General features: G+C 38.0%; 132 protein-coding genes, 7 tRNA genes, 1 other RNA gene and 1 pseudogene (2 of these 141 only partly in view). 105 read left to right on the top strand and 36 right to left on the bottom strand.

Going from position 1 to position 111,925, the window contains the following annotated elements:
* From G415_RS10785 to G415_RS0106605, 6 genes and pseudogenes are all read left to right on the top strand, one after another.
* Positions 1–93, top strand: the 3' portion of a protein-coding gene (locus tag G415_RS10785; protein WP_051129540.1) for a phage integrase SAM-like domain-containing protein. 495 nt of this gene lie to the left of the window's left edge; only the last 93 of its 588 coding nucleotides appear in the window; its start codon lies off the left edge, out of view; the stop codon is at positions 91–93.
* 15 nt (positions 94–108) lie between these two features.
* Positions 109–666, top strand: a pseudogene (locus G415_RS10780) (tyrosine-type recombinase/integrase); the annotation flags it as partial.
* On the top strand, positions 653–826 hold the full coding sequence (locus tag G415_RS11050) for a hypothetical protein (protein WP_022670865.1): 174 nt from the start codon (positions 653–655) through the stop codon (positions 824–826). The pseudogene G415_RS10780 and the gene G415_RS11050, both read left to right, overlap by 14 nt.
* Positions 827–829: 3 nt before the next feature.
* Positions 830–1,048, top strand: coding sequence for a hypothetical protein (locus tag G415_RS0106620; RefSeq protein WP_022670863.1), 219 nt, complete (start codon positions 830–832; stop codon positions 1,046–1,048).
* Positions 1,049–1,383: 335 nt separating this feature from the next.
* Positions 1,384–1,623 (top strand): DUF2281 domain-containing protein, encoded by a 240-nt coding sequence (locus G415_RS0106610; protein ID WP_026939632.1) that lies wholly within the window; start codon positions 1,384–1,386, stop codon positions 1,621–1,623.
* Entirely contained in the window at positions 1,620–2,006 is a 387-nt protein-coding gene (locus G415_RS0106605; protein WP_022670859.1) for a PIN domain-containing protein, read from the top strand. The genes G415_RS0106610 and G415_RS0106605 overlap by 4 nt, the downstream gene beginning before the upstream one ends.
* A 138-nt stretch (positions 2,007–2,144) precedes the next feature.
* Here G415_RS0106605 and G415_RS0106600 read toward each other — a convergent pair whose 3' ends face one another.
* Entirely contained in the window at positions 2,145–3,203 is a 1,059-nt protein-coding gene (locus G415_RS0106600) for a hypothetical protein (protein ID WP_022670858.1), read from the bottom strand.
* A 106-nt stretch (positions 3,204–3,309) separates the two neighbouring features.
* On the opposite strand from G415_RS0106600, the gene G415_RS0106595 reads away from it, so the two are divergent.
* Genes G415_RS0106595 through G415_RS0106580 form a run of 5 tightly spaced genes read left to right on the top strand, consistent with a single transcriptional unit; the run spans position 3,310 to position 6,569 of the window.
* A complete protein-coding gene (locus G415_RS0106595) occupies positions 3,310–3,507 on the top strand; it encodes a hypothetical protein (RefSeq protein ID WP_022670857.1) in 198 nt (65 codons plus the stop codon).
* A complete protein-coding gene (locus G415_RS0106590) occupies positions 3,504–3,701 on the top strand; it encodes a hypothetical protein (RefSeq protein ID WP_022670856.1) in 198 nt (65 codons plus the stop codon). The genes G415_RS0106595 and G415_RS0106590 overlap by 4 nt, the downstream gene beginning before the upstream one ends.
* A 2-nt stretch (positions 3,702–3,703) precedes the next feature.
* The gene (locus G415_RS0106585) at positions 3,704–5,137 is read left to right on the top strand and encodes a DUF3987 domain-containing protein (protein ID WP_022670854.1); all 1,434 of its coding nucleotides are present in this window, start codon (positions 3,704–3,706) and stop codon (positions 5,135–5,137) included.
* Between the two features lie 3 nt (positions 5,138–5,140).
* Positions 5,141–5,269 carry a hypothetical protein gene (locus G415_RS11335; RefSeq protein ID WP_272943626.1) on the top strand — a complete coding sequence of 43 codons (129 nt, stop codon included), beginning with the start codon at positions 5,141–5,143 and terminating at the stop codon, positions 5,267–5,269.
* Between the two features lie 52 nt (positions 5,270–5,321).
* Positions 5,322–6,569 carry a CHC2 zinc finger domain-containing protein gene (locus G415_RS0106580; RefSeq protein WP_022670853.1) on the top strand — a complete coding sequence of 416 codons (1,248 nt, stop codon included), beginning with the start codon at positions 5,322–5,324 and terminating at the stop codon, positions 6,567–6,569.
* Between the two features lie 146 nt (positions 6,570–6,715).
* Here the strand turns inward: G415_RS0106580 and G415_RS0106575 are convergent, their stop codons facing one another.
* The 3 genes from G415_RS0106575 to G415_RS0106565 all read right to left on the bottom strand — a co-directional run bounded on the left by G415_RS0106575 (position 6,716) and on the right by G415_RS0106565 (position 7,977).
* A complete protein-coding gene (locus G415_RS0106575; RefSeq protein WP_022670852.1) occupies positions 6,716–7,027 on the bottom strand; it encodes a type II toxin-antitoxin system RelE family toxin in 312 nt (103 codons plus the stop codon).
* The gene (locus G415_RS0106570; RefSeq protein WP_022670850.1) at positions 7,017–7,298 is read right to left on the bottom strand and encodes a type II toxin-antitoxin system Phd/YefM family antitoxin; all 282 of its coding nucleotides are present in this window, start codon (positions 7,296–7,298) and stop codon (positions 7,017–7,019) included. Before G415_RS0106570 ends, G415_RS0106575 begins: the two co-directional genes overlap by 11 nt.
* A 602-nt stretch (positions 7,299–7,900) precedes the next feature.
* Positions 7,901–7,977, bottom strand: a tRNA-Arg gene (locus tag G415_RS0106565).
* A 163-nt stretch (positions 7,978–8,140) separates the two neighbouring features.
* Here G415_RS0106565 and G415_RS0106560 point away from each other — a divergent pair.
* Genes G415_RS0106560 through G415_RS10775 form a run of 4 tightly spaced genes read left to right on the top strand, consistent with a single transcriptional unit; the run spans position 8,141 to position 10,601 of the window.
* On the top strand, positions 8,141–8,635 hold the full coding sequence (locus tag G415_RS0106560) for an RNA polymerase sigma factor (RefSeq protein ID WP_022670849.1): 495 nt from the start codon (positions 8,141–8,143) through the stop codon (positions 8,633–8,635).
* On the top strand, positions 8,632–9,219 hold the full coding sequence (locus G415_RS0106555) for a glycogen-binding domain-containing protein (RefSeq protein ID WP_022670848.1): 588 nt from the start codon (positions 8,632–8,634) through the stop codon (positions 9,217–9,219). Before G415_RS0106560 ends, G415_RS0106555 begins: the two co-directional genes overlap by 4 nt.
* Before the next feature lie 23 nt (positions 9,220–9,242).
* A complete protein-coding gene (locus G415_RS0106550) occupies positions 9,243–9,590 on the top strand; it encodes a glycogen-binding domain-containing protein (protein WP_022670846.1) in 348 nt (115 codons plus the stop codon).
* Between the two features lie 27 nt (positions 9,591–9,617).
* Positions 9,618–10,601, top strand: a complete 984-nt coding sequence (locus G415_RS10775) for a hypothetical protein (RefSeq protein ID WP_155825448.1) — start codon at positions 9,618–9,620, stop codon at positions 10,599–10,601.
* Positions 10,602–10,630: 29 nt separating this feature from the next.
* Here the strand turns inward: G415_RS10775 and G415_RS0106540 are convergent, their stop codons facing one another.
* A complete protein-coding gene (locus G415_RS0106540; protein ID WP_022670844.1) occupies positions 10,631–11,293 on the bottom strand; it encodes a GntR family transcriptional regulator in 663 nt (220 codons plus the stop codon).
* Positions 11,294–11,345: 52 nt separating this feature from the next.
* Between G415_RS0106540 and G415_RS0106535 the strand changes: the two genes are divergently transcribed.
* The 57 genes from G415_RS0106535 to G415_RS0106255 all read left to right on the top strand — a co-directional run bounded on the left by G415_RS0106535 (position 11,346) and on the right by G415_RS0106255 (position 51,028).
* Positions 11,346–12,263 (top strand): DMT family transporter, encoded by a 918-nt coding sequence (locus G415_RS0106535; protein WP_155825446.1) that lies wholly within the window; start codon positions 11,346–11,348, stop codon positions 12,261–12,263.
* The gene (locus G415_RS0106530; protein WP_022670841.1) at positions 12,256–13,134 is read left to right on the top strand and encodes a DMT family transporter; all 879 of its coding nucleotides are present in this window, start codon (positions 12,256–12,258) and stop codon (positions 13,132–13,134) included. The genes G415_RS0106535 and G415_RS0106530 overlap by 8 nt, the downstream gene beginning before the upstream one ends.
* A complete protein-coding gene (locus G415_RS0106525) occupies positions 13,131–14,012 on the top strand; it encodes a DMT family transporter (RefSeq protein ID WP_022670840.1) in 882 nt (293 codons plus the stop codon). The genes G415_RS0106530 and G415_RS0106525 overlap by 4 nt, the downstream gene beginning before the upstream one ends.
* Position 14,013: 1 nt before the next feature.
* A complete protein-coding gene (locus G415_RS0106520; RefSeq protein WP_022670839.1) occupies positions 14,014–14,277 on the top strand; it encodes a DUF1844 domain-containing protein in 264 nt (87 codons plus the stop codon).
* A gap of 41 nt (positions 14,278–14,318) precedes the next feature.
* Positions 14,319–16,739 carry an HD domain-containing phosphohydrolase gene (locus G415_RS10770; protein WP_022670837.1) on the top strand — a complete coding sequence of 807 codons (2,421 nt, stop codon included), beginning with the start codon at positions 14,319–14,321 and terminating at the stop codon, positions 16,737–16,739.
* Positions 16,740–16,806: 67 nt separating this feature from the next.
* Positions 16,807–16,882 (top strand) — tRNA-Thr (locus G415_RS0106510).
* Positions 16,883–16,884: 2 nt separating this feature from the next.
* Positions 16,885–16,970, top strand: a tRNA-Tyr gene (locus tag G415_RS0106505).
* A gap of 19 nt (positions 16,971–16,989) precedes the next feature.
* Positions 16,990–17,066: transfer RNA gene (locus tag G415_RS0106500), tRNA-Gly, on the top strand.
* 13 nt (positions 17,067–17,079) lie between these two features.
* Positions 17,080–17,155, top strand: a tRNA-Thr gene (locus G415_RS0106495).
* A gap of 22 nt (positions 17,156–17,177) precedes the next feature.
* Positions 17,178–18,374 (top strand): elongation factor Tu, encoded by a 1,197-nt coding sequence (tuf, locus tag G415_RS0106490; protein ID WP_022670821.1) that lies wholly within the window; start codon positions 17,178–17,180, stop codon positions 18,372–18,374.
* Between the two features lie 10 nt (positions 18,375–18,384).
* A complete protein-coding gene (gene rpmG / locus G415_RS0106485) occupies positions 18,385–18,534 on the top strand; it encodes a 50S ribosomal protein L33 (protein ID WP_022670836.1) in 150 nt (49 codons plus the stop codon).
* Between the two features lie 3 nt (positions 18,535–18,537).
* A tRNA-Trp gene (locus G415_RS0106480) sits at positions 18,538–18,614 on the top strand.
* Positions 18,615–18,627: 13 nt separating this feature from the next.
* Entirely contained in the window at positions 18,628–18,813 is a 186-nt protein-coding gene (secE, locus tag G415_RS0106475; protein WP_238321447.1) for a preprotein translocase subunit SecE, read from the top strand.
* A gap of 15 nt (positions 18,814–18,828) precedes the next feature.
* Positions 18,829–19,368: a transcription termination/antitermination protein NusG gene (nusG, locus tag G415_RS0106470; RefSeq protein WP_022670834.1), complete on the top strand. Its 540-nt coding sequence runs from the start codon at positions 18,829–18,831 to the stop codon at positions 19,366–19,368.
* 13 nt (positions 19,369–19,381) lie between these two features.
* The gene (rplK, locus tag G415_RS0106465) at positions 19,382–19,813 is read left to right on the top strand and encodes a 50S ribosomal protein L11 (RefSeq protein WP_022670833.1); all 432 of its coding nucleotides are present in this window, start codon (positions 19,382–19,384) and stop codon (positions 19,811–19,813) included.
* A 58-nt stretch (positions 19,814–19,871) separates the two neighbouring features.
* A complete protein-coding gene (gene rplA / locus G415_RS0106460; protein ID WP_022670832.1) occupies positions 19,872–20,570 on the top strand; it encodes a 50S ribosomal protein L1 in 699 nt (232 codons plus the stop codon).
* Between the two features lie 104 nt (positions 20,571–20,674).
* On the top strand, positions 20,675–21,199 hold the full coding sequence (gene rplJ, locus G415_RS0106455) for a 50S ribosomal protein L10 (protein WP_022670830.1): 525 nt from the start codon (positions 20,675–20,677) through the stop codon (positions 21,197–21,199).
* A 15-nt stretch (positions 21,200–21,214) separates the two neighbouring features.
* Complete coding sequence (rplL, locus tag G415_RS0106450; protein ID WP_022670829.1) at positions 21,215–21,604, top strand: 50S ribosomal protein L7/L12; 390 nt, start codon at positions 21,215–21,217, stop codon at positions 21,602–21,604.
* A 99-nt stretch (positions 21,605–21,703) separates the two neighbouring features.
* Positions 21,704–25,783, top strand: coding sequence for a DNA-directed RNA polymerase subunit beta (gene rpoB, locus G415_RS0106445; protein WP_022670828.1), 4,080 nt, complete (start codon positions 21,704–21,706; stop codon positions 25,781–25,783).
* A gap of 10 nt (positions 25,784–25,793) precedes the next feature.
* Positions 25,794–30,350, top strand: a complete 4,557-nt coding sequence (gene rpoC, locus G415_RS0106440; RefSeq protein WP_022670826.1) for a DNA-directed RNA polymerase subunit beta' — start codon at positions 25,794–25,796, stop codon at positions 30,348–30,350.
* A gap of 64 nt (positions 30,351–30,414) precedes the next feature.
* Positions 30,415–30,789, top strand: a complete 375-nt coding sequence (rpsL, locus tag G415_RS0106435; RefSeq protein WP_022670825.1) for a 30S ribosomal protein S12 — start codon at positions 30,415–30,417, stop codon at positions 30,787–30,789.
* A gap of 10 nt (positions 30,790–30,799) precedes the next feature.
* The gene (gene rpsG / locus G415_RS0106430; protein ID WP_022670823.1) at positions 30,800–31,267 is read left to right on the top strand and encodes a 30S ribosomal protein S7; all 468 of its coding nucleotides are present in this window, start codon (positions 30,800–30,802) and stop codon (positions 31,265–31,267) included.
* A gap of 15 nt (positions 31,268–31,282) precedes the next feature.
* A complete protein-coding gene (gene fusA / locus G415_RS0106425; protein ID WP_022670822.1) occupies positions 31,283–33,358 on the top strand; it encodes an elongation factor G in 2,076 nt (691 codons plus the stop codon).
* Between the two features lie 10 nt (positions 33,359–33,368).
* Positions 33,369–34,565, top strand: coding sequence for an elongation factor Tu (tuf, locus tag G415_RS0106420; RefSeq protein WP_022670821.1), 1,197 nt, complete (start codon positions 33,369–33,371; stop codon positions 34,563–34,565).
* 13 nt (positions 34,566–34,578) lie between these two features.
* Entirely contained in the window at positions 34,579–34,887 is a 309-nt protein-coding gene (gene rpsJ, locus G415_RS0106415) for a 30S ribosomal protein S10 (protein ID WP_022670819.1), read from the top strand.
* Between the two features lie 86 nt (positions 34,888–34,973).
* Positions 34,974–35,594: a 50S ribosomal protein L3 gene (rplC, locus tag G415_RS0106410; RefSeq protein ID WP_022670818.1), complete on the top strand. Its 621-nt coding sequence runs from the start codon at positions 34,974–34,976 to the stop codon at positions 35,592–35,594.
* Between the two features lie 3 nt (positions 35,595–35,597).
* Entirely contained in the window at positions 35,598–36,221 is a 624-nt protein-coding gene (gene rplD / locus G415_RS0106405) for a 50S ribosomal protein L4 (protein ID WP_022670817.1), read from the top strand.
* On the top strand, positions 36,214–36,489 hold the full coding sequence (rplW, locus tag G415_RS0106400) for a 50S ribosomal protein L23 (protein WP_022670816.1): 276 nt from the start codon (positions 36,214–36,216) through the stop codon (positions 36,487–36,489). Before rplD ends, rplW begins: the two co-directional genes overlap by 8 nt.
* Before the next feature lie 16 nt (positions 36,490–36,505).
* Positions 36,506–37,330 carry a 50S ribosomal protein L2 gene (rplB, locus tag G415_RS0106395; protein WP_022670814.1) on the top strand — a complete coding sequence of 275 codons (825 nt, stop codon included), beginning with the start codon at positions 36,506–36,508 and terminating at the stop codon, positions 37,328–37,330.
* Between the two features lie 13 nt (positions 37,331–37,343).
* On the top strand, positions 37,344–37,625 hold the full coding sequence (rpsS, locus tag G415_RS0106390; protein ID WP_022670813.1) for a 30S ribosomal protein S19: 282 nt from the start codon (positions 37,344–37,346) through the stop codon (positions 37,623–37,625).
* A 13-nt stretch (positions 37,626–37,638) separates the two neighbouring features.
* Positions 37,639–37,965 carry a 50S ribosomal protein L22 gene (rplV, locus tag G415_RS0106385; RefSeq protein WP_022670812.1) on the top strand — a complete coding sequence of 109 codons (327 nt, stop codon included), beginning with the start codon at positions 37,639–37,641 and terminating at the stop codon, positions 37,963–37,965.
* 10 nt (positions 37,966–37,975) lie between these two features.
* On the top strand, positions 37,976–38,602 hold the full coding sequence (gene rpsC / locus G415_RS0106380; protein WP_022670811.1) for a 30S ribosomal protein S3: 627 nt from the start codon (positions 37,976–37,978) through the stop codon (positions 38,600–38,602).
* Between the two features lie 23 nt (positions 38,603–38,625).
* The gene (gene rplP / locus G415_RS0106375) at positions 38,626–39,048 is read left to right on the top strand and encodes a 50S ribosomal protein L16 (protein ID WP_022670810.1); all 423 of its coding nucleotides are present in this window, start codon (positions 38,626–38,628) and stop codon (positions 39,046–39,048) included.
* Positions 39,045–39,248 carry a 50S ribosomal protein L29 gene (gene rpmC / locus G415_RS0106370; protein WP_022670809.1) on the top strand — a complete coding sequence of 68 codons (204 nt, stop codon included), beginning with the start codon at positions 39,045–39,047 and terminating at the stop codon, positions 39,246–39,248. The genes rplP and rpmC overlap by 4 nt, the downstream gene beginning before the upstream one ends.
* The gene (gene rpsQ / locus G415_RS0106365; RefSeq protein ID WP_022670807.1) at positions 39,245–39,508 is read left to right on the top strand and encodes a 30S ribosomal protein S17; all 264 of its coding nucleotides are present in this window, start codon (positions 39,245–39,247) and stop codon (positions 39,506–39,508) included. The genes rpmC and rpsQ overlap by 4 nt, the downstream gene beginning before the upstream one ends.
* Positions 39,505–39,873, top strand: coding sequence for a 50S ribosomal protein L14 (rplN, locus tag G415_RS0106360; RefSeq protein ID WP_022670806.1), 369 nt, complete (start codon positions 39,505–39,507; stop codon positions 39,871–39,873). Before rpsQ ends, rplN begins: the two co-directional genes overlap by 4 nt.
* A complete protein-coding gene (gene rplX / locus G415_RS0106355; protein WP_022670805.1) occupies positions 39,873–40,193 on the top strand; it encodes a 50S ribosomal protein L24 in 321 nt (106 codons plus the stop codon). Before rplN ends, rplX begins: the two co-directional genes overlap by 1 nt.
* Positions 40,194–40,208: 15 nt before the next feature.
* Positions 40,209–40,772: a 50S ribosomal protein L5 gene (gene rplE, locus G415_RS0106350; RefSeq protein WP_022670804.1), complete on the top strand. Its 564-nt coding sequence runs from the start codon at positions 40,209–40,211 to the stop codon at positions 40,770–40,772.
* 17 nt (positions 40,773–40,789) lie between these two features.
* A complete protein-coding gene (locus G415_RS0106345; RefSeq protein ID WP_022670803.1) occupies positions 40,790–40,975 on the top strand; it encodes a type Z 30S ribosomal protein S14 in 186 nt (61 codons plus the stop codon).
* Positions 40,976–40,982: 7 nt separating this feature from the next.
* A complete protein-coding gene (gene rpsH / locus G415_RS0106340; protein WP_022670802.1) occupies positions 40,983–41,384 on the top strand; it encodes a 30S ribosomal protein S8 in 402 nt (133 codons plus the stop codon).
* Positions 41,385–41,397: 13 nt separating this feature from the next.
* Complete coding sequence (gene rplF, locus G415_RS0106335; protein WP_022670801.1) at positions 41,398–41,943, top strand: 50S ribosomal protein L6; 546 nt, start codon at positions 41,398–41,400, stop codon at positions 41,941–41,943.
* Positions 41,944–41,956: 13 nt separating this feature from the next.
* On the top strand, positions 41,957–42,319 hold the full coding sequence (gene rplR, locus G415_RS0106330; RefSeq protein ID WP_022670799.1) for a 50S ribosomal protein L18: 363 nt from the start codon (positions 41,957–41,959) through the stop codon (positions 42,317–42,319).
* An 11-nt stretch (positions 42,320–42,330) separates the two neighbouring features.
* Positions 42,331–42,807, top strand: a complete 477-nt coding sequence (rpsE, locus tag G415_RS0106325) for a 30S ribosomal protein S5 (protein WP_022670798.1) — start codon at positions 42,331–42,333, stop codon at positions 42,805–42,807.
* A gap of 11 nt (positions 42,808–42,818) precedes the next feature.
* Positions 42,819–42,998 carry a 50S ribosomal protein L30 gene (gene rpmD / locus G415_RS0106320; protein WP_022670797.1) on the top strand — a complete coding sequence of 60 codons (180 nt, stop codon included), beginning with the start codon at positions 42,819–42,821 and terminating at the stop codon, positions 42,996–42,998.
* A gap of 14 nt (positions 42,999–43,012) precedes the next feature.
* Positions 43,013–43,447: a 50S ribosomal protein L15 gene (rplO, locus tag G415_RS0106315; RefSeq protein ID WP_022670796.1), complete on the top strand. Its 435-nt coding sequence runs from the start codon at positions 43,013–43,015 to the stop codon at positions 43,445–43,447.
* A complete protein-coding gene (secY, locus tag G415_RS0106310; RefSeq protein ID WP_022670794.1) occupies positions 43,444–44,742 on the top strand; it encodes a preprotein translocase subunit SecY in 1,299 nt (432 codons plus the stop codon). Before rplO ends, secY begins: the two co-directional genes overlap by 4 nt.
* A gap of 10 nt (positions 44,743–44,752) precedes the next feature.
* A complete protein-coding gene (locus G415_RS0106305) occupies positions 44,753–45,394 on the top strand; it encodes an adenylate kinase (protein WP_022670793.1) in 642 nt (213 codons plus the stop codon).
* Positions 45,391–46,149, top strand: coding sequence for a type I methionyl aminopeptidase (map, locus tag G415_RS0106300; RefSeq protein WP_022670792.1), 759 nt, complete (start codon positions 45,391–45,393; stop codon positions 46,147–46,149). The genes G415_RS0106305 and map overlap by 4 nt, the downstream gene beginning before the upstream one ends.
* Before the next feature lie 3 nt (positions 46,150–46,152).
* Positions 46,153–46,371, top strand: a complete 219-nt coding sequence (infA, locus tag G415_RS0106295) for a translation initiation factor IF-1 (protein ID WP_022670791.1) — start codon at positions 46,153–46,155, stop codon at positions 46,369–46,371.
* 16 nt (positions 46,372–46,387) lie between these two features.
* The gene (gene rpmJ / locus G415_RS0106290; RefSeq protein ID WP_022670790.1) at positions 46,388–46,501 is read left to right on the top strand and encodes a 50S ribosomal protein L36; all 114 of its coding nucleotides are present in this window, start codon (positions 46,388–46,390) and stop codon (positions 46,499–46,501) included.
* Positions 46,502–46,512: 11 nt separating this feature from the next.
* Positions 46,513–46,872, top strand: a complete 360-nt coding sequence (gene rpsM / locus G415_RS0106285; protein WP_022670788.1) for a 30S ribosomal protein S13 — start codon at positions 46,513–46,515, stop codon at positions 46,870–46,872.
* Between the two features lie 15 nt (positions 46,873–46,887).
* Positions 46,888–47,277, top strand: coding sequence for a 30S ribosomal protein S11 (gene rpsK / locus G415_RS0106280; protein WP_022670787.1), 390 nt, complete (start codon positions 46,888–46,890; stop codon positions 47,275–47,277).
* A 14-nt stretch (positions 47,278–47,291) separates the two neighbouring features.
* A complete protein-coding gene (gene rpsD, locus G415_RS0106275) occupies positions 47,292–47,918 on the top strand; it encodes a 30S ribosomal protein S4 (RefSeq protein ID WP_022670786.1) in 627 nt (208 codons plus the stop codon).
* 22 nt (positions 47,919–47,940) lie between these two features.
* The gene (locus tag G415_RS0106270) at positions 47,941–48,963 is read left to right on the top strand and encodes a DNA-directed RNA polymerase subunit alpha (RefSeq protein WP_022670785.1); all 1,023 of its coding nucleotides are present in this window, start codon (positions 47,941–47,943) and stop codon (positions 48,961–48,963) included.
* On the top strand, positions 48,953–49,324 hold the full coding sequence (gene rplQ / locus G415_RS0106265; RefSeq protein WP_022670783.1) for a 50S ribosomal protein L17: 372 nt from the start codon (positions 48,953–48,955) through the stop codon (positions 49,322–49,324). Before G415_RS0106270 ends, rplQ begins: the two co-directional genes overlap by 11 nt.
* Positions 49,325–49,330: 6 nt before the next feature.
* Positions 49,331–49,828, top strand: coding sequence for a signal peptidase II (gene lspA / locus G415_RS0106260; RefSeq protein ID WP_022670782.1), 498 nt, complete (start codon positions 49,331–49,333; stop codon positions 49,826–49,828).
* A gap of 72 nt (positions 49,829–49,900) precedes the next feature.
* Positions 49,901–51,028: an ATP-binding protein gene (locus tag G415_RS0106255; RefSeq protein WP_022670781.1), complete on the top strand. Its 1,128-nt coding sequence runs from the start codon at positions 49,901–49,903 to the stop codon at positions 51,026–51,028.
* 159 nt (positions 51,029–51,187) lie between these two features.
* Here G415_RS0106255 and G415_RS0106250 read toward each other — a convergent pair.
* From G415_RS0106250 to G415_RS10055, 4 genes are all read right to left on the bottom strand, one after another.
* Positions 51,188–51,265 (bottom strand) — tRNA-Pro (locus G415_RS0106250).
* Positions 51,256–52,188, bottom strand: a complete 933-nt coding sequence (locus tag G415_RS10980; protein WP_026939628.1) for a hypothetical protein — start codon at positions 52,186–52,188, stop codon at positions 51,256–51,258. The genes G415_RS0106250 and G415_RS10980 overlap by 10 nt, the downstream gene beginning before the upstream one ends.
* Positions 52,185–53,015, bottom strand: a complete 831-nt coding sequence (gene sppA, locus G415_RS10765; protein WP_022670780.1) for a signal peptide peptidase SppA — start codon at positions 53,013–53,015, stop codon at positions 52,185–52,187. Before sppA ends, G415_RS10980 begins: the two co-directional genes overlap by 4 nt.
* A gap of 11 nt (positions 53,016–53,026) precedes the next feature.
* A complete protein-coding gene (locus G415_RS10055) occupies positions 53,027–54,580 on the bottom strand; it encodes a S1 RNA-binding domain-containing protein (RefSeq protein ID WP_022670779.1) in 1,554 nt (517 codons plus the stop codon).
* A gap of 135 nt (positions 54,581–54,715) precedes the next feature.
* On the opposite strand from G415_RS10055, the gene G415_RS0106230 reads away from it, so the two are divergent.
* From G415_RS0106230 to rnpB, 10 genes are all read left to right on the top strand, one after another.
* The gene (locus G415_RS0106230) at positions 54,716–54,928 is read left to right on the top strand and encodes a hypothetical protein (RefSeq protein WP_022670777.1); all 213 of its coding nucleotides are present in this window, start codon (positions 54,716–54,718) and stop codon (positions 54,926–54,928) included.
* The gene (locus tag G415_RS0106225; RefSeq protein WP_022670776.1) at positions 54,912–55,325 is read left to right on the top strand and encodes a PIN domain-containing protein; all 414 of its coding nucleotides are present in this window, start codon (positions 54,912–54,914) and stop codon (positions 55,323–55,325) included. The genes G415_RS0106230 and G415_RS0106225 overlap by 17 nt, the downstream gene beginning before the upstream one ends.
* Before the next feature lie 39 nt (positions 55,326–55,364).
* Positions 55,365–56,039 carry a histidinol phosphate phosphatase domain-containing protein gene (locus G415_RS0106220; protein ID WP_022670775.1) on the top strand — a complete coding sequence of 225 codons (675 nt, stop codon included), beginning with the start codon at positions 55,365–55,367 and terminating at the stop codon, positions 56,037–56,039.
* The gene (locus G415_RS0106215) at positions 56,023–57,144 is read left to right on the top strand and encodes an outer membrane protein assembly factor BamB family protein (protein ID WP_022670774.1); all 1,122 of its coding nucleotides are present in this window, start codon (positions 56,023–56,025) and stop codon (positions 57,142–57,144) included. Before G415_RS0106220 ends, G415_RS0106215 begins: the two co-directional genes overlap by 17 nt.
* A gap of 3 nt (positions 57,145–57,147) precedes the next feature.
* Positions 57,148–58,989 carry an ATP-dependent zinc metalloprotease FtsH gene (gene ftsH, locus G415_RS0106210; protein ID WP_022670773.1) on the top strand — a complete coding sequence of 614 codons (1,842 nt, stop codon included), beginning with the start codon at positions 57,148–57,150 and terminating at the stop codon, positions 58,987–58,989.
* The gene (locus tag G415_RS0106205) at positions 58,979–59,776 is read left to right on the top strand and encodes a universal stress protein (protein ID WP_022670772.1); all 798 of its coding nucleotides are present in this window, start codon (positions 58,979–58,981) and stop codon (positions 59,774–59,776) included. The genes ftsH (G415_RS0106210) and G415_RS0106205 overlap by 11 nt, the downstream gene beginning before the upstream one ends.
* Positions 59,773–60,447, top strand: coding sequence for an LOG family protein (locus G415_RS0106200; RefSeq protein ID WP_022670770.1), 675 nt, complete (start codon positions 59,773–59,775; stop codon positions 60,445–60,447). The genes G415_RS0106205 and G415_RS0106200 overlap by 4 nt, the downstream gene beginning before the upstream one ends.
* Positions 60,414–61,697 carry a glycerate kinase type-2 family protein gene (locus tag G415_RS0106195; RefSeq protein ID WP_081639343.1) on the top strand — a complete coding sequence of 428 codons (1,284 nt, stop codon included), beginning with the start codon at positions 60,414–60,416 and terminating at the stop codon, positions 61,695–61,697. The genes G415_RS0106200 and G415_RS0106195 overlap by 34 nt, the downstream gene beginning before the upstream one ends.
* 67 nt (positions 61,698–61,764) lie before the next feature.
* Positions 61,765–62,031, top strand: coding sequence for a hypothetical protein (locus tag G415_RS0106190; protein WP_022670768.1), 267 nt, complete (start codon positions 61,765–61,767; stop codon positions 62,029–62,031).
* 43 nt (positions 62,032–62,074) lie between these two features.
* An RNA gene (rnpB, locus tag G415_RS10975) (RNase P RNA component class A) lies at positions 62,075–62,457 on the top strand.
* A gap of 7 nt (positions 62,458–62,464) precedes the next feature.
* Here rnpB and G415_RS0106185 read toward each other — a convergent pair.
* Positions 62,465–63,274: a CheR family methyltransferase gene (locus G415_RS0106185; protein WP_022670767.1), complete on the bottom strand. Its 810-nt coding sequence runs from the start codon at positions 63,272–63,274 to the stop codon at positions 62,465–62,467.
* A 15-nt stretch (positions 63,275–63,289) separates the two neighbouring features.
* On the bottom strand, positions 63,290–64,165 hold the full coding sequence (locus G415_RS0106180) for an HDOD domain-containing protein (protein ID WP_022670766.1): 876 nt from the start codon (positions 64,163–64,165) through the stop codon (positions 63,290–63,292).
* Between the two features lie 84 nt (positions 64,166–64,249).
* Between G415_RS0106180 and G415_RS0106175 the strand changes: the two genes are divergently transcribed.
* From G415_RS0106175 to hypB, 7 genes are all read left to right on the top strand, one after another.
* A complete protein-coding gene (locus G415_RS0106175; RefSeq protein ID WP_022670764.1) occupies positions 64,250–65,029 on the top strand; it encodes a tetratricopeptide repeat protein in 780 nt (259 codons plus the stop codon).
* A gap of 258 nt (positions 65,030–65,287) precedes the next feature.
* Positions 65,288–66,475, top strand: a complete 1,188-nt coding sequence (locus G415_RS0106170; protein ID WP_022670763.1) for a hydrogenase small subunit — start codon at positions 65,288–65,290, stop codon at positions 66,473–66,475.
* Positions 66,475–68,169 (top strand): nickel-dependent hydrogenase large subunit, encoded by a 1,695-nt coding sequence (locus tag G415_RS0106165; RefSeq protein ID WP_022670762.1) that lies wholly within the window; start codon positions 66,475–66,477, stop codon positions 68,167–68,169. Before G415_RS0106170 ends, G415_RS0106165 begins: the two co-directional genes overlap by 1 nt.
* A 2-nt stretch (positions 68,170–68,171) precedes the next feature.
* A complete protein-coding gene (cybH, locus tag G415_RS0106160; protein ID WP_022670761.1) occupies positions 68,172–68,864 on the top strand; it encodes a Ni/Fe-hydrogenase, b-type cytochrome subunit in 693 nt (230 codons plus the stop codon).
* Positions 68,857–69,348: a HyaD/HybD family hydrogenase maturation endopeptidase gene (locus G415_RS10050; protein ID WP_022670759.1), complete on the top strand. Its 492-nt coding sequence runs from the start codon at positions 68,857–68,859 to the stop codon at positions 69,346–69,348. The genes cybH and G415_RS10050 overlap by 8 nt, the downstream gene beginning before the upstream one ends.
* Complete coding sequence (locus tag G415_RS0106150) at positions 69,326–69,676, top strand: hydrogenase maturation nickel metallochaperone HypA/HybF (RefSeq protein ID WP_022670758.1); 351 nt, start codon at positions 69,326–69,328, stop codon at positions 69,674–69,676. Before G415_RS10050 ends, G415_RS0106150 begins: the two co-directional genes overlap by 23 nt.
* Positions 69,677–69,678: 2 nt before the next feature.
* A complete protein-coding gene (hypB, locus tag G415_RS0106145) occupies positions 69,679–70,326 on the top strand; it encodes a hydrogenase nickel incorporation protein HypB (RefSeq protein WP_022670757.1) in 648 nt (215 codons plus the stop codon).
* Here hypB and G415_RS0106140 read toward each other — a convergent pair.
* The 19 genes from G415_RS0106140 to G415_RS0106050 form a co-directional block, all read right to left on the bottom strand.
* Positions 70,313–70,729 (bottom strand): secondary thiamine-phosphate synthase enzyme YjbQ, encoded by a 417-nt coding sequence (locus G415_RS0106140; protein ID WP_022670756.1) that lies wholly within the window; start codon positions 70,727–70,729, stop codon positions 70,313–70,315. The genes hypB and G415_RS0106140 overlap by 14 nt on opposite strands.
* Before the next feature lie 10 nt (positions 70,730–70,739).
* Positions 70,740–71,006, bottom strand: a complete 267-nt coding sequence (locus tag G415_RS0106135; RefSeq protein ID WP_022670755.1) for a Txe/YoeB family addiction module toxin — start codon at positions 71,004–71,006, stop codon at positions 70,740–70,742.
* Positions 71,000–71,242 (bottom strand): type II toxin-antitoxin system Phd/YefM family antitoxin, encoded by a 243-nt coding sequence (locus G415_RS0106130; protein WP_022670753.1) that lies wholly within the window; start codon positions 71,240–71,242, stop codon positions 71,000–71,002. The genes G415_RS0106135 and G415_RS0106130 overlap by 7 nt, the downstream gene beginning before the upstream one ends.
* A gap of 11 nt (positions 71,243–71,253) precedes the next feature.
* The gene (gene hypE / locus G415_RS0106125) at positions 71,254–72,225 is read right to left on the bottom strand and encodes a hydrogenase expression/formation protein HypE (RefSeq protein WP_022670752.1); all 972 of its coding nucleotides are present in this window, start codon (positions 72,223–72,225) and stop codon (positions 71,254–71,256) included.
* Entirely contained in the window at positions 72,215–73,309 is a 1,095-nt protein-coding gene (hypD, locus tag G415_RS0106120; RefSeq protein WP_022670751.1) for a hydrogenase formation protein HypD, read from the bottom strand. The genes hypE and hypD overlap by 11 nt, the downstream gene beginning before the upstream one ends.
* Complete coding sequence (locus G415_RS0106115; RefSeq protein WP_022670749.1) at positions 73,296–73,535, bottom strand: HypC/HybG/HupF family hydrogenase formation chaperone; 240 nt, start codon at positions 73,533–73,535, stop codon at positions 73,296–73,298. The genes hypD and G415_RS0106115 overlap by 14 nt, the downstream gene beginning before the upstream one ends.
* 12 nt (positions 73,536–73,547) lie before the next feature.
* On the bottom strand, positions 73,548–74,540 hold the full coding sequence (locus tag G415_RS0106110; protein ID WP_022670748.1) for an NAD(P)H-quinone oxidoreductase: 993 nt from the start codon (positions 74,538–74,540) through the stop codon (positions 73,548–73,550).
* Positions 74,537–74,965, bottom strand: coding sequence for a HEPN domain-containing protein (locus G415_RS0106105; protein WP_022670747.1), 429 nt, complete (start codon positions 74,963–74,965; stop codon positions 74,537–74,539). Before G415_RS0106105 ends, G415_RS0106110 begins: the two co-directional genes overlap by 4 nt.
* Positions 74,922–75,296 (bottom strand): nucleotidyltransferase domain-containing protein, encoded by a 375-nt coding sequence (locus G415_RS0106100; protein WP_022670746.1) that lies wholly within the window; start codon positions 75,294–75,296, stop codon positions 74,922–74,924. Before G415_RS0106100 ends, G415_RS0106105 begins: the two co-directional genes overlap by 44 nt.
* Positions 75,289–77,496: a carbamoyltransferase HypF gene (gene hypF / locus G415_RS0106095; protein ID WP_022670744.1), complete on the bottom strand. Its 2,208-nt coding sequence runs from the start codon at positions 77,494–77,496 to the stop codon at positions 75,289–75,291. Before hypF ends, G415_RS0106100 begins: the two co-directional genes overlap by 8 nt.
* Positions 77,493–78,245 carry an energy-coupling factor ABC transporter ATP-binding protein gene (locus tag G415_RS0106090; protein ID WP_022670743.1) on the bottom strand — a complete coding sequence of 251 codons (753 nt, stop codon included), beginning with the start codon at positions 78,243–78,245 and terminating at the stop codon, positions 77,493–77,495. The genes hypF and G415_RS0106090 overlap by 4 nt, the downstream gene beginning before the upstream one ends.
* Entirely contained in the window at positions 78,224–79,042 is an 819-nt protein-coding gene (gene cbiQ / locus G415_RS0106085; protein WP_022670742.1) for a cobalt ECF transporter T component CbiQ, read from the bottom strand. The genes G415_RS0106090 and cbiQ overlap by 22 nt, the downstream gene beginning before the upstream one ends.
* Positions 79,039–79,347 carry a PDGLE domain-containing protein gene (locus tag G415_RS0106080; protein WP_081639340.1) on the bottom strand — a complete coding sequence of 103 codons (309 nt, stop codon included), beginning with the start codon at positions 79,345–79,347 and terminating at the stop codon, positions 79,039–79,041. The genes cbiQ and G415_RS0106080 overlap by 4 nt, the downstream gene beginning before the upstream one ends.
* Positions 79,325–80,008 carry a cobalt transporter CbiM gene (cbiM, locus tag G415_RS0106075; RefSeq protein ID WP_026939620.1) on the bottom strand — a complete coding sequence of 228 codons (684 nt, stop codon included), beginning with the start codon at positions 80,006–80,008 and terminating at the stop codon, positions 79,325–79,327. The genes G415_RS0106080 and cbiM overlap by 23 nt, the downstream gene beginning before the upstream one ends.
* A 55-nt stretch (positions 80,009–80,063) precedes the next feature.
* Entirely contained in the window at positions 80,064–82,667 is a 2,604-nt protein-coding gene (locus tag G415_RS10760) for a cache domain-containing protein (RefSeq protein ID WP_022670741.1), read from the bottom strand.
* Positions 82,668–82,771: 104 nt separating this feature from the next.
* On the bottom strand, positions 82,772–83,560 hold the full coding sequence (locus tag G415_RS0106065; protein WP_022670739.1) for a tRNA (adenine-N1)-methyltransferase: 789 nt from the start codon (positions 83,558–83,560) through the stop codon (positions 82,772–82,774).
* Positions 83,553–85,166: an adenine deaminase gene (gene ade, locus G415_RS0106060; RefSeq protein ID WP_022670738.1), complete on the bottom strand. Its 1,614-nt coding sequence runs from the start codon at positions 85,164–85,166 to the stop codon at positions 83,553–83,555. Before ade ends, G415_RS0106065 begins: the two co-directional genes overlap by 8 nt.
* A gap of 28 nt (positions 85,167–85,194) precedes the next feature.
* Entirely contained in the window at positions 85,195–85,395 is a 201-nt protein-coding gene (locus G415_RS0106055) for a hypothetical protein (protein ID WP_022670737.1), read from the bottom strand.
* Positions 85,395–86,228: an MBL fold metallo-hydrolase gene (locus tag G415_RS0106050; RefSeq protein WP_022670736.1), complete on the bottom strand. Its 834-nt coding sequence runs from the start codon at positions 86,226–86,228 to the stop codon at positions 85,395–85,397. The genes G415_RS0106055 and G415_RS0106050 overlap by 1 nt, the downstream gene beginning before the upstream one ends.
* A 268-nt stretch (positions 86,229–86,496) precedes the next feature.
* Here G415_RS0106050 and G415_RS0106045 point away from each other — a divergent pair, with 268 nt between their 5' ends.
* From G415_RS0106045 to folP, 4 genes are all read left to right on the top strand, one after another.
* Positions 86,497–87,801, top strand: coding sequence for a citrate (Si)-synthase (locus G415_RS0106045; protein ID WP_022670735.1), 1,305 nt, complete (start codon positions 86,497–86,499; stop codon positions 87,799–87,801).
* Between the two features lie 68 nt (positions 87,802–87,869).
* Positions 87,870–88,721 carry a radical SAM protein gene (locus G415_RS0106040; protein WP_022670734.1) on the top strand — a complete coding sequence of 284 codons (852 nt, stop codon included), beginning with the start codon at positions 87,870–87,872 and terminating at the stop codon, positions 88,719–88,721.
* A 70-nt stretch (positions 88,722–88,791) separates the two neighbouring features.
* The gene (gene ftsH, locus G415_RS0106035; protein WP_022670732.1) at positions 88,792–90,594 is read left to right on the top strand and encodes an ATP-dependent zinc metalloprotease FtsH; all 1,803 of its coding nucleotides are present in this window, start codon (positions 88,792–88,794) and stop codon (positions 90,592–90,594) included.
* Positions 90,578–91,789, top strand: coding sequence for a dihydropteroate synthase (gene folP / locus G415_RS0106030; RefSeq protein ID WP_022670731.1), 1,212 nt, complete (start codon positions 90,578–90,580; stop codon positions 91,787–91,789). Before ftsH (G415_RS0106035) ends, folP begins: the two co-directional genes overlap by 17 nt.
* Here folP and G415_RS10040 read toward each other — a convergent pair.
* From G415_RS10040 to G415_RS10035, 4 genes are all read right to left on the bottom strand, one after another.
* Positions 91,786–92,112: an ArsR/SmtB family transcription factor gene (locus tag G415_RS10040; protein ID WP_022670730.1), complete on the bottom strand. Its 327-nt coding sequence runs from the start codon at positions 92,110–92,112 to the stop codon at positions 91,786–91,788. The two genes, folP and G415_RS10040, sit on opposite strands and share 4 nt — an antisense overlap.
* A complete protein-coding gene (locus G415_RS0106020; RefSeq protein ID WP_022670728.1) occupies positions 92,109–92,891 on the bottom strand; it encodes a sulfite exporter TauE/SafE family protein in 783 nt (260 codons plus the stop codon). Before G415_RS0106020 ends, G415_RS10040 begins: the two co-directional genes overlap by 4 nt.
* Positions 92,892–92,903: 12 nt before the next feature.
* Complete coding sequence (locus G415_RS0106015) at positions 92,904–93,569, bottom strand: FmdE family protein (protein WP_022670727.1); 666 nt, start codon at positions 93,567–93,569, stop codon at positions 92,904–92,906.
* A 216-nt stretch (positions 93,570–93,785) separates the two neighbouring features.
* Positions 93,786–94,448: a hypothetical protein gene (locus G415_RS10035; protein ID WP_022670726.1), complete on the bottom strand. Its 663-nt coding sequence runs from the start codon at positions 94,446–94,448 to the stop codon at positions 93,786–93,788.
* Between the two features lie 304 nt (positions 94,449–94,752).
* Here G415_RS10035 and G415_RS0106005 point away from each other — a divergent pair, with 304 nt between their 5' ends.
* Positions 94,753–96,045, top strand: a complete 1,293-nt coding sequence (locus G415_RS0106005; RefSeq protein WP_022670725.1) for an ATP-binding protein — start codon at positions 94,753–94,755, stop codon at positions 96,043–96,045.
* A 5-nt stretch (positions 96,046–96,050) separates the two neighbouring features.
* Here the strand turns inward: G415_RS0106005 and G415_RS0106000 are convergent, their stop codons facing one another.
* Positions 96,051–96,425: a cupin domain-containing protein gene (locus tag G415_RS0106000; RefSeq protein WP_026939617.1), complete on the bottom strand. Its 375-nt coding sequence runs from the start codon at positions 96,423–96,425 to the stop codon at positions 96,051–96,053.
* 95 nt (positions 96,426–96,520) lie between these two features.
* Here G415_RS0106000 and G415_RS0105995 point away from each other — a divergent pair, with 95 nt between their 5' ends.
* Positions 96,521–97,672, top strand: coding sequence for a cation diffusion facilitator family transporter (locus tag G415_RS0105995; RefSeq protein ID WP_022670722.1), 1,152 nt, complete (start codon positions 96,521–96,523; stop codon positions 97,670–97,672).
* Here G415_RS0105995 and cobU read toward each other — a convergent pair.
* Positions 97,665–98,159, bottom strand: coding sequence for a bifunctional adenosylcobinamide kinase/adenosylcobinamide-phosphate guanylyltransferase (gene cobU, locus G415_RS0105990; protein WP_022670721.1), 495 nt, complete (start codon positions 98,157–98,159; stop codon positions 97,665–97,667). The two genes, G415_RS0105995 and cobU, sit on opposite strands and share 8 nt — an antisense overlap.
* Before the next feature lie 73 nt (positions 98,160–98,232).
* Here cobU and G415_RS0105985 point away from each other — a divergent pair, with 73 nt between their 5' ends.
* From G415_RS0105985 to G415_RS0105940, 10 genes are all read left to right on the top strand, one after another.
* Positions 98,233–99,315, top strand: a complete 1,083-nt coding sequence (locus tag G415_RS0105985; protein WP_022670719.1) for an efflux RND transporter periplasmic adaptor subunit — start codon at positions 98,233–98,235, stop codon at positions 99,313–99,315.
* The gene (locus G415_RS0105980; protein WP_022670718.1) at positions 99,312–102,398 is read left to right on the top strand and encodes an efflux RND transporter permease subunit; all 3,087 of its coding nucleotides are present in this window, start codon (positions 99,312–99,314) and stop codon (positions 102,396–102,398) included. The genes G415_RS0105985 and G415_RS0105980 overlap by 4 nt, the downstream gene beginning before the upstream one ends.
* Positions 102,395–103,750, top strand: a complete 1,356-nt coding sequence (locus tag G415_RS0105975; RefSeq protein ID WP_022670717.1) for a TolC family protein — start codon at positions 102,395–102,397, stop codon at positions 103,748–103,750. Before G415_RS0105980 ends, G415_RS0105975 begins: the two co-directional genes overlap by 4 nt.
* A complete protein-coding gene (locus G415_RS0105970; protein ID WP_022670716.1) occupies positions 103,747–104,898 on the top strand; it encodes a class I SAM-dependent rRNA methyltransferase in 1,152 nt (383 codons plus the stop codon). Before G415_RS0105975 ends, G415_RS0105970 begins: the two co-directional genes overlap by 4 nt.
* Before the next feature lie 106 nt (positions 104,899–105,004).
* Positions 105,005–105,604, top strand: a complete 600-nt coding sequence (locus G415_RS10755; RefSeq protein WP_022670714.1) for a TetR/AcrR family transcriptional regulator — start codon at positions 105,005–105,007, stop codon at positions 105,602–105,604.
* Positions 105,601–106,890 carry a TolC family protein gene (locus G415_RS0105960; RefSeq protein ID WP_022670713.1) on the top strand — a complete coding sequence of 430 codons (1,290 nt, stop codon included), beginning with the start codon at positions 105,601–105,603 and terminating at the stop codon, positions 106,888–106,890. Before G415_RS10755 ends, G415_RS0105960 begins: the two co-directional genes overlap by 4 nt.
* Complete coding sequence (locus tag G415_RS0105955) at positions 106,887–107,963, top strand: efflux RND transporter periplasmic adaptor subunit (RefSeq protein ID WP_022670712.1); 1,077 nt, start codon at positions 106,887–106,889, stop codon at positions 107,961–107,963. Before G415_RS0105960 ends, G415_RS0105955 begins: the two co-directional genes overlap by 4 nt.
* A 4-nt stretch (positions 107,964–107,967) precedes the next feature.
* Positions 107,968–111,045: an efflux RND transporter permease subunit gene (locus tag G415_RS0105950; protein ID WP_022670711.1), complete on the top strand. Its 3,078-nt coding sequence runs from the start codon at positions 107,968–107,970 to the stop codon at positions 111,043–111,045.
* Positions 111,046–111,675 carry a DUF4405 domain-containing protein gene (locus tag G415_RS10025; protein WP_022670709.1) on the top strand — a complete coding sequence of 210 codons (630 nt, stop codon included), beginning with the start codon at positions 111,046–111,048 and terminating at the stop codon, positions 111,673–111,675. It abuts the gene before it with no gap.
* Positions 111,672–111,925, top strand: partial view of a DUF4405 domain-containing protein gene (locus G415_RS0105940; protein ID WP_022670708.1) — the beginning only. Its footprint extends 559 nt past the window's final position; the window shows 254 of its 813 coding nt (coding positions 1–254); its start codon is at positions 111,672–111,674; the stop codon falls past the right edge of the window. Before G415_RS10025 ends, G415_RS0105940 begins: the two co-directional genes overlap by 4 nt.

Genomic DNA, 111,925 nt, shown 5'->3' with positions numbered 1-111,925 from the left:
GACTGGGGTTATTTTGAAGGCGAAAATCCGACAAGCAAAGTTAAAAAACCCAAAGCAGATAACAGACGCATCCGTTTTCTTACACCAGAATAAGCACAAACGCTCCTTAATGAACTTAAAAAACACAGCCAGCAGGTTTATGAAATGGCGCTGCTATCCTTGCATACTGGTATGCGAGCAGGTGAGATATTTAATCTAAAGTGGGGAGATGTTGATTTAGAAAATGGCATTATTCACATCAAAGACCCAAAAAGTGGTGAAAACAGGATTGCCTATATAACCGATAAAATAAAAAGCATATTTGAAAATAAAACTAAAAAACCAGACGAGTATGTTTTTAAAGACGCCAAAGGCAACAGGATTAAGAAAATATCTCACACATTCTTTAGGGTTGTTGACAAACTGGGTCTTAACGAAGGCATTACCGATGATAGGGATAAAGTCGTTTTTCATACCTTAAGACATACATTTGCTTCTTGGCTTGCCATGCAGGGAACACCCATATACACTATCAAAGAGCTTATGGGACACAAAACCTTAGCTATGACAGAGAGGTATTCACACCTTATGCCTGATGTTAAAAGAAATGCGGTTGGTGGTATAGATAAAATGATGGAACAAAGGGTTGTAAAGATTGAAAGGGGGACAAAAAATGATAGTGTTTGAGACGGAAGATTTTACAATCGAGAGAAAAAGCGGTGGGTGGTATGTCTATACAGACAAGGAAACGGGTAAAACAAAAGCGCAAAGATTGAAAAAGCATGAAGCAGAGCAGATGCTAAAAGAAACAAGACAATCCCTAAATAAGTTTTGGTATTGGTGGTGAGATATGGAGATTGAGAGATATAGTTCACTAATCGATGACATAAGAAAATTACCTTTAAAAGAAAAAGAGAATCTGAAATCACTTATTGAAAAATACATAGCAGAAGAGAAAAGATGCCACGATAAGCCAAAAAGAGATTTAGGGAAAGTTCTTTTGTTGGATAAGATATCCATAGACACCCGTAAATGGAAATTTAAAAGGGATGAAATTTATGACAGATAAAGCTTTCATTGATACCAACACACTCATTTATAGCTTATATCTCGCCAATAACCTTGAGCACGATAAATAATGCTATTAGTCTTGTTGAAAGATACAAGTATTCATATTGGGACAGTCTTATAATCTCTTCTGCACTGGAAACAGGGTGTGATGTTTTATATACAGAAGATTTGCAACACAACCAAACTATCAAGGGAATAAAGATAATAAATCACTTTAAGAAATAAAGTAGAACAATTAAAAAACAAGGGTTAACTTATTTTATGTTTCTGTTGCCATGTCTTAATCTTTTCGTTAAAATCCAAACAAGAGCAGTTAGAAATTTGGAGGTTTCAATGTCTAAAATTGCTGAGCTTGCAGAAAAATTGCCCCCTAATTTAGAAAAAGAAGTAATTGATTTCATAGAATTTCTGATAAACAAAGAATCCAAAATCAAAGGCGAGAATTCAAAAGAGAGTGGAAGTATATCAAAACTAAAAGGCGTGTTTAGTAAATATGCTGACCCTTCGAAAATTGAACTTGAGAAAAAAGCTTGGGAATCGTATGTGAAGGAAAAATGGAGTAATTTGCAATGATAATATTAGATGCCAATATCGTAATAAGATTTCTTATGAACGATAATGTTGAGCAAGCGAACAAAACTGAAGAGATAATTAAGAATAATACCGTTTATATACCAAACGAGGTTTTAGCTGAAATTGTTTATGTGTTAATAGGCGTCTATAAAATACCAAGAAAAGACACGGCAGACACTTTATTATTGCTTGTTCGTAGTCCCAATGTATTTATCTCGGGCAAAAGTAAGGTTATCAATGCTTTAGAAACATTTAAAAACACAAACTTGGATTTTGTAGATTCTTTACTGTGTTCTTATTCTGACACTGATGTTATTGCAACCTTTGACAAGAAGCTAAAAAGTTGTATAAAGAATAGAAAAGGTAATCTTTGGGATATGTAAGCCCTTTTTAAACGGGAGTTATTTTTGCATTGCCAAGGTAGTTTTTTGTTTTGACCAACTTGTTTTTTTAATTGCCCTGCCTATCTCAAAGGAAGTTTTATGTAGGTGTTTCGTTTATTTGACATGGCAGGAGAAAAATCAATTAATTTCTTTTTCCAATTCTCGCCAAATGACTCTTGCTATACGCTCAATATCGAATATCTGTTTAACTTTTCTGCCGCTTTTGTGTTTTTGCTCTCTTTCTTTCTGCCAGAGTTTTGCTTGACGAAAAAACTCAATATATGCATCGTCATAGTCTTTTATATTATCTCTTACTCTGTGATATATGTCAACTAAGGCGGGTTTGATAACCATTGATTTATACCTTCTGCAGTTTTGAGAACACAAAAACTGATGACTTCTGTTGCTTGTAAATACTTTGCCACAAACAGGGCATATGTGTATGTGTTTCAGTTTTCCTTTAAAGAAGACTTCTGTAGCTTTTTTTACTTCATAAAAATGTTTTCCCTTCTGCAGATTAAAATTACTATCTATCAATCCCTTTTGCATCAGAGTATCTTTTAATTCACGCAACACTTTTACCCTATTTGCATATCTAACAAATTCATCGTAAAAATTTTTCCAGCTTTGTTTCAACTCATTATAACCCTTATTGATGTCTATTATTACTTTTCTTAATCTCTTTATTTTAAATTCTTTACGATCCCATCCTGATATTTCGTTGCCATATATTTTATATCCTTTTTCTTTGTCTATAAATGCATAGTTGTAGAGACTTGCATCAAATAGATAGTCGTCGTATTGCTTTTCTATCTCTTCGATTATTTTTAGCCTTATTTTGTATGTTCTTTCATTGTATATTAGAACTGACAAAAATAGCCACTTATCATTGTGAATGTGATATATGTCAATAACAAGATGCTTTTTCAATTTATCCAAAGTTAATTTTTTTGGATTTAACAAGGAATATCCTATGAGAGACGAGAAATCATTGATAATCTGTTTTAAATAATCCAATGCAGGCTGTGGGTCTTTGCCGTTGGTTCTAAAGTATAACTCAATTTTTGGAATGTCTCCATGTCTCATTATAATTTTATCTGCAAAAAAATTGAGGAAATTATATAACCTTTTGAATTTTTCGTATTCTTCATAACCGCTTTCTCTATCAACATTTTCAAACAATTTTATGGGTTTCATTGCAACACTTTCCTGTTATAAAAAATAACATAAACACGGGAAATGCCCATTAAAAATATACCATAAAAGACCTAAAATTACAAAAAAGTTTTGAAGGGGGTGTAAAATGAAATTAATACCACTAAAAGACCAGCAACAGTTAAAGGCAAACGGCATTCATTTTAAAAAATCAACCTTATATTTTTGGCGTCATCAGCGCAAATACCCTGAACTTTTTGTAAAAATCGGTGGGCGTGTTTTTGTTGATATTGATGAATTTTTCAAACTGGCTGAAAAAACAAAAGAAAAGGAGGCAAACCCATGAAACTCGTATCTGTAAGCAACGAAAAGGAGCTAAAGGCAGCAGGTATTCCATTTAAACCGTCAACGCTTTATGCATGGAAGTGGGCAGGCAAATATAAGCAAATCTTCAGAAAAATAGGTGGCAAACTGTTTATTGATGCAGATGAGTTTGAAAAGCTTGTTAATAACAGCAAAATCACAGCAGGAGGGAGGTAGAAATGGGAAAAGTAGAGGGGCTTGCAACCCCCCACAAACCATCTTATTTTGATTATACCACCAAAATATCTGAAAGAAAAGTGGAAAGTCTAATTGAAAACCCAGACCTTATAACTTACGACAGCTTCCCAGATGTTATGCCATACCCTTATGATGAGATTATGCGTGAATTTGCAAAAGCATTTGGTGTTTCTCCTGCCGTGCCTATTAGTGCATTTTTGACAGCCATAGGTGCTGCGGCAGGAAAGAGATGGACACTTGAAGTAAAAACCAACAAACGCATTCATCCTAATATCTGGACTATACTGATTGGACAATCTGGAACAGGTAAATCACCAGCTACAAAATCCATATTAGAAGGACTATTTGAATTGGAAAAGGAAAACTATAAGAGATACAAAAGAGAACTCAATGAATACAGCAGACAAGCAGCAGAAAACAAGAAAAACGGCTTTATTGCAGAGCCACCAGTATATCGTCAACTAATCGTAGAAGACACTACAATTGAAGCATTATCCATAGCCCTGCAGGGCAACGAGAATGGAATTTTACTCTATACTGATGAGCTTGCCAGCTTCTTGTTGGGTATGGACAAATACAAACAGAAAGAAAGTGGAACAAAAGAGAAGCTGTTAAGCGCCTATGATGGCGGCGCATGGAAAATCAACCGTATAACAAGAGAGACCATCTTTATCCCAAATGCTTTAGTCTCTATCTTTGGAACCATTCAACCAGAAGTGCTTAAAAAGGCTTTTTCTGAAGAAGACTTTTACAACGGTTTCCTGCAACGCTTCTGTTTCTTTTTTACCCCTGACAATGATTTACCTGTTTTAACAGATGCCACTATAAGCATTGAAAACCGCAAAAAGATAAAAGAGCTGTATGAGCGGCTAATAAACAACACCATTAGCATAACGATACAAATGACAGACATGGCAAGGAGTGTTTATGTTGACTGGTATAGCAAACTCAGTGAAGAAAAGGATAAGGGTTTCTCTTTAAGTTTTTTAGCAAAATTGGACATTCAAGTTTTGAAGTTGGCATTGATTTTTACAATCTTGGAAGACAAAAAGGTTGTTGATGAACTAAACATAAAAAGGGCAATAGTCGTTGGGGAGTATTTAAAAAGGACGCATTTGAAGGTTGTAAACACGCTCAATTTTGATGAGACGACAAGGGAGATAGCAAAGGCTATCCTTGCCCTGCAGGAGAAAAACGGCAGCAACATTGTTTTAACTCAAGATTTGCAAAATTACTTAAGCGAAACTGGACTTTTTATAAAACCCGTTGAATTGGGACGAATTTTAAGAAGTAAACTAAAACTACAGACAGCAACCCGCACACAAAACAAGCGTGGTGTTTTTATAACACAGGAAGATAAAACACGACTAAAAACTCTATTTTTAAAAACAAGTGGCAATCTGGCAAACTTTTAGAAAATGCTGTTTCTATCAGGTTTTTCTAATGCCACATGTATCTGGCATAAAGTGGCAATCTGGCATAGGTTTTATCAATTTTGCCAGATACTGCCACATATATCTGGCATAAGGATATTGGCGTTAGAATAACATTTTACGGATGCTCTGCCAGATGCCAGATGTTTTTAAAACAGGAGACCTAATGAACCTACTAAACCTATTAGAACAAGACGGCTTCAACCCTAAAAGAGTGGCAAGCACAGATGGCGGTGAGTATGCCTGCCCTTGCCCTTTCTGTGGAGGTGAAGATAGATTTAGAGTTTGGCCAGAAAAAGACAGGTTCTGGTGTAGGCAGTGCAATGCAAAGGGCGACTCTATTGAGTATTTAAAGAAAGCAAAAGGGTTAAGCTTTAAAGAGGCTTGTAGTTATCTCAATATCTCTCCTGCCCTGCATACAAACAAACAGAATAAGCAGAAAAGTAAAACAGTATCAAACATTAAGGCATGGCAAGAAAAAGCAATGAACTTTGTTAAGAAAAGTCAAGAATATCTATGGCAGAATGCTTTTGCTTTAGAGTTTTTGGAAAACGAAAGGTTTTTAAAGAGAGAGACTATAAAACACTTTAGGTTGGGGTTTAACCCTTTTAACATCTTTGAATCTGCAGCAAACTGGGGATTAAAAGACCGCAACAGGGTTTTTCTTCCTAAAGGAGTTGTCATCCCTATTTTTAAAGATAATCAGATACTCCGTGTCAAGATTAGAAGATTTAATGAAACTCCTAAATACAAAGCTTTTGCAGGTAGTAATATGCAACCAGTCATATTTGAAAAAAGTGTCGATTGCGTTATTGTAGTTGAAAGTGAGTTAGATGGTATGCTTCTGTGGCAGGAGACAAACTGCAGCATCCTTGCTTTGGGAAGTGTTGCAATATTCCCTGACGATAAAATACTCAAGACCCTTAAGAGAGCCAAACATGTTATAATTCTATTGGACTATGACAAGCCAGGGATAGAAAAAGTATTAAATCTATGGCTAAAGCATTTTAGGTATGCTACTTGGCTTGTTCCACCTATTGGAAAAGACCCAACCGAATGTTTTGCCAAAGGTGTGCAGTTTGAAGACTGGCTACCTTCTTATGCTTTTGCTCCTGCAAGAAAAGAAATCTATACCGTTTGTGATAAAGAAGAAATAGACAGAAGAGAAAACTTTAGAATGCCGATGATAGAAAAACTATCAGAAACACTTAACAACGGGCAAAGCTACATAACGCTTAAAGGGATATGGCAAGGCAGGAAAGCAGACGCACTTCGTTTAAGAACCGTTCTTTTTAATAAGCATTTGAAGATAACCACATTAGAAAAACTCTACGATGCCATTATTAACACCAACAATCAAGTGCAGGATAGAGTAAAAGACAATGGGCTTGATGTTTTTGAAAACCCCTTCTAATTCTTTTCTTGCCTTGCCTTTATTTTACAATACACACACACAAAACAGAAGCAAAACTTAACTTAACCCATAAATTTTTGCTGAATATCGCTTAAAAGCTGCGCCGACCGCCGCCGCAAACCTGCAATTCTTTGCAAGAACCTATTTCAGTCTTCTGTTCTCTCTATCCTACTAAAAAGCACTTTGTAAACTTTCTTTTTGTCTCTTTTATCTATAGCCCATATTTCAACTATTTTTGAGCTTTCGATAATTCTATAAACTATACGATACCTTTTATCTAAAACATAGATTTTGTAAAAACCTGTTAAATTCATACCAAATTTATCTTGAAGAGCTTCTCCAAAATAGGGATTAATGGAAAACTTGTCTATCTTCTTTGCCACCTGTTTCCTTATAGAGTTATCCAGTTTGGCAAAATCCTGCTCCGCTTCAGGTATGAATTCTATCTTATAACTCATACTTGGCTTTTATATCTTCCCATGAAATGTTGTTATCGGGATTGTAATTTTTCATTCTTTTTTTTAGATTTTCTGATATATCTAACTCTTCCAACAACCCTGCTGCTTCTAATAGAGTTTCATACTCTTCTGTTGACATGATTACAGCTTTGATTTTATTCCTTCTGCTAACAAATACCTTTGTCTTTTCGGAATCAATATCTCTTATGATTTTAGGCAACTGTTTTTGAAGCTCTGTTATGCTTATCATTTTGTCTGTGTTTATCAGCATAAAACCACCCCCTTAACTTTAGATACTAAAAATATAAGTATTTCTTTACTTAAGTCAATAAGCAAAGACACTCTATTACACCCTACATCTTAAAAAATCCTATAAGAGATAAGAGAAAGGTATTCCTATATTCTCTCTAACATAAGCTTACACCTACTTTTGTAGGCAGACACAAATAAGAAAGATAAAGATATTTATCTCAAGGCAAGGGAAAGGAGAAAACCAATAATTGATAGGTTCTTCTTGAGAGTTTCATACACACGGAGCGCTTCGACGCAGGATTCGAGCGATATTCAACCTGAAAAATATTAGCACAACTGCACAGAGTAGGAACATTCTAAAGGTTTACAGACAACAAAAAGCTTATAGAGAAGGGGATTTATGCATCAATATTTCTTTAAATGCTATGCTACATTTGTGTTTGAGTAGAGAATTTGAACAAGAAAAAAACGGAGAAAAAAACAACAGCATAGAGAGCAAAATACGGATGTCCCACTGCCTTGACTGGTTTTCAATGTCCCACTAATGTCCCACTGGAAAATTAAACGAAAAAAGCCAACCCAAGCGAGTTGCCCAGATTGGCTTAATGACGGGCTTTTCAATGGTGCCCCGAGCAGGATTCGAACCTGCGGCACCAGGATTAGGAATCCTGTGCTCTATCCTACTGAGCTATCGGGGCACAGTGGCATCATTCCTTGAAAAGACAGCGATTTTTTATACTTTTCGTCTCAAAATGTCAAGTGAAAAGTAGAAAGGAACAGAGATATTTCGTTAGCAACTCGTTAGCAAGGTTTGAAAATTTTGTGTAACTTTTTTGGTTTTTAAGAGTTATAGTATATGAGATGCGAGCCCGGGAATTTGAAGAGTTTTTTATAGAGACCAAAAATAGGTTTTTCTCTTATCTTGTTAAAATAGTCGGAAATAGGGAAGATGCGACAGATATTTTACAGGAAGCTTATACAAAAATGTTTGAGAATTATAGACACAATCTATCAAAACCTTTGCTTTATAAAATTGGGTATAATCTTTTTATTGACATGAAAAGAAGGAGTAAATTTAAAGCTGAAGTTGCTGATACTGATATTGAAAATAGTGTTAGTTCTGCTTATAACGCTTTTGAGTTGGCTTTGATTGATGAGAAATATGAAGGTGTTTTGAAGATGCTTGAGAAATTACCCGAAGATGAAAGAAATTTGATATCCATGGTGTCTTCAGGGGATTTAACTTATAGGGAGATTGGCAAAATATTAAACATGAGCGAAGGAAACATAAAGATAAAGGTTTACAGAATTAGGAAAAAGCTAAAAGAGATGATGAGAAAGGAGGGATTAATATGAGAAACAGTAGAATAGAAGATAGAGAGTTGTTGATTTCGAAATATATAGATAATGAGCTTGATCTGGATGAAAAAATAGAGTTTGTAAAAATTCTTAAAAAGGATGATGAGCTGTATAGAGAATCAATTGAGATGCTTGAAAGCGAAAAGTTGGTATCTTTCGAAATTCCATATAATAATTCTTTTCATATTGAGAATAGACATACAAGTAAGACATTTTACAAGCAAATTGGTATGATTGCTGCTGTGTTGTTAGTTATTTTTTCTTTTGTTTTGGGTTTTTACAGTGGAAAAGTTAATAAAGGTAATAAGAAGGTTATTAGCAAAAATGAGATTGTTTACAGGTTTGTTTACTATGACCCTTCGGCCAAAAGTGTGGCTCTTATAGGTAGTTTTACTGGTTGGAAAAAGATTTACCTAAAAAAAGTAGGTTCTGGATACTGGCAGGCTTATGTTAAGCTATCACCTAATGGTTTTTATAAATATAATTTTGTTGTAAACGATAAAAAGGTCATTTATGATCCTTCTAACCCGGCAAAAATATATAACGGTTTTGGCGGCTTTGATTCTGTTATAAAAGCTTGAAAAACTCAAAAAGGAGGTGCCTTATGAAGTTGTTTAGAAAGGTATCGGGAGTTGTAGCAGTAGCTTTTATCTTGGGGGGTTGTTCGTCTTCTCCTTATCTTGTCAAAAAGGAGAATCGTAAACTTGTCTTTTATGCTCAGATACCTAAAGCCAGGCATGTATATTTTGTTTCGAGCCTTACCAATTTCAGAAAAATTAAAGCTACCAGAGTAGAAGACAATCTTTGGAAGGCAGAAGTTCCGTTTAAGCCTGGTATAGTAAAGTATTTCTATATAGTTGACGGGCATGTTTTTGTTCCTCCTTGCAAAATGAAAGAGAAAGATGGCTTTGGTGGTGAGGACTGTGTCTATGTTGCGACAAAAAGTATGTAACCTTTTCGGCGCTAAAGCGTTTAATAAGTGAAGACTGAGGAAAAAAGAGAAGGAGGTGTGAAGATGTTAAGAAAAACCTTTGTGAGTGTGTCTTTAGCTTTAGCGCTTTCTGCTCCGGCATTTTCTGCTAATCTTGACCAGCTTATGACTCAGTTATCGCCGCAGTTAAGAACAAAGGTGCAAACCATGGTTGATCTTGGGGTTAACACAAATGCCGTTGCCGAAATGGTTCAGAGTATGATTCAAAACAGGGTTCAAAATCGTGTTGCTATGCAGATGGTAAATCAGATTATAGCTGCTGAAAAACATGGACTTCCTGTAGAACCTTTAATATCCAAGGCCGAAGAAGGTTTTGCTAAGGGTGTTTCTGCAGATAAGATAGCCCAGGCCATGCAGCAGACCAGAAATATGTATGCTTACGCCTATTCCAAGGCAAAGGCTCTAACATCTGACAAACAGGCTCAAAAGCAAATGGCTGAGAATATTGTTAACGCTCTGGCAGCCGGGGTGAACAAAGAAGAAATGAACAAAATAATGGCCCAAATTCAGCAGAGAACAAGAACAATGAATAGAGTTCAGGCCCAAAAACTCGCTGAAGAGACCACTAAAACGGTTGCTACTTTTGCCATGTACGGAGTAAGCGGTAAAGAAACAGTTGATACCGTAACCAATGCTCTCAAGAATGAGGCTACTCCCGGCGACATGAAACAGGTTAGAGAAACTCTGACAGATAGCGCCAATCATATGAGTGCTCAGATGGCTGCAGAAAGTATAAACGAAGCTATACATGAAGGCGGTATGTCCGCTGTTAGCTCAGCCGGAGGCATGGGCAGAGGAACAACTGGTTCCGCCGGAGGTATGGGCGGCGGCTCCGCTGGAGGTGGTGCCAGTGGAACAGGTGGAGGTATGGGCGGCACAGGAGGAGGCCCATCAGGCGGTATGGGAAGCGGAGCATCTGGTGGTGCTGGTGGCTCAGGTGGTGGCCACGGCGGTGGCGGCGGTCATAGATAACAAAACGGCCGGGCTTTTAGCCCGGTTTTTTATTTTGCATCTGGGTAATACTTTAGAATAAACCTTTTTTGCACTTCAAAGGACCAGTGGACATCTTTGATGAATAAGGCAGCGGATTGGTAATCCTTTTTTCTGAATAGCTCAACTAATTCTGCATGTTCTTTTAGTGAGTTATACTCCCACTCTGGGAGATACTCTTTTCTTCGTGGAAAGTCATAAAGTCTCTGTTTGGAAATAGAGATTATCCTTAGAACTTCCCAGTTGTCTGAAAGTAAAAGATAGGTGTTGTGAAACTCCAAATTTAGCTCATAATATTTGTCGAAATTTTTGTCATCTAAAGCTTCTCTCATTTTTTCGTTTAATTTTGCCATCTTGTCAATGTCGTTTTCCGTTAATTTATTTGCCGTCTCGCTTATTATGGCACACTCAAGTGCTCCTATTATCTGGTATAGGTTCTCTATATCTTTTAGATTTAATGCTTTAACCTTAACGCCCTTTCTTGGCATTATTTCGACAAACCCATCACTTTCAAGTTTTAGTAGAGCATCTCTTAAAGGTGTTTTGCTTATTCCAAGTTCTCTGCTTAAAGCTCCTAAGTCCAATAAATCGCCTTTTCTTATTTCACCTGCATTAATTTTTTCCTTTAAATGTTCATATACCTGTTCCCTTAACGATTTAGTATTGATGCTCATCTTTTTCTCCTTGTGTTTTGCTTTTTTCTGATATATAGTATATCACTCAAAAGTGCAAGTTTTTTTATTTGGAAAGATGCGGAATTATTCGTTTTTTAAAGGCGTTTTATACTCGGTTATCTCAGCTCTCTGTTTTGCGACATTGGCGGTTTTGATTAAGGTGGGCTATGATGCAAACTTAACCACACTGAAGATGCTTTTTATGAGATTTTTCTCTGCTGTTGTACTCTTCGGCTCTTTTCTGGCTTTATTTAAAAGAGAACAGCTAAAAATAAGCAAATCACTTCTGTTTAAAGCTTTTATAACTGGCAGTGTTTTATATACGACTCAGGCATTCTGTTTTTTTAAAGCCATTCAGTTCACATCGCCCAATGTTGTTGAACTTTTGCTTTACATCTATCCTGCCTTTGTAAGCGTTTTGGCGTTTTTCTTTTTTAAGGAGAGCTTTACATTTTTTAAGTTTGTTTATATTGCGGTTATACTCATCGGTTTTGGCTTTATCTTTCATGATGCTTTCTCATCAAAAATAGAGCTCAAAGGTGTTTTGTTTGGCTTTTCTGCAATGATTGTGTATAGCTTTTATCTTATTGTGATTCAAAAGTTTGTAAAAAGCGAAAATCCTTTTGCTTTTAGTTTTTTTACCATATTTTTCGCTTTTGTTTCTTTTTCGGTTTTTACCTTTGTCAAAGAAGGAGTGTTCGTTCCTAATTTAACCCAGATGGGTGTTGGTTTGCTTTTGGGTTTAATTCCAACTTTTCTTGCCATGCTTTTTCTGTTTGTTGCCATAAAGGAGTTTGGTTCTGCACTTGCGAGCATATTTTCTTCGGTTGAACCGGTTTTTGAGATAGCTTTGAGTTATCTTTTACTTGGTATAGGTCTAAATATGCTGCAGTTTGTTGGTGGAGCTCTGATTCTAATTGGCGTGTTTATGGCTAATTTTTATCATCTAAGGGAGAGCAGCGGTGTTTAAGCTTTCAAAGGAGTATATAGCCGACCTTTTGCTCTTATCTGTCACAATTTTTTGGGGCTCAACATTTATCATCGTAAAAGAGTCAATAAATATGATGCCCACCTTTGCGTTTTTATCAATCAGATTTTGGATTGCAAGCATTCTTTTGATTCTTATGTTCTCTTATAAATTAAAACATTTAAACAGAGAGCTAATCAGAGATGGCGTAATTTTGGGTATTGTTCTGTTTTTGGCTTATGCCTTTCAAACCGTTGCCCTTGAGTATGAGAAAGCAAGCATTGTTGGTTTTCTGACAGGTTTGAATGTGATTTTTACGCCAATTCTCTCTGCTTTTTTGTTGAAAAAGGTGCCATCTGTATTTTCTCAGGTTGGAGCTCTGCTTGCTTTTGTTGGTATGGGTATGATGTCATTTAAAGGCGGATTGAGTTTGTCAAAAGGTGATTTGCTTACGATAATTTGTGCTATATTCGTTGCTATTCAGATAGTTTTGACGGATAGGTATTCAAGAAAGCATGATACCTATCTTTTGACGGTTGTCGAGATAACTATTCTGGCGATTCTTTCGACTTTGGTAAATCTTGCAAGTGAACCTTATCTTTTTCCAAAGAAGTGGAATATGTATCTTATCGGTTCGTTTCTTATTACTGCCATTTTTGCCACTGTTTATGCATTTGTTATTCAAAATACAGCCCAGAAGTACACAACACCAACAAAAACAGCCATAATCTTTGTTATGGAGCCTGTATTTGCTGCTATATTTGGTTATCTGCTTGGTGGTGAAGTTTTAAGCTTAAGAGCATACATAGGTGCGGTTATAATGTTTGCTGGATTGTTTATGGCAGAAGTAGGCCCTGCTTTGGTGAAGAGATGATAAAGATTTATGCCGTTTTGCTGTTTGGTATATTTTCTGTCTCTGTTGCAAGTATTATCATAAAACTGACATACGATGTTCCTGCTTTAATTATGAGCACCTACAGGCTTGTTATATCTTCTGTTATTTTGATTGGTATCTCGTATTTCAAAAGAAAAAATGTAAGATTGTCTTCGAAAAAAGAGCTGTTTGTTGCGGTTTTGAGTGGTTTTTTCTTAAGTATTCACTTTATAAGCTGGATTGCATCTATAAAATATACATCCGTTGCAAGTTCCGTTACGCTTGTCTCAACAAGTCCCATCTTTGTTTTACTTTTTTCTGTTCTTATATTTAAAGAGAAACAGGACAAAAAAACAATACTTGCGGTTTTGGGCTCTGTTATTGGGAGTGGATTGATTGCATTTTCAGATAGCGGCATGATAACAGGCGGCTTTGATAAGAAGGCTCTTCTTGGTGATATGCTTGCTGTTGTGGGTGCGATTGCGGTAAGCGTCTATTTTATGGCTGGTTCTTTTTTGAGAAGAAACATAGATACATTCCATTACATAACACTTGTTTACTCCTTTGCCGCATTTTTTTCTCTTCTGTTTGCAATAGCAAGTGGAGAGTCGTTTGTTGGGTATAGGCCAGTTTCTTATCTCTATATGCTTCTGCTTGCACTTGTGCCACAGCTTCTTGGCCACACATCGTTTAATTGGGCTCTTAAACATCTAAAAGCCAATGCTGTTGCTATATCTACACTTGGCGAGCCGATAGGTGCTTCTATTTTAGCTTATCTGTTTTTTTCTCAAACGGTTGGTGTTGGTCAGCTTATAGGTATGGTGATTGTTCTTGCTTCTATTGTTATTGCTGTAAAAAGCGGCTATAAGGAGGGCTAAAATGGATGATAAACCTAAGTTTGCAGACCTTATTCTCTCTTTAGCCCAAAGTGTTTATGTTCTGCTTGGTGTGGTTGAAGACCCATTTTCTAAGGAGAAAAAGATTGATTTAAAACAGGCAAAATATACGATAGACCTTATAGAAGTGTTAAAGGAAAAGACAGAAGGCAATCTTTTGAAGGATGAGCAAGAGTTGTTAGAAGAAGTGCTTTACGATTTGAGAATGAAATATTTATATGCTTTAGATAAGCATAAGAGTGAGTAATAATTGAAGATTTTTCCAAAGGAGTTATAAATTTTTCTGCTATGGGAATAAAGGAGAAGTTTAAGAATGTAAAGGTCTCGATGATATCTGTTTTGTTAACAGCATCCCTTCTTATCACAGCTTTATCTGTTTTTGTTGTCGGATATTTTTGGCACAAGACTGCTCTTGAGTGTTATCACGAAAATGTAAAACATATTACCAGCATTTACCTTGAAAATGCCAAAGAGTATTCAAAGTATATGGTTGATAACATAATAAAGGAGATAGAAGAAGATATAAATTACACATACGGAAAGATAAAAAAGGAAAAACAGGCAGAATTTTACAAAACTGTAAGAAAGCTCTATGCTCTAAAAAGTGAAGGCAGAGACAAGTTTCTTCTGTTTGCAAGAAGGTATTTGGCTTTAGAGACATTTAACTCTGACATCACATATTACATATTTGATTTAAAGGGCAGGTGTCTATTTAACCCATTTGATAAGCTTTTGGAAGGCAGGAATTTGATTGGTTTAGAAGATAAGAAGTCTAATAAACCGTTTTTGAAGCTTGTAAATCTTGCAAAGAGTCATGATACTGGCTGTCTCTTTCAAAATTATCCTTACAACTGGCACTTTCTGAAAAAAGAAGACATCGGAAGGTATGGTTTTACATTCTTTGTTGTTTTTAGAAATTATGGATATATAGTTGTTGGCAGGTTTGACCTTGAGCCTATTGAGTATAGCTTGCATCAGAAGTGGGTTAAGTATCTGTCAATATACAGATACGGTAAAAATAATCACGGATACATATTTGTTTTAAAGTTAAGAAAACATCCTTCGAATGGTTGCTTTGCTTACGAGATAGTAAATCCGAACAGACCAAAAGCCGAAAGCAGGTGCCTTTCGCTTTTGAAAAAGGATAAAGAAGGCTTTTTGTATAGGGAAAAATATTTTAAAGATATAGAGACAAAGGGATACTCTTTTGTTGAGTATTACTATAGATTGCCAGGTAGCGATAGGGATGTGCTAAAAGTAAGTTATCTAAAATTATTCAAGAGATGGAATTGGGTTATAGGAACGGGCACATATATGCCAGATTTGTATAGTTCTTTACGCCTTGCACAGATTAGAGACAAGAGAGAGCTAAACAGAGTTAAAACCACGATGGCTCTTGTGTTTTCGGTCGTCTCTTTTCTGATACTTGCACTCTATTTGTATGTTTCAAGATTTGCCAACAGAAAAATCAACACGGTATTTAGAAAATTTGAAGATTATTTAAGCAGGGCAGAGTTTATAGACACGCGCCCATATAGGCGTATAAAACAGCTAATGTGGATAACTGGCAGTTTAAATAAGGCGATAGAGAAGTTTAAGAAATATGAGAACGATTTGCTTAAATCCTTTGTTGATGTGCTTGAAACCCGCGATATATACACAAAAGGGCATTCTCAAAGGGTTGCTTTCTATTCGAAAAAGATTGCCGAAGCTTTAGGTTTTGATGAGAAGTTTCAAGAGAAGATTTATAAAGCAGGCCTTCTGCACGATATAGGCAAGGTGGGCATACCCGACAACATACTTCTAAAACCGGGAAGGTTGTCAGAGAATGAGTATAAAACGATAAAATATCACTCTGTCATATCGTATGAGATACTAAAAAGGGTTGAGCATTTTAAAGATATAGCAGAGTGTGTAAGGCAGCATCACGAGAAGTGTGATGGGAGTGGTTATCCTGATGGGCTTAAGTGTGATGAGATATGTATTGAAGCACGCATACTTGCAATAGCTGACATATTCGATGCACTAACGACGACAAGACCTTACAGAAAGGCGTTTACACCAGAAGAAGCTATTGAGATTTTGAAAAAGGAGAAGGTTGACCAAGATATTCTGAGTAAGGTTGAGAAGGTTCTTCTTGATGCATTTAAGGAGAGAGAGCTCACAACGGCTGAATTTATGTCAGAAGAAATAGATAGAATAAGAAGTGAAATATTTAAGGTTGATTATATGACAGGTTTGCTATTTATTACTTCCTTTGTCGGAGAGTTGCGAAGTTTGATAAAGAATAACAGAAGATTTGTTCTTTTTGCTATAAATATAAAGGGTATAGCTGAAGTAAACTATAGATTTTCAACCGAAACAGGCAATAGAGTCATAGAAAACATGGCAAAGATTATAAAAGATGCTGAAAAATTATTTAAGGGTGAGATGTTTGCCTGCCGTGCCTATGCTGATATCTTTCTCGTTGCTGTGAAGTTGGATAAATTTTCGCTTGAAGAGATAGAGTCTTTCTTTAATGGTATCAATTTAGCAAGATTATTAAAAGAAAGTTTTATGGATGATACTAAATGCAGAGAGAAGACAAAGAAGGGCGTGTGTATAAGCGAGTATATAGGTGTTGTGGTGGATAGGGTTGTCTATCCTGAAGATGGCGAAACAGCTGAAGAGTTGATATACTTCGTTGAGAAGAAGATAAAAAGAAAATAAAAATGCAAAAAAGTTAACTTAAGGGTTGACAAATGAATTTTTGCGTATATAATCCCATTTTGCCTGAGCTGGCGTAGCTCAATCGGTAGAGCAGCTGACTTGTAATCAGCCGGTTGGGGGTTCAAGTCCCTTCGCCAGCTCCAGTGGAGAGGTTCCCGAGCGGTCAAAGGGAGCAGACTGTAAATCTGCCGGCTTATGCCTTCGGAGGTTCGAATCCTCCCCTCTCCACCATTTTTAGTGGTGTCAAAGAGCGGGAATAGCTCAGTTGGCTAGAGCATCAGCCTTCCAAGCTGAGGGTCGCGGGTTCGAGTCCCGTTTCCCGCTCCATTTTTATTTAGGCGCCCATGTAGCTCAGCCGGTAGAGCACTTCCTTGGTAAGGAAGAGGTCGGCGGTTCGAGCCCGCTCGTGGGCTCCATAAGTTTTTTAAGGAGGCTTTTATGGCAAAGGAAAAATATGTCCGCTCAAAACCACATGTTAACATCGGAACAATCGGCCACATCGACCATGGTAAAACAACTCTAACAGCAGCTATCACAAAGGTTTTGGCAGAGAAGGGTAAAGCAGAGTTCAAGGATTACAACGACATCGACAATGCACCAGAAGAGAAAGAGAGAGGAATCACAATCAACACTGCTCATGTTGAGTATGAGACAGACAAAAGACACTATGCTCATGTTGACTGTCCAGGGCATGCTGACTACATCAAGAACATGATTACTGGTGCTGCTCAGATGGACGGTGCTATTCTTGTTGTCTCTGCAGCAGATGGTCCAATGCCACAGACAAGAGAGCACATACTTCTTGCAAGACAGGTTAATGTTCCATACATCGTTGTATTCCTAAACAAGATTGATATGGTTGATGATGAAGAGCTTGTTGACCTTGTTGAGATGGAAGTAAGAGAGCTTCTCTCAAAGTATGGCTACCCTGGTGATGATGTTCCAGTAATCAGAGGTTCAGCTCTAAAAGCTCTTGAGACACCACCAGGCCAGTCCAACGAGTGGACAAAGGCAATAGAAGAGTTAATGGATGCAGTTGATGAATACATACCAACTCCACAGAGAGAAGCAGACAAACCATTCTTGATGCCAATTGAAGATATCTTCTCCATCTCAGGAAGAGGAACAGTCGTAACAGGAAGAGTGGAAAGAGGCGTTCTCAAGCCAGGTGAAGAAGTAGAAATCGTAGGCTTCAGAGAGACAAGAAAGACTGTTGCAACATCCCTTGAGATGTTCAGAAAGATACTTGACGAAGCAATGGCTGGAGACAATGTTGGAGTTCTCCTAAGAGGTATCAAGAAAGAAGATGTTGAAAGAGGAATGGTTCTTGCAAAACCAGGTTCCATCACACCACACAAGAAGTTCAAGGCTCAGGTCTATGTTCTGACCAAAGACGAAGGTGGAAGACACACACCATTCTTCGATGGTTATAGACCACAGTTCTACATCAGAACCACAGATGTTACTGGAACCGTTCATCTGCCAGAAGGCGTTGAGATGGTTATGCCAGGAGACAATGTTGAATTAACTGTTGAACTCATTGCACCTGTTGCTTTAGAGAAAGAGACACGCTTCGCTATCAGGGAAGGTGGTAGAACAGTTGGTGCTGGTGTTATAACGGAGATATTGGAGTAAGGAGAATCTGATGCGTGAGATGGTAACTTTGGCATGCTCAGAGTGCAAAAGAAAAAATTATACCAGCACAAGGGATAAAAAGAAATCAAAAGAGAAACTTGAATTAAGAAAATACTGTCCATTTTGTAGAAAACATACAATACACAGAGAGGTAAAATAAAACAGGCCAGTAGCTCCAATTGGTAGAGCGGCGGTCTCCAAAACCGTTGGTTGGGGGTTCGAGTCCTCCCTGGCCTGCCATTTTTTTATTATTATGATGAAGAAGATTTTAAGCTTTCTTGAAGAGGTAAAGATAGAGTTCAAGAAGGTAGTTTGGCCTGGTAAAAAGGAAGTGACAAGTGCCACTATCTCTGTGATTATGTTCACAGTGATAGTGGCTTTTATTTTGAGTGTGCTGGACTATCTTCTTTCAATAGGACTCCAATCACTTTTTAAATAGAGAAGGTTATCATAAATGAGCGATTTTAAGTGGTATGCTATCCATACGCAGGTTGGTTATGAAGAGAAAGTTAAATCTATGCTCGAAAACAAGCTAAAAAGCGCTGGTTTGGAAAGTGAAGTAGAAGAGATTTTCGTGCCTTTGGAAGAAGTTATTGAGATAAAAAAGAACAACAAGAAAGAGAAGGTCAAGAAGTGTCTCTATCCGAGCTATGTATTTGTAAAGGCAAGAATGAGTGATAAGCTTTATAACCTTGTGAAGCGTATGTCGTTTGTTTCAGGTTTTGTGGGTTATGGCAAAGAGCCCGTTCCTATGGATGAGAGTGAGATAAGGCAGATTAAAGAGAGAGTTGAAAGCTCAAAAGAAGCTCCAAGATTGTCTGTATCGTTTGAACCTGGTGAGTCCGTAAGGGTATTGGACGGTCCATTTGCCAACTTTACTGGAACGATAGAAGAAGTTGATATAGATAAGGGAAGATTGAGAATCTTGATAAGTATTTTTGGTCGTTCGACACCGGTTGAATTGAATTACAATCAAGTCGAGAAAGTTGAATAAAGGAGTTTGAGCAATGGGTAAGAAGGAAGTTGTAGCCCAGATTAAGCTGCAGATAGAAGCTGGCAAAGCATCACCTGCTCCACCGGTCGGTCCTGCACTTGGTCAACATGGTGTTAACATTATGGACTTCGTTAAGAAGTTCAATGATGTTACAAAGGACAGAATGGGTGATATAGTGCCTGTCATTATCACAGTTTATGCTGACAGGTCGTTTGATTTTATTACAAAGACACCGCCAGCAAGCTCTCTGATAAAGAAAGCTTTGGGTATTGAGAAGGGTTCTTCAGACCCTGCAAGGGTAAAGGTTGGAAAGCTTACCAAACAGCAGCTTGAAGAGATAGCAAAGATAAAGCTGCCGGATTTGAACACCAATGATTTGTATAAGGCTATGAAGACTGTTGCTGGAACAGCGATAAATATGGGTGTTGAAGTTGAAGATTTCTAAAAACAGACTTTACCACTCCTTGAAGGAAGTGGGAGCTCTTTAAAGAAAGGAGAGAGCGATGGGAAAGAGAGGAAAAAAATACATTGAAGCGTTAAAGAAGTATGATCATCTAAAAGAGTACTCCTTAGATGAAGCTTTGAAGATTCTTAAAGAGATAGCGTATGCCAATTACGATGAGACTGTTGAAGTTCACATGAGATTGGGTGTTGACCCGAAACATTCAGACCAGGTCGTAAGGGGCTCAGTAACCCTGCCACATGGAACAGGTAAGAGCGTTAAGGTTCTTGTTTTCGCTAAGGGTGAAAAGATTAAGGAAGCTGAAGAAGCTGGTGCTGATTATGTTGGCGGTCAGGAGTATGCAGATAAGATTGCCAAAGAAGGGTGGCTTGATTTTGATAAGGTTATAGCAACACCAGACATGATGGGTATAGTTGGACGCTTGGGTAAGATTCTCGGTCCAAGAGGACTTATGCCAAACCCGAAGGTAGGCACGGTTACATTTGATGTTGCAGATGCAGTAAAAAGAGCAAAAGCAGGTGAAGTTGAATTTAGAGTTGACAAGACGGCAAATATTCATGTTGGTGTTGGCAAAAGGTCGTTTGACAACGATAAACTGAAAGAGAATATAATGGCGCTGTATGATGCTGTTGTGAAAGCAAAACCTGCTGCAGCAAAGGGAAGATACATAAAATCTTTCCACATAGCCACAACGCATTCTCCAAGCGTGAAGATAAATGTGCAATCACTTCAGCGTTAACATATATAAAAATCTAAGAGGTCAAAGACTGCGGGTAGCCTAAGGGCTTTAAAGTAAGCCTGCAAGAGGCCAGTTTTTGACCCGTCCAAGAAAGGAGGGGGATATTGAAGAGAGAGCGAAAGGTTGAGTTAGCCGACAGGCTAAGGGAGAGACTGAAGGAAGCTAAGATCCTTATAGCTGCAAGCTATACGGGTCTTACGGTGGCAGAGATGGAAGCCATCAGAAACGCCGTCAAAGAGCAGGGTTGCACCTTCAATGTTATCAAAAACAACATTGTTAAAAAGGCTGTTGAGGGCACAGCTTGGGAGTCGATGACAGAACAGCTAAAAGGCCCGAATGCCTTTGCTTTGGGTTTTGATGACCCTGCGGTGCTTGCCAAGATTATGGTTGAAAAGGCTAAAGAGTATGGCAAGCTTGAGATTAAGTTTGGTTCATTAGAAGGCAAACTCTTGACGGCAGATGATATTAAGGCTTTGAGCAAGTTGCCACCAAAAGAGGTGCTTGTTGCACAACTGCTTGGCACTATGAAGGCTCCAATTTCTGGTTTTGTCAATGTTTTAGCGGCAAACATAAGGCAGCTTCTGTATGTGCTTAAAGCAATAGAAGAGAAAAAAGCAAAGGAAAATTAAAAAGGAGGTTTACTAATGGCAGAGATTACAAAAGAAGATGTTATTAAATTTATTGAAAATATGACAGTTGTTGAGTTGGCAGAGTTTGTTAAGGAGCTTGAAGATAAGTTTGGCGTAAGTGCTGCTGCTCCTGTTGCTGCTGTAGCTGCTGCTGCACCTGCTGCTGGCGGTGGTGAAGCTGCTGCTGAGGAGAAGACAGAGTTTGATGTTGTTCTTAACAAGGCAGGAGATAAGAAGATCCAGGTCATCAAGGTTGTAAGAGAGATAACGGGTCTTGGCCTGAAAGAGGCAAAAGCATTGGTTGACTCTGCTCCAAAGGCAGTAAAAGAGAAGGTAAGCAAAGAAGAAGCTGAGCAGATTAAGGCAAAATTAGAAGAAGCTGGCGCTGAAGTTGAGATTAAATAATAACTTTTAAGGTGGGTTTATCGGATAAAGGAAAGGGGCTTTATGTCTCTTTCCTTTTTTTTTCTAAAAAATCTTTCTAAAAAATAAACGAGGTGCATAATGGCTGAGCCTCTGAAATTGCAATACAGAATGAGAGTTAACTTCTCAAAAACTAAAAAGGTTTTGGAAATTCCTGACCTTTTAAGGCTTAACATAAATTCTTTTAAAGAGTTTGTAGACAAAAACAGCAAAAGAGAAAAAAATCTGGATAATGCACTTAGGTCCATTTTTCCTATAGATGATGTTCACGGAAGGCTAAGGCTTGACCTTGTGGATTGGGAGATAACACCGCCGAAATTTTCACCAGAAGAGTGTAAAATAAAGGGTCTCTCATATACAGGTAATTTGATTTTGAAGGTTAGACTTACCCAGTGGAACATAGATGAGCATACAGGCGAGAAATTGGACATTGAAGATATAAAAGAGCAGAACATCTATGTTGGTGAGTTGCCTTTAATTACAGAGACTGGAAGCTTTATAATAAACGGCGTTGAAAGGGTTATTGTTGGTCAGCTTCACAGGTCTCCGGGTGTCATATTTAAAAAGCTCTCTGAGTTTGCTGGTCGTGGTCTGTTTTATGGTCAGATTATACCAGAAAGGGGCAGCTGGATAGAATTTGAGACAGAGACGAGAGAGATTCTTTCAACACGCATAGACAGAAAAAAGAAGTTTCCTGCCACTATCCTTCTTCAAGCTTTGGGTATGGATGAGAGCGAAATACTCAAAACATTTTATGAGACTATCCATGTCAAAATTGAAGATGGAAATATATATGCTAAGCTGAACGAGTCAATAATAGGATTAAGGGCAGACCTTGACATAGAAGTAAATGGAGAAGTTGTTGTCAAAGAAGGCAAGAAGATAACAACAAGGGCTTTTAAGACACTATCTGAAGCCAATGTTGAGTATGTGCCAATAAGAGAGTCTGATTTACAGGGTAAATTTTTAGCAACGCCTTTGAAAATAAATGTTGACGACGAAGAAGAGATTATCCGCCCAGCAACAAAACTAACAAAGGAGAAGCTGAGTTTTATCAAAGAGTTTGATGCAGAGTTTGATGTTGTTTATTCTAAGTTTGACGATTACCTTATTCTCAATACGCTTGTTGCGGCAAGGGAAGTTCTGAATAAAAGAAGGGTTGCTTTACCTGAAGGCTTAGATGACGAAGATGTTGCCAGAATCTTTATCCACACACTTTTAAGGCCGGGTGAGCATACATCGATTGAAGATGCAAAAAGGTTTTTTGAGAATCTGTTTTTCAATCCAGAGCGATACGATGTTTCCTTAGAAGGAAGAATAAGGCTCAATGAAACCTTTAATATAGATGTGCCAGAAGATGTAAGGGTTTTAACCAAAGATGACCTTGTTGGCATAATGAGACATATTGTTCTGCTTGAGAATGACCAGGTCTATCCAGACGATGTTGACAGTTTAAGCAACAGAAAAGTCAATCTTGTAGGTGATCAACTTTACAGAGAGATAAGAAATGGCCTGTTGCGTATGCAAAGGCTCATCAAAGACAAGATGGTGATGCGTGAAATCGACAACATAATGCCTTATGATGTCATAAACACAAAACCCGTTGCCGTTGCCATAAAGGATTTCTTTGCTACGGGTCAGTTATCTCAGTTTATGGACCAGACCAATATACTCTCTGAAATATCACATAAAAGAAGATTGTCGGCTTTAGGAAGCGGCGGATTAACAAGGGAGAGAGCTGGCTTTGAAGTTAGAGATGTCCATCCAACCCATTACGGAAGGATATGTCCTATCGAGACACCAGAAGGCGCAAATATTGGACTTATCTCTTCGTTGGCAATATACGCAAACATAAACGAACTGGGCTTTATAGAGACACCTTACAGGATTGTCAAGGATGGAAGGGTTACAGACGAAGTTGTTTATCTGAGTGCATCCAAGGAGAAAGGACATATAATCGCTCAGGCATCTGCTCCGTTGAATGAAGATGGAACATTCAAGAATGAGTATGTTGCAGCAAGGAAAGATGGAGAGTTTGTTGTTGTTCGCAACACAGAGATTGACTTAATGGATGTTTCTCCGAACCAAATAGTCTCTGTTGCTGCAGGCTTGATACCGTTCTTGGAGCATGACGACGCAAACAGGGCATTAATGGGCTCAAACATGCAGAGACAGGCTGTGCCTTTGATAAGGCCTGAAGCTCCGCTTGTTGGAACGGGTCTTGAGCCTGTTGTCGCTAAATACTCAAGATACGCTGTTGTGGCAAAAAGAGATGGTAAGGTTGTAAGAATAGACGACAAAATTTATGTTGCAGTTAAGACAGAAGATGGCTATGAGCTTGATGTTTATCCGTTGAAGAAGTTTTTAAGGTCAAACCAGGATACCTGCTTTACGCAGACGCCTGTTGTTGATGTTGGAGATTATGTAAAAGAAGGCCAAATTATAGCTGACGGTCCTTCAATGGATAAAGGCGAGCTTGCTTTGGGTAAAAACCTTGTCGTTGCTTTTGTCTCTTGGCGTGGCTATAACTATGAAGATGGTATCACGATTTCACGAAGGGTTGTTGAAGAAGACCTATACACTTCAATTCATATAAAAGAGTTTAGCGTATATGTCAGAGATACGAAATTCGGAATGGAAGAGATTACGGCAGATGTTCCAAACGCATCAAGCGAAACCCTAAGAAACCTTGATAAAAACGGTATTGTAAGGATTGGAGCTTATGTAAAGCCCGGAGATATACTTGTTGGTAAGGTTACGCCAAAGGCAGAGACGCATTACTCACCTGAAGAGAAACTTTTACGCTCTATCTTTGGTGAAAAGGCTGCCAATGTTGCAGACTCTTCGTTAAGGGTTCCACCTGACACATCGGGTATCGTTGTCGATGTTAAGATACTTCACAGACGTGGAGCAGATGTAAATCCACGAGAAAAAGAGATAATAGCTCAAGAGAAGCAGAAGATAGAAAAAGAGTTAAAGAATAAGCTTAAACTCCTTCAAAAGCTGAAGATAGACAGCTTAAAAGAAGCAATCATAGGGCATGCACCAGAAGAAGATATAAAGGTTGGTTCAAAGGTATTCAAGAAAGGTAAAGCTATAAACTCAGAAGAGCTTGAAGGTTTAAATGAAAGGGAACTTGAGAGATTGCTGCCTAAGGGTTTTGACTTAAAGTCATTAAACAAACATTACAGAGAGATGGAAAAATCTATAAAAGAGCATCATAATAAACTCATCAAGAGCATAGAGAAGGAGAGCGACCTACCACCGGGCGTTATCTCTGTTGTCAATGTTTATATAGCGACGAAGAGAAAGCTCTCCGTTGGCGATAAGATGAGTGGACGACATGGAAACAAGGGTGTTGTCTCTAAAATTCTGCCTGTTCAGGATTTACCATTCTTGGAAGATGGAACGCCCGTTGACATAGTGCTCAATCCACTTGGTGTTCCTTCCAGAATGAACATAGGTCAGATAATGGAGACGCATCTTGGATGGCTTTCAAAGGGCTTGGGTAAAAAGATAGATGAGCTTCTAAAGGCAGGCAGAAGGGATTTGTTAAGGGATTTTATCAAGAGAATATTCAATAGCAAGAAAGCAGAAGAGTTCATAGACTCTTTGAGCGATGAAGAGATAGAAAAGTATGCAAAAGAGTGGAAGAATGGCGTTCACTTTGCCAACCCTGTCTTTGAAGGTGCAAAAGAGAAGGATTTGAAGTATTTAATGGATATGGTGGGCTTTAAAGAGCTCAAGAGCGAAGTTTACGACGGTATAACGGGTGAGAAGTTTAAAGAGCCCGTGACTGTTGGTGTTATGTATGTTCTAAAACTGCATCACCTTGTTGATGATAAAGTGCATGCAAGAAGCGTTGGACCTTACTCTCTTGTTACGCAGCAGCCTTTGGGTGGAAAGGCTCAGTTTGGTGGTCAGCGTTTCGGAGAGATGGAAGTTTGGGCACTTGAAGGATACGGTGCAGCATATACACTTCATGAGATGCTTACGGTAAAATCCGATGATGTTACAGGAAGAAATAGAACTTATGAAGCTATAGTTAAAGGAAGACCAATTCCTTTGGGTGGAGTGCCGGAGTCGTTTAATGTGTTGATAAAGGAGATGCAAGCACTCTGTTTGGATGTCGAGCTGCTTAAGGATATAAGAAGAAGATAAGGGGGCAGTAATGTTTACTGTTTTAAAGAGCAAGCCAAAGTCTTCTAAAGACTTTGATGCAATAAGGATAAAGTTGGCATCACCTGAGAAGATAAGGGAGTGGAGTTACGGAGAAGTAAAAAAGGCAGAGACGATAAATTACAGAACATTTAAGCCCGAAAGGGATGGCCTTTTCTGTGCAAAGATTTTTGGTCCTATCAAGGATTATGAGTGCTTGTGCGGAAAATACAAAAGAATCAAATACAAGGGCGTTGTATGTGAAAAGTGCGGTGTTGAAGTTACGGAGTCTAAGGTAAGAAGAGAGAGAATGGGACATATAGAACTTGCAACGCCCGTTGCCCATATATGGTATCTGCGTTCTGTTCCGAGCATTATGGCTCTTTTGCTTGATATGAAGTTGAAGGATTTGGAAAGGGTTATCTATTACGAATCCTATGTTGTAGTGGAGAGCGAAGTTGAAGAGTTGCCAAAAAAGACCGTTTTAAATGAAGCTGCGTATAAAACATACTCTGAGAAGTACGGTTTAAGATTTACTGCTGAGATGGGTGCTGCAGCCATTCAGAAGTTGCTCAAAGAGATGGACCTTGACCTTGAGATAATGCAGCTGAAAGAAGAGATAGAAGCCACTTCTTCCAAAGCCAAAAAGAAGAAGCTCATCAAACGCATGCGCTTGATGGAGCAGTTTAAGAGAAGTGGCAATAAGCCAGAATGGATGATTCTGGAAGTTTTGCCCGTTCTTCCGCCGGATTTAAGGCCTTTAGTCTCGCTTGAAGGTGGGAGATTTGCATCAAGCGACTTAAACGACTTATACAGAAGAGTTATCAATAGAAACAACAGACTTAAAAGGCTGATAGAACTTGGTGCTCCTTCAATTATCATAAGAAATGAGAAGAGAATGCTTCAAGAAGCTGTTGATGCTTTAATAGACAACGGCAGAAGAAAGCAGGTTGTTAGAGCATCGAATAATAGGCCTTTGAAGTCCTTAAGCGAATCAATAAGAGGAAAAGAAGGAAGGTTTAGGAGAAACCTGCTCGGTAAAAGGGTTGACTATTCTGGCCGTTCGGTAATTGTGTCTGGTCCTGATTTGAGAATGGATCAGTGCGGATTACCTAAGATAATGGCTTTAGAGCTGTTTAAACCGTTCATATACCATAGGTTGATTGAAGAAGGGCATGCTCCAACAATCAAAGCAGCAAAGAAAATGGTTGAGCGTAAAGACCCAGAAGTTTGGAATATACTCGAAGATGTTGTGAAAGAGCATCCGGTGTTGTTGAACAGAGCACCAACGCTTCACAGGTTGTCAATCCAGGCATTCCATGCCGTTTTGACTGACGAGAAAGCAATTAGGCTTCATCCACTTGTCTGTCCAGCATTTAACGCAGACTTTGACGGCGACCAGATGGCTGTTCATGTGCCTTTGAGCAATGAAGCGATATTAGAAAGTGAAGTGCTGATGCTTGCAACGGAGAATATTATCTCGCCTGCTCATGGCAATCCTATAGCTATGCCAAGCCAAGATATGGTTTTGGGTGTCTATTACATGACAAAGGCAAGAGATGGTCAAAAAGGCGAAGGCATGTATTTCTCATCAGCCGATGAAGTAAGGATTGCCTACGAGAATGGTGTCTGTGATTTGAATGCCAAGATACATGTAAAGATAGATGGTGAGATTCAAGAGACAACCGTTGGAAGGGTTCTATTTTATGAGATAGTGCCAAAGAGTGTTCCGTTTAAAGATGTAAATAAGCTTTTTACAAAGAAAGAGTTGAATAGATTTATCTCATACCTGTATCAGCATGAAGAGTTGCCCGTTGTTGTTAAGTTTTTAGATGATGTTAAGGATTTGGGATTTGAGATATCGACAAGGGCTGGTGTTTCTATATCCATTGAGGATATGGTTGTTCCGAAGGAGAAGGCAGAGATTATAGCCAAGGCAGAAGAAGAAGTTAGAAAGATTCAGGAAGATTACCAGCAGGGTCTTTTGACGGATAAGGAGAGATACAATAAAGCCGTTGATATATGGAGTTCCGCAACGGATAGGATTGCAGCTGCAATGATGAGAGAGCTGGGTGGTGAGTACGAAGAGAGTTTTAACTCTATCTTTATCATGGCACACTCAGGAGCAAGAGGCTCTCAGCAGCAGATGAGACAGCTTGCAGGCATCAGAGGATTAATGACAAAGCCGTCCGGAGACATCATTGAGACACCAATTAAATCAAACTTTAAAGAAGGTTTGACGGTTCTTGAATACTTCACATCGACGCACGGTGCAAGAAAGGGTCTTGCAGATACGGCTTTGAAGACGGCAAATGCTGGATATCTCACAAGAAAACTTATAGATGTTGCTCAAGATGTTACGATTACCATGGAAGATTGCGGCACAACCGAAGGCCTTGAAGTGTCGGCAATTATGGTCAATGGTGAGGAAATAGAGTCTTTGGAAGAGAGGATCTTGGGCAGAACAGCAGCAGAAGATGTTATTGATCCATTCACTGATGAAGTGATAGTCGAAGAAGGTCAGGAGATAGACGAAAGAGCCGTTGAGAAGATACTTAAGGCTGGAATAAAGAAGGTTAAGATATACTCTGTTTTGACATGTAAAGCTGAGCGTGGCGTATGCGCTAAGTGTTATGGAAGGGACTTAGCAAGGGGCGGCAGGGTAAATGTTGGTGAAGCTGTCGGTATTGTTGCAGCCCAATCAATCGGTGAACCTGGAACGCAGCTTACACTTAGAACATTCCATGTTGGTGGAACGGCGTCGAGATTGACAAAAGAGAGTAAAGCGGCAGAGACAAAAAGGGCAGGAATTGTAAGATTTTACAACTTCTTTGTCGTTCCAAACTCTGCAGGTGAGAGTATATTGCTTTCAAGAAGGGATGCAGCTTTACTTATAACAGAACCACAGATAGTCTCAAAGACAAAGGGTAAGGTTTCAATCAGAGAAGATAAGAGTTATTACTATGTGGCTGTTGGTGATGCAGAAGAGTATAAGATAAAGAAAGTCGATTTTGTTAAGGATGAAGACATAATAACGGGTGGTTCCAAGGCTATAGGTAAGCTGATGCTTTCTGTTAAAGACGGTGATGAAGTAGATGCTTTGGGTCTTTTGGTCGAAAGGGTTTTGGAAGTATTCGATGTGCCAAAGAGTATTCCTTATGCTGCTAAAATATTTGTCAAAGATAGAGAGACGATAAAGAGATTCGTAAAGACCGAAGAGAGCGGAACGGTAAAACTTATAGCTTTGGAAGGTGAAGGATTTGTTGAGATAGATGACCCTGAGAATGGCATAGTAAACAGACATGGAACACATGTTGTCATAACCGAGAATGGCGAAGATAAAGTAAGATACTATGTGCCAAAGGGTTCTGTTTTGTATGTGAAAAAGGGTCAAAGGGTTGAAGCCGGTGATGTTATTGTTGGATATGATGATGAGAAGAAGAAGAGAATATTCGAAAGCGACCCAACAATTTACATAAGCACCACGACATTGGCTGAGTGGGATGCATACTCAGATTACCTGCTTGCAGGTGCTGAAGGTTATGTAAAATGGGTTGATTTAATTCCACATGTTACAATCAAAGAAGAGATAGATAAAATTACATCCCTTAAGAGTAATGTTGTCATAGAGAGCAAAGATTTAACAAAAAGGCCAAGAATATACATTGTTGACGAAGAAGGCAAACTCAAGAAGTTTGAGAATATTGATGAAGATGCCGTTTACTATTTGCCGCCGGGTATAATTTTGCAAAAAGAGAATGGAGAGTATGTAAAACCTGGCGATGTTATTGGTAAGATTCCTAAGGAGCTTGATAAAACCACCGATATTACGGGTGGTCTGCCACGAGTTTCTGAGTTGTTTGAAGCAAAAAGACCAAAGGATGCAGCAATTATAAGTGAGATTAGTGGAATAGTCTCATATGGAAAAGAGTCTAAAGGTAAAAGAAAGGTTATTATCACTTCTACAGCAGGTAAAGGCAAGGTCGTAAAAGAGTATCTGATACCGAGAAACAAGAGATTGCTTGTATTCCCAGGTGATAGAGTTGAGATGGGTGAGCCTTTAACGGATGGTTCTGTCAATCCACACGATATTTTGGCTATTTTGGGTGAAAAAGAACTTCAAAAGATGCTTGTTAGTGAGATTCAACAGGTTTACAAACTGCAGGGTGTTAACATAAACGACAAGCATATAGAGATTATCGTTAGACAGATGCTCTCTAAGGTTGTTATAGAAGATTCTGGCGATAGTGATTTCATTGAAGGTGAAGTTGTCAACAGATTTATATTTACAAAGAAGAACGAGATGCTCATAAAGAGAGGCAAGAAGCCAGCCATTGGAAGGATAGTATTACTCGGAATAACCAAGGCTTCACTGAATACGGACAGCTTTATCTCTGCTGCAAGTTTCCAGGAGACGACAAGAGTGCTGACAGAAGCTTCTATAAGTGGGCAGATAGACCATCTAAGAGGCTTGAAAGAGAATGTTATTGTTGGTAGGTTGATACCTGTTGGAACAGGTCAGAAAAAATATGATGACATAATTTTGAAGCCTGCGAGTGGTGATGATTAAAAAATCTTGACAAAAAGGACTTTTGTTGTTAGTTTAGGCAAGCAATTTTTTAGGGAGGTAAAAAGTGCCTACGATTAACCAGCTTGTAAGAAAGGGAAGAAAAAAGGTTAAGGCAAAGAAAAAGACATTAGCCCTTCAGGGATGCCCACAGAGAAGAGGTGTCTGCACAAGGGTTTATACAACGACACCAAAGAAACCTAACTCAGCTTTGAGAAAGGTTGCAAGGGTTAAGCTCACAACGGGCTATGAAGTGACAGCTTATATACCTGGCGAAGGACACAATTTGCAGGAACACTCTATCGTCTTGGTAAGAGGCGGAAGGGTTAAGGACTTGCCAGGTGTTAGGTATCACATCATCAGAGGTGCTTTGGATGCTGCCGGTGTTGAAGGCAGAAAACAGAGTAGGTCTAAATACGGAACAAAGAAGCCCAAGGAGTAAGGAGAGTTAAATGAGAAGAAGAAGAGCAGAAAAGAGAGAGGTTCCACCAGATTTAGTTTACGGAAGCGTTCTTGTTACCAAGATAATAAACAAGATTATGTGGGATGGTAAAAAGTCCATAGCAAGCAAGATTTTCTATCAGGCTATGGATTTGGTTAAAGAGAAGACGGGCGAAGACCCAATGGAAGTTTTGCAGAAGGCTATCGAGAATATAACACCTAAGATAGAAGTAAGACCAAGAAGGGTTGGTGGTGCAACCTATCAGGTTCCAGTTGAAGTAAGGCCAGAGCGTCAGAGAAGCCTTGCTGTTAGGTGGCTTGTTGATTATGCAAGGCAGAGAAGCGAAAGAAGAATGTTCGAAAGATTAGCAGGTGAAATAATAGATGCTGCCAATAACAGAGGTGGCGCTGTTAAGAAGAGAGAAGATACTCACAAGATGGCAGAAGCCAACAGGGCATTTGCACATTACAGATGGTAAGAAGGGGAGTGAAAAGTGGCACGCAAGTATCGACTTGAGAAGTTGAGAAACATAGGAATTATAGCTCATATTGACGCTGGAAAAACGACAACGACAGAGAGAATTCTGTATTACACGGGTGTATCGCACAAGATTGGTGAAGTTCATGAAGGCACAGCAACAATGGACTGGATGGAGCAGGAGAAGGAGCGTGGAATTACGATTACTTCTGCTTCCACTACCTGTTTCTGGCGAGAACATATGATAAATATTATCGATACACCGGGGCATGTTGACTTTACAGTGGAAGTTGAGCGTGCTTTAAGGGTTTTGGATGGTGCTGTTGGTGTTTTCTGTGCTGTTGGTGGTGTTGAGCCACAGAGTGAGACAGTTTGGAGACAGGCAGATAAGTATCATGTTCCAAGAATTGCCTTCGTAAACAAAATGGACAGGATTGGAGCTGATTTTTTCAATGTTGTTAAAGAGATAGAAGAAAAACTCAATGGTAATCCTGTTCCTATTCAGTTGCCTGTAGGTGCTGAGTCAAACTTCGTGGGCGTTGTTGATTTAGTAAAGATGAAGGCAATTATCTGGGATTCTGATGTCTTGGGTGCTAAGTTCTCTATTAAAGATATACCAGACGAATTGGCCGATATGGCTTTAGAATATAGAGACAAGATGCTTGAGAAACTTGCTGATATAGATGATGAGTTTGCTGAGAAGTATTTAGAAGGCGAAGATATATCTGAAGATGAGATAAAAAGGGTAATAAGAAAAGGCACAATAGATACAAAAATAACGCCTGTTCTGTGTGGAAGTGCTTTCAAGAATAAAGGCGTTCAGCCGCTGCTTGATGCTGTTGTTGACTTTCTGCCAAGTCCAGTTGATATAGCAGCTGTTAAGGGTATTGACCCAAGAACAGGTGAAGAGATAGAAAGAAAGGCAAGTGAAGATGAGCCGTTGGCTCTGCTTGCTTTTAAGATAATGAGCGATCCTTATGTGGGTAAGCTTACATACTTTAGAGTCTATTCTGGAACATTGAAGGCTGGCTCTTACGCTTATAACTCTACAAAGGGCAAGACGGAAAGGATAGGAAGACTCCTAAGAATGCACGCAAACAAGAGAGAAGATGTTGATGTTGTATATGCTGGAGATATTGCTGCTGCAATTGGTTTAAAATACACAACAACAGGTGATACTTTATGTGATGAGAAGAATCCAATACTGCTTGAGTCTATGGAGTTTCCAGAGCCTGTTATATCTGTTGCCGTTGAACCAAAAACAAAGGCTGACAGAGATAAGCTTTCAAATGCTCTTCAGAAGCTTGCAGAAGAAGACCCAACATTTAGAGTTAGATACGATGAAGAGACCAATCAGACGATTATTTCTGGAATGGGTGAGCTTCACCTTGAAATAATTGTTGATAGATTAAAGAGAGAGTTCAAAGTTGGCGTTAATGTTGGCAAACCACAGGTTGCATATAAAGAAAGCATCAAGGGTAAAGTCAAACAGGAAGGTAAGTTCATCAGACAGACTGGTGGTCATGGTCAGTATGGACATGTTTGGATTGAGCTTGAGCCACTTGAAAGGGGAAAAGGTTTCGAATTTGTCGATAAGATAGTCGGCGGTATTATTCCAAAGGAGTTTATTCCGGCTGTGGAAGCAGGTGTTAAAGAAGCAGCCGAGAGTGGCGTTTTGGCTGGCTATCCAATGGTTGACTTTAGGGTTACACTTTATGATGGTTCTTATCACGAAGTTGACTCATCCGATATGGCATTTAAGATTGCAGCATCAATGGCGTTTAGAGAAGCAGCTAAAAAGGCAAAACCCTATCTTCTTGAGCCTATAATGGATGTTGAAGTGACAACACCTGAGCAGTATCTTGGCGATGTTATGGGTGATATAAACTCTCGTCGTGGCAAAATCAAGAGTATGGGCGAGAAAGGCAATCTCAAGATAATCAGAGCCCACATACCACTTGGTGAGATGTTTGGATATGCAACTGCTTTAAGGTCGATTACTCAGGGAAGGGGAACCTATACAATGCAATTCTCGCACTATGAAGAAGTGCCTAAGAATATAGCTGAAAAAATAATCAAAAAAGAAGCTTAAGGAGGCTTTTATGGCAAAGGAAAAATATGTCCGCTCAAAACCACATGTTAACATCGGAACAATCGGCCACATCGACCATGGTAAAACAACTCTAACAGCAGCTATCACAAAGGTTTTGGCAGAGAAGGGTAAAGCAGAGTTCAAGGATTACAACGACATCGACAATGCACCAGAAGAGAAAGAGAGAGGAATCACAATCAACACTGCTCATGTTGAGTATGAGACAGACAAAAGACACTATGCTCATGTTGACTGTCCAGGGCATGCTGACTACATCAAGAACATGATTACTGGTGCTGCTCAGATGGACGGTGCTATTCTTGTTGTCTCTGCAGCAGATGGTCCAATGCCACAGACAAGAGAGCACATACTTCTTGCAAGACAGGTTAATGTTCCATACATCGTTGTATTCCTAAACAAGATTGATATGGTTGATGATGAAGAGCTTGTTGACCTTGTTGAGATGGAAGTAAGAGAGCTTCTCTCAAAGTATGGCTACCCTGGTGATGATGTTCCAGTAATCAGAGGTTCAGCTCTAAAAGCTCTTGAGACACCACCAGGCCAGTCCAACGAGTGGACAAAGGCAATAGAAGAGTTAATGGATGCAGTTGATGAATACATACCAACTCCACAGAGAGAAGCAGACAAACCATTCTTGATGCCAATTGAAGATATCTTCTCCATCTCAGGAAGAGGAACAGTCGTAACAGGAAGAGTGGAAAGAGGCGTTCTCAAGCCAGGTGAAGAAGTAGAAATCGTAGGCTTCAGAGAGACAAGAAAGACTGTTGCAACATCCCTTGAGATGTTCAGAAAGATACTTGACGAAGCAATGGCTGGAGACAATGTTGGAGTTCTCCTAAGAGGTATCAAGAAAGAAGATGTTGAAAGAGGAATGGTTCTTGCAAAACCAGGTTCCATCACACCACACAAGAAGTTCAAGGCTCAGGTCTATGTTCTGACCAAAGACGAAGGTGGAAGACACACACCATTCTTCGATGGTTATAGACCACAGTTCTACATCAGAACCACAGATGTTACTGGAACCGTTCATCTGCCAGAAGGCGTTGAGATGGTTATGCCAGGAGACAATGTTGAATTAACTGTTGAACTCATTGCACCTGTTGCTTTAGAGAAAGAGACACGCTTCGCTATCAGGGAAGGTGGTAGAACAGTTGGTGCTGGTGTTATAACGGAGATATTGGAGTAAGAGGGTGATAACCATGGGGCAGAAGATAAGACTCAAGCTTAAATCGTTCGAGAGCGACCTCCTTGATAGCTCGGTTAAGGATATAATAGAGACTGTTAAGAAGACTGGTGCAAGGGTAAAAGGGCCTATACCTTTACCCACCAAGATTTCAAGATACACTGTTTTAAGGTCTCCGCATGTAAACAAGAAGTCGAGAGAGCAGTTTGAAATCAGGACACACAAAAGGCTGCTGGATATTGTTGATGCAAGCCAGCAGACTGTTGATGCATTAATGAAGATAGATTTACCGGCAGGAGTTGATATAGAAGTTAAACTGCAGTAGGTTGTATCCAATGGAAATAAGAACCCCCGTTAAGGGTGGGGTTCCTCTGTTTCTTTATGAATAAATTTGAAGGATGGGAGTGATAGATGTTGGGTTTAATTGCTAAAAAATTGGGGATGACGCAGCTTTATGTTGATGGTAAAGCTGTTCCCGTTACGGTTCTTGAAGCTCAAGACGGCGTTATAACCCAGATAAAGACGAAGGAGAAGGATGGTTATAACGCTATTGTCGTTGGTTTTATAGACACAAAAGAGACAAGGCTGAACAAACCTATGTTGGGTGTGTTTAAGAAGGTTGGTGTTCCACCCAAGAAGATGCTTAAAGAGTTTAGGGTTGAGAATCCAACCGAGTATGAAGTGAAAGCCCAGATTAAGGTTGATATCTTCCAGAAGGGCGATATTGTTGATGTTATCGGCAAGACAAAAGGTAGGGGATTTACCGGCGTAATGAAGAGACACAACTTTGCCGGTGGACCAGATAGCCACGGTTCAATGTTCAACAGAAGGCCTGGTTCCATAGGTAACTGTGAATTTCCAGGTAGGGTTGTTAAAGGTAAGAAGATGCCGGGTCATTATGGAGATGAAAGGGTGACAATCAAGAACCTTGAAGTTATGTATGTTGACCCTGAGAAGAATCTGATAGCAGTTAAAGGCGCAGTTCCTGGTTCTAAGGGCAGCTATGTCAATATTATAAAGAAGGGGAACTAAGAGATGAAAGTAAAGGTTTTAAACAGGGAAAATCAGGTTGTCGGCGATATTGAAATCAATGTTGAGTCTAAGGATGTAAAGGATAAAGGTGTCCTGTTTAATAGGGTTGTTAGGGCTATGTTGATGAATGCAAGACAGGGCACTGTGAGCACAAAAAGCAGAGGCGAAGTATCCGGTGGCGGTAAAAAGCCGTGGAGACAAAAAGGTACAGGCAGGGCAAGAGCAGGTTCAATTAGGTCACCACTTTGGGTTGGTGGTGGAGTCGTTTTTGGTCCAAAGCCAAGAGACTATGAGTTGAAGATGAATAAAAAGGAGAAAAGAGCGGCATTTAGGGAAGCTTTAGCTCAAAGAATTCAGAACGAGCAGGTTATTGTTTTAGATGAGCTTAATTTTGAAAAACCAAAGACAAAGGAAGCCTATGAGCTTGTTAAAAAGTTGAATCTAAGAAAGGCTCTGTTTGTGCTTGAAAAGGGTATGGAAAATGCTTATCTCTCTTTACGCAACATAGAAGGGATAGAAGTTAGAAATATAGATGCATTGAACACTTACGATGTTTTGCGTTTTCAGAGTATCGTTATGCCCAAATCGGTGGTTGAAAAATTGAACAGGAGAATCGCCAATGGATAAGTGGAGTATTTTAAAGGAAAGAGTGATTTCAGAGAAGGCTTTTATAGCCCAGGAAGATGGCAAGTATGTGTTTGTTGTTGATAAAAACGCAAACAAACCAGAGATAAAGAAGGCTATTGAAGAGCTGTTTGGTGTTGAAGTTGAGAAGGTAAACATCATAAATGTGAAGGGAAAAAGAAAGGTATTCAGAGGGATAAAGGGTAAAAGGCCTTCATATAAGAAGGCTATTGTTACACTCAAAGAAGGTCAGACATTGAAGGAACTTTAAGAAAGAGGTTTAAGCTATGGGTATCAAGGTTTACAAGCCAGTAACAAACGGTTTGAGATTTGCAAGTGTTTCTGACTTTAGTGAGATAACGAAGAAAAAACCCGAAAAGTCTCTTATAAAGGTTTTGAAATACCATGCAGGTAGGGATAACTCAGGACACATCAGCGTAAGAGGCAGAGGCGGAAGAGTAAAAAGATTTTACAGAATCATAGATTTTAAAAGGGATAAAAGGGGAATACCAGCTGTTGTAAAAGCAATAGAGTATGACCCAAACAGGAGCGCAAGGATAGCCCTTTTGGCTTATAGGGATGGAGAGAAAAGGTATATCATAGCACCTGTTGGATTGAAGGTTGGTGATGTTGTTGAAGCAGGTGAGAATGCTGAGATAAGGGTTGGCAATGCCCTGCCTATTAAAAATATACCTGTCGGAACAATTATTCACAATATAGAGTTAAAACCAAAGGGTGGTGCTCAGCTTGCAAGAAGTGCCGGTGCTATGGCTCAGATTATGGCAAAGGAAGGCAAATATGCCCACATAAGATTGCCAAGCGGTGAAATGAGACTGATTCATGTTGAGTGTTATGCAACAATTGGTCAGGTTGGCAACACTGATCATAACAACATCAACTGGGGTAAAGCCGGTAGGATGAGACACAGAGGCTTCAGGCCACAGGTTAGAGGTGTTGCCATGAACCCAATTGACCACCCACACGGTGGTGGTGAAGGTAAGACAGGAACGGGCGGCACACCTGTTACGCCATGGGGTGTTCCAACCAAAGGTTATAAGACCAGAAGGAACAAGAGAACGGATAAATTTATCGTAACCAGAAGAAAGAAATAGGAGGCGTTGGTTTATGCCGAGAAGTCTAAAAAAAGGTCCATTTGTTGATGAGAAGCTCTTAAAGAAGGTTGAGAAGATGAGAGCTTCTGGTAAGAAGACTATGATAAAGACATGGTCAAGAAGAAGCACGATTGTTCCTGAGTTTGTTGGATTTACATTCGCTGTCCATAACGGCAAGAAATTTATACCTGTTTATGTTACCGAGAATATGGTTGGATATAAGTTGGGTGAGTTTGCACCAACAAGGACATTCAAAGGACACAAAGGCGTAGTTCAAAAGAAAATAGGTAAGTAAGGGTTGGTGAGATATGGAAGCAAGAGCATTTTTAAGGAGCGCAAAGATATCTCCTATAAAGGTTAGAGAAGTTATAGGATTGATTAAAGGAAAAAGTGTTGATGAAGCATTAGTTCTGCTCAAATACTCCAAAAGGAAGGCTGCTTTTATCTTGAAAAAGCTGCTTGAATCGGCTGTTGCCAATGCTTTGGAGCAGGGTATGGATATAGATGGTTTTAGGGTTATAAATGTAACGGCTGATGACGGCATCAGGATGAAGAGATATAGAGCAAGGGCTATGGGTAGGGCTGGAAGAATCATTAAACGCACAAGTAATATTACCGTGATTATCGGCAAATAGGAGGTGGGTTTTGGGTCAAAAAGTAAACCCTATTGGTTTAAGGCTTGGTATAACAAAGACTTGGACTTCAAGATGGTATGCTGAAAGGGATTTTAAAGATAAATTTTTGGAAGACCAGAAGATTAAAAGGGCAATAAAGAAGAAGGTATATTACGCTGGCATCTCAAAGATTGAGATAGAGAGAAAAAGAAACAAGATGACGGTTAACATATATGCAGCTATGCCAGGCATCATTATCGGAAGAAAAGGTGCTGAAGTTGAGAAGCTTAAAGAGTTTGTCAAAGGCATGACCGACGCTCAGGTTACGATAAATGTTAAGGATGTGCCTGCTCCAGAGAAGGATGCTCAGCTTATAGCTGAGAATATAGCCCTTCAGATAGAAAAAAGAATGCCTTACAGAAGGGTGATGAAGAGAGCTGCGTATTTGGCGTTGAAAAAGGGTGCCAAAGGAATAAAGATACAGGTTGCAGGAAAGCTCGGTGGAGCTGAAATGGCAAGAACAGAGTGGATAAAGGAAGGTAGAATTCCTTTGAGCACCTTAAGAGCCGACATCGACTATGGGTTTGCGGAAGCTTTAACTCAGGCTGGCGTTATAGGAATAAAGGTCTGGGTATTTAACGGAATGGTATCACCATAAGCAAGGAAAGGTGGGATTGAGCTATGTTAATGCCAAAAAGAACCAAGTATAGAAAATATCAGAGAAACAGAAACGGCGTAAGGGGAACAGCCAAAAGAGGAACCAAACTCGCATTTGGCGATTTTGGTCTCAAAGCCGTTGGTAGAGGTGAAGTTACCAACAGGCAGATTGAAGCTGCAAGAATTGCCATAAACAGGGTTTTGAAGCATCAGGGTAAGATTTGGATTAGGATTTTCCCTGATTTTCCTTTGACCAAAAAACCTGCCGAAACGAGAATGGGTAAGGGTAAAGGCTCCATAGAGAAGTGGGTTGCTATTGTTAAACCAGGAAGAATTCTCTATGAGATTGGTGGTGTATCCGAAGAGCTTGCCGTTAAGGCTTTTAAGCTTGCAGCGCAGAAGTTTAACATAGAAATGAAAATCGTCAAACGGAGTGAGTGGCAATGAAAGCGTCTGAATTGAGACAGAAGAGTTTAAAAGAGTTGATTGAAGAAGAGAGAAAACTTAGAGAAGAGATATTCAAGCTCAATATGAGAAAAGGGCTTGAACAGATGGAGAATCCGCATAAAATTAGAAACCTGCGTAAGGACTTGGCACGGGTTCTTACCGTTAAAAACGAGAAACTCAAGAAGGGTGAGCAGGTATGAGTAAGTTAGTTAAGGAAGGTATCGTTGTCAGCGATAAGATGGATAAGACCATTGTCGTTGAAGTCGAGACACTTGTGGAGCATCCCAAGTTCCACAAGTATATAAAGAGAAAAAAGAAGTTTAAGGTTCACGACGAGAGAAACGAAGCTAAGAAGGGTGATAGGGTTAAGTTTATAGAGTGCAGACCTATTTCCAAAGATAAACATTTTAGATTGCTGGAAATCACCGAGAAATATGTAGGTTTGGGAGATGAGCAATGATACAGCCATACAGTATGCTTAAGGTTGCTGATAACTCTGGCGCAAAGAAGATAATGTGCATAAAGGTGCTTGGCGGCACCAGAAAAAGATACGCCAGAGTTGGTGATATAATTGTTGCTTCTGTTAAAGAAGCAGACCCAAACGGAAGGGTCAAAAAGGGTGATGTTGTAAAGGCAGTTGTTGTTAGGACGAAGAAAGAGTTTAGGCGTCCTGACGGCACATATATTAAATTTGATGAGAATGCTGCTGTGCTTATCAACAACCAGAAGGAGCCTATAGGCACAAGAATCTTTGGCCCTGTTGTTAGAGAGTTAAGAGCTAAAGAGTTTATGAAAATTATTTCTCTTGCTCCAGAGGTGCTATAATGAACAGGATAAGAACGAAATTAAAGAAGAATGATAAAGTTAGGGTGATTGCTGGCAAGGATAAGGGTAAGGAAGGGACAATCATATCCTTTGTCCCTAAGAAAAACCGTGTAATTGTTGAAGGTGTCAATATTATAAAGAAGCATGTTAAGGCATCTGCTACAACCAAGGGCGGCATTATAGAGAAGGAAGCGCCCATTCATATTTCAAATGTCATGCTTGTTTGTCCGCATTGCAACAAACCTACTCGCATAGGTATTAAGTTTTTGGAGAGTGGCGAGAAGGTTAGGTATTGTAAAAAATGCGGTGAGACAATCTAAGGGAGGAGAAGTTTAATGTCTGAAGAGAAGTATGTTCCAAGACTTAAATCCCTTTACAGGGAAGAGATAATCCCACGCCTTATGAAGGAGTTTTCGTATAAGAATGTAATGCAGGTGCCGAAAATCGAGAAAATCGTGCTTAATGTAGGTCTTGCAGAAGGCATGCATGATATAAAATTGCTTGAGTCTGTGTTGGATGAGCTTGCCACAATTACCGGACAGCGTGGCGTTATAACAAGGGCAAGAAAATCTATAGCGAACTTCAAACTCAGAAAGGGCATGCCTATTGGATGCAAGGTTACCTTACGCGGCGATAGGGCTTATGAGTTTCTCGATAGGTTTATCTCTTTTGCTATTCCAAGAATTAGAGACTTCAGAGGTGTTCCACTAAAGGGATTTGACGGAAGAGGGAATTACACGCTCGGCATCACAGAGCAGCTGATATTCCCAGAAATCAATTACGACAAAATCGTTAAGATTCACGGCATGAGCGTTACGATTGTTACGACTGCTGAGACAGACGAAGAAGCAAAGGCACTGCTTGAAGCCTTTGGAATGCCGTTTAGAAAAACAAACTAAGTGTAAGAGGAGAGTCTATGGCAAGGAAAGCTTTGATAGAGAAGTCAAAGAGACCGCCTAAGTTTAAGGTTAGACAGAGAAACAGATGCCAGTTGTGTGGCAGACCAAGGGGATACATGAGAAAATTTGGTATCTGCAGGGTCTGTTTCAGGATGCTTGCAGGTAAAGGTGAAATTCCAGGCGTAAAAAAGGCAAGTTGGTAGGTGGCGTATGAGTAAGAAGGTAGCAGATTGCTTGTCTAAGATAAAGAATGGACTAAAAGCAAAACACGATTATGTTGATGTTCACAGCAACAATCTTGTTGAGAATGTTATCAAGATTTTAAAAGAAGAAGGCTATATAGCCGATTATAAAAAGCTCGATAATGTCGGCAATAGAAATATGGTTAGGGTGTTTTTGAAGTATGCCGACGAGAATAAGAGAAAGCCTGTTATTATGATGATGAAGATGGTTAGTAAGCCATCAAGAAGGGTTTATATCTCTGCTGATGAGATAAAGCCCGTTATGAATGGGCTTGGAATCGGCATTATCTCCACTTCAAAGGGTGTTATGACGACCCAGCAGGCTAAGAAGCTGGGTATAGGTGGAGAATACATCTGCGAGGTATTTTAATTAGGAGGTTAGCATGTCAAGGATAGGAAAAACACCTATCCCTATACCTAACGGGGTAGAGATTACAATAAAGCAGGACGAAGTTGTGGCTAAAGGCCCAAAGGGTCAATTGACTCAGCACTTCAATCCTGAGTATGTAAGTGTAGAAAAAGACGATAAATTTATATATGTTAAGAAGGTAAGTAATGCAAAGAATGCCGATGCTATGCACGGTCTTTATAGAAGTCTTATAAATAATGCTGTTGTTGGTGTGTCTAACGGATTTACAAAGGTTTTGCAGATAGAAGGCGTTGGATATAAAGCTTCTGTCTCTGGTAAGAAACTTGTGTTGAGTGTTGGTTATTCTCACGATGTTAACTATGAGATTCCTGATGGAATCAAGATAGAAGTTGACAAAAAGGGTGTTGAGATAACCGTATCGGGTATAGATAAACAGCTGGTTGGTCTTGTTGCAAGTCAAATTAGGGCTGTAAGACCGCCAGAGCCTTACAAGGGTAAAGGAATCAGATATAAAGATGAGCGTATTATTAGAAAAATGGGCAAGGCTGCAAGCAAGTAGTGGGGGTTAATAGATGGCGACTGTAGATAGAAAAAAGGAAAGACTAAGAAGAAAATTAAGAATCAAATACAAAATAAGAGGGACAGCCGAGAGGCCAAGATTGTGCGTCTATAAGAGTTTAAAACACATTTATGCTCAGATTATAGACGATGAGAGTGGAAGAACGCTTGTTTCTGCATCAACACTCGATATAGATTTAAGAGATAAGGTAAAGGGTTGCAATGTAGCTTCTGCTAAGGTTGTTGGCGAAGCTATAGCCAAAAAAGCTTTAGAAAAGGGAATAGAAAAGGTTGTATTTGATAGGAATGGATACATCTATCACGGTAAAGTTAAGGCGCTTGCCGATAGTGCAAGAGAAGCAGGACTTAAATTTTAGGAGTGGTGCGTATGGTGCAGATGGAAAAAGAATTTGAAGAACAGGTTATATCCATAAAAAGGGTTACAAAGGTTGTAAAAGGCGGTAGAAGGTTTAGATTCTCAGCTTTGGTTGCTGTTGGAGACAAAAATGGTAGAGTTGGGCTTGGCTTAGGTAAGTCCCATGAAGTTCCAGAAGCTATAAAAAAAGCTATAGAGAAAGCCAAAAAGAATATGATTAGGGTACCTATAACAGAAGACGGTACTATTCCACATCAGATGGAAGTTAAAGAAGGTGCAGGAAGAATATTGATAAAACCTGCAAGACCTGGTACGGGAATAATAGCTGGCAATACCGCACGAGCTATACTTGAAGTCTGTGGTATTAGGAACATTGTTACAAAATCCATAGGTTCTAACAATGTTCACAATCTCTCTCATGCGCTACTTAAGGCTTTGAGTATGTTGAGAAGCAAAGAAGAGATAATGAAAATGAGAGGACTCAAGTGAGGTGGTAAATCATGGCTGACCTTAAAATTACCTTAAAAAGAAGTCTGATAGGACAGAAGCCGTCCATAAGGAAAACGGCAATAGCGTTAGGCTTAAAAAGGCCTAATAAGTATGTTATAAGAAAAGACTCGCCATACATCAGAGGTATGATAAAAAAAATCTCCTTTATGGTTGAAGTAGAAGAACTTTAAGAGAGGTGCTAACCATGGAACTTTACGAGCTTCCAAGAATTGTTAAGGATAGAAAGAGAGTCGGAAGAGGCGACTCAAGTGGCTGGGGTACAACAGCAGGCAGAGGAAACAAGGGTGAAAAACAGAGATCCGGTGGTGCAAAGCCTGCGTACTTTGAAGGTGGTCAGACGCCACTATACAGAAGACTTCCAAAGAGAGGCTTTAAAAATCCTTTCAGAGTAGAGTATCAAATTGTTAATGTAGGAAGACTCAACGAAGTATGTAATGATGGCGATTTGGTTGATATAAACTACATGGTAAAGGCTAACTTAATAAAGGGTAATAGGCCAGTTAAGGTGCTTGGAGAAGGTGAAATAACAAAGAAGATTACGGTTATAGCAGATGCATTCTCAAAGAGTGCTGTTGAGAAAATACAAAAAGCTGGTGGAAGTGTAGAGGTACTACAGTGAGGGAAGATTATTCAAATATTTTTAATATTCCCGAACTTAACAGAAGGCTTTTCTTTACACTTATAATGTTTATCGTTTTTAGAATTGCTGCACATGTGCCGACTCCCGGCGTTGACCCACATGTGTTGGCTGCCATTTTTGAACAGGCAAAGGGAACAGCCTTAGGCTTGTTCAACCTATTCTCTGGCGGAGCTATCAAAAACTTCAGTATTATATCACTCGGTATAATGCCTTACATCTCGGCAGCCATTATAATGGAGTTGCTTGGAGCTGTAAGTCCTGAGCTTGCGGCTTTAAAGAAGGAAGGCGAAGCTGGAAGAAGAAAGATAACAGAATACACAAGATACGGAACAGTTGTCATAGCGTTTCTGCAGGGTCTTGGTATAGCGGTAGGCCTTCAGTCTATGCATGGGCCTGGCGGCGCAAGTGTCGTTATATGGCATGGTCTTCCGTTTGTTCTGTTTACTGCTATGACTATGACGGCTGGTAGCGTGTTTTTGATGTTCGTAGGTGAACAGATAACAGAAAGGGGAATAGGAAACGGTATATCTTTGCTTATTTTTGCTGGTATCGTTGCGAGATTACCCGCAGCGTTGGGCAATCTATTCAGACTTGTCAGTGCGGGAGAGATGAGTTTTCTCTCTTTGCTTGTTATATTTGCCGTTGCCGTTGCCGTTGTTGCCTTTGTTGTGTTTGTTGAGCTTGCTCAAAGAAGAATACCTGTTCAGTATCCAAGAAGGATGGTTGGAAGAAGGCTTTATGGTGGTCAGACAAGCTATATACCGTTAAAAATCAATGTTTCTGGCGTTATACCACCAATCTTTGCTTCATCAATCCTTCTGTTTCCGGTCACAATAACAAAGATAGTAAATGTTCCGTTTTTAAAAACGCTTTCAGGTTATATAATGCCTGGTAGCTTGATTTATAGTGTTGTTTATGTAGGCTTAATTTTCTTCTTTGCTTACTTTTATACAGCTATTGTGTTTAATCCAAAAGAGATAGCTGAAAATCTAAAGAAAAACGGCGGTTTTGTTCCTGGCATAAGGCCGGGTAGATATACAGCAGAATACTTAGACTGGGTTCTTGATAGATTGACTTTTGGTGGTGCTATCTATCTTTCATTTGTATGTGTTTTGCCCTGGATTCTGATAAGAAGATTTAATGTGCCGTTCTATTTTGGTGGCACGGCACTGCTTATTGTGGTTCAGGTTGCTCTGGATACGATAATGCAGATTCAGGCTCATCTGTATATGAGAAATTACGAAGGTTTCTTGAAGAATAGAAGGACAAGATAGGGGGATTAACATGATTCTTATCTTGCTTGGTGCACCTGGTGTTGGTAAAGGCACGCAGGGTGTTTTGATAAGTAAAGAGTATGGAATTCCACAGATTTCAACGGGTGATATACTGAGAAAAGAAGTTAAAGAAGAAACGGAACTTGGCAAAAAAGCCAAACAATACATGGATAAAGGCGAGCTTGTTCCTGATGATATTATAATTGATATGATGGAGAAGAGAATAAAGGAAGACGATTGTAAAAACGGCTTTATCTTGGACGGTTTTCCAAGAACAACTACTCAGGCTGAAGCGTTTGATGAGATGCTGAAAAAGAATAGTTTGAGCCTTGATAAGGTTCTGCTTATAGATGTTCCAGAAGAAGAGATTGTTGAGAGATTAACAGGCAGAAGGGTGTGTCCAAATTGTGGTGCTGTGTATCACATAAAGAACAATCCGCCAAAACAGGAAGGTATCTGTGATAAGTGCGGCAGTAAGTTGATTCAAAGGGATGATGATACAGAAGAAGTTGTAAGAAATAGGCTTGAAGTGTATAAGAAATCGACGATGCCGCTTGTTGAGTATTACGAAAAACAGGGTAAGCTTGTTAAGATAGATGGAACGGGCAGGATAGAAGAGATATTCGAGAGGATTAAGAAGGCTTTAGGATGATTGTTCTTAAGAGTAAAGAAGAAATAGAGAAGATGCGGGTTGTAAACCGCATGGTGGGTGAAATACTTAACATCTTGAAAAATGAGGTAAAACCTGGTATAACCACCGAGTATTTGAATAGGGTTGCAGAAGAAGAGGCCAAAAAAAGGCATGCAAAGTGTGCCTTTAAAGGTTATGCTGGTTTTCCTAAGTCGCTGTGCACTTCAATCAACGAAGAGGTGGTGCACGGCATACCTTCAAAGAGAAGGGTTTTAAAGGAAGGTGATATTATAAGCCTTGATTTTGGCCTTATATACGATGGATGGTATGGCGATTCGGCAATTACCGTGGCTGTTGGTAAGATAGATGAGAAAAAGAAGAAACTGATGCAGGTTACAAGGGAAGCCCTGTATAGGGGCATTCAGCAGGCTAAGCCGGGCAACTTCCTGTATGATATCTCTGCGGCTATCCAAAGTTATGTTGAGAGTTTTGGCTTTAGTTCAGTAAGGGATTATGTAGGTCATGGGATTGGAAGGCAGCTTCATGAAGACCCGCAAGTCCCAAACTATGTGCCTTCAAAAACTGATAGAGGACCGCTGCTTAGGGTTGGTATGACTATGGCGATTGAGCCGATGATTAATGCGGGCACATGGAGGATTAAGGTTTTGAAAGATGGATGGACTGTTGTTACGGCTGATGGTGAACCATCGGCACATTTTGAGCATACGATAGCCATAACGGAAGACGGTCCAGTAATTTTAAGTGAGGTAAACTGAGTTATGGCAAAAGAGAAGAGTATTACCGTTGACGGTGAAGTTGTTGAAGCTTTGCCCAATGCTATGTTTAGGGTGAAGCTGTCCAATGGTCATATTGTTTTGGCTCATGTTGCTGGCAAGATGAGGATGCATTTTATCAAAATCTTGCCAGGTGATAAGGTTAAAGTTGAGCTGTCTCCTTACAGTATAGAAAGGGGACGAATAGTTTACAGATACAAGTAAAAGCGGAGGTTTTCAGATGAAGGTTAGACCGTCGGTAAAGAAGATGTGTCCTAAGTGTAAGATAATTAGAAGAAAAGGCGTTGTAAGGGTTGTATGCGAAAACCCTAAACATAAACAAAGACAGGGATAGTGGAGGTTTAAGTGGCTCGTATTGCAGGTGTTGAATTACCAAGGAATAAGAAGATATTTATCGCTTTGACTTACATTTACGGTATAGGTAGAAGCAGATCTATGGAGATTCTGCAGAAAGCCAATGTTGATCCAGACAAGAGAACGCATGAGCTGACTCCAGAAGAGATTCAGCGCATTAGAAGTGTTGTTGCCGATTACAAGGTTGAGGGTGAGCTAAGAAAAGAAGTTGCTATGAACATCAAGGCGTTGATGGACCTTGGCAACTATAGAGGACTCAGACACAGAAAGGGCTTACCAGTAAGAGGCCAAAGAACAAGAACAAACGCAAGAACGAGAAAAGGTAAGAAGAAAACAGTAGGTAGAAAGTAAAGGAGATGGGCGTAAATGGCTAAGAAGGTAGCTAAAAAGAAGAAAAAGGTAAAGAGAAATGTCGTAAGCGGCATAGCTCATATTCAGGCGACTTTTAACAATACAATCGTTACAATCACAGACCCTGACGGTAATGTTCTCTGCTGGTCTTCAGCTGGAGATAGTGGTTTTAAGGGCACAAGGAAGGGAACACCTTTTGCCGCTCAGCTTGCAGCTGAAAATGCTGCCAAGAAGGCTATGGCTATGGGCATGAAAGAGATTGATGTTAGGGTCAAGGGCCCAGGCCCTGGAAGGGAAACGGCTATAAGGGCATTGGCAAGTGCTGGATTAAGGGTTAAATCTATCAGGGATGTTACACCTATTCCGCACAACGGTTGCAGACCACCAAAAAGAAGAAGGGTATAAAGGAGAGATAGAGTATGGCAGTATATACTGGACCTGCTTGTAGAAGATGCAGAGCTTTGGGTGTTAAGCTCTTCTTAAAAGGCGAGAGATGCTTTACTGATAAATGCGCTTTTGAGAGAAGACCGTATCCACCAGGAAAAACGAGAAATACGAGAAGAAAACTCTCTTCTTATGCATTGCACTTGATGGAAAAGCAGAAGGCAAAAGCCGTATATGGCGTGCTTGAACGCCAATTTAGAAGATACTTTGAAGAGGCAAAAAGACAAAGAGGTGAAACAGGTGCTAATCTTGTTGTCCTGCTTGAGAGAAGGTTGGACAATGTTGTCTATAGAGCTGGTTTTGCATCTTCAAGAAGAGAAGCAAGAAGGCTTGTTTCTCACGGCCATATAAGGGTTAATGGTAGAAAGGTTGATATACCTTCTTATCTTGTAAAGAAGGGTGATGTGATTAGTGTTGCAGATAAAATGAAAAACAAAGAAGAGTTTAGAAGGAAGTTTGAAGAGAATACAAGAAGGTCGGCTGTATCATGGATAAGTGTTGACCTTGATAAGGTTGAAGCTGTATTCAACGATTATCCAACAAGGGATGATGTACAGCCACCATTCAACGAAAACGCCATAGTTGAGTTGTACTCCAAATAAAAATTAACGAAGGGATGCTAAAATGATGGGCGTTTTTAACTATTTGACTCTGCCAAAGGAAGTTAAGATTGAAGAACACACTCCAACTTACGGCAAGTTTGCTCTTGAACCTTTAAATGAAGGTTATGCAACAACCATAGGTAATGCCTTAAGAAGGATTCTGTTATCTTCTATTCCCGGCATAGCTATTGTTGGTGTTGAGATAGAGGGCGTTGAGAGTGAATTTAGCACAATTGATGGCGTTAAAGAAGATGTATTGAATATAATTCTTAATCTCAAACAGGTTAGATTCAGAGCCTTAAATGAAAACTTTGAGGAAGGTGAAGTTTACATCTCAAAGGATACACCAGGTGTAGTCACATCGGCGGATATTCAGCTTCCTGGCAATATAGAGATAGTTAACGACGATGTGTATATATGTGAGCTGATGGATGATGCAAAATTTGAAGCAAAAATTTATCTTAAAAAAGGCATTGGATATAAACAGGCAGATTACGAGATAGTTAACAGAGAGATAGGTTATATTCCTGTTGATGCGCTGTTTTCACCTATTGTTAAGGTTGCATATCACTCTGAAAAATCCACGATGAAAGACTATTATAACTACGAAAGATTAACAATAGAGATTCATACAGACGGAACAGTGTCTCCGCAGGAAGCTTTGAAAACCGCAAGTTATATTTTGGGTAATTATGTCTCTGTATTCGCTGGTGATTTCAAGAGAATTATAGAAGCTCAGCCGCTTAAGAAGAAAGAAGAAGAGCAGATAAATGAGAATCTTCTTAAACCGGTGGAGGAACTCGAGCTTAATGTCAGGGCTTCTAACTGTCTTGCAGCACACAACATTAAATACATATACGAACTTGTTCAGAAAACAGACCAGGAACTTTTAAGCACGAAGAACTTTGGAAAACAGTCACTAAAAGAGATAAAGGATTCTTTGAAACAGCTGGGATTGGAGCTTGGTATGAAGTTTGACGATGAGCAGCTTGAGAGAATAAAACAGCTTATTGCTGAAAAAGAAGGAGAAAGCGATGAGGCATAGAAAGGGATACAAAACATTAAGTATTGACGGTGAAAGAAGAAAGCATCTTTTGAGAAACCTTGCCATATCGTTGATAGAACACGAGAGGATTACAACCACAGATGCAAAGGCTAAAGAGCTTGTTAGGTTTATAAGCAAGCTTATAACGAAAGCTAAGAATGATACTCTTGCTAACAGAAGGATAGTTTATTCAAGGTTAAACAACAATAAGAAGGCTGTTAGAAAGCTGTTTGATGAGATAGCTCCAAGATTTGCATCAAGAAACGGTGGTTATGTAAGAAGAATAAAGTTGGGCTTTAGAAAAGGCGATGCAGCTCCTATCTCTATTGTGGAGTTTGTTGAGAAATCCGAAGAGAGCTAATCTCTAATGGATAAAAACGGCATAAAAGGAGTATCTCTGATACTCCTTTTTTTTATTTTAGATTACTTTTCCAAGTCCTATATAGCATCGAACTTGCCTTTAAACTCATCAATAGAAGTTATAAAGGGTTTTTTTAATATTGTTCACATAAGAAATGCGGGTATAGCATTTGGTGTATTTGCTCATCTTCCACCATCTATCAGGCTTATAGCTTTGGGTGGTATAAGTATTGTTGTGTTTGTTGTGGTTTTATATCTTATTTTGCGTGGGAAGGATAGAAATTGGTTGTATATCGTATCTCTTGCCTTCTTAGGCGGCGGCGATTTGGGTAATCTATACGATAGAATTTTTAAAGGTTATGTTGTTGATTTCTTGGATTTTCACATCGGTAATTATCATTATCCCGCCTTCAATCTTGCCGATACATTCATAACAGTTGGCATATTTTTGTTGTTTGTTTATAAATTCCTGCCAGCTTTTTCTAAAACCGAGACAAAGTCTTAATTTACAATCTTTTGATTTTTTGTTGTTATTTTATATTATTGAGAAGGATACAAGATTTATAGGGAGAGTGAAATGTTAACTGAAATCTTAAGAGAGAAGGGCTACAAAGTCTTTAGAAATTATCCGTTTGTTGATAGGGAAGAAGAGATAGCCTTTCTGAAAGAATATTTTGAAACGGAACCAAGCAGAATCCTGTTTCTCTACGGTCCAAAATCTTCAGGCAAAACAACACTCATTGAGTATGTCGTTGAAAACGAGCTATTTGAAGATTTTGAGAATCTGAAGCCAAGAGATAACTATTGGGTTAGGTATGTAAACTTAAGAGGGAAACTCATATCAAGCTACGGGACATTCTTTGAGTCTTTCATTAAGTCAGAAGAAGATTATGAAGTTCAAAAAAGTATATCTGCAGGAGTGTCTATTGCAGTAATCACACTTAAAGCAGAAGTCTTAAAACAGGTAAAAGAGAGAAAAAAGGATTTATTTGATGCTCTAATAGATGAACTTTATAAAAAGGTAAAGAAAGAAAATAAAAAACCCATTCTCATTATTGATGAGATTCAGACATTGGAAGAGATTTACATCAATGGAGAAAGAGAGCTCCTAAAAGAGTTTTTAAACTTCTGTGTAAGATTGACAAAAGAGACGCATCTGTCTCATGTTGTAATTTTGACAAGCAATACAATATTTTTGAACAGGATTTATAATGACTCTAAGCTGAAAGAGACGAGCATATTTAAAAGAATAGACCACCCGTCAAAGGAGATAGCAGAAAAACTGCTTAAGGATTTGGGATACAATGAGAGTCAGATTAATCTGATACTTGAGTATTTCGGTAATATAATTAGCAGGCTGTTGTATCTGTACACATTCATAAAACCCGAAGATTCCATTGAAAAGTTAAAGGAGTTCTTAGAGAAAGAGAAACTCAATGCGAAGATGCAAATACTTGAGATATTAAAAAGATATAAAAAATATAACCTTCCTAAGAATGCCGAAGAGATATTTATGAATATTGCAGATAGACTAATGAAAGATGGGTTGAATTTTAAGGATTTAACAGAAGAAGAGACAGAGCTAATTGATATACTGTGCGAAAGAGAGATTCTCTTCTTTGACCCACAAACTGGCATTATAACACCAAACAGCAGGATTTATTTGAAAGCAGTGGAAGATTTGGTGTTGAGTGTGAAGCAATAAGGAGAAAGGGTCGTTTGAGTAATATCAAGAAATGGGAATTTAAGAGAACGGGTTTGAATGTAAATGAAGGGTATCCACATTGTATCTACATTAGCCTATTTGGTAGGTAAATACCTGATTTACTGATTGCTGTGATTGGCGTTGGAATAAGCTTTTCAATGGTCGGGGCGGGCGGATTTGAACCGCCGACCACTTGAACCCCATTCAAGTGCGCTATCCAGGCTGCGCTACGCCCCGTTTTTTATCGGTTTGATTATAGGGTAAAAGCCACTCTTTTTCAAGGTTTTGATAAGCTGGGTGTTTGGCGATGCGAATTTAACTGTATATATCAATTTTGTTTTTCTTTTTGGTTTAAAATACAGTTTGAAAGGCGTTTTTGACCATGCTTTTGCATAGGCTATCTTTTTTGTTTTGTCTATGTTTTTGTCTATCAGGGCAAAGTATAGAAGGTTGATGTTTTTGATTGCATATACTTTGTACCCTTTCTTCTTTAAAACCTTTGCAAACTCCAGTATCTTCGGATAACTGTAAAAACCACCGACATAGACATCGTATAGCTTTATAGTTGAGACTGGTTTTGATGATACCTTAAACTCACTTATGCCAAAAGAGTTTAGAATAGATTTAAGTCTGTCCATCCTTGTTGTTTTAACCGTTATCTCATAAATAACACTTTTGCTTTGTTCGGTTTTCTTTTTTGGTTTCTCTTTTGGTTTGAGTTGCGGTGGAAGTGGCGGAGTGTAAGCTTCTTTTTGTTTTATAGAGCTTCTCTTAGGTAGATTTTCAAAGTTTAGGCTGATCTTGAATATAGCTTCTTGTTGTTTCTCTTGTATCTCTTTTACAGAAACTTTTGTCTGTTTTTTGGTTGTTTTCTCTTTTTTTGTTATCTGTTGATGCTTGATTGCTGGTTTATGTTTAAGTTTAATCTCCTGCTTTTTAATCTCTTCTTTGTGTATTGGTTTTTCCTTGTGGGTGGCTATATGTGTTGTTGGTATGGGTTTTTCGGTTATGCTTTTTAAAAGATATACGCTAACGGCTAAGATGACGATTGTAATGCCAATGATTATGCCTATGAATACGACAATTTTGGGTTTTTTGTATTTTCTGGGTATGTCTATTTCTGATGGAACCTGACTCTTTTTAAGGTTTATGTTTATCATCTTGCCATCATTTTAATTGTGGGTTTTGAGATTATCTCTAAATAATCGTATGTCTCGTTAAGCAATTTTGAAAGAGAGCTCTCCTTTGGGTTGAAATTTTCAAAGGATACAGGTTCATCTATTTTTTTTCTTATCAGCTCTTTTGCCTTATTTAATCCGCCCGTTGAGTCTATGAGTTTTAATTTAAGGGCTTCATTTCCGGTGAATACACTTCCGTCTGCTATCTGTTTTAGTTTGTTTAATGGTATATGTCTGCTTGATGAGACAGCGTTCAAAAACTGCTCATATACGCTGTTTAGCAGATTTTGAATCATCTTTTTGTCTTCTTCTGTTGGTTTTCTGAACGGGTTTCCTACATCTTTAACTTTTCCTGTTTTTACGACGAATAGACTTACACCCAACCTTTTTGCAAGTTCTGATACATTAATTGTCTCAAATATCACACCTATGCTGCCAATTATAGATGCAGGATATGATATGATTTTGCCTGCTCCGCATGCTGCATAATAGGCTCCACTTGCTCCAACATCTTCGATTAGCGCTATAGTGAATTTCTTTTTCGATGCTTTTTTTATAGCTATGAAAAGTCTTTGACTTGCAACTGCTTCACCACCACCTGAGTTTATTTTGATGAGTATGGCTTTTATGTTAGCTGATTTTACTGCTCTGTTTATAGATTTTATTATCTCGTTGGCTTTTTTAGATGTTATTAAGCCGTCGATTTTTATGAGTGCGACATTGCTCTTTTTAGAAGAAAAATAGACAACATTGGCTATAAATATAAAAACGAATATTCCAACAGCATATTTTATTATCTTTTTTGCCATTGTTTATGTTGTTATTCGTTTACAAAGCCAGATATGAGCCTTTTCTTATCCTTGTCAATTCTTAAGATTTTTACCTTTACTGTTTCTGTTGGCTTTGGCTGAAGATTGTTGTATTCGCTTTTTGGAACAAGGCTCTCAATACCCTTCTCTATTTTTACAAAACTGCCAAATGGTTTTACGCTTACGACTTTGGCTTCAACAATATCACCTGCTGAATATTTTTTATCGACATCTTCCCACGGGTCTTTTGTGAGCTGTTTTAATCCAAGTGCTATTTTTTCCTTTTCTTTATCGATGCTTAAAACCTTTACCTTGATTTTATCACCAAGCTGCAGATTTGGTTTCTCTTCTTTATCCCACGATAAATCGTTTTCGTGTATTAACCCTTCAACACCGTCTTCCAGTTTTACAAATACGCCGAACTCTTTTATGCCTGTTATCGTGCCTTCAACTATGTCTTCGGGTTTATACCTTTCTTCGATGTTTTCCCAAGGATACGGTTTTGTCTGTTTTATTGAAAGAGACATGCGTCTATTCTCTTTGTCTATGCCAGTGATTTTAACCTTTACAGTATCGCCAATTTTGTATAGCTCATCAATCTTTGGTGGATATTTGTCATAACTTACTTCACTTTTGTGGACAAGGCCTTCTATGCCTTCAGCTATCTCAACAAATATGCCGTAATCCACGATGTTAACGATTTTGCCTTCGGTTATCTGCTCGACTGAGAACTTGTTTTCAATGTCTTCCCACGGGTCTTTTGTTAACTGCTTCATTCCAAGGTATATCTTCTTTTTACCTTCGCTCTCTTCTATCTTGATGATTTTTACCTGTATCTCTTCGCCAAGTTTTACAAGTTCTGACGGATGAGATACTCTGCTGTATGACATGTCGGTTATGTGAACTAAACCGTCAACTCCACCCAAGTCAACAAACACACCGTAATCTGTTATATTTTTAACCTTTCCCGTTAACACGGCATCTTCTTTTATCTTTTCCCAGATGCGCTGCTGTTTCTCTCTCTCTTCTTCTTCAAGAAGAACCTTTCTCGATAAGACAGCATTTCTCTTTGCTTCGTTTATGTTTACAACTTTGAACTCAAACTCTTTACCAACATAGGAAGGGTAATTTTTGATTGGTCTCAGCTCGACTTGAGAACCGGGCAAAAAAGCAAAGTATCCATCTATTCTTACGGTAAATCCACCGTTTACAAGGCTTTTTATTCTGCCTTTTACCGTTTTGTTCTCTTTGTATGCTTCAAGGACTTTATTCCAGCCCTTGATTCTCTCTGCTGCTGCTTTTGAAAGTATTTCAAACCCGTCATCGTTTGTTTTGTTGAAGAATACTGCTTCAACTTCATCACCAACATTTACATTTACATTGCCATCATCATCCATAAACTCTTTCAGTTTTATTACGCCTTCGGATTTGTATCCTATATCGACATACACATCTTCATCTGTTATTTTTATAACCTTTCCCTTTACTATGTCTCCACTGTCGAAGTTTTTGAAAACATCGTCATAGTTTACCATTGTTTGAACATCTTTTTCCGTGTTTGACATAAAATCTCCCCCTTCTTTTTTAAACTTTTAACCATTATAACTGTGGCTTAAATTTTGTCAATAAATAAACCCAATAACAAATATTTGAAAATGCGTTGGTGTGGTTGTATGATGTGAAAAAACGAGGTGAATGATATGCGTGCTTTTTTGAAAGGTGATAAAGTGGTTTATGAGTTTGAAGTCGGAAATGTAGATGAAGAGCTTTTGCTTATGTTTTCTGCTATGGAGATAGGAAGTAAAAGTAAAGCCAAAGAAGAAGACATAATCTCTCTTTCTGATGAAATAGTTGGAAAATGGTGGAATGAGAATAAGGATAGGTTTTTAAAGGTTGATGAGAATAGTAGTTGATAGTAATATAGTCTTCTCTGCCCTTTTGAGTAAAGATAACAGATGTAGAAGAGTGCTCTTTCAGAAAAAGTTTGAATTTTTTACTTGTAATTTTTTGATGGTTGAAATCTTTGAAAATAAAGATAAGCTGGTGAAAGTATCTAAGTTAAGCGAGAATGATTTGATTTTGCAATTGTCGAGTATATTTTCCAGAATTCACTTTTTCCCGGAAGATTTTATTCCTAAACACTTTTTTATAAAAGCGTATGAAATATGCAAAATTGTTGATGATAAAGATACTCCCTTTGTTGCTCTGTCTTTGTTTTTAAATGCTAAGCTTTTAACGGGAGATAAAAAGTTAAAAGAGTCTCTAAAGGGTAAAATTGATATTGTGTCTATCAAAGAATTAGATTTGTAAAAACTTGACACTGTTTTTGGTAAAACTTAAAATTCTCCTATGATTGATTTGCATACACACACGCTCTTTAGTGACGGTGAGCTTATCCCTTCTGAGCTTGCAAGAAGGGCTAAAGATATAGGATACAGGGCGATAGCATTTACTGACCATGTTGATTTCTCGAATATGGCGTTTGTAATAGAGAATGTTAGAAGGGCAACAGAAGGGCTTGAGCAGTATTTTGGTTTATATGTTTTTGCTGGTGTTGAGATTACACATGTTCCACCGGAGTTGATTCCTGAGTCTATTGAGCTTGCAAGAAGGCTTGGTGCTCAGATTGTTGTTGTGCATGGTGAGAGTCCTGTTGAGCCTGTGGCTAAAGGCACAAATAGAGCTGCGATATTAGGGCGATGCGATATACTTGCCCATCCGGGTTTGATAAGCTTTGAAGATGCTAAACTTGCAGAAGAGAACGGAGTTTATCTTGAGATAAGCGCAAGGAGTGGACATAGTTTTACCAATGGTCATGTCTTTAGAATGGCAAAAAAGGCAAATGCGAAATACCTGCTTAACACAGATACACACTCGCCTAATAACCTTATAACAACGGAGTTTGCAAGGGTTGTATTGAAGGGTAGCGGCATGAGCGATGAGGAGGTATCCGAAGCCTTTAAAAATTCTGAAGAGCTGTTAGATAAATTGCTAAAGAGGAGATACGATGAGAAAAACTTTTAGTATTATTCTGGTTATTGTGGCTTTTATTTTATCTTCGTGTTCTTCTTCAAAGAAGCTTGTTTTGAAGGTTGAAGAGCATAAGAACATTGAGCAGGCTCTTACTGTTCCTGTTGATTACTCATCTATTGCCGATATTGGAGATGTTGGGTATAAAGCTGAGCTTTTTAATTATAATGGGTATCTTTATATCGGCAATTTGGATGGTGAAGTTTATAAGATAGACCCAAAAAATGGAGATAAAGAGCTTGTTGTTGAGTTTGATGAGCAGCCGATAGAAGCAGGAGTTGTCGTTGATGGTGATTATCTGTTTGTTGGAACGACAAAAGGTTGGTTGTATAAGGTTGATTTGAAAAGCAAAAAGGTTGTTGCAAAAAGGAGATTTGATTTTCCTGTTGTTGGGCATTTGTATATAAAAGATGGCAATCTCTATGTTGTAAGCGAAAATGACATACTTTACTGTTTAGATGAGAGTGATTTAAAAACAGTCTGGAAGTATGCTCATGGCGAACCAAACATGTTTGATATAAGAGGATTCTCTGGCATCTATTTTGGAGATGATGGTCTGTATATTGGATTTGACGATGGAAGTGTGGATAAGGTCTCATATAAAGGAGACCAGATTTGGGAAGCCGAAGTGGGTGAAGGCAGTATGTTTGTAGATGCCGACACAACACCTTTACTGAACGGTAATATTGTCTATGTCTCATCTGTTAGGGGATATACAGAAGCCCTAAAAACGGACGATGGCTCGCTTGTTTGGAAAAGGAAGATTTCGAGTTATTCCAACATGCAAGCTAACATATTTGGCCTGTTTTTGGCCGATGATAATGGTAATGTCTATTGTCTTGATTTGTCTGGCGGTGAGACGATATGGAAAAAGAGACTCACACTCGAAGGCAATATATACTCACTTAAACTTGTTGGCAGCATTCTGTTTGCTTTAACAAGCGATGGGAAGCTTATAGCCCTTGACCCTTTAACGGGCAAGATACTGGATATAAAAGATATAGGCGGTGAGTTTAGCTCTTATATGATGTTGTGCTGCAACAAGCTGTTCTTTGTCTCTCGAGATGGTGATATTTACGCTGTATTTTCCAAGAGATAAACAATGAGCGACAAAGAGAATAGGCAGCTTAAAGGTTTCAATAACTTCTCAAAGTTTCTTGCTATATATCTGTTAATTGGCATATCAATGCTCTATATGTATCAATACTTTACACGCACGCAGCAGGTCGAGATATCGTATTCTAAGTTTAAGAGTTTGCTTTTGGAAGATAAGATAAAAAAGTGCACGATATCCGAAAAATACATAAGCGGTGTTTATTTAAGTAAGGAAGGTAAAGAGAAGAGATTTATAACGGTTGCCGTCAATGACCCTGACCTTGTAAAGGAGTTGCAAGCCCATCATGTGGATTTTTCAGGAAAGGTGACGAATACATGGCTAACCAATCTCATATTTGGCTGGATTCTGCCCTTTGGGTTTCTGTTTTTCATCTGGTGGTTGATGACACGGAAGATGCGCGGCACAAGTGGTGGCTTGTTTGGTTTTGGTAAGGGCAGGTTTAAGGTTTATTTGAACGAGAAACCCGATGTTAAGTTTTCCGATGTTGCAGGTGCAGAAGAAGCAAAGCAGGAGATTCAAGAGATTGTCGAGTATTTGAAAGACCCGCAGAAGTATCAAAGACTCGGTGGAAGAGCACCAAAGGGAGTTCTTTTGGTTGGTGCACCGGGCGTTGGAAAGACGCTTTTTGCAAAAGCAACAGCGGGTGAAGCAGGCGTTCCGTTTATTAGTATCAGTGGTTCTGAGTTTATTGAGATGTTTGTTGGTGTAGGTGCAAGCAGAGTAAGAGACCTGTTTAATGAAGCAAAAAAGCTATCTCCATGCATCGTGTTTATCGACGAGATAGATACCATAGGCAAAAGCAGGGCTATGAGTTCTTTAACCAGCAATGATGAGAGAGAACAGACCCTAAATCAGCTGCTTGCTGAGATGGATGGTTTTGATTCGTCTAAGGGCGTTATCATAATGGCTGCAACAAATAGGCCAGAGATATTAGACCCTGCGCTTCTGCGCCCTGGTAGGTTCGATAGGCAGATTATAGTTGATAAGCCTGATGTTAAAGGCAGGGAAGAGATATTCAAGGTTCACATAAAGAAGATTAAAATTGGCGGTGATGTAGATATAAAGAAACTTGCCCAGATGACACCCGGTCTTGTTGGTGCTGATATAGCCAATATAGTAAACGAGGCTGCCCTGCTTGCAGCACGAGAGAATGCAGACAGCGTTCATATGGAGCATTTTGAAGAAGCTATAGAGAGACAGATTGCAGGTTTGAAGAAAAAGAACAAGGTTATATCTGAAGAAGAGAAGAAACGGGTTGCATACCATGAGTCTGGCCATGCGATATGTGCCTATCTTCTGCCTGGTGCAGACCCTGTTCATAAGATTTCCATTATACCAAGAGGGTTATCTGCGCTTGGATACACCCAACAATTGCCCGTTGATGATAGGTATCTTTTAACAAAGGAAGAGATGCTTGATAAGGTGATAACCCTGCTTGGTGGAAGAGCTGCAGAAGAGCTCATTTTTGGCAGTATTTCAACAGGAGCGCAGAATGACCTTTCACGGGCAACAGACATTGTTAGGGCTATAGTTAGTCAGTTTGGAATGGATGAGAAGATAGGATTGATGGTTGTTGAAGAGCCAACGGGCCCAAGATTTTTATCTGGAGATGGATTTTTGGCAAGGGCTGATAAGGTGAGCGAGAAGACAAAAGAGATGGTTGATGAAGAGATATCAAGGATTTTGAAGGAGTCTTACGATAGAGCAAAAGAGATACTTCAGAACAATAGAGATAAACTTGAAAAACTTGCAAGTGAACTTCTGAAAAAGGAAGTTATAAACGAAGAAGAGCTAAAAGCAATTATGGAGGGAGACAGTGGAAATTAAAAATATTCTTGCCTGCGTCGATTCAAGCGATTATGGTGTATCTGTAAGCAGATTTTCCTGTTTTATTGCAAAGAAATTTAATGCCCATGTTAAGGGTTTTCATGTGATTGATATTATGCAGCTTGAAGGGCCATTCATGTATGATTTGAGCGGTGCTTTGGGTTTTGAGCCTTTTGGCGATTTCTCTTCAAAGATAAGGGCTATACTTGAAGAGAAGGGAAAGAATGTGTTGATGGCTTTTGAGAGTATAGCGAAGGACTTTGGTGTTGAATACTCTTCTGAGATGGAAACAGGAGTTGTCTCATCAACTATCCTTTCGGCAGAGAGCGAATACGACATTGTCTGTTTAGGGCTTAAAGGTGTTAATGAAGATTACGAAAGGGGCATTCTGGGTTCAAATATAGAGTCTGTTTTGAGAAGGTCAAAAAAGACACTACTTGTTGTTCCGAAGCACTTTTATACTCCATCTGTTGTGCTTGCATTTGTCAATGAGAAGGAGATTTCTTTGAAGGCTTATGAGTATGCCAAGGCATTTGCCGATAGGTTTGGCATTGAATTTAAGGCTATCTATTTTAAGAAGAATGATGTGAGTCTACCAGATGATGTTGAAGTTAGAGAAGCAGACAGGGTTGCAGATGCAATAGAAGAAGAGATAAAGAAGGTTGAAAAGCCTATTGTTTTTATGGGTGCTTATGCAAAGTCGAAGCTTAAAGAGATTTTGCTTGGAAGCACAACGGAGAATGTGCTTAAAAAAGAGCTTGGCGTTGCGTTTATGGTGGTAAGATGAAGGATATACAGAAAGAGTTTTTAGAAAATAGAGACAAGAATAAAGATATTTGGCGGATGTTCAGGATTGTTGCGGAGTTTACCGAAGCATTCGATGAGCTTTACGATTTAGGGCCTGCTGTCGCAATTTTTGGTTCTGCAAGGGCTAAAGAAGGTGATTTTTATTATGAGAAAGCTTATGAGCTTGGAAAAGCCTTTGTTAAGTCTGGCTATGCCATAATCACAGGCGGTGGACCCGGTATAATGGAAGCTGCAAATAAGGGAGCGTTTGAGTCTGGCGGAGTGTCTGTTGGTTTAAATATAGAGCTTCCGCATGAGCAGCATCTTAACCCTTATGTAAATGTACCCTTAAATTTTAAGTATTTTTTTGCAAGAAAGGTTAGTTTTGTCAAGTATGCGGTTGGTTTTGTTGTTATGCCCGGTGGATATGGAACACTTGATGAGCTGTTTGAGAGTCTTGTTTTGATTCAGACAAAAAAGATAGGTCAGTTTCCTGTTGTTCTATTTGGCAGAGAGTTTTGGCTTGAAGTGATTGATTTCTTGAAATTTCTTGCAAAAAGGGAGTATATCGATAAGAAAGATGTTGAGCTTGTGAAGGTTAGCGACAGTATAGAAGAAGTTGTTGATTATATTAGAAGATGCACCTTCCCTATAACCAACAGCAAGCATTAGAATTGCACAAAATAGCCTTTGAAAGCATATCAAAGGGTTTAGAATCCGTATCTGCTTATAACTCTTTGAAAAGTAGTTGTATAATTGAAGATGGTTGTCTAAGGATTGAAGATTCAATTTATGACCTGAATAGAAGGGTGTTTCTCTTCTCTTTTGGTAAAGCTGCATGTGATATGGCAAAGTTTTTTGCCGAAAGGATTGAAATTTACAAAGGCGTTGTTGCTTCTAACAAGCCTTGTGGTTTTTCTTTTTTCAATATTGAGTTTTTTCTTTCTTCCCATCCTTTTCCCAGTGAGAATAGCATAAAAGCTGCTGATAGGTTAATTGAGTTAACCAAAGAGATGGAATCTAACGACCTTGTGATATTTCTTATCTCTGGCGGTGCATCTTCTATTGTTGAAAAGCCGATAATAGATATCAATAGCTATGTTGACATAATGAGAAAACTTTTAAGTAAGAATTACTCAATCTATGAGATAAATAGCGTTAGAAAAGGGCTGTCTCTGATTAAAGGCGGTAAGATTTTAAGAAAGATAAACTCAAAGGTGCTGGCTTTTGTTGTTAGTGATGTTGTTGGTGATGATTTATCTGTTGTAGGCTCTTCGTTGACATATTTTGACAATTCAACAGAAAAGGAGTTTGTAAGGATTTTATCTGAGCTTGGTTTTAGGATAGATGTAAAATACGATACGGTAGACAGAAGTGAGTTTGAAAAGATGGATGTGAAAAATTATATAGTTGCATCAAACGGGAAGATGTGCAAAAGCATGTGCAATTTTCTCAAAGAGAAAAATTTTGAAGTTATGTATCTTGGTTCTCAAATTCAGGGAGATGTTAATTGTGTTGCGGATTTTGTATCTTCTGTCGCTAAGGAGATGTTGAACGGTTCTATAGAGATTAAAAAGCCTGCTGCTTTGGTTTTTGGTGGTGAGACAACGGTTGATTTAAAAAGCGATGGAGTAGGCGGGAGAAATCAGCATCTTGCTTTGCTTGTTGCCAAAAGGATGAAGGGATTTAAGGATTTTGTATTCGTTAGTTTTGCAACCGATGGTAGGGATGGAAACTCAAGCAACGCAGGTGCATGGGTTGATGGTAGTTTGTATAAAGATGTTGAAAGGTTAAATCTTGATGTGGATTACTATCTTGAAGCCTTCAATAGTGCAATCTTTTTCGATAAACTAAAAAGGTCTATTAAAAGCTTTGATACAAAGACAAATGTTGCTGATGTTGGGCTATTTCTCTTTAAATAGTTTTGACATGGATTTAAGAAAATATTATTATCCTAAAAACGAAGTTTAAAGAAGTGGAGGTGCCTTGATGTCTCACGGACATGGAAACGAACATAGAAGATTGATGGGCTTTTACAATGCAGCTAAATGGTCGATGAAGGGTGAATGTTATCTTGATATCTATGCTGACGAGCTAAACGATGAAGAAGAAGAACAGTTAAGGAGACACCTTGAAGATTTGGGTATTATTTTTGATGTTAGCGAGAAGGGCGTTATAAAGGGATACTTTGAAGGTAAGTATGAAAAAGTATTTCCTATCATGAGACAGCTTTTGAAGGAAGGCTGGAGTTGGTAGGTAAGAGTTTGACGAATCGTTGCTTTGGATTAGATTAATTCTGGGAGTGAACTGGATGGCCGCTTGAAAGGTTTAACCTTTCAAGAGGAAAGTCCGGGCTCTGCAGGGTCGGGGTGCCGTCTGCAAAGGCGGTTGGGGTGACCCACAGGAAAGTGCCACAGAGAAGAGACTGCCGAGCCCATATTAAATATATAGGCTCGGTAAAGGTGAAACGGTGGTGTAAGAGACCACCGCTTGAGACAGCAATGTCTCAAGGCACGGCAAACCCCACCCGGAGCAAGACCAAATAGAGGGACGATGGGTTGACCCTGCCCGATGCCTTTTGGCATAAGTCCCTGGGTAGGTCGCTTAGATAAATGGCCATCACCGAGCCTTTAATTTAATAAAGGCTCGGGACAGAACCCGGCTTATAGGTTCACTCCCTTTTTTTGTTTTATTCTGGTTTTTGGTATGCGATTGCCATTCTGAAGTGGCAAAGTTTGAAGTTTGTTTTCAGGCGGGATATTGACTCTGTTGCTCCCAGTATAAGATAGCCACCGGGATTGAGTATGTCGTTGTAAAAGGTGTCAATAACGCGCTGGCGCGATTGGTTGTCAAAATAGATTAACACATTTCTGCAGAATATGACATCCATCTTTCCGACTTTTCTTGACAGTCCAGGGTCAGTGAGATTTATGTTCTTAAAAACAACCTTTCTCTTTACGAAGTCTTTTATCTTGTATTTGCCAAATCCTACGCTATCGAAGTATTTTTTCTTAAGTTCTGGTGTTAACTCTTTTACAGAGTATTCGCTGTATATACCTTCTTTTGCCTTCTCGAGCACTTCATTTGATATATCGCTTGCCAAAACCCTTGCAGGTATTGCCTGCCCATATTTTTCCATTAGTGCTATAACGATTGTGTAAGGCTCTTCACCTGTTGAACATGCCGCACTCCAAACATTGATTGAGCGCTTCTTTTTTAGAAGTTCAGGGACTATAACATCTCTGAATGCTTCTATCTGTCTTATATGGCGAAAAAAGTATGTCTCATTTATAGTAATTGCATCAAACAGTGGCCCTAACTCTTGAGCTCCTTTTGGTGATTTTAGATACCTTAAATACTCTTCGAATGTGTTCAAACCCAGCTCTTTCAGCCTTTTTCTTAATCTATTTGTAAGTAAATACTCTTTTGATTTTTCGAAAAATATACCAGATTTCTGGTATATGAACTGGCGCAACTCTTCAAATGTTTTGGGATCCATTCTCTCGGACACTGTTTAAGACCTCTCAAAGTAAAGTTGTTTTGCGTTATCTATCTCTTCATAAAGTTTGAATGTAAAGAATGCTATATCAAATTCTTCCTGTAGTTTTGCTTCTTCTATTAAAAGTCTCCAACCTTCATCTTCTTCTAATATGAATTTGGCATAATTACCGCCAAAACCTATGCCTTTTGAGTATGTTAGAAGGTCTGCGACATGGACAACGGATACAAGCAATTTATTTTTAGCCTTTAACGGTTTATGGTGATATTCGACTATGTCTATTATCTCTTCTGGAAGTCCCCAGATAGATAGGAGTTTTGCACCGAGCATTGAGTGGTTTATACCGTATAATTCCATCTCTGCATCTATAAATGACATGCCGTTTTTGTATGCATGCTCTAATATCTCGTCTAAACTTTCTGGTGCGTATAGGTCTAAGAGAACCTTACCTATATCGTGGATTACTCCGCCACTGAATTCAGCCGAACTAAAGTTGAAATTTAAAATGTTTGCTATTATCTTTGCCGTTACTCCACAGCCAAAACAGTGTTCTAAAAATTTATCTCTGTTGAAATTTTTATGTAATGGCAGTTTTTTTACGCTTGATAGAATAACTGAAATCATCACGATGTTTTCAACCTGAACAAATCCAAGCAGATTGATGGCGTGATTGAGAGATGTTACTTCTCTTGAAAGTCCGTATAGAGAAGAGTTTGCTATTTTTAGTATTTGACTGACAAGGTTAGGATCTTTTTTTATGACTTCTTCTAAATGTTTTGATGTTGTGTTAGGGTCTCGTGTCAATCTTATGACTTCAAACGCTATGGCAGGGAATGCTGGTAAATCGTCTATCTGAGTAAGGTTGTCGTAGAGTTCCTTAACTCTATTCATGCCCATAAGTTTAGCGATAAAAATTATTTAGTCAAGTTTTTTAAAAAGTTTGCAAAGGTGTCTTGTGACATATAAAATTAAAGCATGTCTGAGTTATCTAAGCGATTGCTTGCTAAGGGCATAAAAGCTATAGAGTCGTCGGAGTATGAAAAAGCAATTATATATCTTTTGAATGCACTCGAAGATGACCCTTATGATGTTGAAGTGCTTATAGAACTTGGTCATGTTTATGGATTGAAAAACGAGTTTTCAAAAGCAGAAACTTATTTACTAAAAGCTTCCATGATTGACCCAAATAACTTAGATGTTTATAACAACCTTGCAATTATATACAATCTTACTGAAGAGTATGAGAAAGAAATAGATGTGCTTGTTAAGATTATGGAGAAAGGCTATGTTGATGCAGATGTGTGCATGAATATAGCTAACGCTTATTATGAATTAGGGAGATTAGAGGAGTCTATAGCATTTTACAAGAAGGCTATATCGCTTGATAATGAGTTTTTTGAAGCCTATGCCAATTTGGGTAATGCTTATATGTTTAAAAAAGAGTTTAGAAATGCCATTGAGTCTTATAGTAAAGCTATTGAGTTGGAGCCAGAAGCAGCATCGGTTTATACAAACTTGGGAATAGCATATCTTGAAATAGGAGAAGATGAAAAAGCCAAGAAGTGTTTTCAAAGGGTTGTTGATTTATCTCCTTCAGACCCTGTGGCAAGGTATAATCTCGGTGTGTTTTATGCAACGAAAAAGCAGGTTAAAAAGGCTTTAAAGGAGTATAAAGTTCTACTCAACCTTGACTCACAGATGGCTTCGAGTCTTATTGAGATTATAGATGCTAACAATTATGAAATAATAAGTTAATTTTTGTTCATTTTGAAGAAATCCTGTTTTAATAAGGATAACGGTAAATTTTTCTTTGTGTTTAGATATTTAATGCTTGATATATCAAATAAAAGAAAATATTTAGTTTTTGGTTGTTCCTGTGTTTATAGGAAAAATCGAGATTTGTGGTTGCAGTTCTTGCTATGATAGCAAATTATTGTTAAAGTAATTTAGTTATTGACATGAACATTGAGGTAAATAAAATGTAAAAGAGAAAAAATTTAAAGGGGGTGGGCTTTGTTCAATAGTAAGGATTTGCAGAAGTATTACCAGTCGCTTTTGAGAGATGTGGATAGGCGACTTGATGAGCTTTACTCTAAGGAAAGGGAAGAGGAGTTTAATCAAAAATTAAAAGAGAATGGGTTTAGTAGAAGGGATTTCTTGAAATGGGCTTCGTTTATTACTGCAGCTTTGATGTTGCCACCTGCATTTGAGTCAAGAGTTGCTAAAGCTGCAGCGATAAAAGAGAGAACGCCTGTCATCTGGCTTCACATGGCAGAATGCACTGGTTGTAGTGAGTCTTTTTTAAGAACAAGAGACCCTGATATAGCTACGCTTATATTTGAGCAGATTTCACTCACATATCATGATACTCTAATGATGGCAAGTGGCAAAAGGGTTGAGAAGCATTTAGAAGAAGCTATTCAGAGATATAAAGGTAGATATGTATGTATTATAGAGGGTGGCATACCAACAAAAGATGGTGGAATATATTTAAGAATAGGTTCAAAAGGTGAAACAGGCCTTGAAAGGGCGAGAAGAATTACAAAAGATGCGAAGTATGTGCTTGCTTTTGGAACATGTGCTGCTTTTGGTGGCGTTCAGGCTGCATACCCTAATCCAACAGGTGCAAAAGGCGTTAGAGACGCCTTAGGTATAGAAGTTGTCAATGTTCCTGGATGTCCGCCGAATAGTGTAAATATGGTGGGAACCTTACTTCACATATTGCTGTTTGATAGGGTGCCACCAACTGACTTGCTGTATAGACCTTTGTGGGCTTATGGTTCAAGAATTCACGACTATTGCGAGAGAAGGGCTCACTTTGATGCTGGCGAGTTTGTTGAAGAGTGGGGCGACGAAGGAGCAAAAAAAGGTTGGTGTTTGTATAAGATGGGATGCAAAGGTCCATTGACATACAACAACTGCTCAAGATACAGATTCAATCAAGGAACAAACTGGCCTGTAGGTGCTGGTCATGGTTGTATTGGTTGTTCAGAGCCCAATTTCTGGGATACGATGGCTCCATTTGAAGAACCAAACGATAAAGCGGGTATAAGAATACCAGGTGGAGGAGGCGTTGAAGCCACAGCAGATAAAATTGGAGAGATTGTTGCTGGAGCTACAGCTGCAGCTATAGGTGTTCATGCAGTGGGCAGCATAACAAGGGGTGCTGCCGAAAAATCATCGAAGAAGGAGAGTGAATAATGGCAGAGAAGAAGCATGTTGTTATAGACCCAATAACGAGAATTGAAGGTCATTTAAGAATAGAAATAGATGTAAAAGATGGGAAGGTTGAGAATGCCTGGAGTTCTGGGACACTCTGGCGCGGTATAGAACCAATTTTGCAGGGAAGAGATATTAGAGATGCTGGTCTTTTAGCTCAAAGAATTTGTGGTGTTTGCACTTGGGCTCATTATGAAGCAAATACAATGAGTGCTGAGGTTGCATTGGGTATAAGGCCTCCAACGAATGCAAGATTGATAAGAAACATGATAAATGCGAGCCAGTTTATGCATGACCATATAGTTCACTTCTATGCGTTGCATTCTCTTGACTGGGCTGATATTGGTGCAGCTTTGAAGGCTGACCCTGTAAAAGCCAATGAATTAGCTCACCAGTTTTCTAAAGCTCCTTACAATGCGTCAGTTGAACATTATCAAGCTGTTCTTGAAAAGCTCAAAAAGTTTGTAGCAAGTGGCCAGTTGGGGCCATTTTCTGGTGCCTATATGGGCAATCCTTTATACAAACTGCCGCCAGAAGGCAGTCTGATTGTCATATCACACTATCTTGATGCTTTGTATGTTCAAGTTATACTTGCCCAGATGATGGCTATTTATGGAGCAAAGAATCCACACCCACAGAGTCTCGTTGTTGGTGGTATTACAAGTGTTATGGATATGCTTGATGCAACAAGGCTGGGAGAATATACATCAAAACTTGAACAGGTGGGTGATTTTATTCAGCATGCCTATCTTGCCGATATAGATTTGATAGCTCATTTCTATAAAGATGAGTTTGTCGAAGGGTGGGGCTGCGGCTCTTATAACTTCTTAAGTTATGGTGGTTTTCCAGAGACGAACGATTGGGAAGCAGAGTATAGGTATCTTCCGCAGGGCGTAATTTATGATAGAGACCTTACAAAAGTGGAAAAAGTGGATGAGAAGTTTATAACTGAAAGCGTTGCTCATTCTTGGTACAAAGGCCCTGACAAAGGTGTTTATCCAGGAGAAGAGCATACAATCCCAGAATACACTGGCCTAAATCCCGATGGAACGATAAAAAAAGAAGGCAAATATAGCTGGGTCAAGGCTCCAAGATATAAAGGCAAAATGATGGAAGTAGGACCACTTTCCAGAATTCTTGTAGGATATGCATTGAAGCATAACAATATGAGAGAGATGCTGGACGCCTTTTTAGATAAACATAATGCCGATGTAAAACAGATGTTCTCAACCGTTGGAAGGACAGCAGCAAGGGCACTTGAGACTGCATATATCTGGTATGGTGCTCACAGATGGGTCGATGACCTTGTAGCAAACCTAAAGCAGGGCGATGAGAGAACATGGACACGCTTTGAGTATCCTGAAGAAGAGACTAATACAGCAGTTGCACTCTACGAAGCACCAAGAGGCTCACTTGCCCACTTTGTAAGAATAAAAGGTAAAAAGGTTGTTCACTATCAGGTTGTTGTTCCATCGACTTGGAATGCATCACCAAGGGATGAGAAGGGTCAGCGTGGAGCATACGAAGAGAGCCTGATAAATCTTCCTGTGCCAGACACAGAAGAGCCACTCGAAATTCTAAGGACGATTCACTCATTTGACCCATGCCTTGCCTGTGCAGTTCACATAACGGATGTTAATACTGGCAAGGTTAAAAAGTTTAAAGTAGAGGTCTAAAAATGAAGTGTCTGAAGAAAAAATATGAGTGGACTATAGGCATAAGGTTTCTTCATTGGATTACATTTATAGCTATAGCCGTCCTTACATTTACCGGCTTTTATATAGCCAGCCCTTTCTGGTTTGTTCATACGCCGGGAACAAAGGAAGCTTACAAGATATTCTCAATGGCGAATGTTAGACTAATTCATTTTATTGCAGCTTATGTGTTTATATTCGCCATCATATTAAGGCTTTATTATGCATTTTTCTCACGCCACGATGCAGATTGGAAGTATTTTCTCTTTGGGTGGTTGGATGTTAAAGGTTGGTTTTTGACGCTTAAGAATTACCTTACTTTCAAGCCTTACGGTGTTGAAGGTTTAAAAAGCGATAAATACAACCCTGTTCAATCACTCGCCTATTTTGCTTTTATACTCTTTTCTATTCTCCAGATAATTACTGGCATCATACTTTATACAATGAATGACAACTCAATAAGAGGCGTTGCTTTCGTTCAGAAACTTCTCTTTCCTGTTGTCCAGCTATTTGGTGGTTATCCCAATGTAAGAATTGCCCACCATCTAATCACATGGTTCTTTATCGTATTTGTTATTGCGCATGTTTATATGGTTATCGCACACGATATAGGCGAGAAGAACGGCTCGCTCTCTTCCATGTTTACGGGTTATAAGTGCGAAGAGAAGAATGAATAGAATTGCTGTTGTCGGGTTAGGGAACCTTCTGCTTGCCGATGAAGGCTTTGGGGTTCACCTAATCCGTTTTCTTCAAAAAAATTACATATTTCAAGGTGTCGATATTATAGATGGTGGCACGATTGGTTTTCAATTGATTGAGTATTTTCTAAATTATGAGCATTTGATTTTTGTTGATGCGATTAAGGTTGATGATAAACCAGGCAGTGTCTATAAATTTCCCTTAAGTGAAGTTCCGCCCAACTTGACATTTGTCTCATCAATTCATGAGATAGGTCTTGGTGATGTTTTGCATCATGTTGCTTTAATGGGAGAAGAAAAGGATGCCGTTGTCATAGGGATTGTTCCGCTTGCCATTACGCCAAATGAGTTAAGCATGGAGCTTACACCTTTGCTTGAAAGTAAGATAGAACCTGTCGCTAAGCTTGTGCTTGAAGAGATAGTAAAACTTGGTGGAAATTATGCACGAAGGAGCAATAGCTGAAAGTATAGTTGATATATTAAAGGATACAGCTAAAGAGAACAAACTAAACAAGATAACAAAGGTTGCTTTGAAGATTGGAAAGATGAGCGGTGTCATGATTGACGCACTGCTTTTTGCGCTTGATGCCTTAAGGAATGAAGAGAGTATAATAGAAGATGCCAAGTTTGAAGTTGTTGAAAACGACATAAAAGCACACTGTTTTGTCTGTGATAAGGATTTTTACTTTGAAGAGCTAACGGATATTGTGCTTGTATGTCCTGATTGCTCTATGCCACTTGAGATAATTGAAGGAAAAGAAATGGAAATTATTGAAATAGAAGGTGAATAGAGATGAAAAGGGTAATTGTTGAGAAAAAGATACTTGAAAGGAATACAGAATCAGCCCAGAGGATAAGGGAAATTTTGAAAAACAAAGGCATTTTTTCTTTAAATTTTATGTCATCTCCTGGTGCTGGTAAGACAACCATAATAGAAAAGACAATCGAAGCATTGAAGGACGAAGTCAGAGTATCGTTTATTGATGGCGACCTTGATACAGATAGGGATGCAGAAAGGGTAAAAAGATTGGGTGTTGATGTTGTGCAGATTAACACATCGGGTGCTTGCCATTTGGATGCAGATATGGTTTTGAAGGCTCTAAATAAGGTTTCGCTTGATTGCGATTTGTTGATTATTGAAAATGTGGGAAATCTCGTCTGCCCTGCCACATTTGATGTTGGTGCTGATAGAAATGTTGTTATATTAAGTGTTCCAGAAGGCGATGATAAGGTAAAAAAATACCCTGTTATGTTTAATGTGGCAGATGTGATTTTAATAAACAAGATAGACCTATACGGTGTTTTGGATTTTGATAGAGATAAGGTGTTAAAAGAGATAAGGGAAGTAAAACCTAAAGCAGAAGTGTTCGAGCTGAGTGCAAAAACCGGCGTTGGTTTTGATGAGTGGATTGAATATGTGAAGGACTTTATTCGCCAATGATTTTTATTAGGACTCTTTTGGGTCTTTGACCGTCGAACTCTCCGTAAAATATCTGTTCCCACGGTCCAAAGTCGAGCTTGCCATCCGTTATTGCGACAACGACTTCTCTGCCCATCACCTGTCTTTTTAGATGGGCATCACCGTTGTCTTCGCCCGTTAAATTGTGTTTGTAAAGTGATGGGTTGTGTGGAGCCAATTTTTCAAGCCACTCTTTGTAATCTTGATGCAAGCCCTTTTCATCATCGTTTATAAATACTGAAGCTGTGATGTGCATAGCGTTGACAAGACATAATCCTTCTTTTATGCCGCTCTCTTTTACGGCTTTTTCAACTTCTGGCGTTATGTTTATGAATTCAACCCTGTTTTTCGTATTGAACCAGAGTTCTTTTCTGTAGGATTTCATTGTTTACCTCCTAATCGTAGTGTGTCCACATCCTTATTATTTTTACGGCTCTTTTTTCTTTTATTATTTGATAGACAAGTCTGTGTTGTATATTTATTCTCCTTGAATAGGCTCCTGACAAATCCCCAACTAATTTTTCGAAAGGTGGCGGATTTTGAAAAGGGTCTTTTCTTAGTATATTTAACAATTTTTCCACTTTAGGTTTTAAACCAGCATTGGAAATCTTTTTAGCATCTTTTAGAGCTTGTTTAGTGTAATAGGTTTCCCAATTCACCATTCTATATCCTTTGAGCATTCTTCCAATGGAGTTTCTAACCCTTCTTTTATCGATTCTCTCATACCGGGTATATTAAGTAGATAAAGTGTTTCTTCTATAGCTCTCCAGTCTTCTTCCGAAAGCATAACAACACTATTTTTTTTACCTTTTATGGTTATTGGTCTATGTGATTCTGCGACTTCATCTATTAGCTTTTGTATTTTAGACTTTGCTTCAGATGCTGTAAGTGTCTCCATGGTTTACCTCCTTAACAGATTCGTGGCATTTTATCAGAGATGGGCATTCTTAAAATTCTTTTTGACCCAAATGCAGTTTTTAGAACAACCTTGCCTTCAAGCTCGCTTTTTACTTCTCCTATAATGGCTGCATTTTTGCCTTTCGGATTGTTTCTTAACATGCTAAGTGTCTCTTCTGCATCATCTTTGTCAACCACTATCACCATCTTGCCTTCATTTGCAGAGTAATATGGCTCTATGCCCAGAATTTCAGAAATTACTTTAACTTCTTCCCTTACAGGTATTGAGCTCTCTTCTATCTCAAACCCGAAGTTTTTGCTATAGCATAACTCGTTTAAACACATGGCAAGACCGCCGCGTGTTGGGTCTCGCATTATTTTTATCTTCAAATCGCTTTCTATGATGGGTAAAATTAGGTCTGTTAGATTCGCCACATCGCTTTTAAGTTCTGCATCGATGCCTAAGTTTTCCCTTTCATTTAGAATAGCAAACCCATGGTCTCCTATGTATCCAGATACAATGACCTTATCACCATCTTTTATGTCAGAGCCGTCAATTGCCCTTATTATCTTGCCTATGCCTGATGTGTTTATATAGACACCATCGCATTTGCCGTTTTCGACGACTTTTGTATCGCCACAGACTATTTTTACATTGGCATCTTCTGCTTCTTTTTTCATTGAGTCTGCTATTCTCTTTAATTGTTCTATCTCGAATCCAGATTCGATGATAAAAGCACTTGAGATGTAAAGTGGTTTTGCACCAACACATAGAAGGTCGTTTACAGTTCCTGAAATCGCAAGTTTTCCTATGTCTCCACCTTTGAAAAAGAGCGGTTTGATGGAGTGGGAGTCTGTTGTAAAGGCTATCTCACTCAAAATCGCAGCATCAAGCGAGTGTTCGGCTTTAAAGACTTCTTCTATAAGTTTGAGTGTAAGTTTGCCACCCGAACCGTGGTCGAGCGTTATTTTTTCAGATTTCACCGTATCCTCCATCAAACCAGTTTTTGCATGTGCCTTCATCTGACACCATACAAGGACCAATTGGATCTGCGGGAGTGCATCTTTTTGCAAACAGTGGACATTCAGTTGGTATTATATTGCCCAAAATTACATCACTGCATCTGCAACCCTTCTGATGCTCTATGTAAGAGTCAGAATAGTTTATTGAGAATTGCTTTTTGGCGTCCATTCTTTCATATTCGTCTTTTAGTTCGTATCCGCTTTCTGGAATTTCGCCAAGACCACGCCATAATGCATCAGTTAGATAAAAAACCCTATCCAAGAACTCAAGTGCTTTTTTATTGCCTTCGTATCTAATGACCCTTTTGTATGAGTTTTCAATCTTTGCTTCCTTTTTGTTTATTTGCTTTATTATCATCAAGACGGCGAGCATAACATCAACGGCTTCAAAGCCTGCAGCAACAGATGGTATGGAAAACTCATTAACAAAGCGCTCATAAGCCTTTAGCCCTGATATTGTTGATGCATGACCTGGCAGAATGAGTCCATCCATCGAGATTTTGCCTGACTTTAGAAGTGCATAGACACCATTTGGCGTGTATTTATGCACGCTATAGATGAAAAAGTTGTTCGGCAGGTTTATCTCTAATAAGGCCGCTGCTGTTGGTGCTGCCGTTGTCTCAAATCCACATGCAAAAAATATGCATGGCTTGTTTGTGTCTTTTGCTATCTCGATAGCATCGAATATGCTGTATATCATTTGAATATCAGCACCCATTGACTTTGCTTTGGAAAAAGAGAGCCTGCTTCCCGGAACTTTCAGCATGTCGCCAAATGTGAGTATTTTCACATTTTCTTTTAAGGCAAGGTCTATAATTGCGTCTATATCCCTTGAACTTGTAACACAGACAGGGCAGCCTGGCCCTGCGATTAAATTTATGTTTTGTGGCAATAAGTCCCTTAGTCCAAACCTTACGATAGAGTTTTCGTGTGTCCCGCAGATGTGCATGATTTTAACAGTTTTGGGAATCTTTGAAGCTTCCTGTTCTATTGATAGTGCTATTTTTTTCACAATCTCTGGGTCGTTGAATTTATCCAGATTCACTCCCATCTCCTTCCAAAACCTGCTCAAGCAGTTTCATGTTCTCCATGGCTTCTTTTTCGTCTATTTTCTCTATAGCACATCCTGCATGGACGATTACATAATCTCCGACTTTTAAATCATCAACCATGTGAAAAAAGCAGTGCCTTTTTACGCCACCTGCTTCAACAACGCCGTTCATTCCGCCATCGTATATCTCGACAACCTTCATGGCTATGCCAAGGCACATAATCTTCTCCTTCTAAGGTTCTTGGATCTTCAAAACAATTTTTCCGAAGTGCTTGTCTTCTTCCATTAATCTGTGCGCTTCTTTTACATTGTCTATCGGGATAATTTTCTCTATTATCGGCACTATTGTTCTGTCTGCGAATTTAGGCATTACATTTTCTCTGAATGCCCTTATTATCTCTGCCTTTTCTTCAACTGGTCTTGACCTTAAGACTGAGCCAATAATTTTGTGTCTTTTTACCATTACAAGGCCTAAGTTTATCTCTGCCTTTATGCCACTTATAACGCCTATGATTACAAGCCTTCCTGCGTATGCTAAGGATTTTATGTTTGGCATCAAATACTTTGCGCCGACATGGTCTAAGATTACATCAACACCCTTTTTATTTGTATATTCCTTTACGATGTCTGAAAAATCGGGTGTCTCTTTGAAGTTTATGACCAAGTCTGCACCCAACTCTTTTACTTTTTCTATCTTTTCTGGTGCGGCTGTTACGATGATTTTTACATTTTTCGTTAAAGCCCTTGTTATCTGAATGGCAGCTGTATTTACTCCACCACCACCACCATGGAAAATTGCATAGTTATTATCCTTTAACTCACCCAATAAAAACACATTTAAGTAGGCTGTTATATACGACTCGCAAACACATGCAGCTTCTTCAAAACTCATACTTTCTGGTATTGGTATCAGATGGTCTGCGTATGCAACGGCGTATTCTGCATATCCACCGCCACCAACAAGGCTCATAACCCTATCGCCAACCTTCCATCCCTTTACATCTTCGCCCAACTCTTCTATTATGCCTGCAACTTCAAGACCGAGTATTTCGCTTTCTCCGGGTGGTGGTGGGTATTTGCCTTCCCTTTGGACAAGGTCTGGCCTGTTTATAGATGTTGCTATTACCTTTATTAAAACCTGATTGGGTTTTGGCTTTGGTTTTTCAACATCAACAACCTTTAATACATCAATTCCACCGAATCCATCGCATATTACGGCTTTCATATACAACCTCCCTGAAAGTGTATTTTGTTTTCATCCACTTTTAGTTGTTTGCATGTTAGTTTGAATATTTGTATTGCAAAGTGAAAAAATTTTTCTGCGTCTTCAATTGTGGGTTTTCCGTAAGGTAAAAGGCCAAAGTCGGCAGGGTATCTTGAACTTATATATAAACTGTTTAGTTGCTCCAAAATTTCTTCATCATTTATCTTTATGTATGCCTTTACTTTTTCGTATAAATAAATCAGGCTATGAACCTTTGGTATTTCTATTTCATTATCTTCTAAAATGGCCTTGAAGGATTTTTCTATTGCTTGTTGAGAGTGAAAAGCAACAATGTTTGTTAGATACTCTTTATTTATTATTTCCTTTATCGTGAGCAAGTCATCACACGCTGCCTTTAGCCACTCTCTTGTTATCTCTTTTTTCATAGATAACCTTGCCTTCTCTCATTATTTTTCTTGAAAACATACTGTCTAATTTTAGGAATTTCTCATGCATCTTTTTTGTATGGACGATTAAATCTATCTGAATCTCTTTTTGTAATTCCCTTAAAGCTTTTGAGTATTTCATGTATAGTTTACTGTTTTCCTTTAAACTGGAAGGAATAAACTCATCGTTTGTTATTATGTATAAATCTATGTCGCTGTTTTTGTCAGGTTTTCCATAAGCATAAGAACCAAAAAGTATGATTTTTTGTGGGTTAAGTGGTTTTAATTTTTCTATTATTCTTTCTGTTAGTGTTTCTATCTTTTTATTCATTAACATACCTATTTATCATGTATATCTGTCCTAATGCTATGCCGCCATCATTTACAGGCACTTTTGTGTTTGTTATAACCTTTAAACTGGCTTTTTGTAATTCGTTATACACCGTTCTAAAAACCAATTCATTCTGAAACACACCACCACTTAATGCTATAGTTTTTATACCTGTTTGTTTTGCAATATTCAATGTATTTTGAACAACAGCATTACAAAATGTATTGTGGAACATTTTGGCAAGTTCAGGTTTTGGCCTTTTTTCAAAAGCGATTTGTCTAATTGTCTGTAAAAAATCTATCTCGAAATTTTTTATGTTATAATCAAATCTCTCTTCTGTATCTGATTGCATTGCTGCATAAGTTAGGTTTATGGCTGCTTCGGCTTCATAGCTGCTTGTTTCTGAAATACCAATTAAAGCGCTTACGATATCGAATAGTCTTCCTGCAGAGCTTGTTTTTGTTGGTTTTGCAAGTTTTATGAACTTTGCAAACTCTTTATGTTTATCAAATAATCTATGTTCAAAGGCCTTTTCACCGAAGAGATTAAAAAGCAGAAGCATAGCGAGTCTGTAAGGCTCTTTTATTGCTTTGTCGCCAAATGCAAATGGCATGTATGAGATATGTCCAACCCTTTCTATTTTTTTGTCTTTGATGAAAAACTCACCGCCCCAGATATAGCCGTCATCACCAAAGCCAGTGCCGTCTAAAATAACTCCAATTGCCGGTTCTTCCGTTTTGTTTTCGAATAGAACACTTGCAAAGTGGGCTTTGTGATGTTGTATTTTTATCACATTTTTAAAATTCTCATCTGCATAGTTACTCGATAGGTAATCAGGGTGTTTGTCGCTTGCGACAATATCTGGTTTAAAGTTAAAAAAATTTACGAAATCTTTAACATTTTTTTTGAATCTTTCGTAATTTTCGAACTCTTCTAAGTTGCCAATGTATTGAGAAAGGATAATCTTATCTTGAAGGCTTATTGCTATATTGTTTTTTAAATCGGCACCAACTGCCAGTATGTTGGGTTTTGTTTTTAGGTTTAAATACACTGGTGCATATCCACGAGCAAGTCTAAATATGAGCGTTTTGTTGGAATTTACCATGACTATTGAGTCTTCAATAGGTCTTACAATTCTTCTGTTGTTGGTTAGAATGTAATCAGCTCTTTTGAAATTTAGAGCATCCTTATCTTCGTATATTAGTGGTTTGTCTGTTAAGTTTGCGCTTGTTGCTACTAAAAACTCAATGTTTGAGAAGTAAAACAGAAGAATGTGAATGGGTGCATAGGGTAGCATAACGCCAAGATAAGGGCTGTTCAGTGTTGCGTCTTTTAGAAAATTTGACTCTTTCTTTTTTAGTAAAGCAATTGGTTTTACTTGGCTTTTTAGAAGCTTTTTCTCTTTTTCTGACACAAAGCAATGTTTCTCAACCGTTTCAATGTTTTTGACTATAACGGCAAAGGGCTTGTTTTCCCTGAATTTTATACTTTTTAGTTTCTTTATTGCATCTTTATTTAAAGCATCGCATATCAGATGATAACCGCCTATGCCTTTAAGTAGAATAACAGCACCGTTTTTGAGCTCTGTGCAGGTTCTCTTTATGGCTTGTATGTTTTTTGATATAATTTTTTTATCTCTAATTAGAAAATACTCAGGCCCGCAGCTGTTGCAAGCTATAGGTTGAGCATGGAATCTTCTATCTAAAGGGTTTGAAAACTCTTTCTTACACTCATCACACATCTTAAAATGTCTCATTGTTGTTTTTTCTCTGTCGTATGGTGTCGCAGTTATGATTGAAAATCGTGGGCCACAGTTTGTGCAATTTATGAATGGGTGTAAAAATCTTCTGTTGTTTTTATCAAGCAGTTCCATAGCACACTCATTACATATCCCCAAATCTGGCGGAACAAATGCCGCACCTTCACTCCCAGTTGACTCCCTTATAAAAAACCTATCGAACGCTTTCTTTTTTATCTCTGCCTGCTTTATCTCTATTGAGTCTATAGAAGCGTTAACAGGAGAGTTGTCTATTATGAGCTTTTCAATTTCTCTTTTTGTTAAATTAGCTTCAAGATAGATTTCAACGCCTTTTGATGAGTTTTTTACCCATCCATAAAACTCCCTAAAGGCTCGATACATAGATGGTCTAAAGCCAACGGATTGAACCGTGCCAATGATGAGAATTTTAAAGGCTCTCATAAAATGCCCATAGGGTGTATTAAATTGTTTTTTATGAGAATATCTTTATTGTCCAATATTGATGCGTCGGATATTTCGGCTATTCTATGCTCTGGACTTAGGATTATGCATTTATCTGCTAAAAGTTTTGCAAGTTTTATGTTGTGTGTGGCTATTATAATGGTTTTACTTTTCTCTTTTAACTGTTTTATGAAATCAATCACCCACCATTGGGTTTTTGGGTCGAGCGAGAAGATTGGTTCGTCTAAAATCCATACATCAGGGTTAAGTGTGTATATTGAAGCTATTGCTACCTTTTTCTTTTCTCCTTCGCTTAGGTTAAATGGGAAATTATCGAGCAGATGTTTTATACCTATATCTTCTGCCGCTCTATTTATTGTTTTTTCTATCTTGTCATTAGAGTAGCCGAGCTGAAGTGGTGCAAAGGCGAGTTCATCTTTTACGGTTGGAAGAAAAAGTTGTGTATCTGGGTCTTGAAATACAAAGCCCACCTTTTTTCTGAAAAATTCGTTAAATCTTTCACTCTTTATTAGTTTATCGGTTAGTTTCTTATTGAAGGCGTACGCTTCTCCTTTCGAAGGAAGTATTAGGGCGTCAATTATCTTTAAAAGTGTTGACTTGCCTGAACCGTTAGCTCCAAGTAGTATAGTGCATTTTGATTCTTCTATGTTTAGATTTATATCTTCTAAAGCCAAAAAGCGATTGTTGTATAAATAGCTTACTTTTTTTAAGGTAAATACATATTCCATAAAATGACCAAAGCAAAGGAGAAAACAGAAATCAATATCCAGATTATGTCCTCTTTTTTTATGGATGTTTTTTCTTTGAATAATTCACTGGTTTTGTTTGTGTATCCTCTGGATAGAAATGCCATATATATGTTATCGCTCAGTTGAATAGATTTTTGCATGAATGCTCCTGTTTTGTTTCCTAAAAATCTGTATTCGTCTTTCAGGGATGGTTTTATTTCTCTGCTTAGTTTTGCAAAGTAATTACTTTCGACCATTTTTACAAGATTGAAGATGTATCTGTATCCTATGAGTAGAGTTAGAATAGCATTCCATGAAACGGCAAGGCTTCTTAGAGCTGCAATGAGCTTTGTCCACTTTGTTGTTAGAGTTAAAAGAATTGTTATTCCTACAGATGCTGATACTCTTAGTGTGAGCATTAATGCTGTCTCTAAGCCCTGTTTTGTTATATTTAATCCCAATATGTGGATAAGCACATCTCCGGGTGTTACAAAGCTAAATATGGAAGGAATAGCTATTATTGCGCTAAACAAAGGTATAAATAAAAACCTTTTTAAAAATAAGGGTAATGGTATTTTGGATGCGTATGAGACGCTTATAGATAAAAACAGAAAAGCTGCAAGAAGCAATAACGATTTCACTAAAGATATTGATATTAGAATTACTACTGTTCCTATCAGTTTGATTTTGGGTTCAACTCTTTGGAGAAATCCGTCTTTTAGTAAAAACTCGGTTTCAAATATTATTTTTTCTGTAGCTTCTGAGAGTTCGAATAGCGTTCTTTGGGTTGCTTTCATTTATTTTTTGCTAATATTTTGCCCACTACATACATAAGAAGCATAACCAATAGAGAACCTATAATGGCGGATGCTATGTATCCTATTGTATCGTTTGTGCCTTTTATTGTGTAATCTGAGAAAGGAGCAGACCAGAAATCTGCAAATCTTTTTAATCCATAAGGTATATAACCTAACATCTTGGCAAGTTCTTCTTTTGACCACTCTCCCCAGGCGTCACCAGATGCTATAAGACCCAAAGGGCTTAGTATGGCTAACACTCCAAGTAGTATTAAAAGCTTTTTATAAAGCGACATTGTTGTCATTTTTTTCCTCCCATATATAAGAGAGATTTTTTTGCAAAAATGCGAATACTGCGCCTGTGAATATGGCTTCTGCAAAACCAGCTATAGTAAGATGGGCTATCATCATTGCTGGTACGGATTGGGATAAAGAATATGGACAGTATAATGGAGTTCCATTTGCTGTATGGTAAAGTAAAGGTTGGATTCCAAGCTCGATTGAATCAAGGAGTGCAGCAACATTTATTCCTACATAACTTGCTATTGCTGCTGCGAGCCATTTGTTTTTCATCTTTTTTGATAGGAGTTTATAAGTTATATATCCACTAAAAGGTAGAGCTATAGCCATATTAAACACGTTTGCACCATAGGCTAATATTCCACCGTCTCCGAAAAATATAGCTTGTATCAGTAATGCACCTGAAACTCCGAGAACAGCTTCCCAAGGTCCAAGCGTTATTGCTATCAGGGTTCCACCTATAGCGTGGGCAGTCGTTCCACCGGGAACGGGAACATTGAACATCATTATAATGAATGAAAATGCGCTTAAAATTCCAAGGAGTGGAATTGTTTTTGAGTCTAATCTTCTTGAAACCTTTTTTGCTGCAATTATGAGTGTGGGTATAGAAACTGCGTACATAACTGCACATGTCTGCGGGCTTAGGTATCCATCAGGAATGTGCATGAATCCCCCCTTGTTTTTTAGACATCTTTTATCATTTGTTTGGAGAATTTTCAAGTTATCTGTTTAGAAAATATTCTTCGTCAATTTCCGTTTCTTTAAGTACTTTTATTTTCTCTCTTTTTAGCGATAATGCCCATTTTATTATTTCTTTTAGCTCATTCTTTCTATTTGTTGAATATTTGTTTATGTACATGCTTTTATCGGCTTCTTTGAATAAATCATCTGGGTCGTCGAATTCTCCGTGTTGAACTGCGAATCCCCATGATGCGCTAATTCTTAATTTCTCTTTTTTGTTATTCTCTCTAATTTTCTCGAATATTCTTGCTGCCAGAACTGTTGCCCCTTCTTCGTCAGTGTTTGGCATTAAGATAGCAAACTCATCTCCTCCAATTCTTGCTACAACATCGTTTCCACGAGATGTGGTTGAAAGTATTTCGGCTATTTTTAGAATGAGTTTATCGCCTATTTCATGTCCGAGTATATCATTTGCTATTTTTAAACCGTTTAGGTCGAACAGCATGAGTGTAAGTGGATAATTTCTTTTGTTAAACAATCGTTTTAGTTCTTCTTCGAAATATCTTCTGTTGTATAGACCTGTTAAACTATCGTGGAAACTTAGATACTCGAGTTGTTTGTTTTTTATGTGTTTTTGCGTTATGTCATTGAAAGAAATTATTACTAATGGTTCTTTGTCCATACTTAGTGGAGCAGTATAGACTTCAAACCATCTACTTTTTCCGTCTACAGTGGTTATATTTATTTCACAACTTTCGCAAGTTTCTTTTCCGTGAATAATCTTTAAAAATTTGTATTTTATACCGTCCGAGAGATTTAACTCTTCTAATTTGAGACTGGATTTATCTTCAACACCCAATAGTTTTTTTGCAAATATATTGACGTATCGAATGTGTGCTTTTTTGTCTAAAACAATTATGCCCGTTTTTATTTTATCTAAAAATGTTTCAAATGTTTTCCTTATTTTTTCCCTTTGTTTAAATGTATCTACTGTGTCAGTTATATCTCTAAATATGCAAACAACGCTTCTGTCGTCTAACTTATACATGGTTAATCTCACTGTTTTGTTCATATAAGGGCATTTTGTTGTTAGTTCAACTGTGCGATTGTAGTTGAAAGCAATTTCTATTGTTTCTTTAATGTTTTGTATGTTTTTAAATATCTCGTCTATTCTTTTTCCTTCTATTTGTTGTTTTTTCATTGCTGGGCAACTGAGCAAAACATGGTTTGCAAAGGTAAGAACAAATTCTCCATTTTCGTTGCGTTCGAATATACTTAAACAGCTTGGCATATTTTCTGCCAATGATTCAAATCTGTTTAGGAGTTTTTCTATTTCTCTGTTTTTGTTTTCAAGTTGCTCAAATAGTTCGTTTACATTTCTTGCTATATTTTCTATTTCTTCTATTTCCATGTTTTTAAGTTCTATTCTTGAACCTTCTTTGTATTCTTTGAAAAATTTTACAATCTTTGATATATCTTGACTTACAGGTTTATGTATTATCTGGATAAATACCAATGACCATATAACAGCAGCAAGTAAGATAGATAAAATTAGAGAGAGAATAAAGAGATTTTTTGTGTATTTGTTTATATTTTCTTTTAAAATGTTTTTAAAATTAGGAAACACAGCTTCAAAATTTTTAGGAGCGCAAGAACCTATCACCCAATTAAATGGTTTGTAATAGTAAAGATAAACAATTCTTCTTTTTTTTAGTTTATTTTCATGAAATGGCCAAATTAATTCAGTTGTTAGTGTTCCCGTTTTGGTTAGTTTGCTCAGGCAATCTGCTATGCAGGGTGTTCCGTCTGGGTAGGTAATTTTTGTCTTTATAGTTGTAAGACATCTTTGGTTTTTTGGTAATGAAATTTTAGGAGAATAAAAAATCATTTTTACTGGGCATTGCTGTGTTTGATTTATTTTTATTATAAAGACAGATGGATTTGAGAATGATGAAAATGCGTATGATATTTCCTTTAAAATGAATTTCTTTGTATCTTTTTCAAAAGTCGTTATAAATCTTCCACAACCTATATACCAATTAAATGGTTTAAATTCTTTTACGTAAGCTATCCTTTTGTTTACTCTGCCTTTTAATAAAAATTTACCGTATACAAAGCCTTCTTTAAACTTTCTAACAATTTCTATTTCTTGCTGGATAAATTTTGCGTATTTTTTGTTTTTTAAGAGATTTTTGCCTATCAGTTTTTTTTCTGGACTTAGAATTTCAACGCCATTAAGGGAAGTTATGAAATAGTATCCTTTTCCTCTATCAAATACTTGATATCTTAAAGCATCCAATATTCTCTCTTTTATTTGGTCATCTGATAGTATGCCGTGATATTTCTTATAAATATTGTAGGCTATATACCAAGCCCTGTAATCACGCTCTTTTAAAGTTTCCTTGAGCTGTTTGTATGCTCTTTCTCGTTCAGAATTTATCATATCTACGATGTTTCTTATTTGGCTTCTTTCGAGTTGAATTTCCCTTTTTATGTGAACATGTTTATTAAAGATTGATATATCATTACTTACAGTTCTTGTAAAAAAGAAACCCCAAACGACGGATATTACTAAAGCAATTACTATAGCACTTAAAAATATAAAAAGGGACGATAAGCGTTTAAGTTTTATCTTGTTTTTCATAAAAAGTCCGACTTTCCCTTTTAGTTTACCGCTTTACTTTATTATTTGAAGCTTTATCTGTCAAATAAAAATTTTTGTTGTTTACAATAAATCGAACAAATAACTTATGAAATCTTTTCACTTATCTTTCTTGCAAATATGAGAAAAGCTGTGTGTGCAGACATTATATCAAGTGGCCTTAATCTTTGATGGTTTGTTTTCCAGAATCTATGCAAGATTTCGCTTACATCGATATCTATAAGCGGCAGTTTCTCCATCTCTTCTAAAACCATAGACACCTGATTTACCGTTGGCACAAGCACACCCAACATTCTACCATTTTTTAACGATTGGATGGCTTTTTCTAAGTATAGCCACGGTTCCTTTACATCAATAAATATAGCATCAACTTCCTTTTCGTCAAACCCTTCTGCAATGTCTCTGTTTTTTACTTCAATATTTGCATCAAGGTTGAACTTACGCAAGTTTTTTAATGCGTTTTTAATAAACTCTTCCCTTACTTCATAGCTTATCAATTTTCCTGTTTTACCAAGGATGCTTAAAAAAACAGCACTCATCGCACCACTTCCGATGCCTGATTCAATCACAGTATCACCCGGTTTTACATCCAAACGCAGGGCAATGTATGATGCATCCTTCGGATATACGATTTGGGTAAGTCTATTGAGCTTTTTCATTATGAAGTCATAAAGTGTTGCAGGCAGGAGTATATACTCATATCCCAAATGCGTCTTTATTACATCTCCATATTCAGTATTTAGTAAATCTTCTTTTTCTATCTGTCCTTTTGATGTGCTGTATGCTTTGGTTAAATCTTCAATCCTGAATATGTGCTTTTTGTTTGTCTGCCTATCAAACAGCATAACTATATCTTTTGCTTCTGGTTTATTCATTGCTTCGCCTTATATACGAGAAATTGTCAACATCAAACAGGCCTTTGTCTGTTAGTTTTATGTGTGGTATCACTTCTAATGCCATAAACGATAGCATTCCAAATGGATCTGTTAGGCTGCAGCCTATAGATTTTGCCTTTTTTCTTAAATTGTCAACATCTTTTGCTATCTCTTCGGGCTCTTTATCTGAGACTATGCCACCTATAGGCAAGCTCAGTTTTGCTTCTAACTTGCCATCTTTTATAACGACTTGGCCACCTTGCATCTGTATGATTATCTCAACGGCTTTCTTTATGTTTTCGTTGCTTGAACCAACGGCTACTATGTTGTGGCAATCGTGTGCAAGTGATGTTGCAAGTGCACCATTTTTTATGTTAAAACCCTTAACAAAACACGCAGCTTTGTTGTTGTGTCCGTATCTTTCAATAACGACAAGCTTCAGTAAATCGTTTTCTAAATCAAACTCACCTTTAACATTTTCGATATTTATTTTTTCTGTTATCAGAGAGCCATCTTTTATGCTTATTGCTATCTTTTTATTTTCTATCTCTGGCAAGATTACAGGCATGCTCACGATGATAGATTTTCTAAACTCTTCACTTTCTTCTTGAGCAGTTTCTTTAGTACTTGGTGTAAATGTTTCTATTACTTCAAACTCTTGATTTAAAAGAACAAGAAAAGCCCTTTTGCCTACTTCAATAGAATCAAACTCATCTAATCCATAATACTTTAAACCGTTGAATGATGCTGTTTTTAAAGCCAGAATTGGGTCTATGCCGTTTTTTATAGCTTTTTTTAGATTGTAATCTATATGTCCTTTTGAGAGTATGTCGTTAATGGACTTATCGTCAGTGCAGAATGCAACTCTATCGGGATACTCTTCTATTATCTTGTAGGCTCTATCTGTTGAATGCTCTGCACTGCCTTCTCTTAAGAACACAAAGAAACCCAATTCAATCTTCTCTTTTAGTTCATCGTAATCATAGCTTTCATGATCATCTTCTGCACCAGCGCTCTTGTAAGCTTTAAGCGTTTCATAATTCAGATGCGGTGCATGGCCGTTTATCCTTTTGCCTTTTGCTTTTGCTATCTCTATCATTTTCATAAATTTTTCGTCTCTATTTACAACGGCTGGCACATTCATCAACTCGCCGAGTGATACAACTTCGTCGAAATTTAAGAAATACTCAATATCTTCAAGGTCAAGTTTGCCGCCGTTTGTTGCAAACTCTGTGGCAGGCACGCAGGATGGAACGGCAAAGCGTATGTTTATTTGGGAGTTTCTTGCATCGTTTATAAAAAACTCAAGCCCTTTTCTGCCAAAGACATTGGCTATCTCGTGGTCATCTGCAACAACATGAAGTGTGCCATGTTTCTTGACTGCCTTTGCAAACTGTGAAGGTGTGAGATGCGTGCTCTCTATATGACAGTGGCAGTCGATAAAACCTACCGAAAGATAAAAACCCGATGCATCAATCACTTTTTTGGCTTTTATTGGTGTTTGACTAATCTCTTCAATTATGCCATCTTCTATACCTATATTGAGCTTTTTAAAGCTCAGACTGTTAAAATCTGGAATTATAGCATTATTTATTGCTATCTCCATAGCTACTCCTTAATATGTTCAACCTATCTCACCCTTTTTTTATTAAGTCATAATAGAGCTCTATGAGTTTTTTGTTTGATTCTGGGATATTTAATCTGTCAAGATTCTCATAGAGCTCTATTATTGTCTCTTTATCTCTGCCGATTTGCGGGAAAAACAAGCCTATCCTTTCAAGCTCTTTTGTATGAGAGTGCTCTTTATAATCCCAAAACAGCGCTTCTTTGTCCATTATATCTCTAAAACGCTTCCAACACCAGCAAAGAAGAATCTATCCTTGAGTTTATTGTAAAGCTTTGCTCCAACAACCAACCCTGTGCAGTGTGAAGCACCCAGTTTTTGAATGTTGTATTTGTCTATAACTTCAAGTGTTCTGTTTATCTGTTCGTCGTTTGCAAATCCAAGATGTGTGCCGCCAATTACTGCATATATCTCTTTTCTGCCGGTTTTTTCTATAAAGTGGTTTAGGATGTTAACTATTCCGGCATGAGCACACCCTAAAATTACAACCAAACCTTTTGATGTGTCTATTGCAAGTGAAAAATCGTCCCATATATTGTCTTGCACAAGCTCTCCGTTTTCATTTAATACCTTCATCTCTGCATCAATCTTTTCAAAATCGTTCTTTCTTGGCACTTCTCCAGATGAGTATATACCCTTTTCTATCTCTCTGAACTCCTTTTCGTAAACAAATTCAGCTCCTAAGCTTTCAAGGTATGCCTTATCAAAAGGTATGCCAATGTATTTCTTTACTCCACCCTTAAACCAGTATCTTTTTGTAAATGCATCTTTGTGTGTATAAACCTTAAGTGGAGATTTAATTTTTAAAAGGTCAACCATGCCGCCTGTATGGTCGTAATGTCCGTGGGATATGTATAAAAACTTGATTTTACTTAAATCTTTGTTAAGCGCTAAAGCGTTATTTATAAGCGCTTTTCCCTGTCCTGTATCAAATAAAAAGCTAAAATCTGGTGTCTCTATGTATGCTGCAAATCCATGCTCTCCTATAGCATCAAAAGGGACTACAACACTGTTTTCTGCTAAAACTGTAACTCTTAATTCCATCTTTTTGCCTCCATCCTAAAAATTTTAGAAATTCTACAAAAAATTCTGTGAGTTTGAAAGGTATATTTTTGTAATAGATGGTCGAGTTATTAGAAAATAAGTTGGAAATTAAACGAGATTAGTTAATTTTTCCTTATTGTTAGTAAAATGTTTAAAGTGTTGACAAGTATTAAAAATAGTGCTATAGATTAACACGAAAGCAGCATAGGGAAGAGAATCGCCGCGAAGGCTTGTTTAAGAACAAAATTTATTTTTAGGAGGTTTAGCTATGAGCATTAAGGAGAAGCTCTACGAGAAGATTCAGGCTCACAGACCAAGGATTACCAGACTCTACAAGGAGTTTGCTGACAAGGTTATCGACGAGGTAACAGTTTACAAAATCATTGCAGGAATGAGAGGTTTGAAAGCTCTCATTACAGACATCTCTTATCTTGACCCTTACGAGGGTATTAGATTTAGGGGTTATACAATCCCTGAAGTAATGGAGAAATTGCCAAAGCCTGAAGGCGCTGAAATGCCTTATGTTGAAGGTCATTTTTATCTGTTGTTAACAGGCGATTTGCCAACTGAGAAGGATGTTGAAGAAGTTTACACAGAGTGGAAGAAGAGAGAGCAGCTTCCACAGTATGTAATCGACATCTTGAGAGCTATGCCAAGAGATACTCATCCAATGACAATGTTTGCTGCTGGTATTTTGGCTATGCAGAGAGACTCCAAGTTTGCTAAATGGTATGCATCTGGTCAGTTCAATAAGAATGATGCTTGGGAGTATATGTATGAAGATGTTATGGACTTAATGCCAAAACTTCCATTGCTTGGTGCATACATCTATAGAATGAAATATAAGGGCGATACACACATTCCAAGTGATCCTAACCTTGACTTCGGTGGAAACTTCGCTCACATGATGGGCATCGACAAACCTTATGACGATGTTGCAAGAATGTACTTCATCTTGCATTCCGACCATGAGAGTGGAAATGTTTCCGCTCACACAACACACCTTGTAGCAAGTGCATTGTCCGACATCTATTACTCCTATGCAGCAGGTATGTGCGGTCTTGCTGGTCCATTACACGGTCTTGCAAATCAGGAAGTTCTCAGATGGATCCAGGGCGTAATGGAGAAGATGGGCGGCAAGATCCCAACAAAAGAAGAGATGGAGAAATTCATTTGGGATACATTGAATTCTGGTCAGGTTGTTCCAGGATTCGGTCATGCAGTTTTGAGAAAGACAGACCCAAGATACACGGCTCAGAGAGAGTTCGCTTTGAAACACTTACCAGACGACCCAATCTTCAAGTATGTAGACTTGATGTATCAGGTTGTTCCACCAATCTTGCAGCAGCTTGGCAAAGTAAAGAATCCATGGCCAAACGTAGATGCTCACTCCGGCTGCATCCAGTGGCACTATGGCGTAAGAGAGTACGACTTCTATACGGTACTCTTCGGTATCGGAAGAGCATTGGGTGTTACATGCAACATTATTTGGGACAGAGGTCTCGGTTATCAGATCGAAAGACCAAAATCCATCACAACAGACATGCTCGAGGAGCTTGCTGGAGCAAAATAATCCAGTCTGGAAAAAGGCTAAATCAGGGAGAATCCGTAAGGGTTCTCCCTTTTTTTATTGCTTGAATTATGAATCTACACGACCTTGTTGGGAGCTCCTGCAGACTTTGTCCACGAGAGTGCGGCATAAATAGAAACCTTCATAAGGGCTTATGTAAAACCAAAAATCAGCTCGAGATAGCAAGTGTCAATCTTCATTTTGGCGAAGAGCCGCCAATAAGCTCAAAGAACGGTTCTGGCACTATCTTCTTTGCAGGTTGCAATATGTCATGCATCTATTGTCAAAATTATCCTATAAGCCAACTTAAAAGTGCATTCAGAGTTGTAAGTACTGAAGAGCTTGCTGATTTAATGCTCTCTCTTCAGAAAAGAGATGCAAACAATATAAACTTAGTGACGCCTTCGCACTTTGTTCATCTTATATGTGATGCCATAAGGCTTGCAAGAAAGAAAGGCTTAAAAATACCTATTGTTTACAACACATCATCTTATGATAAAGAAGAAGTTATAGAGATGCTCGATGAGTGCGTTGATGTTTATCTTGGTGATTTGAAGTATGTTGATAGTAGGATGTCGATGGAGTTGTCTGGTGTTTCTGATTATTTTGAAGTTGCGACAAAGGCGTTAAAAAAGATGTATGAGACAAAAGGCGAGCTTGTTTTAGAAAATGGCATAGCAAGGAAAGGCTTGATTGTTAGGCATCTTGTTATGCCAGGATACATAGAGAATTCAAAAAAGGCATTGATGTGGGTAAAAAAGAATCTGCCAAAGGCTAAGGTTTCTGTAATGTTTCAGTATTTTCCCGCCTATAAAGCCTTCTCTCATTCGATTATAAACAGAAAAGTAAATGTTGATGAGTACTTTGAAATTGTTGAGTTTGTTGAAAAGTTAAACTTAGACGGCTGGATACAGGAAATTTAAGCTTATTATAGACTTTATTCCTATCTTTTGTTATATTTTGCACCTAAGAAGATAAAATGGAGGGGTATTAATGTCGCCTGTTTACAGGAACGCATTTTTGTGGATGATTATAGCTGTTTTGATGATACTGCTTTTTAATATGTTTAATAATGCTGGCAATTACTCGTTTGTAAAGATTGATTACACAAAACTTATTCGGCTTGTTGATTCTGATAAGATAAAAAGTGTAAGGTTTGATGGAAATGAAGTTTATATAACAACCACAGATGGCAAAAGATATAGAACATATACGCCGGAAGTGAAAGATATAGCGGACAAGCTTGCAAAGAAAGGCGTTGATGTTGTTGTGAAGCCAAAAGAGAACAATTCAATCTTGACGAATATACTCATTTATTGGGTTCCGATGATTGTGTTTATCTTCTTATGGTTTTACTTCATGAATCAGATGAATAAGGGTGGAAAGGCATTAAACTTTGGCAAAAGCAATGCAAGGATGTTTGTAAGTGACCCGAAGAACAGGGTAACATTTAAAGATGTTGCTGGGATTGATGAAGTAAAGGATGAGTTGCTTGAGATAATTGAGTTTTTAAAGAATCCGGGAAAGTTTACCAAGATAGGCGCAAAGATACCAAAAGGTGTTCTTTTGGTTGGTGCTCCAGGAACAGGAAAAACGCTTGTTGCCAAAGCTGTTGCAGGTGAAGCAGGTGTTCCATTTTTTACGATAAGTGGCTCTGATTTTGTTGAAATGTTTGTTGGTGTAGGTGCAAGTAGAGTAAGAGATTTATTTAATCAGGCAAAGAGAAATGCTCCATGTATTGTGTTTATTGATGAGATAGATGCAGTGGGCAGGCAGCGTGGTGCTGGTGTAGGCGGTGGAAACGATGAGAGAGAGCAGACTCTAAACCAGCTTTTGGTTGAGATGGACGGATTTCAAACTGACACAAATATAATTGTTATGGCTGCAACAAATAGACCTGATGTTCTTGACCCTGCGCTTCTGCGCCCTGGTAGGTTTGATAGAAGAATAGTTGTTCCGAAGCCGGATGTTAAAGGAAGACTTGAGATTTTAAAGGTTCATACGAGAAAGATTCCACTTGGAGATGATGTTGATTTGGAGATTATAGCGAAGACAACTTCAGGTTTTGTTGGAGCGGATCTTGCAAACTTGGTTAATGAGGCTGCTTTGATTGCCGCGCGAAAAAACAAAACAAAGGTTGAAATGGAAGATTTTGATTTGGCAAAGGATAAAGTTTTGCTTGGCCCAGAGAGAAAAAATGCAATAATCAGCGAAAGAGAAAAGAGAATTACGGCATATCATGAGTCTGGTCATGCAATAGTTGCTAAGATGCTGCCGAATACAGATCCAGTTCATAAGGTTAGCATAATCCCGCGCGGTATGGCTTTAGGCGTAACTCAGCAGCTACCAGAAGATGATAAATACACATACGATAAAGAGTATCTAATGAACAGGATTGCCGTTTTAATGGGTGGAAGGGCTGCAGAAGAAGTGATGCTTGGCAGTATTACGACAGGTGCAGGAAACGATATAGAAAGGGCAACGGAGATTGCAAGGAGAATGGTGTGTGAATGGGGTATGAGTTCGTTAGGCCCGATTCACTTATCAGATGAAGGCAAGGAAGTATTCTTAGGCAGAGATATAGCTGTTAGAAAGACATTTTCAGAAGAGACAGCAAGGCTCATCGATGCTGAGATTAAAAAGATTGTTGATGATGGGTATAGGATTGCCGTTGAGATAATTACAGAGAATAAGGATAAGGTTGAAAAGATGGCTCAAAGGCTGCTTGAGAAGGAAGTTATAGATGCAAAAGAGATAGATGAGATTTTGGGGTTAAACGATGATAGAGCTGCTTAAGATAAACGAAATAGAGAAAGTAAGAGAAGAGCTGAAAAGTATAGGTGTTGATGATATTGCTGTTGATTTGATGGATAGAAAGGGCGTCTGTTATGCTGTCAAAGTGTTTGATTGTAAGTTTTATCATGCCAATATCTTAAAACAGGAAGCCTTGTCTGTTGGCATAGATGCTGCTGTTCAGAAGGATGTTATAACAGCAAAGACTCAGATTACAGACTGCCTGATTCTTGGTGATGCAAAAAGGATTGAAAAGCTTGCTGAAAAACTAAAGAAACAGAACTTTGAGTTTTTAAGGGTTTTGGCAGAAGAGTTGGAAAATGCTTTAAAGAATGTTCTGAATGCTGATTTTGTCTGGGCTTTTAGGGATAAAAGGTTTGATTTAAAAGATAACTATCTGATTATGGGCGTTTTAAATGTTACGCCAGATTCGTTTTCTGATGGTGGAGAGTTTAATAGCGTTGATGCGGCATTAAAAAGAACAGAAGAGATGCTTAAAGAAGGTGCGGATATTGTTGATGTTGGCGGAGAATCAACAAGACCGGGTAGCGAATTTGTAAGTTTGGATGAAGAGTTGAAGCGTGTTGTTCCTGTTGTTGAAGCGATTAAGAAGAGATTTGGAAGTGATGTTGTTTTATCTGTTGATACATACAAGTCTAAGGTTGCAGAAGAAGTTTTATCCTTAGGTGCTGACATAATAAACGATATAAGTGGACTTGGTTTTGACAAGAAGCTTTTGGAAGTTCTCTCAAAGAGCAATTGTGGTGTTGTTGAGATGCACATAAAAGGCACGCCAAAGAATATGCAGAAGAACCCTTTTTATGAGCATTTAATATCCGAGATAAATAGTAAATTCAGAGAAATAATGGACAAACTAAGAAAAGCTGGGATAGATGAAGAAAGAATCGTGCTTGACCCTGGTATTGGTTTTGGAAAGAAGTTTGAAGATAATTTAAAGATTCTAAACAATATTGAGTCTTTTAAGATATTTGGAAGACCTATTCTTATTGGAACTTCAAGGAAGAGCTTTATAGGTGCTATTTTGAATATTGAAAATCCTAAGGATAGACTGTTTGGCACGATTGCTTCAAATGTTGTAGCCCTGCTTAAGGGTGCTTCTATCTTTAGGGTTCATGATGTTAAAGCCCACAGAGAAGCTCTGAAGCTTGCAAAGAGTATAATGCAGGAGAGTTTCTAAAGGTTTTTTGTTAGTTTAAGATTGTATTCTGCCGATTTTTTTACAAGCTCGTTAATGCTTTTTAAGAGACTTTTCATGATTTCCGGCTGAGTCAGAGTGTATCGCGTAAATACGCCTTCTTTTTGAATCTTTACGATTGATGCCTGTTGAAGAATGGAGAGATGTTTTGAAATGACCGATTGGTTTTTGTTAAATACGCCGGCTATATGGTTTACGCACTTGGGTTCTTTTATTTCCAATAAGTATTCGCAGATGGCAAGGCGCAAAGGATGAGCAAGTGCCTTAACCACCTGCGATTTGAACTCATAGGTTTCAAGATTCACCTAAATCTCACTCCAAACAGGCCAAGCGTCAGTTTAATGGCAATAAGCAGAAGAATTATAACATAAATTTTCTTGATTGTCTTTGATTTTGCTTTTTTTACTGTAAACCTTGCTCCAAGCTGAGAACCCAACAACACAGCAACAACCAAGACTGCCGTGAGTAGTGGGTCAAAGTGGCCTTCTGCAACATGTCCCAAAAATCCGCTTGCAGATGAGAATGTTACTATGTATGCTGTTGTGGCAGCTGCCCTTTTTGCGTTGTATCCCATACTCATAAGGATTGGTGCTGCTAAAAATCCACCGCCTATACCCAGCATTCCACCGACAAAACCTATTAAAAGTCCACTAATACCGCCGTATATGAGTCTCTTTTTGAATTCTATTAGGTTGTCTTCGTCTGGTGCTTTTGTTGATACAAAAACCCTGAAGGCTGCTATAAGAACGGCAGTGATGAAGAGAATTAAAACTATCCTTGTTGGTATAAACTGAACTGTATATGCACCAAACGGTGCTCCTATTATAGCTGCAAGTGCGAAGGGAAGAGCACCTTTGTAATCTATAAGCTTTGCTTTGTGATATGGGATCATGGCAAGTGCCGTGTTTAGGCCGTTTAGAAGCAAGCCTAATGGTATGGCAACGCTTTTTAGGTCAAATCCCAACCATTTCATTACAGGTACATAGACCATGCCGCCGCCAAGTCCAAGCATGGCAAACAGAAACGATGCAGCCCATATAATCACAAAGCTCAAGGCAACAATGCTTGTAGATACGCTAAACATGGCATACTACCCTTAAATGTTTTTGTATGTAAAACAGTCAAGACAAACCTTTTTGTTATTTTCCACACGCAGGTAATTTTCCGCAACGGCATCGCCACAGATTTCACAGAATGCAAGGTTAAACGAAGATGGTGTTTTATCAATAGTGTAATCAAAAGGGCCTTCTATGTTGACTATCTCTTCAAACGGTTTTGAGAACAGCCCCAAGAATGCCTTGATTGCGACTTCTTGGTCAACTTCTGCAGGTGGAATGCCTTTTAGTCTGTAATCCTTTATAAACGGTGCATCATATGCAGCCTTCATTATCTCTGGTTTAACTGTAACTTTTACGGCCTTTTGGCTTTTTCTGTCGATAAGTAGATAACTCCATTTTCCCTTTGGCTCTTTTCTCATTATGCCTTTTCCGAATGTGCAACCTGTTGCAAACTGAACCCCATCGGCAAAACAGCCACCGGCATGATGGTCTCCGACAAAAATAATCACTTCTTTGTCCATACTAAGCTCCCTTTTTGCACTTAAAGCCTTTAGACCTGCAAGTCCTGCCAGGTATCCCATGGGCATTCCGCCACAGAAGTGTCCGTGAATATTCAAGGCAGAGTAGAGCAACTCCTTTTCTGTATCATCTAATGTTGTGATACCGTTAACAATCTCTCTGTGTTTTGCAAATCTGTCGAGCATTTTTACACCTCCGTCTTTTTAATTTCTTGTTTCAATATATTCAAATATTAGAATATTGTCAAGAACGCCTTTAATAATTTAATAAAAAATAGATACAGTGGATATTTTTTGTTTTATTTTACTCTGACTGTTTTTTTGAGAAGAGAAATTGAGAGTAAAAACAGCGAGTAGAGAAAAACTTCTACTCGCTGTTAATTTCTCTCGAGGAGTTGGAAATTAAAATCTGTAGGTTAGTCCTATCATTATTACAGGATAGAATTTAAGTTTGTCGGCATAACTCTTTAGTTCGCTTTTTGTTTTAGATAGGTCAGCCTTAAACTGAGGGTCGTTTATTACATCTGGATCTCCGTAAGCATCAACGCTTACCTTAGGTTTACTGTAGAAAACACCCAAATCTACCAAAAACCCTAATCCACTATCTTTAGATGAAGCTGTATCATATCCTATACCGATGTAAGGTGCGAGCTTAGTGTATTTTATAGAAGCACTTATTTTGTTTAAGTAGTAGGTATGGCCATTTATTGTGTACTTTTCTCCTTCGATAGATTTTGCATCACCAGTAAATTTATTGCCGTTGTAAAATAAGCCGGCACTAATTCTAAATGCTCCTTCAAAAGGGTGCCAGTCTAACAAAAGCCCTGCATTTCTTATTTTGAACTTTAAGTCGTATTTTACATCTGCTTCGGTTGTATCAAAATTTTTGGAAAAGTATCCAAACTGACCTCTAACGCTGAAAGCGTCATTTATGTGGTAGCAGATTTCTGGCCCTATTCCCAATGTTCCCACCTTTAAGCCTAAAGACACATTTTTTGCTTTCGATAAATTGCCAAAACCCATAACCATTCCAACTATTAATACGATAACTGCCAACTTTTTCATTTTTTACCTCCCTCAATCTCAATCTTGTATTTTTGATGAGATAATATTATGATAAATATGATTGGTTTATTCAATTAGTTTTAAAATAAAAATAAAAATTTTCCTTTTCATTCTTTTTTGCTTTCTATACTTCATTTTCTTTGTTTACCGTTTGCTCATATACCACTTATTTATTTGGTTGTCAAGGTTAATTATCATTTGTCAACGCAGTTTATTTAGAAATGATCTATGTTTTATAAATTTTAAAGAGGACTTATATTTTTCCTTACAAACAAAAGATAACAATATTTAATAATATTTCCCTATGAAAAAGAAAGAAGTTTTAAAATCAATCATAGTAGAGTTTCACTCCTGGAATTTGCCATCAGTTATTGAGAGAAACATAAAACTACCTGTGGATTCTAATAAGATTGTATCTGTTATAGGCTCAAGGAGAGCTGGAAAGACTTACCTGCTTTTTAGAACAATAAGTGAGCTGATAAGTGATGGAATAGACAAAAGAAGATGTGTTTACATCAATTTTGAAGATGAGAGAATGGATTTAACAAAGGAAGATTTAAATCTATTGCTTCAGGCATACTCAGAGCTATATCCTGATATAGATTTAAAGGATATATATCTTTTCTTCGATGAGATTCAAAATGTAAACGGTTGGGAGAGATTTGTAAGAAGGGTATACGAAACTATAACAAAGAACATCTTTATAACCGGCTCAAATTCCAAACTGCTTGGTGATGAGATTGCAACATCCCTAAGGGGAAGAACTTTAACATACGAAGTCAGCCCTTTAACATTTGAAGAGTTTTTAAGGTTTAAAGACTTCAAGTTTGATTTTAATGTGGATATATACGATACAAACAAAAAAGCAAAATTAATCAAGCTATTCAACGAGTTTCTTGTATACGGCGGTTTTCCAGAGATTCCGTTAATGAGAAAAGAGCTAAAACTTCTTGCTCTGCAGGAGTATTTTAATGTTATGATATATAGGGATATAGTGGAAAGATATAGCATAAAAGAGCCTTTTGTCTTGAAATACTTCATAAAAAGGGTTGCAGAAAACATAACAAGCAGCTTTTCTACAAATAAGATTTACAATGAGCTTAAGTCTCAAGGCATAAAGGTAAGCAAAAATACTTTGTATAACTATCTGTATTATATGGAGACTTCATTTTTGATAGGACTCGTTAAGAAACATCATCACTCTGTTTTAAAATCTGAGCTTTCAGAGAAGAAAGTTTACTTTGTGGATAATGGCCTTTTGAATGCCATACGCTCATTTGGTGAGACCAGCCGTGGAGCATTGCTTGAAAACTTAATCTGGCATGAGCTTAAAACAAAATATAACAGTATAAAATTCTTTAAAGGCAAAAGAGAGTGTGATTTTGTTGTTGATGAAAGAATGGCCATTCAGGTCTGCTATGAGTTCTCATCAGAAGCAACAAGAAAAAGGGAAATTGAAGGGCTTATAGAGTGTTGTAAATACTTTAATCTTAAAGAAGGGTTTATTGTAACCTTTGATGATGAAGAAGAGATTGTTGAAGAAGGTGTGAGAATCAAGGTTATTCCGGCTTATAGGTTTGTGAATCTTGTAGGTTGATATAGTTATAATAGCTCTGTGTCTTCGTGAGAGTAGGGTGGCGAACAGATGCAGAGTATTTTTAGTTCTTCTTGTGAATTATTCTTGATTTTGTGTGGTGTTTTTGGCGGAATAAGTATAGAATCGCCTTTTTTGACTTCAAAGGTTTTATCTCCAAGCTGCATGACGCCTTTGCCTTCTGTTATGTGGTAAATCTCTTCTGAAGTTTTGTGAATATGTAAAAAAGTCTCTTCGTTCGGTTTTACTATGGCTTCCGCAAGACTTATATTTTTTACTTTCATATGATTGGGATGTATCAATTCCCTTATGATTGAGCCATCCTTTGTTGTGTATGGTTTTACATTTTCATAAGAGACACGATTCTTTTTATTCATATTCATACCTTAAAATATCAACAGGAAGGAATTTAGTCAACCTGTTTTGAACATAAGTTTAAAAAGTTGACTCATGAGAAAAAAGTATTATTATCTTCTGCATGGAAGAGAAAAATCTGCAAAAAGCAAAAGAGTTCTGGCTCATAGCATCTACACTTCTGAACATTGTAATGGCCGTTGGAAAACTGTGCGTAGGTGTCTTTACGAATACTCCTGTTATTATAGCAGATGGAATTCATAGCGTATCAGATGTTATTGTTTCTTCTCTTATTTATGCTTCGGTTAAGCTTTCGGGCAGGAAGAGTAAAAGATTCCCTTTGGGTATGCATAAGCTTGAAGATTTAGCTGCCCTTTTTGGTGGTTTAGCTATATTTTATGTGGGTTATGAAATTGTTGAATCTGTTATATTTCATTCGAATCCGTTTGTTAAAGTTAATATTTATATAACTATTCCATTTTTGGTTGCTGTTTTAATTGCTCAGGTGGTTTTTATCTATTTTGAGTTAAGGTCTGCAAAGAAACTAAATTCTCCTGGTGTCAATGCTGATGTTATGGAGTGGATAGGCGATGCAGGAACAACGGTTGTGGCAATAATCGGTATTGTTATGAGTTATTTTAAGGTTCCCTATGCTCAACAGGTTGCAGTTGTGATTATTGTCCTTGCAATTTACAAAGAGGCCTTTGAGATAGTGAAGGATGCTGTTTTAACCTTGCTTGATGCTTCCGTTGATGTGGAACTTATAGAAAAAGCTAAGAAAATTATTGTCTCTCATCCGAAAGTTGAAAGCGTAGATTTTGTTTTTATAAGGAAAGCCGGCAGCATCTATGTTGCCGATATAACGATAAAAATCGATGAGAAAAACATGAGTAGAGCCCATGACCTTGTTGAAGAAATAGAGAATGATTTGAAAAGAGAGATAGAAAACCTACAGTTTATAACCATTCATTACGAACCGGCAAAAAAGTCGACAATAAAGACCGCATTTCTGCTCGATGAAAACGGAAATATAGCAGAGAGACTAAGAGATGTTGCCAGAATAAGAATAGAAGAAAAATCTGTTGAAGGTGAGTTGTTGTCTGTTATTGAATATGAAAATCCTTTCTATGAAGAGAGAAGAGGTCATTCCATACGATTGATATCCTGGCTTATTAAGAAGGGCGTTGATGAGATTGTTTTTTCTCCTGTTGGGCAGAATAGAGACAGAGTTGAGTTGTTTGAAAGTTTAGGAATAAGGGTAAGAGAGTCTATTTGATTTTTAAAGGCAATCCGCTAACCATAAAATACACAGCATCAGACATAGCTGCTATCTGCTGATTTAAATTTCCCAAAAGATTTACGAAGTGTCGAGACAGCTTATCTGCAGGCAGAAGCCCCATTCCCACTTCGTTGCTTACAAAGATAAGCTCAAACTTTACGAAATTTTTTAATAGTTTTAAAAGCTCTTCTATCTGGTCTAATTTGTCGTAATACAGAAGGTTGTTAACCCAGATATTCAGACAGTCTATTATACAAACTTGAGCATTTTGAATGTTTGAGATGGCTTTGGCAAGATAGATTGGCTCTTCTATTGTTGTAAATTCTCCCTTACGCTCTAATTTGTGCTTTTCTATCTTTGCTTTCATCTCGTCATCTATCGGTTCTGCTGTTGCTATGAAGAATTTATCTTTTTTGTTTTCTGTGAGTTTTAAGGCAAACCTGCTTTTGCCAGATTTTACACCGCCTGTTATCAGAGTAATCATCTGCTTTCCTTTCGTTGACTTTATTTAATTTAAATTGTATAACAAAATTCAACAAAAGAAAAGGTGAAGTGAGATGAGAAGAGTTAAAGATTTCTTGATTTGCCTGTTGATTGTTGCAATTGCAACTGTGTCTTTTGCAGCACCAAAAAATAGACACTTTAAGTTCACTCCAACTATTGATGTGTATAAAGTTGAAGTTAAAGATAAGATAGAAGTAAATCCCATATTCCCTGCAAGGCTTAAAAGTGTCGATAGTTGTGTTGTAAGGGCTAAAGTGGACGGAACGATAGTTAAAAGGCTCTTTAGGGAAGGTAGCTTCGTTAAAAAGGGTGAAGTGCTGTTTGTTATAGACCCTGCTTTATACAAGGCTAAGGTTGATTCGTTATTTGCTCAGCTGAAGCTTGCAAAAGCCAAACTTGAGAATGCAAAGTCTAATTATCTTAGGATAGAGAAGTCTTTTAAAGAGAATCTTGTTAGTGCTCAGAAAAGAGATGATGCCTTCTTCGGATATCAACAGGCAAAGGCAAATGTTGAAGTTGTAAAAGCTCAGCTTGAAGATGCGAAGATAAGGCTATCATACACAAAGGTTAAAGCTCCTATCAGTGGATATGTTAGAGAGAAGCTTATAGATGTTGGCAACTATGTGAAGGTTGGTGATGCGTTGGTAGAAATTGATAAGATTAAGCCCATATATGCGGAGTTTTCTATACCCGATGAGCAGTTTTTGAAATACAGAGATGATATTAAAAATGGCATAAGGGTTTATCTTTTGCCTAAAGGAAAAATCGTGGGTAAGCTCTGTTTTGTTGATAAGGTTATTGACCCTGATACATCAACAGTTAAGGCTAAGGCTATCTTCGATAATAATGATTTAAAGCTTATGCCTAATCAGTTTGTAAGGGTTATGCTTGGAGATGTCTATTATAGAGAAGTCGCCAAGATTCCGCAGAGTGTCGTTATACAGACAGAGCATTTTCCTATGGTTTATCTTATTAAAGATAATGTTGTTATACCAAAACCCATAAAGATAGTCGCTCAAAAGGATGGTTTTTTTATAGTAAAGGGTCTAAAAAGTAGTGATTTAGTTGCTTATGACAATCTTATGAAGATAAGACCCAAGATGAAGATAAAAATAGGGAAGATTGTAAATAGATGATATCAAAGTTCTTTATCAACAGACCAAGATTTGCCACTGTAATAGCTTTAATTATCGTTATTGCTGGAATTTTGGCTATATACAACCTGCCCGTTGAAGAGTATCCAAAACTTACACCGCCGCGCGTTACGGTTAGTGCCTATTATCCCGGAGCTGATGCACAGACAATTCTAAAAACCGTTGCAGCACCATTGGAAGAAGCAATCAACGGTGTTAAAAATATGCTTTACATACAATCGACGGCTTCTTATGGTTCTTTGTCAATTAGTGTTTATTTTAAGGTTGGAACAGACCCAGAGATAGCCAAAATAGATGTATCAAATAGGGTTCAGAATGTTCTAAGTAAGCTACCTGAGAAGGTTAGGCGGTTGGGCATAGAAGTAAGAGAGCGTTCTCCTGATATACTCAAAGTCTATGCCTTTTGCAGTAATGGTAATAGGGATATAGTGAATTTGACAAACTATCTCAATATCAATGTGCTTGATGCACTAAAAAGGGTTAAGGGTGTTGGTGATGCAATAATCTTTGGAAGCAAACTTTATTCCATAAGGGTCTGGTTATACCCGGATAAACTTGCAAAATACTCTCTGACACCGCAGGATATTTATAAAGCCATAGAGTCTCAAAACGAAGAGTTTTCAGCAGGTAGCATAGCCAACCAGCCGACATCGGATAAGTATGCCTTTACATACATTGTTCAGGGTAGTGGAAGATTGAAGAGTGTAAAACAGTTTGAGAATATCATTCTTAAAAGCTTGAAGGATGGAGCTGTTTTAAGGCTTAAAGATGTGGCAAAGATTGAGCTTGGAGCCGAAAGCTATGCCGTTGATTCATTTTATAACTCAAAACCCGCCGTTCCAGTAGCTATATTTGCTTCGCCCGGTGCTAATGCACTTGCCGTCTCAAAGGCTGTTGATGAAGAGATGAAAAGACTTTCAAAGGATTTTCCTAAGGATATCGTGTATTACACGGCTTACGACCCAACGAAGTTTATTAAGGCTTCAATAAATGAAGTTATACATACGCTCATTGTGGCGTTGATTCTTGTTATTGTTGTTGTCTATCTATTTTTGGGTAATCTAAGGGCGACAATAATTCCTGTTCTTGCTATACCCGTCTCGATTGTTGGAACATTTGCAGGATTTTATCTGTTCGGTTTTTCTATCAATTTGCTTACTCTGTTTGGCTTGGTTTTGGCGATTGGTCTTGTCGTTGATGATGCGATAATCGTTATAGAGAACATAGAAAGGGTTATTCGGGAAAAGAATTTGCCCATCAAAGAAGCGGCTATTGAAGCTATGAATGAGATTACAGCACCAATTATAGCTATTGTGCTTGTGCTTTCTGCTGTTTTTATTCCTGCTGCTTTTATCGGCGGTTTTTCTGGTAAGATGTTTCAGCAGTTTGCCATTACACTTTCCATATCGATGTTTTTGTCGGGTATTGTTGCCCTTACGCTTACACCTGCTTTGTGTGTTGTATTCTTGAAGGGTGAGATAAAACCATCAAAGGTTATAGCTTGGTTTCAGCGCTTCTTTGACTGGCTTACTGGTAAGTTTACAAAGACAGTTAGGTTTATGCTCAAGATAGCTCTGATAAACCTTGTATTCTATGCTGGCGTTATTGCTGTGATATTCTTCATATGGCGACAGCTTCCAACAGCTCTTGTTCCGCCTGAAGATAAGGGTTATCTGTTTGTTATGACATATATGATGCCCGGGACGAATCTAAAAAGAACAGAGACAACGGTTGCAAAAATAGATAAATCTTTAATGAAAAAGCCGTATGTGGAAAGCGAACTGTCAATTGTTGGGCTTGACTTTGCCAGTTTTGGCATTCAGCCCAATGCTGCCATAACATTTGTCAAGCTTACAGATTGGAGTAAAAGAAAGGGTTTTAAATTAAGCACAATATACTTGGCTCATATGCTTATGTTTCAATATATGCAAAACAGAGATGCGATGGTGTTTATATTCAACCCACCGCCGATAATGGGAATGAGCATAACAGGTGGGTTTGAAGGGTATATACAAAACAGGAATGGCGACCCGTTGGAGAAGTTTTCAAGCAGCGTGGAGAAGTTTATAAGGGAAGCAAATAGAGACCCTGTTTTGATGGGTGTTAGAACGACGCTGCAGGCCAACACTCCGTCATTTAAGATAACCGTTGACAGAAGAAAAGCTTACGCTTTGGGTGTTTCTGTTGATGATGTTTATAATACTCTCTCTATGATTTTTGGTAAAACCTATGTGAACGACATAAACCTTTATGGTAGGACATTTCATGTAAATATCGAAGGGCTTGAAGGGTTTAGGGTTTCTCCTTCGGATTACGATTATGTTTATATCAGGTCAAAAAATGGTTATCTTGTGCCTGTAAGTAGTTTAATAAAGATAGAAAGAACAACAACGGCAACGACGCTTCAAAGGTTCAATCTGTTTGAGTCTGCGAAGATTATGGGTCAGCCGAAGCCGGGTTTTACGACAGGTGATGCAATGAGCGAAATCCAGAAGCTTGCAAAAAAATACTTACCAGAAGGATATACGCTGCAGTGGTCTGGAAGTTCGCTTGAAGAGAAGATTGCACAGAAAAAAGGCAATATAGCGTATCTGTTCTCTCTTGTTTTTGTGTTTTTGATTTTGGTTGCGCTTTATGAGAGTTGGCTTTCTCCTATTGCTATTCTGCTTACCGTTCCATTTGGCATTCTCGGTGCGGTTTTGGGTCTCTTTTTACTCCACCTTGAAAACGATATATACATGCAGGTTGGAATTATTACGCTTATAGGACTTGCAGCCAAAAACGCCATTCTGATTGTCGAGTTTGCAGAAGAGAGAAGAAAAAGAATGAATCTTGTTGATGCCACTATAGAAGCATCAAGGATAAGGTTTAGGCCTATTATTATGACTTCTGTTGCCTTCATTGCAGGTTCATTTTCTTTGATTGTAAGCAGCGGCGCAGGTGCTATGGCACGGCATATCATAGGTATAACGGTTGTGTCTGGCATGATTGTTGCAACTATAATTGGTGTTCTGTTTATACCAACGCTTTACTATCTGATAATGAGACTTAAGGGTATAAAATGAAAAGGCTTATTGTTTTTGTTTTGGCTGTTTTTTTGTATAGCTGTTCTATTAAGACGGCATCTGTTAAACCAAACTTACAGCTTCCAAAAGCCCAAAAAGGAGATACTTTTATAGATGCCAACTGGTGGGAAAAGTTCAATGATAAAAGATTGGTCTATTTTGTAAATAAGGCTTTAAAAAACAACTCAGACCTTTTGATAGCGTTTGAAAAGATAAAACAGCTTAAGGCAGAATACGGTATATCAAAGGCAAACATGCTTCCTTCCGTAGATGCTTCTGCATCAATGGGAAGGGCTCAGAAATCAAAAAGACTGTATCCTTACGCAAAGCCAACAGACGATTATAACCTAAAAGGCAGCATAACATTTGAGCCAGACCTGTTTGGAAAGCTAAACAGTGCAAGAAAGTCTCAATTGTATAAGTTGCTTGCTCAAAAGGAGTATGCAAAGGAGATAAAACTCAATCTTATTAGTCAGGTTGCTGAGACTTACTTTGATTTGTGTTCAACAGGCATGAGTCTTAAGCTTTATGAGAAGATGTTGAGTAATACTCGTAAGATTCTTGATTTGACAAGAAAAAAATACGAGATAGGCCTTGCTTCAGTTGACGATGTGAAAAATGCTCAGATAACTCTTTTAAAGCTCAAGACCACGATAGATTCGCTTAAAGAGAAGTTTAAACAGGATAGAGCCACGCTTGAGTTTCTAATTGGCAGCCAGCCTAAGGATATCTTCTCATCAAAGACATTCTCTTGCACTCTTCCAGAGCCTATTGAAATACCGTCGTTTATGCCTTCAGAAGTCATTAAAAAAAGGCCTGATATTCAAGTTGCTTTGAATAATCTTAAAGCTTCAGAGTTTAATCTTAGCTCTCAGAAGGCAAAACTTCTGCCTTCGTTTAATCTAACCGTTGAAGGTGGGTATGAGAGTAATAAGTTTAGAGAGTGGGTTATGCCAAATACAAGGCTTTGGGATATATTTTTGAATGCCCTTATGCCTATTTTCGAGTTTGGCAGAATAGAAAATCAGATAAAACAGGCTGATTCTTTGAGAAAGCAGGCTCTTTTGAACTATGTAAAAACAGTTAAAAACGCATTTAGAGAGATATATGTTGACCTAAGCAGTATCTCAACACTTAAATCAAAACTAAACAGTGCGACTGTTTCAAAAAATGATGCATGCTCGATTTATGAAAACAGCAAGAAGAGATACGAGAACGGCTTGGAAGATATTGTCTCTCTTTTGAAAAGTAAGAATTTGTGCATAGAGCATTCTATTGGGCTTTTAAACGCAAAGAGCGATTATTTAAAAGCCGAAGTTGAGCTTTATAAGGCTCTTGGTGGTGGTTGGTGAGACGGGTTTTTGTCAACAGGAAGGGCTTTGAGAAACTCAAAAAAAGGCAAACCTGGATTTACAATCTTGAGATAGAAAGAGAAGAAGATACAAAACCGGGCGAAATAGTTCGGCTGTTTTATAAAGATAAACCTTTGGCTTTTGCATTTTTTAATCCAAAAAGCAAAATAAGAGCAAGGGTTATAAGTTTTGAAGCTGATTTTGATATAGATGTTTATCTTGAGCATGCAATAGACAGAGCAGTTAAAAGAAGAGAAGGACTAAAAGAGATAACGGACTCATTGAGACTGTTTCATTCGGATGCTGATGGATTAAGTGGACTTGTTGTTGATATGTACGGCGACAATCTTGTCTGTTCTTTTGATACAGCTGGTGTTGATAGGTTAAAGGGCAGGATTGTTGATATCTTAAAGAGAGTGCTCAATCCTAAGGGCATATTTGAGAAATCGAATAACATAAGAGAGAAAGAAGGGTTAAAGGTTGAAGATGCCCTGTTGTTTGGAGATGTTGACGATGAGTTTATCGTTGTTGAAAACGGCTTTAGGTTTATTACTAACTTGAAAAAAGGGCAAAAGACGGGTTTTTATCTTGACCAGAGAAAGAACAGAAGCATTGTAGGAAGTCTAAAAGTAGAGCGTGTTCTTGATATGTTTGCAAGTTCTGGCGGCTTTGGTGTCTATTCTAAAGCTAAGTTTGTGAAGTTTGTTGAAATATCCAAAGAGAATTGCAAGCTTATAGAGAAAAACGCAGAGATGAATGGACTTAGAAATTATGAGATTGTAAATTACGATGCTTTTGATTTTTTAAAAGATGAGAAAGAAGATTACGATTTGATAATTATTGATCCGCCTGCTTTTGCAAAGAATAGAAACTCGGTAAAAGGAGCCATGAAGGGCTATAAGTATTTGATAGCAAACGGTATTGATAGATTAAAAAGTGGCGGTTATCTTGCCGTTTTTAGCTGCTCTTTTGCTGTTGGATTCAAGGAGCTTTTGGATTTGTGTTTGAGTGTTTCTTCTGAGAAGTCCACTGAGCTTGAAGTTGTCGAGTTTTTAAAACAGGATATAGATCATCCCTATCTTGTTAACATACCGACTTCTCTTTATCTTACAGGTTTGCTTGTGAGAAAATTTGATATTGTGCAATAGTCAGTTGCTTAGTCTTCAAACTGTCGTTTGATGTATTTGCTAAAATTTATTTTTTGCTTGACAGTTTGCAAAAATTATTATACTAACTGGTTAGTTGGAGTTTTGAATGAGTAAGAGAGAGCTAATTATCAAGACGGCCAGAAGGCTATTTGCCACTAAAGGATACGATGGAACATGTGTTGACGAGATAGCATCTAAGGCACATGTCAACAAAGCGACTATATATTACTATTTTAAGGGGAAGGAAGAGCTGTATCAAGCGTCAGTTGAGGATTCCATACTTAGAGTTTTAAAAGATTTAGAAAATGGTATAAGAGATTCTAAAGACCCTGAAAACTCAATAAAAACCTATATAAATTCGTTTTATAGACATGCTAAAAACGACGAATCTTTTTTAAGGATTCTAATGAGGGAAGTTGCATCTGGCGGTGAGCATTTGTCTGATAATTTAATAGGTGTTTTTGTCGATATATTGAAAATTCTTGAGAGTATTTTGGAAGATGGTTTTAAAAGTGGAGTTTTTAAAAAAGTTGACACAAAAATGGTTCATTTTTCTGTAATAGGAGCCATTAGTTTTTATATCTGTTCTGCCGATATGAGGATGAACTTTAAGAATGAAGTAAGTAGATTACCTTCTTTTCTCAGTGATAGGGATAGAGATATCAATGAATTGTGTGAATTAATTTTGAGGGGATTGAGAAAGTGAAAAAATTAAAAGTAGTTTTGTTGTGCGGTTTATTTTTTGGAGTTTTTTCTTCTTATGCTTATTCCATTAACATACAGGTTTTATTTAACGCTTTAAAGAGACAACCTATAAGTAGAATTAACTCTTTAATGGTTAAACAGGCAAATATAGGATATAAAAGAGCCACTGACAATTTTTATCCTTCGATATACGGTATTGCAGGATGGGAGCATTACAACTCGCCAACGAGTTTAAGACCAATGACGCCAACGGAGAGTTCTGAGATTGCCCACAGTTCTGGTTCTTATCCATTTAGCAAGAATATAACCCAGATAGGCGTTGAAGTTAAGTTTCCTATACTAATGTTTCCTTTGTTTGAGATTTCTAAGAAGGCTTTAGAAATGAAGAAGAGTGCTGCTGAGAGAAAGAAGCTTGAGTTTATAAGAAATGAAGCAAGTATCGTGGTTTTAAATGCCAAATTGGAGTATTTAGAGAATCTAAAGAAAGCTTTAGACGCTGAAAAAGAGAGACTAAAAAAACAACTTAAGATACTAAATGTTGCAGTAAAAAACGGAAGAGCAGCACCAGTTTCCGTTTTAAAGATAGAATCTGCCATAAGCTCAATAAGAATAAAGGTAAATAGCATTGAAACTTCTAAAAATCAGGTTTTGTCAGCTATATACACATTGACGGGAATAAAACTCACAGAACCTGTAAAAATGCAACTCGTTAAAAAACCTAAAGGTGGTGAATTTTTACCAATCAAACCACTTCAATATCAGCTTGAAGCCAAAAGGTATGCCATTAGAGCTAAGGAGTCTGAACTTTTACCGAAGGTTTATCTTTCAGGTAAGGTGTTTAGAAAGTTCGGAAGAAGCTATAATACAAACGACCCAGTTGTTAGAAATTACGGAAGCATAGGTGTATTTGTAAGTATTCCTATATTTGATAAACCTTTATATACCGATATAGAGATGGCAAAGTCGGACTATTTGAAAACGAAGTTCGAATTAGAACAGGTATCGTTAGAACTTGCAAGCAAAAGTAAGGAACTTAAGAAAAATCTTACTATTCTAAACAGCTCTATAAAACTTGCATATAAGGATGTTAAAGATAAAAAGAGGATGCTTAATTACGCTGAAGTTGCCTTTAGAATCGGAAGAATGACAGAAGAAGATTATCTTAAGTATGTTAGCGATTTTTTGAATGCTAAGGCCAATTTATATGAATTGAAAATGAGAAGATGGGAGATAATATCTGAACTTGCAGTTATCTTTGGAAATGATTTGAAGGAGTTGGTCAAATGAGAAGATTTGTCGTAATAACGGTTGTTGTTTTGCTTGTTGTGTCGTTGGCATTTCTTGTTAGATTAAGAAAAAAGGAGCTTGAGAGTTTAAAGCCGCCAAAGATTTATCCTGTCGTTGTTAAAACGATAACACCCAAGAAGAGCAGTTTCTATTTAACATTAACGGGTTTAGGCATTATTCAAAGCTCTGCCAATGTGAATATAACGACGAATTTGGCAGGAAGAGTGCTTTATGTTAAAAATTTAGGCGATAGGGTGAAAAAGGGAGATATTGTTGCAAAAATAGATGCAACATCTGTTAAATCTAAATTAAACTCTGCATATTCTAAGCTTAAATCATTGAAGTCAAAACTTAACTCTGCTGAAATTAGTCTAAAGAACGCAATTCTAAGCCACAACAGAAGCAGGCAGCTTTTGAAGGTTAAAGGTGTCTCAATTGAGCAGTATCAAAAGGAAGAAAGTCAAATAGCATTACTTAAATCGAACATAGCATCAATAAAATCTGAGATTAAGGGTGTGAGAAATAGCATTAGAGAGCTTAAAAATCTTTTAAGTTATGCTGTTTTAAAATCCCCAATTGATGGTGTTATAAGTAAGAAGTTTTTAAATGTTGGTGATATGGTTCTGCCATCAAGACCTATCGTTGAAGTCAGTTCCAATAAAGGCAAATATCTTATGGTCATGCTTCCTTCGGATATAAAGCCAAAAGGTGTTATTTTTGACGGCAAGTTTTATGAATTATTTGCTTTAAATAGCACATTCAACGGGCTTGATGAGTATAAAGCCAATATTGATACAAACCTTGCCGCAGGTTCAAAAGTCAAGGTATCAGTCGTGGTGTTTAAAGGCAAAGCTGTAAAATTGCCTTTTGATGCTGTTTTAAATGATAATGGCAAGAATATTGTATTTATCTTTAAAAATGACAGAGCTATACCTAAGCCTGTGCACATTTTAGCAAGCGGAGAAGAAGGTTTAGCAGTAAGTGATACTTCTATCGTTGGGAAGCAGCTTATAGTGGCAAAACCCGATATTTTTGTAAGACTTCTTGGTGGCGTTAAAGTTGTGAAGGAGTAAGAGCATGTTTGAATATTTTTACAAAAGACCCTATCTGCTGTTTAGTATAATTGCTTTGTTTTTTGTTTTGGGTATTATAGGGTATAAAGAGTTGCCCAAGAATCTGTTTCCTGATGCAGAAAGACCGCAGGTTGTTATAGTTACTAAAATTCCTGGTGCAACAGCTCAAACAGCTGCAAGTATGGTTTCAAAACCAATAGAAGAAGAAGTGTCAAAAATAAGTTATGTAAGGCAGATAAGCAGTATAAATGCTGCGAACTTTTCTATTGTTAAGGTTGTTTTTGAGTATAAAAAAGGTTTGAGAGGGGCATTAGTTGATGTATCCAACGCCATAGCAAGGGTTAGGTCTAAATTGCCGGCAAACGCAAATCCTTCTGTTTACTCTGTAGGAAGTTTTACTGCACCTGTTGATGTTATTTCTTTAAGCCCGAAAGACAGTCGTATAACGCTTGCTGACATAAGGAAGATAGCAGATAACTTTATAAAACCTTATCTGTTGAGCTTTAAAGAGATAGGTAATGTTGAAGTGTTTGGTGGTTATAAGAGTGCCATAATTATAGAGATAGACCCATACAAAATAGCAAAATACAATCTTTCTCTCGATAAAGTTATGGGTGTTATTGCTTCTTTGAATAGGGATGCGCCTATAGGCTTTCTAAAAAGTAAAAACGACTTTCTTACTTTGACATATTATGGGGAGATAGACAATGTCAATAGGCTAAAGAACCTTATGATTGCTCCAAATGTCTATCTCAAAGATATTGCTAAAGTTAAGTGGGGATACGAAAAACGCTTCAGTGGGTATATGGGTAATGGAGAGCCTGCAATAGCTTTGGTAATTCAAAGGGCTCCCGGTGGAAATGTTCTTGCAACAAGTGATGCTGCAAGGAAAGCTATGAAGTATTTAGAAAAGGAGTATCCCAATATAAAATTTCAGATATCAGATACGCAAAGAAATCTTATAGAGACATCAAATTTGAATATGATTGAAGCTTTAAGAGATGCTATTATCTTCACGCTTTTCGTTCTTTTAATTTTTCTTGGCAATTTAAGGGCTATTATTGCTGCAGGTTTATCGATTCCTATGGTGTTTTTCACTACTTTGGCTGTTATATGGCTTTCAGGAGGCGAGCTCAACATTATCATCTATACGGCAATTATCTTGGCTTTGGGAATGCTCACAGACGATGCCGTTGTTGTTTTGGAAAACATAGAGAGACATTTGACGGAATTAAAGGAAGATTTGGATACGGCAATAAAAAACGGCACGAAAGAAGTCGTTGCTCCTGTGTTTGCAGGAACACTTGCAACAATTACGGTTCTGTTTCCTATGATGTTTGTTGGAGATTATCCACAAAGGATATTTAGGCCGCTCGTTTCAACGCTTATCATAGCCTTAATTGTTTCCTATTTTCTTTCTATAACCTTTATTCCTAAGCTCTCCTATTATCTTTATAGAAAGGGAACGGGAAAAACAAAGTTTGAGAGATTTTTTGAGAAGATTTATCAACACACATTTGCAAGGCTCATAAATCCATATCTAAACATACTAAAGTTTTCCAATAATGGCAAAAGGGTTTTGAGAAGGGTTGCTATAGTTTTGGGTGTTATGGTTGTTCTTGCTGTTAGCATAAGGGTTGTTATGCCACTTGTCGGAAGGGATATAATGCCGCCTATGGATACGGGAATAATTAAAATACATGTGAAATTTAGCCCTAACGATACGGTTTCTGTTGCTGAAAACAGGTTGAAACCGTTTCTTGAGTGGTTAAATAAACAGAAATATGTTGAGATGAGCTCTGCGGCTTTTGGTTCTGAGCCGGGCGTTTTGTCCTTAGGAAGTGGGGATTTGGGTAGTGAAGCGTCTATTACGGTTATCTGTGTTGATAGGTTTCACAGAAAAAAGAATATATGGCAGATTGAAGGTATAATAAGGGATAAACTTAACACTATAGAAGGCATAGAAAGTGCCGATGTTTACGATTACGGAGCAACACCTTTATCAACAATAAAAGCACCTTTGGATATTAGGGTTCAAAGCCCTACATATTACGGTTTAAATACTGAAGCTTTAAAGATTGAAAAAGAGATAAAAAGTGTAAAGGGTTTGACATCTGTTAGTCTAAGCTGGCAGAAGAATTTTGAAGAAGTCGTTTTGAAGATAGATACACAGAAGGCTTTGACTTATGGTCTTACGCCTTTTGCCATAATATCGCAGATACCTACTGGCGGAAAAATAATATCACTGAGTGGGGATTTCTCATCGATGAATAGTCAGCCCGTAAGGATTTATCTTGAAGGTAAGTTCAACGAAAACCTACAATCTTTAAAACTCTTGCCTATTAAAACGCCTTCTGGATATTACATTCCACTTTATGAAGTTGCAAAATTTAAAAGAGTGTTCACTCAAGCCAAACTGGAAAGGGAGAATTTGCTTTACAGTATTGATGTGAACGCCTTTAGGAATAGAAAACCTATCAGTATCCTTACAGATGAGAGCAACAGAATCTTGAAAAACATGGATATAAAGAACTTCATCGTGTCTCAACAGGGAAGCATAAAGCAGTTAAACGACAGCTTTAAAAGAATGGTTAAGGCCATTCTAATAGGTGTTATAGCGCTTATTATGGTACTTATTGCGGTTTATCGGTCAGTTAGAATGGCTCTTGTGATGATTATTGTTTTACCACTTTCAATGATAGGAGCAAGTTGGGCATTGGTTATATTTCATAAACCTTCTTGCATGCCATCGCTAATGGGTCTTCTGCTTCTATTTGGTATTATCATAAAGAATTCCGTTCTGCTTATTGATTTTTATCAGCATTACAGAAAAAAAGAGTCTCCTTTTGAGAGTGCCATTGAAAGTGTTAAAGTTAGGTTTAGGCCTGTTATGATGACGGCATTTGGAACTATTGCAGGTATGATACCTATAGCTCTTCAAAGGGCTGTTGGATTGGAAAGACTTTCGCCGTTGGCAGATGTTGCTGTAGGTGGTTTAATTGTTGGAACATTTTTAACTCTTGCCTATGTCCCAATGTTTGCGTATATTTTTGACTCTAAAAAGAGAAAGGATGTCAATTAAATGAGCTTAAGAAGACTTACGTCGTTGGTTATGCTGTTTTCATTTATAATTATGTCTTTTAGCGGGATTGTTTTATTTCTCGTTCCATGGGGTGATATTGCAGATTGGATAAACTGGAGATTTTTGGGACTTAACAAGCTTCAATACGAGAAGCTTCATGTGGCATTTATGGTTGTGTTTGTGGCTTTTGGGATTATTCACATCTATCTTAATTGGAAGTCTATTTTGAATTATTTGAAGAATAAGAAGGGTAAAATATCTTTTAAAAAGAGTGAGCTTATCGTGAGTTTGGGTATTATAACTCTATTTTTTATTGGCAGCATATACACATTTCAGCCATTTAAGTCGTATTTTGACTTTGAAGTTCGTATAAAGAGCATATGGTTGAAGGGCATGGAATCTCAGCCGCCTTATAGTCATGCAGAAGAGTCGAGCTTAAAAGTGTTGTGTAAAAAGACTTCCATAGATTTAACTAAGGCCTTGGAAGCACTCAAAAAAGAAGGTATAAGAGTTGACTCAATAGATGAGAGTCTAAAAGAGATAGCCTTACATAATAACACGACACCTGCAGAAATACATGCTATAATAAAACCGTTTAAAGAAGGCTCTAATAAGGGGGCTAAGCAGTGAGTCTAAGAAGATTTACTTCTCTAATTATGTTGTTTTCTTTTATAGTTATGTCATTTACTGGAATCGTGCTGTTTTTTGTTCCGCAGGGGAAAGTTGCTTATTGGACTGGTTGGAAGTTTTTAGGGCTTACCAAAACTCAGTATAGCGATATTCATGTCTCTTTTATGGTTTTGTTTCTGATATTTGGTGTTATTCATGTTTATCTAAATTGGAATGCCATTGTTAATTATCTAAAAAACAAAGCAAGGAA

Origin of the sequence: Hippea alviniae EP5-r, from assembly GCF_000420385.1 — a bacterium.
GTDB lineage: Bacteria > Campylobacterota_A > Desulfurellia > Desulfurellales > Hippeaceae > Hippea > Hippea alviniae.
Note: the sequence above shows the minus strand (reverse complement) of the source record. Positions and strands in the feature narration are given on the sequence as shown.

Coding starts and splice junctions, on each gene's coding strand:
- G415_RS11050 (WP_022670865.1), top strand. CDS start 653: ATGATAGTGTTTGAGACGGAAGATTTTACAATCGAGAGAAAAAGCGGT.
- G415_RS0106620 (WP_022670863.1), top strand. CDS start 830: ATGGAGATTGAGAGATATAGTTCACTAATCGATGACATAAGAAAATTA.
- G415_RS0106610 (WP_026939632.1), top strand. CDS start 1,384: ATGTCTAAAATTGCTGAGCTTGCAGAAAAATTGCCCCCTAATTTAGAA.
- G415_RS0106605 (WP_022670859.1), top strand. CDS start 1,620: ATGATAATATTAGATGCCAATATCGTAATAAGATTTCTTATGAACGAT.
- G415_RS0106600 (WP_022670858.1), bottom strand. CDS start 3,203: ATGAAACCCATAAAATTGTTTGAAAATGTTGATAGAGAAAGCGGTTAT.
- G415_RS0106595 (WP_022670857.1), top strand. CDS start 3,310: ATGAAATTAATACCACTAAAAGACCAGCAACAGTTAAAGGCAAACGGC.
- G415_RS0106590 (WP_022670856.1), top strand. CDS start 3,504: ATGAAACTCGTATCTGTAAGCAACGAAAAGGAGCTAAAGGCAGCAGGT.
- G415_RS0106585 (WP_022670854.1), top strand. CDS start 3,704: ATGGGAAAAGTAGAGGGGCTTGCAACCCCCCACAAACCATCTTATTTT.
- G415_RS11335 (WP_272943626.1), top strand. CDS start 5,141: ATGCTGTTTCTATCAGGTTTTTCTAATGCCACATGTATCTGGCATAAA.
- G415_RS0106580 (WP_022670853.1), top strand. CDS start 5,322: ATGAACCTACTAAACCTATTAGAACAAGACGGCTTCAACCCTAAAAGA.
- G415_RS0106575 (WP_022670852.1), bottom strand. CDS start 7,027: ATGAGTTATAAGATAGAATTCATACCTGAAGCGGAGCAGGATTTTGCC.
- G415_RS0106570 (WP_022670850.1), bottom strand. CDS start 7,298: ATGCTGATAAACACAGACAAAATGATAAGCATAACAGAGCTTCAAAAA.
- G415_RS0106560 (WP_022670849.1), top strand. CDS start 8,141: ATGCGAGCCCGGGAATTTGAAGAGTTTTTTATAGAGACCAAAAATAGG.
- G415_RS0106555 (WP_022670848.1), top strand. CDS start 8,632: ATGAGAAACAGTAGAATAGAAGATAGAGAGTTGTTGATTTCGAAATAT.
- G415_RS0106550 (WP_022670846.1), top strand. CDS start 9,243: ATGAAGTTGTTTAGAAAGGTATCGGGAGTTGTAGCAGTAGCTTTTATC.
- G415_RS0106540 (WP_022670844.1), bottom strand. CDS start 11,293: ATGAGCATCAATACTAAATCGTTAAGGGAACAGGTATATGAACATTTA.
- G415_RS0106525 (WP_022670840.1), top strand. CDS start 13,131: ATGATAAAGATTTATGCCGTTTTGCTGTTTGGTATATTTTCTGTCTCT.
- G415_RS0106520 (WP_022670839.1), top strand. CDS start 14,014: ATGGATGATAAACCTAAGTTTGCAGACCTTATTCTCTCTTTAGCCCAA.
- G415_RS10770 (WP_022670837.1), top strand. CDS start 14,319: ATGGGAATAAAGGAGAAGTTTAAGAATGTAAAGGTCTCGATGATATCT.
- tuf (WP_022670821.1), top strand. CDS start 17,178: ATGGCAAAGGAAAAATATGTCCGCTCAAAACCACATGTTAACATCGGA.
- rpmG (WP_022670836.1), top strand. CDS start 18,385: ATGCGTGAGATGGTAACTTTGGCATGCTCAGAGTGCAAAAGAAAAAAT.
- secE (WP_238321447.1), top strand. CDS start 18,628: ATGATGAAGAAGATTTTAAGCTTTCTTGAAGAGGTAAAGATAGAGTTC.
- nusG (WP_022670834.1), top strand. CDS start 18,829: ATGAGCGATTTTAAGTGGTATGCTATCCATACGCAGGTTGGTTATGAA.
- rplK (WP_022670833.1), top strand. CDS start 19,382: ATGGGTAAGAAGGAAGTTGTAGCCCAGATTAAGCTGCAGATAGAAGCT.
- rplA (WP_022670832.1), top strand. CDS start 19,872: ATGGGAAAGAGAGGAAAAAAATACATTGAAGCGTTAAAGAAGTATGAT.
- rplL (WP_022670829.1), top strand. CDS start 21,215: ATGGCAGAGATTACAAAAGAAGATGTTATTAAATTTATTGAAAATATG.
- rpoB (WP_022670828.1), top strand. CDS start 21,704: ATGGCTGAGCCTCTGAAATTGCAATACAGAATGAGAGTTAACTTCTCA.
- rpoC (WP_022670826.1), top strand. CDS start 25,794: ATGTTTACTGTTTTAAAGAGCAAGCCAAAGTCTTCTAAAGACTTTGAT.
- rpsG (WP_022670823.1), top strand. CDS start 30,800: ATGAGAAGAAGAAGAGCAGAAAAGAGAGAGGTTCCACCAGATTTAGTT.
- tuf (WP_022670821.1), top strand. CDS start 33,369: ATGGCAAAGGAAAAATATGTCCGCTCAAAACCACATGTTAACATCGGA.
- rpsJ (WP_022670819.1), top strand. CDS start 34,579: ATGGGGCAGAAGATAAGACTCAAGCTTAAATCGTTCGAGAGCGACCTC.
- rplC (WP_022670818.1), top strand. CDS start 34,974: ATGTTGGGTTTAATTGCTAAAAAATTGGGGATGACGCAGCTTTATGTT.
- rplD (WP_022670817.1), top strand. CDS start 35,598: ATGAAAGTAAAGGTTTTAAACAGGGAAAATCAGGTTGTCGGCGATATT.
- rplW (WP_022670816.1), top strand. CDS start 36,214: ATGGATAAGTGGAGTATTTTAAAGGAAAGAGTGATTTCAGAGAAGGCT.
- rplB (WP_022670814.1), top strand. CDS start 36,506: ATGGGTATCAAGGTTTACAAGCCAGTAACAAACGGTTTGAGATTTGCA.
- rpsS (WP_022670813.1), top strand. CDS start 37,344: ATGCCGAGAAGTCTAAAAAAAGGTCCATTTGTTGATGAGAAGCTCTTA.
- rplV (WP_022670812.1), top strand. CDS start 37,639: ATGGAAGCAAGAGCATTTTTAAGGAGCGCAAAGATATCTCCTATAAAG.
- rplP (WP_022670810.1), top strand. CDS start 38,626: ATGTTAATGCCAAAAAGAACCAAGTATAGAAAATATCAGAGAAACAGA.
- rpmC (WP_022670809.1), top strand. CDS start 39,045: ATGAAAGCGTCTGAATTGAGACAGAAGAGTTTAAAAGAGTTGATTGAA.
- rpsQ (WP_022670807.1), top strand. CDS start 39,245: ATGAGTAAGTTAGTTAAGGAAGGTATCGTTGTCAGCGATAAGATGGAT.
- rplN (WP_022670806.1), top strand. CDS start 39,505: ATGATACAGCCATACAGTATGCTTAAGGTTGCTGATAACTCTGGCGCA.
- rplX (WP_022670805.1), top strand. CDS start 39,873: ATGAACAGGATAAGAACGAAATTAAAGAAGAATGATAAAGTTAGGGTG.
- rplE (WP_022670804.1), top strand. CDS start 40,209: ATGTCTGAAGAGAAGTATGTTCCAAGACTTAAATCCCTTTACAGGGAA.
- G415_RS0106345 (WP_022670803.1), top strand. CDS start 40,790: ATGGCAAGGAAAGCTTTGATAGAGAAGTCAAAGAGACCGCCTAAGTTT.
- rpsH (WP_022670802.1), top strand. CDS start 40,983: ATGAGTAAGAAGGTAGCAGATTGCTTGTCTAAGATAAAGAATGGACTA.
- rplF (WP_022670801.1), top strand. CDS start 41,398: ATGTCAAGGATAGGAAAAACACCTATCCCTATACCTAACGGGGTAGAG.
- rplR (WP_022670799.1), top strand. CDS start 41,957: ATGGCGACTGTAGATAGAAAAAAGGAAAGACTAAGAAGAAAATTAAGA.
- rpsE (WP_022670798.1), top strand. CDS start 42,331: ATGGTGCAGATGGAAAAAGAATTTGAAGAACAGGTTATATCCATAAAA.
- rpmD (WP_022670797.1), top strand. CDS start 42,819: ATGGCTGACCTTAAAATTACCTTAAAAAGAAGTCTGATAGGACAGAAG.
- rplO (WP_022670796.1), top strand. CDS start 43,013: ATGGAACTTTACGAGCTTCCAAGAATTGTTAAGGATAGAAAGAGAGTC.
- G415_RS0106305 (WP_022670793.1), top strand. CDS start 44,753: ATGATTCTTATCTTGCTTGGTGCACCTGGTGTTGGTAAAGGCACGCAG.
- map (WP_022670792.1), top strand. CDS start 45,391: ATGATTGTTCTTAAGAGTAAAGAAGAAATAGAGAAGATGCGGGTTGTA.
- infA (WP_022670791.1), top strand. CDS start 46,153: ATGGCAAAAGAGAAGAGTATTACCGTTGACGGTGAAGTTGTTGAAGCT.
- rpmJ (WP_022670790.1), top strand. CDS start 46,388: ATGAAGGTTAGACCGTCGGTAAAGAAGATGTGTCCTAAGTGTAAGATA.
- rpsK (WP_022670787.1), top strand. CDS start 46,888: ATGGCTAAGAAGGTAGCTAAAAAGAAGAAAAAGGTAAAGAGAAATGTC.
- rpsD (WP_022670786.1), top strand. CDS start 47,292: ATGGCAGTATATACTGGACCTGCTTGTAGAAGATGCAGAGCTTTGGGT.
- G415_RS0106270 (WP_022670785.1), top strand. CDS start 47,941: ATGATGGGCGTTTTTAACTATTTGACTCTGCCAAAGGAAGTTAAGATT.
- rplQ (WP_022670783.1), top strand. CDS start 48,953: ATGAGGCATAGAAAGGGATACAAAACATTAAGTATTGACGGTGAAAGA.
- lspA (WP_022670782.1), top strand. CDS start 49,331: ATGGATAAAAACGGCATAAAAGGAGTATCTCTGATACTCCTTTTTTTT.
- G415_RS0106255 (WP_022670781.1), top strand. CDS start 49,901: ATGTTAACTGAAATCTTAAGAGAGAAGGGCTACAAAGTCTTTAGAAAT.
- G415_RS10980 (WP_026939628.1), bottom strand. CDS start 52,188: ATGATAAACATAAACCTTAAAAAGAGTCAGGTTCCATCAGAAATAGAC.
- sppA (WP_022670780.1), bottom strand. CDS start 53,015: ATGGCAAAAAAGATAATAAAATATGCTGTTGGAATATTCGTTTTTATA.
- G415_RS10055 (WP_022670779.1), bottom strand. CDS start 54,580: ATGTCAAACACGGAAAAAGATGTTCAAACAATGGTAAACTATGACGAT.
- G415_RS0106230 (WP_022670777.1), top strand. CDS start 54,716: ATGCGTGCTTTTTTGAAAGGTGATAAAGTGGTTTATGAGTTTGAAGTC.
- G415_RS0106225 (WP_022670776.1), top strand. CDS start 54,912: ATGAGAATAGTAGTTGATAGTAATATAGTCTTCTCTGCCCTTTTGAGT.
- G415_RS0106220 (WP_022670775.1), top strand. CDS start 55,365: ATGATTGATTTGCATACACACACGCTCTTTAGTGACGGTGAGCTTATC.
- G415_RS0106215 (WP_022670774.1), top strand. CDS start 56,023: ATGAGAAAAACTTTTAGTATTATTCTGGTTATTGTGGCTTTTATTTTA.
- ftsH (WP_022670773.1), top strand. CDS start 57,148: ATGAGCGACAAAGAGAATAGGCAGCTTAAAGGTTTCAATAACTTCTCA.
- G415_RS0106200 (WP_022670770.1), top strand. CDS start 59,773: ATGAAGGATATACAGAAAGAGTTTTTAGAAAATAGAGACAAGAATAAA.
- G415_RS0106195 (WP_081639343.1), top strand. CDS start 60,414: ATGCACCTTCCCTATAACCAACAGCAAGCATTAGAATTGCACAAAATA.
- G415_RS0106190 (WP_022670768.1), top strand. CDS start 61,765: ATGTCTCACGGACATGGAAACGAACATAGAAGATTGATGGGCTTTTAC.
- G415_RS0106185 (WP_022670767.1), bottom strand. CDS start 63,274: ATGGATCCCAAAACATTTGAAGAGTTGCGCCAGTTCATATACCAGAAA.
- G415_RS0106180 (WP_022670766.1), bottom strand. CDS start 64,165: ATGAATAGAGTTAAGGAACTCTACGACAACCTTACTCAGATAGACGAT.
- G415_RS0106175 (WP_022670764.1), top strand. CDS start 64,250: ATGTCTGAGTTATCTAAGCGATTGCTTGCTAAGGGCATAAAAGCTATA.
- G415_RS0106165 (WP_022670762.1), top strand. CDS start 66,475: ATGGCAGAGAAGAAGCATGTTGTTATAGACCCAATAACGAGAATTGAA.
- cybH (WP_022670761.1), top strand. CDS start 68,172: ATGAAGTGTCTGAAGAAAAAATATGAGTGGACTATAGGCATAAGGTTT.
- G415_RS10050 (WP_022670759.1), top strand. CDS start 68,857: ATGAATAGAATTGCTGTTGTCGGGTTAGGGAACCTTCTGCTTGCCGAT.
- G415_RS0106150 (WP_022670758.1), top strand. CDS start 69,326: ATGCACGAAGGAGCAATAGCTGAAAGTATAGTTGATATATTAAAGGAT.
- hypB (WP_022670757.1), top strand. CDS start 69,679: ATGAAAAGGGTAATTGTTGAGAAAAAGATACTTGAAAGGAATACAGAA.
- G415_RS0106140 (WP_022670756.1), bottom strand. CDS start 70,729: ATGAAATCCTACAGAAAAGAACTCTGGTTCAATACGAAAAACAGGGTT.
- G415_RS0106135 (WP_022670755.1), bottom strand. CDS start 71,006: ATGGTGAATTGGGAAACCTATTACACTAAACAAGCTCTAAAAGATGCT.
- G415_RS0106130 (WP_022670753.1), bottom strand. CDS start 71,242: ATGGAGACACTTACAGCATCTGAAGCAAAGTCTAAAATACAAAAGCTA.
- G415_RS0106115 (WP_022670749.1), bottom strand. CDS start 73,535: ATGTGCCTTGGCATAGCCATGAAGGTTGTCGAGATATACGATGGCGGA.
- G415_RS0106110 (WP_022670748.1), bottom strand. CDS start 74,540: ATGAAAGCCGTAATATGCGATGGATTCGGTGGAATTGATGTATTAAAG.
- G415_RS0106105 (WP_022670747.1), bottom strand. CDS start 74,965: ATGAAAAAAGAGATAACAAGAGAGTGGCTAAAGGCAGCGTGTGATGAC.
- G415_RS0106100 (WP_022670746.1), bottom strand. CDS start 75,296: ATGAATAAAAAGATAGAAACACTAACAGAAAGAATAATAGAAAAATTA.
- hypF (WP_022670744.1), bottom strand. CDS start 77,496: ATGAGAGCCTTTAAAATTCTCATCATTGGCACGGTTCAATCCGTTGGC.
- G415_RS0106090 (WP_022670743.1), bottom strand. CDS start 78,245: ATGGAATATGTATTTACCTTAAAAAAAGTAAGCTATTTATACAACAAT.
- cbiQ (WP_022670742.1), bottom strand. CDS start 79,042: ATGAAAGCAACCCAAAGAACGCTATTCGAACTCTCAGAAGCTACAGAA.
- G415_RS0106080 (WP_081639340.1), bottom strand. CDS start 79,347: ATGACAACAATGTCGCTTTATAAAAAGCTTTTAATACTACTTGGAGTG.
- cbiM (WP_026939620.1), bottom strand. CDS start 80,008: ATGCACATTCCTGATGGATACCTAAGCCCGCAGACATGTGCAGTTATG.
- G415_RS10760 (WP_022670741.1), bottom strand. CDS start 82,667: ATGAAAAACAAGATAAAACTTAAACGCTTATCGTCCCTTTTTATATTT.
- G415_RS0106065 (WP_022670739.1), bottom strand. CDS start 83,560: ATGAATAAACCAGAAGCAAAAGATATAGTTATGCTGTTTGATAGGCAG.
- ade (WP_022670738.1), bottom strand. CDS start 85,166: ATGGAGATAGCAATAAATAATGCTATAATTCCAGATTTTAACAGTCTG.
- G415_RS0106055 (WP_022670737.1), bottom strand. CDS start 85,395: ATGGACAAAGAAGCGCTGTTTTGGGATTATAAAGAGCACTCTCATACA.
- G415_RS0106050 (WP_022670736.1), bottom strand. CDS start 86,228: ATGGAATTAAGAGTTACAGTTTTAGCAGAAAACAGTGTTGTAGTCCCT.
- G415_RS0106045 (WP_022670735.1), top strand. CDS start 86,497: ATGAGCATTAAGGAGAAGCTCTACGAGAAGATTCAGGCTCACAGACCA.
- G415_RS0106040 (WP_022670734.1), top strand. CDS start 87,870: ATGAATCTACACGACCTTGTTGGGAGCTCCTGCAGACTTTGTCCACGA.
- ftsH (WP_022670732.1), top strand. CDS start 88,792: ATGTCGCCTGTTTACAGGAACGCATTTTTGTGGATGATTATAGCTGTT.
- folP (WP_022670731.1), top strand. CDS start 90,578: ATGATAGAGCTGCTTAAGATAAACGAAATAGAGAAAGTAAGAGAAGAG.
- G415_RS0106020 (WP_022670728.1), bottom strand. CDS start 92,891: ATGTTTAGCGTATCTACAAGCATTGTTGCCTTGAGCTTTGTGATTATA.
- G415_RS0106015 (WP_022670727.1), bottom strand. CDS start 93,569: ATGCTCGACAGATTTGCAAAACACAGAGAGATTGTTAACGGTATCACA.
- G415_RS10035 (WP_022670726.1), bottom strand. CDS start 94,448: ATGAAAAAGTTGGCAGTTATCGTATTAATAGTTGGAATGGTTATGGGT.
- G415_RS0106005 (WP_022670725.1), top strand. CDS start 94,753: ATGAAAAAGAAAGAAGTTTTAAAATCAATCATAGTAGAGTTTCACTCC.
- G415_RS0106000 (WP_026939617.1), bottom strand. CDS start 96,425: ATGAATATGAATAAAAAGAATCGTGTCTCTTATGAAAATGTAAAACCA.
- G415_RS0105995 (WP_022670722.1), top strand. CDS start 96,521: ATGGAAGAGAAAAATCTGCAAAAAGCAAAAGAGTTCTGGCTCATAGCA.
- cobU (WP_022670721.1), bottom strand. CDS start 98,159: ATGATTACTCTGATAACAGGCGGTGTAAAATCTGGCAAAAGCAGGTTT.
- G415_RS0105985 (WP_022670719.1), top strand. CDS start 98,233: ATGAGAAGAGTTAAAGATTTCTTGATTTGCCTGTTGATTGTTGCAATT.
- G415_RS0105980 (WP_022670718.1), top strand. CDS start 99,312: ATGATATCAAAGTTCTTTATCAACAGACCAAGATTTGCCACTGTAATA.
- G415_RS0105975 (WP_022670717.1), top strand. CDS start 102,395: ATGAAAAGGCTTATTGTTTTTGTTTTGGCTGTTTTTTTGTATAGCTGT.
- G415_RS10755 (WP_022670714.1), top strand. CDS start 105,005: ATGAGTAAGAGAGAGCTAATTATCAAGACGGCCAGAAGGCTATTTGCC.
- G415_RS0105955 (WP_022670712.1), top strand. CDS start 106,887: ATGAGAAGATTTGTCGTAATAACGGTTGTTGTTTTGCTTGTTGTGTCG.
- G415_RS0105950 (WP_022670711.1), top strand. CDS start 107,968: ATGTTTGAATATTTTTACAAAAGACCCTATCTGCTGTTTAGTATAATT.
- G415_RS10025 (WP_022670709.1), top strand. CDS start 111,046: ATGAGCTTAAGAAGACTTACGTCGTTGGTTATGCTGTTTTCATTTATA.